This is a genomic window from Methylocystis sp. MJC1, assembly GCF_026427715.1.
Taxonomy (GTDB): Bacteria; Pseudomonadota; Alphaproteobacteria; order Rhizobiales; family Beijerinckiaceae; genus Methylocystis.
Genome location: NZ_CP107558.1, coordinates 2,132,720 through 2,243,294 on the forward strand (window position 1 = coordinate 2,132,720; position 110,575 = coordinate 2,243,294).

A 110,575-nucleotide genomic window follows, 5' to 3' on the forward strand; every position below is an offset into this window, starting at 1 on the left:
CCAGCGGCGCCGAGACTTTCGGCCTCGCGCCGGTGGAAGCGGCGCAGGCCGGCGTCCCGGTCGTCGTCAATGACATAGAGATTCTGCGCGAGGTGCTCGCGGTGGACGGCGAGCCTTGCGCGATTTTCATCAACGCGAAGGACACAAAGGCTTTCGCCGAAGCGACGCGGCGTCTTCTCGCGGACGCAGAGCTTTCCGCAAGGCTCACCGCCATCGGCCGGCGCCTGACCGAGCGTTACCCACTCCACGCCATGATCGAGGATTACGTGCGCCTCGCAGCTTCCGCATGACCTACATGACCTACCGCCGCATCCTCATCGTCGTCGCCGCGTCGCGCTTCATGCGCTGGCACGAGCGCTTGCGGGATTCCCTGGCGCAGCGCTGGCCGCAAGCGGAAATCGCCTTCCATTTCGACCCGAGGGCGGATGACCGCCCCGCCTCGCAGAAGCAGTTGCTTGCGCTCGAGCGAATGCTGCTGCGCCGGAATAAGCCGACGCTGTGCGACCATCTCCAGGCCTCGCTGCACAGCGCCTCTCTGCCGCCCGGCGCGGATGTCGCCATCGATCTCGTCGGTGACGCCTCGCCGAGCTGCGCCCAACGCGTCATTCGCCCGCTTTACGACGGACAGATAACGGATCAAGGCGCCGTCGCCGCCATACTCTCGGGCGCCCCGCCGACTCTCGCCGTCGAGGACGCCGCGACGGGCGCGATCCTGGTCGAAGGCCTTCCCTCCTTCGAGGCCGCCGACGGTCTCACAGGCGCCTTGGAAGCCGTCTACTCCCGCATCGGCGTGCTGATCGAAAAGGCGCTGGCGGCACCGAGCGGCCGCGTCGAGACATCCACAAGCCGCAGCGAGCGACGCCCGCGCGCGCCCGCGGCCTTCGCCATGCGCAACCTCGCCCATCAATGCGCGCGGTGGCTTTACCATCTTTGCTGCCATTCGCCTCATTGGCGGATCGGCTGGCGCTTTGTCGACGGCCCTGGCGTCATCGAGTCCGGCGCTCTCTCTGGGAGCAAATGGCGGGCCCTGCCGGATGAGACGAACAGCTTCATCGCAGATCCCTTCCCGATCAACTGGCGCGGACACGAGGGCGTCTTTTACGAGCATCTAGATTACCGCCGCGGCATTGGAGACGTCTTCTTCCAGCCCTTCGACGCAAACGGTCCCGCTGGCGCGCCCGTCGCCGCCTTGAGCGAATCCTGGCATCTCTCCTACCCTTTCCTGATCGAGGAGGACGGCGCGCTTTATATGGTCCCCGAGGCCTCGGCCTCGGGCGCGATCACCCTTTATCGTTGCGTCGAATTTCCAGGGAAATGGGAGCCGGTCGCAAGGCTGGTGGAAAGAGTCGAGGCCGCCGATGCGACGATCTTCCGCCACGCCGGGCGTTACTGGATGACCTCCGTCGTGCGCGACGGCTACGGCGGCTATTCAGATACGCTCGCCATCCATCACGCTCCGAGCCTTTTTGGGCCGTGGGAGGCGCATGAGCTGTCGCCAATCCTGGTGGATTCGCGCGTGGCGCGTCCCGCCGGCGCAGTCGCTTCGCATAATGGCGCGCTGTTGCGGCCCGTGCAGGACTGCTCGCGCGGTTACGGCAAGGAGATGGCGATCATGCGCATCGACGCGCTCGATCCGAAAACCTTCCGTCAAACGCTTGTCGCCCATCTCGGACCCGGCAAGCTTTGGCCGGGAAACCGCCTCCACACGCTCAACCGCTTCGGCCGTTTAGAGGTCATCGACGGCGCAATCCTTACGCCGAAATACGCGCCGTTTCGCCGCGCGCTGCATCATGCGATCGACAGCCGCGCCCTGAATGCGCGCGACGAGCGCGTCGCGATCCCGCCTGCCGGAGTGAAGCCTCAGGCCGAATAGGCGCGGCCCGCGATACGCGCCCGCAGGTAAGGCAGGACGCTCATGATGCTGGTGTCCGCCCCAATGGCGCGCTTGCAGATCACTGACAGCGCCACGAAAAGCGGGGCGTTGACGAGCGCAAATGCCCATGCCGCGCCGAGACTGCCGAAGAAGAACGAAAGGATCGCCGTCAGCGTGAACCTCAGCAGCGTCGTGGCGGTGATGATGCGCGAATAGAGCTTCTCATGTCCAGTCGTGAGCAGGATGACCGACGCCGACCCGCTCGACGACATGACGAAGCAAGCGGTCGATAAGACGACGAGCGTGGGATAAACGGCCGAAAAACGTTCGCCGAAGATCATGAGAATCTCATGCCCAAACACGTAGATCAACAGCAGCAGCGGCGCGAGCATCGCGGTGGAAACCAGCACGAGCGAGCGCAAAATGTCCTGCAGCTTCTGCGTCTGTCCGGAGAAATGCAGGCTGGCGCTTTGCGCCATCGAATAGGTGTTCAAACCCGTGAGCACCATGATGAACACATTCGCTATGCGCGCCGCGACGAAATAGTCGCCCGCCGCCTCAGGCGATGCAAGATAGCCGATGATCATCACGTCGAAATAGGCGCTGCCGGCCTCGACCACCGCCGATTGCCACATGGCGAGGCCGCGTGAGAACCATTGTTTCCGATCGGCTTGGTCGGTGCACGCCGCGGAATGGGCTTTATAGGCCGCCCGCACGTAACGCAGCGCGGTAATAAAAGACAAAATCTGCCCAATGCCCGCCGCGGTGAAAAATTCCGCCGGGGTGAGCCCCTGATGCAGCACGGACCAGATGACGACCAGAAGGAGCACGGTGCGCCAGATGAGCTCCCGCGTCACCTCCGAGATGACGAAGTTAACGATCACCCGCGTCGAATGCGACGAATAATGAAGCAGCGTCTGAGTGAGCAGGAAAAACGCGCCCGCAAGCAGCGCCGTTCGCGCAAGGCCAGGAAAGAAAAACGGCGCCAGAAACAACACGCCGCCGGCGAAAACAAGCGCCGAAGCGACGAGCATGATCCAGCCGTAGCAATAGGCGCCCCAGGCCTGCGCATAATCGCCCTTGCCGGCATATTCGCCGAAGGATCGGGCGATCAGCGTATCCTGCCCGAAGCAGGCGGCGACCGCCAGGAAGCTCAGGGCATTGAACCAGATAGCAAGGCGGCCGAACTCGTCCGACGACATAGCGCGCGCGGCCAGCGTGAAAACCGCCAGGGTCAGCAAGGCGCCAGAGGCCTTGATACCCATTGCGGCGAGGGCCCCAAACGCAGACTTGTGCGCCAACAAACGCGCCGCCAGAGACCGGAGAGAAAGTGCCATAAGCGACGCACCTCGAAGGCATAGGTTCAATAAGCGGCGCGTCCGTTTCAAAGCCTCCGCCTAGGCGTTTCAGGCGACCGTCCGAGAGACCGGTAAGCCATAGCCGTGAACAGATCGTTTGCGTTTTCAAATGGCTGGAACCGCTGTACGCCGTTTACTCGATATTAGCCCCGGTTCGGAAAATATCGGATCATGGCCTGGAATCGGGGGGATGTTCGATGCGCGCGTCCAGCCCCGCAATGAATGTCTCTCATAGGCGCCGTCACGGCCCGCCCCGCGGCTCTGGCCGGCCAGCCGCCGCGCAGGCAAGCTGGGAAGAGGTGCTTCGCGGCTTTTCGATCGCCTTTCTGCTGACAGGCGCGCCAATCGCTCTGCACCTCGCCTCCCAACCCGTCGCTCTAATTTTCTGTATCGTGGCGTCGATCCTCGCGGCGCGGGCCTTCGAGCAGGACGTTCCGATCATCGTCCTGGTCGCCAATATTTTTCAGAACGTTTTTATTTCTTTGGTTTCGGTCAACTACTCGACCTTTTCCGACATCGAGCTTCTCAAGAGCTACAACTTCGTCACGACAATCGTCTGCTATGCGGTGGTCGTTTATGGCTATCTGCGCCAGCCTGGCGCGTTCTCGCCCTTTGTCACGCGTATGATGCTGGCGTCGGCAGGCGTTCTTGCGATTGTCGGCGTCTATTTCATTCTCGGACTGGCAATCAACCCGCGCAGCGCGGTCATCTATCTGCGCAACATCAGCCTGCCGCTCTTCATGTTCCAGACCTTCCTGATCGTCGGCGTCAGGCACAGCATTCCCCTGCCGCAAACATTATTCGTACTGCTCGGGCTGATCATGGCCTGTTGCTATGTCGAACTGTTCGCGAATGACGCTTGGCTCACCTTGACCAACGGGTTTCATTATCTCGATCTTTTCACCGAGAAACGCATGCTCAATGTCGACGAGATCAGAACAGCGGCCGGACAGGGCGTGGTCATCACGAGCCCGCTGGACTATGGTCGCACGAATCTTTTCAACACTACCCTGACAGCCGACCTCGGCATTCAGGTGCAACGCTTGAACGGGCCGAATTTCAACACGATCAGCCTCGCCTATCTTCTCTCGATCCTTATCGCATTCCTCGCCGTGAATGGATTTCCGCTCTCGGCCGCGATCGCCATGCCGCTGCTGCTCGCGACAAGCGCCAAAGGGCCGCTCATTCTTGCGCTCGGATGCATTGGCTTCGTCGCCGTCGCCAAGCGCGCGCGCTCCAACGCGCCAATCCTGGGGTTGGGAGCGGGGCTCGCCGCCTATGCGCTCTTCGTGTTCCTTTCCGGGTATCGGACAGGCGACTACCATGTCATCGGCTTGCTCGGCGGCCTCAATGGCTTCTTCAAGCTGCCGATCGGCCATACCCTCGGCCAGGGGGGCAATCTTTCGATCGAAGATTTCTCCAAAATTGATTGGGGGGCTTTTCAACGTGCGGGCGCGACGGATACCGCCGTCGAAAGCGCGTTCGGCGTGCTCTTGTTCCAGATGGGCGTTTGCGTGGTCTTCGTGATCGGATTTTATCTCTGGATCGCCCGCTGCAGTTGGCGGCTCTTCCTCCTCGCGCGCTCGCCTGCGCTGGCCTTCGCGGCCGGTGGAATACTGATTTGCTTGGTCAACGGACTCTATCAGGAGGAGGCCTATTTCGTCCCGCTGTCGCTGCCCGTTGTCATGGGGCTCGTCGCACTGACGCTCGGAGCGACGGATCGCGTTTTTCCCCCAAGCAGCGCCAGGATGACGCCCTGATCGATCGCCCCTGAATCGTCGAGCAGGCCGAAGGATGTGTCATAGTCCCAATGCGCCCAGCCGAACCCTTGGGCCTCGACCGCGGCCCGTGTCGCCGCGAGCCATGCCAAGCGATCGGCACGCTTCGCCTTCCATTTGACGACGCCGAATTCATTGACGATCACGGGCGCCGAATGCTGCGCGCTCCAGCGCCCAAGCTGGGCAAATTGCGCGGATATGGCGCCGGCGTCCCAGGCGTGTACGGCCATGTTGCGCAACTCGCCAGCTAGCCCCGAATCGCCTTCCTTCTCAGCCGCGCGCGAGAGAGCCAACAGAGTCGGATCGCCCGCGGCGCTGGGAAAGGGAACGCCCCATCCGCGCCCCCATGGCGCGCTCTTGTCCCAAGTCGCGCCTTGATGCGTGAACATCATCGGATCGTAGAAGTGACAAACGTAAACGATCCGATCGTCGGCGAACGGGCGCCAACTCGCGAGCGCTTCGATCCGGTGATCAGGGGCAGGCCCCACGAGAATATAGGTTTTCGACAGGATCGCCCGCACCGCCGTCGCCAGTTGCTCGACGAATGGCCGCCATAGATCGTCGGTCGTCGCGGGCTCGTTCAGCAATTCAGCGAAAATCCGTTCCTGCGGCCATTTTCCGATACGCTTCGCCAATACCGGCCAGCCTTCCAGCAAAGCCCGATGGGTGCTCTGCGGATCGCGTTGATGCGAAGCGTTGAAATCTGATCCCGGGTGCAGATCGATGCTCACCGAATAGCCGATCCCCAGCAGACGCTCGATCGCCCGATCGAGATCGTCGAGAGCGCTCGAGATCGTAGCGGGACCCGAGAAGGGCGCCAGCACATATTCCGCGACAGCGGGGAGCCTGACATGGGTCATGCCGAGCCCGTACAATTGCCGCAGAGTCTCTTCCCTGGCGATCCGGCCGGCGCGAGCGGGCGCCTGATCCGGAAGATTGAAGCCTTTGGCCATGTTTAGCGGACGAGCGCCTGCGCGCTTGCTGGTCTCGGCCGCGGTCGCTGCGGAAAGGCCCGCCGCCAGCGGAAGAAGCAGGGCGTCGCGCCTCGACAATCGCGTTTTCACTATCGTTTCCGTAACTCATGGTTAATGAGTTGCATATTCTATTAGGCCCGGCTCTCTGGGTGAATTGGTTTTGGTGACGATCGTGCGCGCGACTAAATATGGCCAATCTCCGAGTCGCGCAGGCTCTGCCGTCGATGGCGGCGTTTTGGATCTTTGGCGCGAACCGTCGCGGCGCGCCTATGCGATCATCGACCCTGGGGCCGTCTGGCTTTTCCTGCGTCGCAACTTTCTTCGCATCCTGACGGCGGCGGCGGTGGCCGCCGCAGCGATGTTTGGCGCTTCGCTCTTTATTTTCAAGAAATATACCGCGACCGCAGTCGTCATGATCGATCCGCGCAGCGCACGCGTGACAAAATCCGGCGGCGTCATATCCAACATCGGCGGCGACGCCATCGCGATCGAGAGCCTTGTGCAGGTCGCCAAGGGCGAGGGCTTTCTCTCCGAGCTCGTCGATAGGCTGGACTTGACCAAGGACCCATATTTCGGGGGGAAAGGCGACACCCTAGACGCCAAACGTCTTTCGACCGTTGAAAAACTCGCCTCGAAGCTGACGATCGCGCGCCGCGGCACCACGTATGTCATAGACGTCACCGCGACGACGAACTCGGCTGAGGAAAGCGCCCGCCTCGCGAACGCCGCTGCAAAGCAACTCGTCGCCGACCAGAACGAATTGCGCACCGGCGCAAATTCCACGACCGCGCAGGAAATCGAAGCGCGCCTCGCCGAGCTTCGGGGACGCGTGAATCGCGCGGAAGAAGCGGCGGCGCAGCTCAAAGCGCGCCTGAAAGTCACCGATGCGGGCGAGGGAAATACGCTCCTCGAACGGCGCATCGCCGAGCTGAACCAGCAACTCGTCCTCGCCGGCGCTGGCGCGGCCGAAGCGCGCGCACGCTTCGAAATCCTGAGAAAGGCGGGCGCGAACGCCGGCGAAAGCTTGCCGCAGTCCCTCCAATCTTCCTTGCTCGCCACGCTGCGCGGCGACTATGCCCGGCTCTCCGGCCAACTGGCTGACCAAGCGACCGTGCTGGGACCGCGTCACCCGGAAGTCTTGAGACTGAACGCCCAGATCGCTGACCTGCGGCGTCAGATCACCGCCGAATTCACACGAATGGTCGCCTCGGCAAAAACGGCTTTCCTCGAAGCCCAGGAGCGGGAGGCTGATCTTTCCCGCCAGATGAAAGCCGCGCAGACGGAAAGCGGCGAGCTTGGTCCGCAAATGGTGAAGCTTGGCGAGCTGGAGCGCGAGGCCAAGGCCGAACGCGACGTCTATGAAGAGCTTCTGAACCGCCAGCGCGAGCTTTCTCAGGTCAAAGGGCTGGAACCCAGCGACATCCGCATCGTCTCGCCTGCGACCCCGCCGACGAAAACGTCCCCAAGCCGCATATTGCTCGCCATCGCCAGCGCCGTCCTTGGCCTGATCGCGGGGCTCGCTTACGCGATCGCGCGCGAATGGCGCCAGACGACGCTGCGCACGACCTCGCAGGCTGAGCGGCTCGGCGGCGCGGAAGTTCTAGGATTCTTGCCGCGCCTTGCTCCGAGCGAGACCAAGGATCGCAGCGACGACACCCTTCCCAACCTCACGCCCTGGCTCGCCGAAATTTGCGCGGATATCACGCCCGAGGCCGGCGACGGCGAGAGCGTCATCCTGTTGATTTCATCGACTCGCCGCGGCGAAGGGCGCTCCACGATCGCCGCAAACATCGCCGTCTATCTCTCCCAAGGCGGCGACCGCGTTCTTCTGATCGAAGCGGACAAGGCCGAGCATGGCGGGAATTCCGGGTTCGGCCTTCTCGACATTCTGGACTCCGGCGAGGATCTGAGAAGCGCGCTCGTCGATCAGGCGTCCGCCGGATACACTTTCCTTCCCTATGGCGGCCGCACGGTGGGGCGTCGGAGCTCCGTCGGCGGGCTCATGAGCGGCATGACGCTGCGCGCGACCCTCAACCTGGCCCGTCGTTGGTTCGATGTCATCGTCATCGACGGCCCGCCGGCGCTGGAGGCGCCGCATGCGCGCTTTCTGGCGGCGCAGGCTGACAAGACGCTCTTCATCGTCGAATGGGACAAAACGAGCGCCGAGGATGCCGACGCCGCGCTGGACCGGCTGGATTTGAACGAGGTTGCTGTCGTTTATAATAAGGCGGACGCGAAACGGCTCCGCCTGTACGATCCCGAACAGTCGCAGCAATTGGCAGGTCTGGAGATCGCGGCATAGCGCCGCTTGTTTCCTTCCCTTCCTTCGAGGCGGCGGTTGCGCCGCTTCCCGAAGACGGCAAATCCTTCTACCGAAGGAACGGGATAAAGGCTGGCGGCCCTGCCAAAAACCGACATAATTCAGGGAGAATCATGAGGACCGCGCCTCGCCGCGTCCGTCCCCTGCCCGAGGTCGAATTTGGCTGATCTTCCCTTCGCCTACCCGCTCTCCCGCCGCCGTCTGATCCGGTCTGGCGCGATTGGCGCCGCCGCCCTCTTCGCCCCCGCCGGCTTCGCCAAGGGCGTGAGACAGGCGGCAGCCGCGCCGGCTCTGGCTCCGGGAGAGACCGAGGCCCATGGTCTCTCCACTTTCGGCGATCTCGCTTTGCCTGCCGACTTCAAGCAATTTGGCTACGTAAAGGGCGATGCGCCAAAGGGTGGGCAACTCACGCTCACGACCCAGGCGTCGACCTATGACTCGCTCAACGGCTTTATTCTGCGCGGCACGCCGGCGCAGGGCGTCTCGCTCATTTTCGACAGCCTGCTGACGGCGAGCTTAGATGAGCGCGACGCCTATTACGGCCTTGTCGCGCGCGCCGTGCGCATCTCGCCGGATAAGCTCACCTATCGGTTCCTGCTGCGCAAAGAGGCTCGCTTCCACGATGGCTCGCCGCTCACGGCCGAGGACTGCGCCTTCTCGCTCAATATCCTCAAGAGCAAGGGCCATCCGATCATCGCGCAAATGCTGCGCGATCTCGTCTCCGCTGAGCCCGAGGCGGCCGACGTTCTCGTCGTCAAGCTGGCGCCGGGCCGCACGCGCGATCTGCCGCTCGTCATCGCCGGACAACCGATCTTCTCAAAGGCCTATTACGCCAATCGCGCCTTCGACGAGACCACGCTCGAGCCGCCGCTCGGCTCAGGCGCCTATAAGATCGGGGCTTTCGATCAGGGCCGCTTCAACGGCTTCGATCGCGTCGCGGATTATTGGGGCAAGGACCTACCCGTGAACGTCGGTCAGAACAATTTCGACCATATCAAGTTCGAATATTTCGGCGACAGCAATGTCGCCTTTGAAGGCTTCAAGGCCGGAACCTATACGCTGCGGGTGGAGGATACGGCGCGCATCTGGGCGACGGGCTACGACTTCCCCGCCGTGCGCGAGAAGCGGGTCCTCAAGGAGACCTTCCAGAATAATCGCATCCCCGGCATTCAGGGCTGGTGCTTCAACACCCGCCGTCCGATGTTCAAAGACGCCCGCATCCGCGAGGCGCTCGGCTACGCCTTCGATTTCCAATGGGCGAGCCACAATCTGATGTATGACGCCTATAAGCGCGTCACCTCCTATTTCGAGAACTCTGATCTGGCGGCGACCGGCGAACCCGACGCCGCGGAGCTCGCCTTGCTCGAGCCGTTCCGCGCCGAGCTCTCGCCGCAGGTTTTCGGCCCCGCGCCTATGCCGCCGGTTTCGGACGGCTCCGGCCAGGACCGCAACCTCCTGCGCAAGGCCAATGAGCTGCTGCTGGCGGCCGGCTGCGTGCGCAAGGGCGAGAAACTGTTTCTTCCCGACGGCAATCCGCTCGAATTCCAGTTCCTCGACCGCTATAATCTCTTCGAGCGCCTCACCCTGCCCTTCATCAAGAACCTGAAGCTGCTCGGCGTGACCGCCACCTTCCGGGTGATCGACAGCGCGCAATACAAGCAGCGGATGGAGACGTTCGACTTCGACGTCACGGTCGACAACATGCTGATGAGCCACTCGCCGGGTGAGGAGCTGCGCAATTATTTCGGCTCCGAGGCGGCGACCTTCCACGGCTCGCGCAATCTCGCCGGCATTTCGAGCAAGGCGATCGACGCGTTGATCGACAAGGCGCTCAAGGTGGAAACGCGCGCCGAGCTCGTCACCGTCTGCCGCGCGCTCGACCGCGTGCTGCGCGCCGGGCATTATACGCTCTTCCATTATTATACGCCGGTCGACCGCATCGCCCATTGGGATGTCTTCGGCAGACCCGACCAGCCGCCGAAATATGATGTGGGCTATACCTCCACCTGGTGGTGGGACGAAGAGAAGGCCAAGAAAATCAACTTCACAGGACGGTGACCTTCCGGGTAGCTGCTTGGCAAGCGCGACTGTCATTCCCGACGATGCGAAGCATCGATCGGGAATCCAGAGCAAAGCCGACGAACCTTGTTGCTGCCCTGGATTCCCGGTCGGGCCTTTGGCCCGCCGGGAATGACATCCGAACGGGAAACATAGACAAATGGGCGCCTATATCGCGCGACGCGTGCTGCTGATGATCCCGACCATTCTCGGAATCATGCTCATTTCCTTCGCCATCGTGCAGTTCGCGCCGGGCGGGCCGGTCGAGCGGATCATCGCGCAGCTGCAAGGCTTCGACGTCGGCGCGACCGCGCGCTTTTCGGGAGGAGGCGGCGACGTCGGCCACTCGGGTGGCGCACAGGCGACGGGCGGCGCGGCCGATACCTCGTCCAAATATCGCGGCGCGCAGGGCCTCGATCCGAAATTCATCGCAGAACTGGAAAAGCAGTTCGGCTTCGACAAGCCGGCCTGGGAGCGCTTCCTGCTGATGGTGAAAAACTACGCCATGTTCGATTTCGGCCGCAGCTATTTCCGCGACGAAAGCGTCATCAAGCTGATCGGCGAGAAGCTTCCGGTCTCCATGTCGCTCGGCCTGTGGATGACGCTTCTCTCTTATTCGATCTCCATTCCGCTCGGCATCGCCAAGGCGGTGCGCGATGGAACGCGGTTCGACACCTGGACCTCCAACGTCATCATCGTCGGCTACGCGATACCGAGCTTCCTCTTCGCCATGCTGCTGATCGTGCTGTTCGCCGGCGGCTCCTTCTGGCAGATTTTCCCGCTACGCGGCCTCACGTCGGATGATTTCGGGCAGCTCTCGCTCATCGACAAGGTAAAGGATTATCTCTGGCATATCGTGCTGCCGGTGAGCGCCATGACGCTCGGCGCATTCGCCACTCAGACCTTCCTGACCAAGAACTCCTTCCTCGACGAGATCCGCAAGCAATATGTCCAGACGGCGCGCATGAAGGGCCTGACCGAGAACCGCGTTCTCTACGGCCACGTCTTCCGCAACGCCATGCTGATCGTCATCGCGGGTTTCCCCGGCGCCTTCGTGCACGCTTTCCTGACAGGCTCCGTGCTGATCGAAACGATTTTTTCGCTCGATGGGCTCGGCTATCTCTCCTTCGAAAGCATCGTGAACCGAGATTATCCGGTGGTCTTCGCCAATCTCTATATCTTCGCCTTGCTCGGCCTGGTCGTAAATCTGATCTCCGACCTCACCTACACATGGATCGATCCGAGGATCGATTTCGAGACGCGCGAGGTTTGAGCCGATGAGCGTGATCGACTCCGATATCAAGCTTGCCCCGCCCATCGCCCGCGAAGGGTTGCTACGGCTCTCGCCGCTCGACCAGCGCCGGCTCGCCAGTTTCAAAGCCAACAAAAGGGGCTATTGGTCCTTCTGGATCTTCATGACGCTCTTCGTCATGTCGCTCCTCTCCAACATCCTCGCCAACGACCGACCGATTGTCGCCTGGTACAAGGGCGAGCTTCTATTCCCGGCTTTCGTCGCCTATCCGGAGGAGAAGTTCGGTGGCTTCCTCGCCCGCACGGATTATCGCGATCCGGTGATCGCCAATGAGATCGAGGCGCATGGCTGGATGCTCTGGCCGCCGGTCCACTACTCCTACGACACGCATAATCTCGAGCTTCCGGTGCCGGCGCCCTCGCCGCCGACCTGGATGCTGACGCCGAAGCAATGCGAAGCCGCCGCCGCCAAGGGCCTGCATCCGGGCGAAGCCAACCGGGGCTGCGCGGCGCTGGAATATAACTGGCTGGGCACGGATGATCAGGGCCGCGATGTCGTGGCGCGGCTTCTTTACGGTTTCCGTATCTCGGTGCTGTTCGGGCTCATCCTCGCGACGATCTCCTCGATCGTCGGGGTCGCCGCGGGGGCCATACAAGGTTATTTCGGCGGGCGCGTGGATCTGGTGTTCCAGCGCTTCATCGAGGTCTGGTCGTCGCTGCCGCAGCTCTATCTGCTCATCATCATCTCGTCCTTCCTGACGCCGGGCTTTTTCGTGCTGCTGGGAATCTTGCTGCTCTTTTCCTGGGTATCGCTTGTTCACGTCGTGCGCGCCGAGTTCCTTCGCGCCCGCAATTTCGAGTATGTGAACGCCGCTCGGGCGCTGGGACTGTCGAATTTTCACATCATCGTGAAGCATCTCCTGCCGAACGCCACGGTGGCGACGCTGACCTTCCTGCCCTTCATCCTCAATTCGTCGATCACGACGCTGACGGCGCTGGACTTCTTAGGCTTCGGTCTGCCGCCCGGCTCGCCCTCGCTCGGCGAATTGCTGCTGCAAGGCAAATCCAACCTCCAGGCGCCGTGGCTGGGCCTCACCGGCTTCGCCATCATCGCGCTCATGCTGTCGCTGCTCGTCTTCATCGGCGAGGCCGTGCGCGACGCCTTCGATCCGAGGAAGAATTTCCAGTGATCCGTGGTAGGATGCCTCAGGAGGCCAAGGCCATGAACAAGATCGTGCGACGGCACTTCCCGGCGGAGAAACTGCCAGAAGAGCTGAAAGCCGGCCTGGACCCGTGCTCTCAGGTTACCGTCACGCTGGAAGCCGAGGATCGCCCCGAGAAGGTCATGTCCCTGGAAGAAATGTTCGCATTGCGCCGAGACGTCTATGCGTCTCAGCGCGAGATAAATGCGGACATCGACGCCGTGCGCGACGAGTGGGGCGCGCCCTGACGTGCCCGCGCCTCTGGTCTATATGGACACGAACGCATTTATCGCCGGGTTCGAATTGCCGCAGAACGAGGCCGAGCCTGTCCAGAATCTCCTCCTCACTCTGCGGGGAAGGCCGCTCTCAGTCGTAACGAGCGAACTCACGCTTGCAGAGCTTCTGGCCCCTACATCACGCGCCGGGACTCTACCCTTGGGGGTGAAGCGTCGCCTGTATCTCGACCTACTTGTCTGGAGTCGCCTCGTGGATTTGCGGCCCATAACCCGAGAAATCCTAATCGAGACGGCAGACCTGCGTCAGGCTGTGCCTCATCGCTTGCCAGACGCTATCCATGTCGTTACGGCCATCCACACGCAATGCGACTTCTTCCTATCTGGCGACAAGCGGATCAGACCGCCGCATGGCATGACTTTCGTCGAGCCTGACAGGTCAGGAGTCGACCGCATTCTCGACGCCTGGTCCAACAACTCGTGAGCGCCGATGAACGAATTTAAAGCGACGCCCATGACCACCTCCCCCCTCCTCGACGTCCGCAATCTCTCGGTCGCGTTCCTGCAAGGCGGGCGCGAAACGATCGCCGTGGATCGCGTCTCCTTTTCGCTCGAACGCGGCAAGACGCTGGCGCTCGTCGGCGAGTCTGGCTCGGGCAAATCCATCAGCGCCCTCTCCATTGTGCGGCTCCTGCCGCCCGGCGCCATTGCGACGGGCGAGGCGCTCTTTGCTGGCCAGGACATGCTGAAAGTTAGCGACGGCGAGCTTCGCGCCGTCCGCGGGGCGCGGATCACCATGGTCTTCCAAGAGCCCATGACCTCGCTCAATCCGCTGCAAACCATCGAGCAGCAGATCGCCGAGATTCTGGAGCTGCACGGCATGCGCGGAAGCGAGGCCCTGCGCAAGCGCGTCGTCGAGCTTCTGACCGAAGTCGGCATCCCCAACCCAGAGGCGCGGCTCGGCGCCTATCCGCACCAGCTCTCCGGCGGCCAACGGCAGCGCGTCATGATCGCCATGGCGCTCGCCAATAAGCCCGACCTTCTCATCGCCGACGAGCCGACGACGGCGCTCGACGTCACCGTGCAGGCGCAGATCATCGCGCTGCTCGAACGTCTGCAGCAGACCTACGGCATGGCGATCCTGTTCATCACGCATGACCTTAACCTGGTGCGGCGCTTCGCCGACACGGTTTGCGTCATGCAGAAAGGCCGGATAGTCGAAAGCGGCGACGTGGCGAAGGTCTTCGAGGCGCCTAGCCATCCCTATACGAAAGCGCTGCTCACCGCCGAACCCAAGGGCGATCCCATCGTTGAGGACCAGAATGCGCCGGTCGTCGTCTCGGCCGACAATCTGCGCGTCTGGTTCCCGATCAAACGCGGCTTCATGCGCCGCACTGTCGATCACGTAAAGGCGGTCGACGGCGTCAGCGTCACGGTGCGCCAAGGCGGCACGGTCGGCGTCGTGGGCGAATCCGGCTCTGGCAAGACGACCCTGGCGCTCGCCATGCTACGCCTCATCCGCTCGGAGGGGCCGATCGTTTTTCTGGGCGCGCGCATCGACGGCAAGAGCGTTGCGGAAATGCGGCCGCTTCGGCGCGACATGCAGGTGGTCTTTCAGGACCCCTATGGCTCGCTTTCTCCGCGCATGTCGGTCGCCGATATCGTCGCGGAAGGGCTCACCGTGCAGCGGCCGGAGCTGACGCTCGACGAACGCCGTGAAATCGTCGCGCGCGCTTTGAAGGAGACGGGCCTCGATCCCGAGACCATGGATCGCTATCCGCACGAGTTCTCGGGCGGCCAGCGCCAGCGCATCGCCATCGCCCGCGCCATTGTGCTGGAGCCGAAATTCGTCGTGCTCGACGAGCCGACGTCGGCGCTCGACATGACCGTGCAGGCGCAAATCATTGATCTGCTGCGCGATCTTCAACGGCGGCGCGGCCTCGCCTATCTCTTCATCAGCCACGATCTGCGCGTCGTAAAGGCGCTCGCCGGCGAGCTGATCGTGATGCGGTACGGGAAGGTCGTCGATTCCGGCCCGGCCGCGAAGCTCTTCGCTGAGCCGGAAAGCGACTATACGCGCGCGCTCTTTGCGGCGGCCTTCCGCGACAAATTGGAGCTTTCCGATAAAGAACTGCCCTAAGCGCAGCTATTGCCATGCTTGATCGCGGCTGCCGGCGCTGCGACAATCCAAGGAAGAGTTCGTAACGATTCTCCCTTGGACAATAGAGGTTCATATGAGCGCCCCCGCTGAAGAAGCTGCGGCAATTATCAAGTCGCGCTGCGACATTGGCGCGGTCGACAGCGCAATTATTTTAGGGCGTTTGTTTTTCAGCTCGGCGGATATTGGCGAGCGCATCGCCGCCTTCCCCTATGCCGAGCTGCCGGGCTTTCCCGTCGCACCCGGCGTCGAGGACGGCGAGCTGATCGTGTCCATGGTCGATGGCGCCCCGGCGGTATTGCTCAAAGGGACGTCGACCTTCCACGAGACCGGCGATCCGAGCCTCATGGCCGGACCGATGGAGACCCTCGCGCTTCTGGGCGTGCGCAGCGTGCTCTGCACGGGGCTCGTTCAATCGGTGCAGGCCGACCTCGTGCCGAGCAGCATCGTGCTCGTGACCGACCATATCAATTTCACCGGCCTGAACCCGCTGATCGGCGCGCCGGCCGACGGCAAGGCCGTCATCAATATGAACGAAGCCTATGACAAGCGCCTGCTGCGCCGCGTGAAGGCCGCCGCGGGGAGCGCAGGCGTTTCCGTGCATGAAGGCGTTTTGATGTGGTTCTCCGGCCCGAGCTTCGAGACGCCGGCCGAAGCGAAGGTCGCCCGACAGCTCGGCGCCGACCTCATCGGCTGGAGCATCGCTCCGGAAGCCATCCTTGCGCGACGTAACGGGATGCTCTTCTCTGGCGTCACGGTGGTGACGGATTTCGCAGCGGGCTTCTCCAACGGCAATCCCTCGCCCGATCTTACGCGGGGCCCCGCGGTCGCCGGCGTTGTCGCCAGCAAAAGGCTGCTGCGCAATTTCTGCAAAATCCGCTGAGGCTCGCGCCGTTTACAGCGCGCCGCGATTGGGGTTGCGGAAGGCGAGCATCGTCGCCTCGATCGTCTGCACTGTTACGCCGTCCTGATTATAGGTCGAAGCCTCAAAAGTGACGTAGCCCCTGCCCGACTGCGTGCGTGACGAACGCAGCTTCGTGATCTCGCCCTCGATACGCAAACGATCGCCCGGACGCACCGGCCGCTTCCACGAAATCCGCGCATCAGTGCCGATGACGCCGCCGGCAAAATCCAGTCCGCAGAATTCGAGCAATAGACGCAAGGTGAGAGCGCCGGTCTGCCAGCCGCTGGCGATCAGGCCGCCGAAGAGACTCTCTTTGGCCGCCTCCGGATCGACGTGGAAATATTGGGGATCATTGTCTCGGGCGAAGCGGAGGATCTGCTCCTGCGTCACCTCGACGGACTCGGAGCGCAAAGGTTGGCCGACATAAAGATCGTCGAAGAAAACTGTTCTCGTCATTGCTCGCCGCTATCTCGTCAAACGCTTCACGCTCGTAATGTCGCCGGCCCCCGCCTCGAGATTTCGCGCCCGCACGAGATCGAGGGGCTCGCTGGAGACGAGCATATGCGCGCCATTGGCGTGCAGCAGCGTCGCCGCGTCACGCATGATCCCGACATGGCCCTTCCAGAAGATCAGATCGCCGCGCATGAGCGGCGCGCCGATGTCCACCGGCTCGCCAAGTTGCGCCTCCTGCATGTCGCTGTCGCGCGGCGCCGGCTTGCCGGCGGCGGCGAGCGAAATCTGCACGAGGCCGGAGCAGTCGACGCCAATCGAAGATTTGCCGCCCCAAAGATAAGGCGCGCCAATCATGGTCTCCGCGACCGCGACGAAATCGGGCGCGGTCGCGTCGAGCGGCGCGAGATGCGGGCGCCAGATGAAGCCCAGATCGCGCGTGACGAGGAAATTGTCGCGTGAATCGACAATCTCGACTTCGGCTGAGAGCGGCAACGCAAGCAGCGGCGGCTGTTTGATGCTCGCCGCCGGATAGACGAAAGTACGCGGCACGCAGATGCGATGCGTGGGGGCGCGCAAGGCGCTCCACAGCGTATTGGCGGCAATCCAGCCGACATAGCCGTCGCGTGCGAGCTGCGCCCAGGCCCAGCCCTCCTCCTCGTCATAGACGATGACGCGCTCGCCATAGAGCGCCTGCGTGTCGATCGGGCAATCGGGGCGCGGTTCGCGGCGCAGGTCGACGACGCCCTCTTTCACCTCCATCACCGCGCCTTCGACGAAGCGCTCGGCCGTGACGCGGCCCTTCAAATGAGCCGCAGCAATGTCGGGACGCGCGGGGGTCAGCCGCCGGTCGAATGTCTCGCTCACGCCGTCGCCTTCTTTTTCGCACGCGTCTCGATGAGATCGTACAGCAGTCGCGCGGCCTGAGCCTCGCCGCCCTCGGGGCGTCCGGGTTTGGTGGAGGGATTCCAGCAGTAGACGTCGAAATGCGCCCAGCGGCCCGGATCGCTGACGAAGCGCCTCAGGAACAGCGCCGCGACGATGGAGCCCGAGAAGCCGCCGCTCGTGACGCTCACGAGATCGGAGATCTTGCCGTCGAGCCCGCCGTCGTAATTTTCCCAGAGCGGCAAGCGCCAGACGGGATCATTGGCGCTGCGCCCGCAAGCGGCAATCTCATCGGCGAGGGCGTCGTCTTCCGTAAAGAATGGCGGCAGCTCCGGCCCCAGCGCAACACGCGCCGCGCCGGTCAATGTCGCGAAGTCGAACAAGAGATCGGGCTGATCCTCGGCGGCGTAAGCGAGCGCATCGGCGAGAATGAGCCGCCCTTCCGCGTCCGTATTGCCGACCTCGACCGTGAGCCCCTTGCGGCTGCGATAAATGTCGCCGGTGCGGAAGGCGTTCGAGGAAATCGAATTCTCGACGATCGGCAGCAGCACGCGCAGCCGAACTGGAACGTCGGCGTCCATCAGCATGGCGGCCAATGCGAGCGCCATTGCGGCGCCGCCCATGTCCTTCTTCATCAGCGCCATCGCGGAAGAGGGTTTGATGTCGAGCCCGCCCGTGTCGTAGCAGACGCCCTTGCCGACGAGCGTCACCTTGAAGCCGTCTTCGGGCCCATGGGTGAATTCCACGAGGCGCGGCGCCTGGGCCGCAGCGCGACCCACAGCGTGGATCAGCGGGAAATTCTCTGCGAGCAGCGCATCGCCGACGATCACGCGCGACTGTGCGCCGTATTTGGCGGCGAGCGCGAGCGCCGATTCCGCGAGAGCCTCCGGCCCCATATCGTTTGCCGGCGTGTTCACGAGGTCGCGGCCGAGAGCGACTGCGCTCGCAATGCGCTCGACGCGCGCGCGATCTATGCCCTGCGGCGCGCAGAGACACGGCTTCTCGCCTTTTGGCGCGACATAGCGTGAGAAAGAGTAGCTTGCGAGCAGAAAGGCGAGCGCGGCGGCCTGCGGGTCGGCGACGCCGTCGCCAAGCCGGTAGAGACCGGCGGGCAAGGACGCAGCGAGCTTGCCGGCAAGGAAGGGGTCGCGCTTTTTGGCGTCCGGCGCCTCTACGCCGAAGAAGACGCGCGCCGGGGCGCCGTCGAGCGCGGGCGCGATGAGCAGGCTTCCAGGCTTCGCCTCGAATCCGTTGGCCGCGGCAATCGCCGAAACCGTCGCTGGCAAGCCCTCTTTCACTTGCCGCCACCGGCCCTTATCCACGAAGTCGATCGTGATCGCCTCGGCTGACCAATCCTGAAGCTTCATCGTCATCGGCGCGTTTAGCCTCCGTTAAGCATCCATTAGGGTTAACGCTTTATTGCTCGCGTCAGAAGCTCTTTCACAAGACAACGGAACAGATTCGCCGTGCATAAGGCGCTCCAACCTACTGCGAAATCGCTCCGCTTTTGCGTCGCCGCCATTGCCGCGCTCATCGGCCTTTCAGGCTGCAACAAGACCTCCCTCGGCGACATCACCGGCTCCATCGGCCGCCCCTCGGTCACGCTGCCGACGGACGACGGAGAGCTTCGTCGATTCGCGGAGGAATGGGGGCAGCGCTACGACCGGAGCCCGAAAGACAAGGTGACGGCGATGACCTACGCCAAGGCCTTGCATGCGCTGGACCAAAATGCGCAGGCAGTCGCCGTGATGCGCGGCCTCGCCATCAGCTACCCCGACGATATGAAGGTGCTGGGCGCCTATGGCAAGGCGCTTGCCGACGCCGGCAATGTCAAGGAGGCCGCGGACGTCCTGCAGAAGGCCCATACGCCCGAGCGGCCCGACTGGTCGATTCTGTCGACGCAGGGGTCGCTCGCCGATCAGCTCGGCGACCACGAGGGCGCGCGCGGCTATTACGAAGCGGCGCTGAAGATTCGCCCCAATGAGCCGACGGTTCTTTCCAACCTTGGTCTTTCATACGCTCTGGCGAAAAACCTGCCGCGCGCCGAAGAGACGCTGCGCCTCGCCGCAAATCAGCCGGGAGCGGATATGCGGGTGCGTCAAAACCTTGCCTTGGTGCTGGCGCTGCAAGGGAAATTCTCAGAAGCCGAGGAACTGTCGCGCCGCGATCTCCCGCCGATCGACGCTGCGCAGAACGTCGCCTCCATCCGCCAGATGATCTCGCAATCGGACACCTGGCGCGACATCCAGACAGGCACCGCCGGCCGGACCGGGGGAACGAAGCGAGCTGCGGCGCGCTAAAAAACACATCCTCGAAAATCAAAAGGCCCGGCCTTTCGGCCGGGCCTTCTGTTTTAATCTACTCGGTTATACGAGATCCGCTTGATTGGTCCGGTGTCATTCCCGACGCTCGCTTGAGCGAGCGATCGGGAATCCAGAGCAGAAACAGCGCTTTTGTGGCTCTGGATTCCCGTTCGGGCTTTCAGCCCGCGGGGAATGACATTCCCCAACGCGAGCCATTCAAACGGAAATCGTATTCGATCAGTATTTTGCGACGACCGGAGCGGGAGCGCCCCAATTGAAGTGATAGTTCAGGCCCGCGCGGACGATGTTGCCGTTGAAGCGCGTCCTCGACTGGCTAACGCTCCAGAAATTCAGACCGGGGTTGGCGTTGGTCAGCGGGCTCAGAGCATAGGATACGTTGCCGAGGTCATAGTAGAGATACTCGACCTTGGCAGACCAGTTGGGCCAGAACATCCACTCGACGCCGCCGCCAGCCGTCCAGCCGACGCGCGTATCAGAGAAAGCGCCGGCGCTCGAAATGGAAGGCGCGGCGCCAGCCGGCGGGGTGAATGTCTGGAGGATGCCAGTGCTGGCGGTCACGCCGCCATAAGCAAGACCGCCCGTGCCATAGACCAACAAGGTCGGCGTGGCCAACCAGCCAAGACGGCCGCGCACGGTGCCAATATAGTCGAGCGAACGATTGACAGTCGCAATCTGAGCGGCGTTGCCCCCGATCACGGGATTGAACACCGCGCTCGCGACGGTAGCCGTATTGCGGCTTCCGGCAATGCCCTGAATGTCGGCTTCGATGCCCGCGACGAAGCTGTTGTAGAACTGCCAGTTGTAGCCAACCTGGCCGCCGCCGATAAAGCCGCTCGAATTTACCTGAGCCGGGAAGCTGCCAAGAAACGCGCTCGACGAACCATAACCGCCGGCGACTGCATCGAACATCCGTCCTGAGCCGGTATAAACTATGGTGTTATTCGCCCAGGTTCCGCCAGCGTTCAAGCCGACGTAGAAGCCCGTCCAGAGCGGGGCCGGCGGGGGCGGCGGGGGAAGGACCGGCGGGGCCTTGCGCGACGGAAGGTCGGCCGAGAGCGCGGAGCCGGCGGTCAGCGCCAGAGCGGCGACCGAAAGAGCGATTTTTTTCATTCCAGCCTCATATTTGAAAAACTAAGGTCGGAAACGCGCCAAAGGGCATGTCTCCGAGGAAGCGCCAGGCTGTGCTGGAGAAACAATTCCTCCGCGCCAGAGGCTTCGCTATTAATCAGCAGGCGCCCTGGCCCAATGTCAACAAACTGCATGCGCAGATTCGCCCCCGCTCGCCAGTTAATCTCGGACCGTTGCATGGGGACACCATGCCGCCTATTAGTGAGGCAGGAAATCGCGGGCGCCGGAAATCAAACAGCTCGACCCTTCGGATCAGGCGCGGCGACGCGGAGCCCGCGAGAATTCCACGGGCCGCCGCCGTTTCCACAAATTCGAGAAGATTGGGACGCCGATGGCCGCCACTCTGCTTGCCAAGACGGGGCGCTTTGGCATATGTCCCATTCACGCGCGACGCAGCGCAAGCGGAGACGTGGCCGAGAGGCTGAAGGCGACGGTTTGCTAAATCGTTATAGGGGAAACCCTATCGTGGGTTCGAATCCCACCGTCTCCGCCAGTTGAACCGCCGAATCGTCCTCGACGGTGCGATATTGCCGCCGATCACGCACTCTCACTATGTAGGCGCCGAGAATCGCCGATTGTACGCTGCAGCCCGAAATATCTTGACGATCAGCGTCGGCATTCCCGTCGTTGGGATTGGGCCGTAAAGTCCTAAAAGCAGTCGATCATGGCGCCAGGGCAGCGACCGGAAACCTCCAGATGTGCAGCGTTCAACCATCTAGCCAAGCGGCCAGACCAGCAAGCGTTTGCAGGCCATACTCCACCGCGCCGAAACCGACCACCACCTGACGCCGTTCGCGGCTTGGGTGAAGCTGGCGCAAGGTCAATACGGTCTTGCCGTCGGTCTGCTCATCGAAGGTAACCGTCATGTAGAAGCGCTCAGGGTCGTTGAGGTCCGGGGTACCATAGTCCACCACGATCAGTTCGTTGGGCACGATCTTCAAGAAGCGCATGAGGTTGGGAAAGCGCTGCTCTTGGCCCTCGAATACGCCCACCATGTCGAAGCGCCATTCCCCTCCCTCGCGGATATCGGCCTCGTGGTTCTCGATGCTGAGGCCATCCGGGCCATACCATTGCGCCAGCGCTTCCGGATCCATCCAAGCGGCGAAAACCTTATGTCGCGGGTGCTTCAGCACCTTGACGAGCACGATCTCACGGTCGAGCGACCAGGTCTCAAACAGTTTTTCCATCGTCGTTCTCTTCCGTCCTGTCCAAATAGGCTTCCAACCGGTCGAGCCGCGCGGTCCAGTGTCGACGTTCCGCTTCCATCCAATTGGCCGCCTCCTCGAAGCGCGCTCGTTCCAGTCGGCACCAGCGACTGCGTCCGCGCTTCTCGCTGGCGATCAATCCGCAATCTTCCAGCACCTTGAGATGCTGAGCGAAGGAGGGCAGCGCCATATCGAAGGGCTCCGCGAGGACGGTGACCGGCAACTCTCCCTCGGCCAGACGCGACACCACCGCCCGGCGCGTCGGGTCACTGAGAGCATGGAAGGCAAGGTCGAGTGGGGTCGAATGATAAGGCATGCGCCACGGTAAGGCGGATCGTTCACATGCGTCAACGACAATAAGGCATTTGCCTTTGTATTCCGTCTATAATAGCAAGGTATATACCTTACTATTGGGAGAGGCCAATGGCAGTACGTGTCGACCTAATTATCTCGCTCGACGGTTTCGCAACGACGACGGACCAGACACCCGAAAACCCGTTCGGCCCCGATTGGTCGCGCCTTGTTGCAGCATATGTGGCCACAAGGACGTTTCGAGAGCGCGTGCTCAAAGACACCAGCGGCCAAGGCGCCACCGGCCTCGACGATGAGTATGCGAAGGATTATTTCACCAACATTGGCGCCGAGATCATGGGGGCCGGCATGTTCGGCCTGCACAACTTTCCCGATGATCCGGACTGGAAGGGCTGGTGGGGCGACGAGCCGCCATTTCACTGCCCGGTCTTCGTCCTGACGCACACGCCGCGGCCTTCCATCGAGATGGCTGGAGGCACCACGTTCCACTTCCTCGCGGCCGACCCGGTTGATGCGCTGCAGCGCGCCGAGAAAGCCGCAAACGGCAAGGATGTTCGGATAGGCGGCGGACCAACCATGGTCCGCGCCTATCTCAAGGCTGGACTTGTGGACCGCATTCATGTCGCCATTGCTCCAATTCTGCTGGGGCGGGGCATACGCCTCTGGGACGAGTTGCGCGGATTGGAGGCCGGCTACACCACCAAGACCGAAACGGCCGAGAGCGGGACCGTCCACCTCACGTTCCAGCGCTAGCCATCGGCCATCGACTTACGGCGGTCATCGGCTATCCAAACTTGGCCCTTGGCTGCCTTTTTTCCGCCCTCGGACGAGGTCCAATTCTTCCTGGTTCCATAACCGTACGCAGACCGACCGTTTCCCACCAATATTCACCGGTCACCCCTGGTTCAAATTAAGAGGGCTATGGCGTAAACGTAGTTCTCCGTTTCGTCGTTCTCGGTCCGCCAGCTGAACCGCCGAATCGCCCTTCCCCGACATTCAGTGAGATAGCTACGCGGACAGCTCGCGGGCATGATCCTGCGCATAGGTCTCGAGCGAACGTGGCGGGGCGCCGGTCAGCGTCTCGACGTCGGGGGTGACGGGCGCAGCCCATCCCTCGCGTACGGGGTAGGCCCCTCGCCCCGCCTTCTCCGTCAGAGCGCCACCGCCCCGATCTGCTGCAAGACACCCAGGCGATCGACCTGAAGCCACGCACGCGTGAGCTTGCCGTCGCTTGCCTGGTAGATGGCGATCCCCTGCTGAACCGCGACCTTGCCTGTTGCCGCGACGCCGGCCAGCGGCCCGAGGTGCGCCGCTTCGAAGCGCCAGCGCAGACACACTTTATCGCCTGCCGCGAACAGGTCCTCGAGTTCGAATCGCAGATGAGGAAAGGCCGTCACCATCCGTTCGACGGTTTGCCGGAAACCCTGCGGTCCCCGCTCGCCGTTTGCGCCAGCGAAATCGTCAGACAGATAATCCGTCAGCCGATCCAGTCGACGCGGGTTGAGACAATCCTCATAGAGGCCTTTGACAAGTTCGGACGGGGTCATGATACACCTCGATTTGACAGCATGCTGTCACTTTCATTTTGACAGCATATTGTCAACCTGTGGCTGGCAATTCGGAAAATCATGATGCGTACGCCTCAAGGCGAAGAAATGAGCCGCCTCGTCTGGGAAATCTTGCAAACCGCCAGCCACCTGACAGACTCAGGCAACAGGCTAAGCGCGCCCTTCGGATTGACCGCCGCGCGTTGGCAGGTCATGGGCGCGATCTCTCACCAAGCCTTAACCATTGCGGAAGTCGCTCGTCGGCTGTCTCAGACGCGGCAGGGCGTCCAGCGTTTGGCCGACGAACTGGTCCGTGACGGGCTTGCAGCTTACAGCCCGAATCCGCGGCACGTCCGCGCCAAGCTGCTCGCCCCCACGTCCCGGGGCGCTACGTCGTACCGAGCGTTAATGGAGGAGCAAGCCACGTGGATGAATGCTCTGTCTGCCAATATGCAGCTCGAGGACATCGCCGCGGCGCGGGGGGTGCTGGCAACGCTCAATTCGGCCCTGGAGAACAGCCGATCATAGGTTGCGACAGCCCCGAAGCGTAGCCATAGTTCTCATCTGGGTCTCGCTCCCGAGACCCAAGCGCGGAGGTCTGACCATGAACGAATTCGGCAACGGCTTTCTCGTCAACGCGCTCATCGGTTTCGGACTCGCGCTGCTGATCTCTTTCGCCTTTGTCTGGTATCGCTGATCAGAACACGACCAGATAGGCGCTGAAAATCGCTACTCCCAGCACGAGCGCTGAAAGCGCCCATAAGGTCGAATGCGTCGCGCTCGGCCGGTGGGTCTCGTCATCTTCGAGCAGGCGCGCGGTTTGCAGCAGCCGGATGGTGGCGACGAGAATGATTGTCACGCCGGAGGCGATCAATGCGGCGCCGCCGTAGCGCCCGGTCTGGCTCGGCAGCCGGTGAAGGGCCAGAAGACCGGCGTTATTTCCCGCCCCCGCCGCCAAAGCGAGCAGGAAAAGATTGAAGCGCTCGATGACAAAGCCCAGGGCGATGACCGCGATCCCCGTGCGGACCCAGGCGAGAAACGTGCGCTCATTGGCGGCGATGTTGGCGTAATCCCGTATCATTGGGATGCTCTCTCCTGTCTCTGCGGCGCAGGGAATCGTCCGCGATTGCCGCCACGCCAGCAAATGCCTATAACATCCCGGGCCGACGCGAAGCCGCGCCCGAGGCCACATCCACATTTATCGCGAGACAAGATGCCCTGGAGCGATCAAGGCGGCCCGCGCAATCAGAACAATAGTCCTTGGGGACAACAGGGCGGGCCTTGGGGCCAGGGCTCGGGCGGCGGCGCGCAGCCGCCGGATCTCGAGGATCTGCTGCGCCGCAGCCAGGAAGGGCTCAAGCAGTTTATGCCAGCCGGCTTCGGCGGCGGCGGCATGTTGATCCTCGTTCTCCTGACCCTGCTCGCCTGGCTGCTGTCCGGCTTCTACACGGTGGGGCCCAATGAGATCGGCCTCAATCTCGTGTTCGGCAAATATCGCGGCAAGACGCAAGCGGGCCTCAATTACAACCTCCCTGGCCCTGTCGGCTCGGTGATCAAGCTCGCGGTGACGGACCGCAACATCACTGACGTCGGCTTCCGCGAGGAGGCGGCGCCCGAGGGGCGCCGGCGCGGCGGACAGCCAACGCGTCTCGGACCCGAGGCGCCGGAAGAAAGCCTGATGCTGACCGGCGATGAAAATATCGCCGACATCAAGTTCCGCGTCATTTGGCAGATCGACCCCTCGAAGCCCGAGGATTACGCCTTCAATCTCGCCAATCCGCACACGACGGTGAAGGCGGTCGCCGAGAGCGCCATGCGCGAGATCGTCGGCCAATCCCAGATTCAGAAAATCCTCACCGCCGACCGCAAGTTGATCGAACCCGCCTGCCAGGCGCTGATGCAGAAGCTGCTCGACGACTATCATAGCGGCGTCATGGTGCTTCAGGTGCTCCTGCTTTCGGTCGACCCGCCGCAGCAGGTCATCGCCGCCTTCCGCGACGTGACCGCCGCGCAGCAGGATTTGCAGCGGCTCGGCAATGAGGCGGAGGCCTATGCGAATCGCGTGGTGCCAGAGGCACGCGGCGCCGCCGCCCGCATCCTGCAGGAGGCCGAGGCCTATCGCGAGCAGACGGTCGCCGAGGCGCGCGGCCAGGCCGGGCGTTTCGAGAAGATTTACGAGCAATACAAGAACGCGCCGGCGCTCACCCGCCAGCGCCTTTACATCGAGACCATGGAGCGTGTGCTCGGCGGCGCCGAAAAGGTAATTCTCGACGATCCCGCCAAGGGCGGCGCCTCGGTCGCGCCCTTCATGCCCCTGCCCTCCTTCGCGCCCTTTCAAGGAGGACAAAAGTGAAAAACGGCCTCCTCTTCGCCCTCGCAATCTTGGCCCTGATCGCAGTCGCCATCGCGGGCGGCGCGCTTTTCACCGTCGAGCAAACCGAGCAGGCGCTGGTGCTGCGCTTCGGCGAGCCCGTTGCGGGGCGCGGGCTCATCACCGAGCCCGGGCTGCATTTCAAGATTCCGCTGATTGAAAATGTAGTGACCTTCGACAACCGCATCCTCGATGTCGAAAGTCCCAATCTCGAAGTGCTCGCGGCCGACAATCAGCGGCTCGAAGTCGACAGCTTCATCCGCTACCGCATCGTCGACGCGCTGAAATTCTATCAGTCGGTCAACAGCGTGCAGGGCGCCAACAACCAGCTCGGCTCGGTGCTGAACTCCGCCGTGCGCCGCGTGCTTTCGGAAGCCAATCAGCGGCAGATCGTGCGCGACGAACGCTCGGCGCTGATGGCGAAAATCAAGCAGCAAGCCGACTTGGAGGCGCGCCGGTTCGGCGTCGAGGTCGTCGACGCCCGCATTCGCCGCGTCGACCTGCCCCAGCAGATTTCAGAAAAAGTTTACGGCCGCATGCAGACCGAGCGTCAGCGCGAGGCCGCCGAATATCGCGCTCAAGGCGCCGAGCAGGCGCAGAAAATTACTGCAAAGGCGGATCGCGACGTCATCGTCCTGAAGGCCGAAGCGCAGCAGAAGGCCGATCAGACGAAAGGCGAAGGCGACGCAGAGCGCAACCGTATTTTCGCCGAAGCTTTCGGGAAAGATCCGGACTTCTTCGCCTTCTATCGCTCGATGCAGGCGTATGAAGCCGCGTTCAAGCCGGGCGAGACGCGCTTTCTCGTCAGTCCGCGTTCCGCGTTTTTCCGTTTTTTCTCCGCCCCCGAGGGAAGCGCGAGCGCCCCGTCGGAGCCGGCGCAAAAGCGATAAACCAAGGGCGCCGGCGGCGGCGCGCCAACAAGAACAATGTCCCTCGAGGAGCAAAACGCATGATCCCCGCATTTCGTCGCGCCGCTCTGGCGCTCGCGACGGCCTCTTCCCTATGGCTTGCCGGTCCGGCTCACGCCAAGGGACCTGACTCCCTCGCCGATCTCTCGGCCCAGGTTTCCGACGCGGTCGTGAACATCTCGGCGACGCAAACGCTCGAAACCAAGCAGCGCGGCAAGGGCGGCGACGCGCCTGGGCTGCCGCCGGGCATGGGGCCGGGCGCGCCTTTCGACGATCTCTTCGAGGAATTCTTCAAGCGCCGCGGCCAGGGCATGCCTGATCTGCCGCGCCAGCGCAAATCATCCTCGCTCGGCTCCGGCTTCGTCATCGACGCCGCCGGCATCGTGATCACCAATAATCACGTCATCGCCGACGCCAGCGAAGTGACCGTCATTTTCAACGACGGCCAGAAGCTCAAGGCTGAAATTCTCGGCAAGGACCAGAAGGTCGACGTGGCGGTCCTGAAGGTGAAGCCGGAGAAGCCGCTGAAGGCGGTGAAATTCGGCGACAGCGACAAGGCGCGCGTCGGCGACTGGGTGCTGGCGGTCGGCAATCCCTTCGGCCTCGGCGGCTCGGTGACGGCGGGCATCGTCTCTGCCCGCAATCGCAACATCGATAGCGGCCCCTACGACAACTACATTCAGACCGACGCCTCCATCAACAAGGGCAATTCCGGCGGCCCGCTGTTCAACATGGACGGTGAGGTGATCGGCATCAACACGGCGATTCTCTCGCCCTCCGGCGGCTCGGTCGGCATCGGTTTCGCGACCCCTGCGAACACCGTGCAGCCAGTGATCGAGCAGCTCCAGCAATATGGCGAGACGCGCCGCGGTTGGCTCGGCGTGCGCATCCAGAATGTCGACGACGCCATTGCCGAAACGCTCAACCTCGGCGCGCTGCGCGGCGCGCTGGTCGCCGGCGTGGACGACAAGGGCCCCTCGAAGCCCGCCGGAATCAAGGCCGGCGACGTGATCGTGAAATTCGACGGCAAGCCGATCAAGGAATCGCGCGACCTGCCCAAGCTCGTCGCCGCGACGCCGGTCGGTAAGGACGTGGACCTTGTGATTGTCCGCTCCGGCAAGGAGGAGACCAAGAAGGTCAAGCTCGGTCGCTTGGAGGACGGCGAGAAAGTCGCCTCGCGCGACGGCGGCGACAAGGAAAAGCCGGAGACGAATAGCCCGGCCTCCCAGAGCGCGCTGGGGCTGGAGTTTTCGCGCCTCACTGACGACTTGCGCGCGCGCTTCCAGATCAAGGAGACGGTGAAGAACGGCGTGCTGATCACTTCCGTCGACCCGACCTCGAACGCGGCGGAGAAGCGGCTGCAGCCCGGCGAAATCCTGCTCGAAGTCAATCAGGAGCCGGTTAGCGAGCCCTCGGACGCGGTGAAGAAGATCAAGGCGCTGAAGGACGCGGGCAAGAAGACGGCGCTGCTGATCGTGGCCAACGGCCAGGGCGACGCGCATTTCGTGGCGCTGCCGGTGGAGTAAGGCTCGGCAGCCCACATCCGACCCTCGCTGACTCGAGGGCCACCTTCTCCCGCAAGCGGGAGAAGGAGGGGACCCCGAGGCTTCGGGAACTTTGGAGCTCATCTCGAATGAGCCAACGCGACTCCTTCTCCCGCCTGCGGGAGAAGGTGGCCCCGCGAAGCGGGGTCGGATGAGGGCGGACACTCACTCTCTAAATTGGTTTTTCCGGTAGCCCTGCGCATAAAGCAGCGCCGTCAGATCCGCGCAGTCGATCCGAGCCGCCGCGATTTCAGCGACCTTCGGCTTGGCGTGATAAGCGACGCCGAGCCCCGCCTCCTGCAACATATCGAGATCATTGGCGCCGTCGCCGATCGCGAGCGTCGCCGCAGGGGCCAGTCCGAGCCGCTCGCGCAAGCCGACAAGCGCGGCGCGCTTGCCTTCCCTGCCCTGCACCGGCTCCATGACAACGCCTGTCAAGGCGCGCCCGACAATCTCCAGCCGGTTGGCGAAAGTCTCGTCGAAGCCGATGCGTGCGGCGACCGGCGTCGTGAATTGCGTAAAGCCGCCGGTGACGAGCGCCGTATGCGAGCCGTGCGCGCGCATGGTCTGCACGAGGGCGCGAGCGCCCGGCGTGAGCGTTATGCGGGCGACGATCGTCTCGATCTCATCGAGCGTCACGCCGGCCAGCAGCGCGACGCGCTCCTTCAACGCCGCCTGAAAATTGAGCTCGCCCGCCATGGCGCGCTCGGTGATGGCGGAGATGCGGTCACGAATGCCGATGAGCCCGGCAAGCTCGTCGATGCATTCCTGCTCGATCATGGTCGAGTCCATGTCGGCGACGAGGAGGCGCTTGCGACGGCCTTCGACCGGCTGTACGACAACGTCGATCGCCTCCCCGGCGAGCGCGGCATGCAAGCGGGCGCGCACAGCATCTTGGTCTCGCACGTCGAAGAAAACGTCGGCGGCGATGTCGGGCGCGAGCCAATCCAGCGGCGGATGGCCTAGTCCGACTTCGCGCAAGGCGCGCCAGACGGCCGCCTCGGTTAGCGCGGCCTCACTCCCGGCGATCAAGGTTGCGACAAGCTTTTCCGGGCTCGCCTCGCCTTCCCCGTGCCGGCTACGGGAGTCACTCATCTCGGAGCCGTCATGGCCGGGCTTGTCCCGGCCACCCACGCCAATGGGCGCGGCCTAGCCAAGGACAGGACCACCCTACGCCAGCGACCGATTAGGGCGACGTTCGAAGTGTACGGCCTTTTCGAGATTGGAGCCCGCCGCCCCCCATAAGCTGGTATTGCGCGGCGTGGATGGCCGGGACGAGCCCGGCCATGACGTAGGTGTGGGTCGATCGCCTTTGACATCCAGCCCATTTCCGCCGCAATAGCCGCCATGTCCCCGCGCGCCATTCTCATCGCAGGTCCCACCGCCTCGGGCAAGTCGGCGCTGGCGCTCGCCATCGCCAAGCGCGTCGGCGGCGCGGTGGTCAACGCCGACTCCATGCAGGTCTACCGTGACCTGCGAATCATCACCGCGCGGCCGACGTTAGAGGAAGAGGCACAAGCGCCGCATCTTCTCTTCGGCCATGTCGACGCGGCGGTGAATTACTCCGTCGGTCGCTATCTCACCGATTTCGCGCAGACGCTGGCCGATGTCGATGCGCGCGGCGTGACGCCGGTCGTCGCTGGCGGCACCGGCATGTATTTCAAGGCCGCGCTTTATGGCCTTTCAGATATTCCCGCCGTGCCGGAGGAGGTGCGCGCGCAGGTGCGCGCCGCGGCGGAAGGCGCAAGCCCGCAGGAGCTTCACGCCGAGCTTTTGTCGAAAGACCCGGAGACCGCCGCGCGCCTGCGCCCCACGGACCCGCAGCGCATTCTGCGCGCCCTGGAGGTTTTCGCCGCGACGGGCAAGCCGCTTGCTTCCTTCCACGGCCCGCGCTCAGCGCCGCTGCTCGATGCGGCGCAATGCCCGGCCTTCTTCCTCGCGCCCGAGCGCGAGACGCTCTACGCGCGCATCGACGCGCGCTTCGACAAAATGATGGCGACGGGCGCGCTCGACGAAGTGGCCCGCCTACGCGAGCGCAAGCTCGATCCCGCGCTCCCCGCCATGCGCGCGCATGGGGTCCCTCATCTCATCGCTTATCTCGACGGGCGCATGCCGCTCGAAGAGGCGATCATGCGCGGCAAGCTGGATACGCGCCATTACGCGAAGCGACAGTTCACTTTCGCGCGGCATCAATTGGCTCACTTCGCGTGGCTATCCACAGACGATCCATGGGCAGCGGTCGAGGCGGCCTGCATCTGGTGAAGGTAATGCTGCCCCGTGAACATCTGGAACAGCGACAGGCCGATCTCCATCGCGATCAGCACGATGATGATCCATTCGAGCCGCACCGAACGGTCGGCGTCGATGAGATCGGTGAGCGCCCGGGCAGTCTCGCCGATCACGTCGATCTTGGCGTTGAGCGTGCGTCCCCGCGCCTCCAGCTCATACTCGTCTTCAAGACGCGCATAGAGGCGTTCGAGATCGGGCCGATCCCATAGCACGTCGGGCTTGTCCTCGACGGCGACGCGCCCAGAGACGCGATGACGCACGAGCAGGGTCTGGCCGATGAGCTCCAGCATGGACTTGCGCCGCCATGGCGGGCGGCCCTTGCTCGCAAGCTCCGCCGCAAAAGGCTCGATCGTGTCGAAGACGGCGTTGACGCGGCGCTCGTCGCGCGCCAGCGCCACGCTTTTCGCCAAGGCGTCGGCGATAACGAGAAGCCGCGCCTCGGAAAGGTCCTTCACTGCAAGGCGGCCGTTCGGCAGCGGCTTGTCCTCGCCGTCATGAGTGATTTCGATGACGAGCGTCTCGTCGTCGCCCCGCGAGGCTCCTGCGACCCGCGCGCCGATCTTGGTGACGATTTCGTCCTCTTCGAGCGGCGACAGGCCGAAAAGCACGGCGACTCCGAAGCGGTAGAGCACCGCGAAGCCCGCCTGCCCGGCATGGAAGGCGAGCGGCGCAGTCGACACGAGATCCGCCCGCTCCAGCCCCACCGTGTCGATGCGTTCGCCCAGCAGCAAGGCGCGCGCCGTCATGGTTTGCGCTACGGCGTGGGTCGTTCTGAGTTCAACGTCGGTCATAATCGTCCCGCTTGAATCCTATTGTAGCCATAACGCCGCGGCGCCAAAATCACCATGGCCATGCCTTGCATGACGCCGGCAAAAACGCTAGCTAGCGCGACGATCGACGCGAGACGCACACAAATCGTCGAAAGACGCTCAAGAGACCCTTCACATGACTTATGTCGTCACGGAAAACTGCATCAAGTGCAAGTATATGGATTGCGTGGAAGTTTGCCCTGTCGACTGCTTCTACGAGGGCGAGAACATGCTCGTCATCCATCCGGACGAATGTATCGACTGCGGCGTCTGCGAGCCGGAATGCCCGGCGGAGGCGATCAAGCCCGACACTGAGGAAGGGCTCGAGAAGTGGCTGCAGCTGAACGCCGAAATGGCGCAGAACTGGCCGAACATCACCATTAAGCGCGACCCGCCGGCGGACGCCAAGGAATGGGATGGCAAGCCGGGCAAATTCGAGGCCAACTTCTCCGCTGAGCCTGGACAGGGCGACTAAGCTCCCCCGAAAGCCGTCCGTCGCGCGCCGATTCGCACCGGCCGCCAAATCCACGTCGGGCGGCGCCCAATCTTTCCACATCCTTAACTCGGCCAATTAGCAGAGCGATTTTCGTAACTTATAGACGACTTTCGCACCCTCCCGGCAAAAACCGGGCAAGGGTTGTTTTTGATTTTGGCGCCGCGGCGTGATATAGAGAATGGCAATAAACGCCGCCTGTCCGGGACGGGCCGACGACGGTTTGCCTCACAGCATAAGAAAGCGCGCGCCTTAGAGCGTCCAAATCCCCTATCTTGCCCGCGCCTCTAGCTTAAGGTGTCAGATCAAAAACTTGCCCGCCGAAGGCGTTTTGTTCTTTCGCGGCAAGAGGACAGCAGGATCATCCCGTCTCCACAGCGGGATGCAAAAGGAGTACCCCGCGTATGCCGTCCGCCAAGAGGAACGATAAAACAAAGAAAGGGGCCAGCGCTACGGCTACGTCCGCGCGTTCTCACGGATTGACATCGAAAAGCGGTAAGGCCGCACGCCCCAGCAGCGCGCCCACAAGCGCCGCCGAGAATTCCGATGGCGTAAAAACGAGCAAATCCGCGGCGAAGAGCGCCAAAACCGAGGCAAAGACGAGCGTTGAAGCGCCTGTGACGACCGCAGCGAAGGCGACGATAAAGACAAACGGAAAAAGCGGCGCGCACGTCACCGCCCGTAACGCGGCGTCCAGCGTGCGCGGGGCCGTCGCCAAGAGCCCCGATGAGCGCGCGAGCGCAGGCGCAAAGACGATCAGGACCGCGGCGAAGACCGCAGCAACCGCCGCCGTGAAGGCAGACGAAAAAATCACGCCCGCCAAGGTGGATAAGACGCCGGCTCCCGGCTCCAAAGCGCCCCTCGCCGAGAAAGCGAAGCCTGCCGCGGCGCCGGCCTCAACTTCGGCGAAATCTGCCCCGGCGAAGACTGCGCCCGCCGCCACCTTGGCCCGCAAAACGGGGTCGGCGACAACCGCGCCTGCGGCAGCGAGAATTGCTGAAACCGTTAAGCCCGCCGCGGCGCCCGCGCCTGCAACAGCGGCCTCTATTGCGCCTGCGCGCAACCACAAGCCCCCCTTCCCCGCCAAGCCGGCCGCTACTGCGGCCGCCGAAGCGGCTGGCAAGACTTCATCAACCACGACAGCCGGCGAAGACAAAAAATTGGCAAAAAGAAACGAGCCCCCCGTTGAAACGGCGACGCCCGTCGCTGCCGAGAAGACCTCACCCGATTCAAAGGCCGTGATGAAACCCGCGCCCGCGAAATCCAAGCCGGCCGCGCAAAAGCACGGTTTCAAGCTCAATGAGTTCATCGTCTATCCGGCCCATGGCGTCGGTCAGATCGTCGGCGTCGAAACCCAGGAAGTCGCGGGCTTCAGCCTCGAGCTCTTTGTCGTCAGCTTCATCAAGGACAAGATGATTCTGAAGGTTCCGACGAGCAAGATCGCCAATGTCGGCATGCGTAAGCTTGCCGAGACCGGCGTGGTCGACAAGGCGCTTACGACGCTTTCCGGGCGCGCGCGGATCAAGCGGACCATGTGGTCGCGCCGCGCCCAGGAATATGAGGCCAAGATCAACTCCGGCGACCTTGTCACGATCGCCGAGGTGGTGCGCGACCTCTACCGTTCCGACACGCAGCCGGAGCAATCCTATTCCGAGCGTCAGCTTTATGAGGCGGCGCTCGATCGCATGGCGCGGGAAGTCGCGGCCGTGCGCAAGCTGATCGACTCGGAGGCGCTTAAGCTCATCGAGTCCTTCCTGCAGAAGGGTCCGCGCCGTGGGCAGAAGGCCGACGCCGAAGCGGCCGACGACGGCGACGAGGAAGATGTCGATCGCGCCGCCTGAGGGCCTTGCGATCTCAGAACGGGTGACGCCGAGAGCGGGATTTCTCGCTCTCGGTAAAGATTAGCGCTGACTCGCCGCAGATCCCGAGCGCCTAGCTTCTCGGCAGGAAACCAAGCGCACGCAGCAGCAGGGGCATGGTCAGCCCCTGTGCGACGATGGAAAAAGCCACAACCCCGAAAGTCGCAACGACGATCGCCTCCCGCATCGGGAGGCTCTGCGGCAGGGATAATGCGAGCGCCAGACCCAGAGCGCCGCGCAAGCCGCCCCACCAAAGCACATGCTGCTCGCGCAAGCCGATGCGCCAGCGCGTCGGCCAAAAAAGCGCGGCCAGCGGATACACCGTGATGGCTCGAGCGACGAGAACGACACCGATCACGGCGCATACGAACATCGGGCCATAATCAGAGAAGGGCGTCGAAGCGAGATCGACGCCGATCATCAGGAACACGATGGAATTCGCCAAAAAAGCTGCGAACTCCCAGAATCCGTGAACGAACTCGCGGCCCTTGTCGCTCAGATAGCTGCGATTCTCCTCGCTCAGCAGGCCGAGATTGCCCATGATCAGGCCTGCCGTCACGGTCGCGAGCACGCCCGAGACATGGAAATGCTCGGCGACGAGAAAGGATCCGAAAGCGGCGATCGTGGTCAGCGCCGCTTCGATGAGGTGCTCGGCCGTTCCCATGGCGAGCAATATCGCCGCGCCGCCCGTGAGCGCGCCAACGGCGACGCCGCCGAGCACGATGTGCGCGAGGGTGAGGACTATATCGCTTGCGCCCTGCCCGGCTCCCTGCGCGCCTCCGGCGGATTGCGCCCACGCCAGCGCCATCACGAAGAGAACGGCAGCCGCGCCATCGTTCAACAGGCTCTCGCTCTCGACAAGCAGCCGCAGCCGTCCCTTGACCCCGTTATCCTTGAACATGGCGATGATGGCGACGGGATCCGTCGCCGCGATGAGCGCGCCGAAGACGAGCGCAGAAGGCGTCGGCCAATGCAGCAGCGCGGCGCAGGCGTAGGCCACCACTGCCGCCGAGACTAGCGTGCCGAGTCCCGCAAGAGTCAGGAGAGGAGCCGCATCTCGCCAAAGCTCCCGCCAGGACAGCGTCAGCGCGGCTTCGAAGAGCAGCGGCGGCAGAATGAGGTCGAAAATGAGCTCATGCGTCAAATGCAGCCCGAAACCCGGCTTGGAGAGCGCCAGCACTGCGCCGACGATGACAAGCCCGATCGTATAGGGAAGCCTCACCCGCCGAGCCGCCAGAGCGACAATCATCGCAACTGCGAGTAAGGCGACGGCTTTGGCCAGTTGCTCATCCATGTACGTTCTTTCGGAAATGGGAATTTCGGCGGCGCGCGCCCCTGAATTTACGGCCATACCAGCATTCTGACGGGATGCCGAATAGTTGCGGCAGAGAATACCTTGCGTACCGCGGTCCCATCGTCTATGCGGCATGGCTTCCCACGCTCGAGCCAATGGAAGCGTTAAAGTGGCGAAGCCGAAGACGCCTGTCGCAATCATTATGGGATCCCAGTCCGACTGGGCGACGATGCGCCACGCTGTCGAGACGCTAGAGATGCTCGGCGTCGCTTGCGACACGCGAATCGTCTCGGCCCATCGCACGCCCGAGCGGCTCGTCGCTTTTGCCAAAGGGGCGGAGACGTCGGGTTTCGAGGTGATCATCGCCGGCGCGGGGGGCGCGGCGCATCTTCCAGGCATGACGGCCTCGATGACCAACCTCCCGGTTCTCGGCGTGCCAATCGAGTCCCAGGCGCTCAAAGGCATGGACTCCCTGCTCTCCATTGTTCAAATGCCGGGGGGCGTGCCGGTCGGAACGCTCGCCATCGGCAAGGCGGGCGCAATCAATGCCGCGATCCTCGCCGCCTCGATTCTCGCGCTGAAGGATAAGGCGCTCGCTGCGCGGCTTGCCGCCTTCCGCGCAAAACAGACGGCGAGCGTCGCCGAGACGCCGAAAGAGGAGGCGTGACGATGCTGAAACCCGGCGCAACCATCGGCATTCTCGGCGGCGGCCAGCTCGCGCGCATGCTGGCGACGGCCGGCGCGCGCCTCGGTCTGAAGTCGCATATTTATTCGCCCGTCGCCGACGATCCTGCCTTCGACGTCTGCGCCGCGCGCACTTGCGCGGATTTTCTGGATGAAGCTGCGTTGGCGGCCTTCGCCGAATCTGTCGATGTCGTTACCTATGAATTTGAGAATGTTCCGGCGCGGACTGCCGAAGTGCTCGAAGCGCATCGGCCAGTGCGTCCGAACCCCAAGGTTCTCGCGCTCACGCAGGACCGGCTGATCGAAAAGCAATTCGTGCGCGGGCTCGGCGTCGCCACAGCCGACTTCGCCGAGGTTTCAAATCTAGATGCGCTGACGCGCGCCGTGGAGCAGCTTGGGCGTCCCTCGATCCTGAAGACACGCCGTTTCGGCTATGACGGCAAGGGCCAGACCCGGATTGGCGAGGGCGTCGATCTCGGCGACGCTTTCAAAGCGGTGGGTGGCGCGCCCTCAATTCTGGAAGGCTTCGTGCCCTTCGCCAAGGAGGTTTCCGTTGTCGCTGCGCGGGGCCTCGACGGCTCCTTCCGCGCCTATGACATCTGCGAAAACATCCATGAGCATCATATCCTAGCGACGACGACGGCTCCCGCCGCGATCAGCGACGCAACCGCGCGGGCGGCGGTCGACATGGCTCAGCGTATTGCGGAGGCGGCGGATTACGTCGGCGTGATCGCTGTGGAAATGTTCGTTGTTTCCGACGCGGAAGGCGAGCGGCTCCTCGTCAATGAAATCGCGCCGCGCGTGCATAATTCCGGTCATTGGACGCTCGACGGCGCCATAACCTCGCAGTTCGAGCAGCACATGCGCGCCATTGCGGGCATGCCGCTCGGCTCGACGCGCCGCCATGGGCGCCAAGTTGTCATGCGCAATCTCATTGGCGCCGACGCCGACAAATGGGCGGAAATACTGGCGCAAGACGGCGCCTGTCTGCATCTCTACGGCAAGAAGGAAAGCCGTCCTGGCCGGAAGATGGGTCATGTCACACGGGTTTTGACTTGAGACGGAAGCCAAGTCGCGTTTAAGAAAGAAAAAATTGAGGCTTTGGCAGCTTGTCTCTTCTTTGACGCACAGCAAAGGCGGACATCTAAGGCGTTAGAAACGCTATTTTTGCAAACTGGAAACACAATTTTGGAAAGAATTTGACCGTTAAGCTCGACGCAACGAGAATGCGGTATTAGTAATATAGTCGATTCGCGCGGAGGATTCGCTCTTGCAGACGCCAGATTCAGAAGACGCCAATTCAATCGAATTGGCCGCCAGCATTGTTGCGGCTTTCGTTTCTCATAACTCGCTTCCCGTCGCGGAACTTCCGGCGCTGATCGCATCTGTAGATGCGGCGCTGCGACGCCTCGCGACCGGCGCGACTGCAGCCCCCGCGGTCGAGGAGAAGCCTGAACCGGCCGTTTCAGTCCGCAAGTCGATCACGCCGGACTATCTCGTCTGCCTCGACGACGGAAAGAAGTTCAAATCGCTGCGGCGGCACTTGGCCACGCTCGGGATGACGCCGGATCAATATCGGGCGAAATGGGGCTTGGCCCCCGATTATCCGATGGTCGCCCCAAACTATGCGGCGCAGCGCTCCAATCTTGCCAAGCAGATGGGTCTCGGCCAGGCGCGCAAGAAGGCGGCCCCGGCTCGTTCGACGCGCAAAGCGAAGACGAGCGCCTAATCTCAGCTACGAGACGCACAGGCGGCGGCCATTTCGCGCCGCGCGCCTGAGCGCTTGCACAGAGTGTTATGGCATCGAACGCCAGAAGAGAAACCTGATCTTCCCATCCGGCGCCAGCCCAAGACGCCATTCAGTATTTTCATTCTCGAATTTCACGTCGTAAACGTCGCCCCCGAGAGGGCCGACGCCGCGAAAGGCGAGCGTCTGGACGGCACCCTTGGCGGCCAGCTCTTCAAACACAACAGAAAAGCCCAGTTGGAGCCGCGCCGCGAGGCTGTCGATGAACTGGGTGAAATCGATATTTCCGTGTTGCAGGCTCGCGATGACGCGGCGGAGAATCTCGTCGCTGCCAGCGTTTGGAATCTTGTTCTTGATGCGGTTGGCAAGAATCGCCGCCTCCCTCTTGGCCTCGGCGTCGTCGATACGGTGGGCGACGCTTTCGAAGCCGCCGGAATGAAACGTCAGGCTTTCAACCGTCCCCTGAGGCGAAAGCCCGAAAGTAACCTGCGATGGCCAGCGCGGAAAAAAGAACTGATGCTCGCCCTCGGGAAGCGCATAATTCGCGACAGGCCATCCCGGATTTTTGAAATAGAGTTTGTCATCCTTGAGCAAAACGTCCCAGACGACGCCCACCTCCGATTTATAATGACCGACATATTTGTCGAGAGCTGATGGATCGATCTCGATTGGCTTGCGCGGGCGGGCTTGTTCGTAGCGACGCTGCGCAATCGCGTCGAATGCGGGTTCTGTCATATGCGCCTCCTTGGCGAGCGTAACGAGTTCAGCCACGGACAGGGCTTCGCCGCCGCGAAGCCGCGCGCGGGCGGCGGCGACGAGGGAGCAGCCGCGTTCCGCGCGGCTTCTCAGCACCGAAAGCGCGGCCTCCTGCATGGCGAGGGCGCGGTCGAGATCATTGGCCCGACCTTCCAGCAAGGCGGCGATGCGCGACAGACTCAAACCGAGCTGCTTGAGGGCCAGAATTTCATGCAGGCGGGCGATCTCGGCCGCGCCATAGAGCCGCCAGCCTTTCTCTGTGCGCTTCGGCGCAATGAGCCGATGGCGCTCATAGACGCGGAGGGCGCGCACTGTCAGGCCGATGCGGGCGGCGCATTCGGCCGCGGTCAGCAATTCGTCTTTCGGCGCGGAATCGATCACTGAAAATGCCTCCTGGTCCGTCTCTAGGGTATGACCCTAGGGGCGGTTCAAGGGGAAGGTTAAGTCGATCAACGCGCCAGAAGGCGTGCGGTCCGAAGGCGCCTATGGACCGCGCGGCTTCAGCCGCGCAAAGAAAAACGCGGCCCAGGAGGGCCGCGTTTTGTAAAACCAATGGTGTGTAAGCTTACGCGAATTCCATGATCACGGCGTCGACCGCGAGGCTGTCGCCGGGCTTGGCGAGGATCTTCTTGATGGTGGCGTCGCGCTCGGCGCGCAGGACGTTTTCCATCTTCATGGCCTCGACCATGCAGAGCGCCTCGCCCGCCTTTACTTCCTGCCCTTCCTTGACGTCGATGGTCTTCACCAGACCCGGCATCGGACACAGCAGATGCTTGGAGGCGCCGGTGTCCTTCTTCTTGGGCATTAAGGCGGCGAGCTCGGCCTCGCGCTGCGTATAGACGCGCGCCTGCACGCTCACGCCCTGATGGGCCAGCTCATAACCGTTGAGGATCGGCCGCGTCTGCACATAGACCGCATGGCCGTCGACGTCGCCCTTGAAGACCGCGTCGCCCGGCCGCCACTGCGAGGACACGCGATGGGCGCGGTTGTCGGCGCCGAAGAACTGCACGACGAGCGCCTCGCCCTGCTCCTCGAGCGCGACGTCATAGCGCGTATCGCCGAGCATGCAGACGCGCTCGCGCGAAAACTCAACCGGGCGGCCGCTCATGAGCTGGCCGCTGATCATGCGTTTGCGGGCGTTGCCGATGTGGTCAATCAGCGTCGCGACGGCGGCGAGCGTCAAAGCGAGATCGCCGGTCGGCTCCGGCGCCGAAAAGCCCTCGGGGAACTCCTCGGCGATGAACCCCGTCGAAAGCGTGCCTGACCGCCAACGCTCCATCTGCATCAGCGTCGAGAGGAAGGGAATGTTGTGGCGAATTCCGTCGATGAGGAAACGATCGAGCGCATCGGCCTGAGCTTGAATGGCGGTCAAGCGGTCGGAGGCGTGCGTGACGAGCTTCGCGATCATCGGATCATAATGGATCGAAATCTCGCGGCCCTCGGTAACGCCCGTGTCGTTGCGGACGGTAATGCCGTCTTCCTTTTTCTCCTCCGGCGGGCGGTATTTCACCAGGCGGCCGATCGAGGGCAGGAAGTTGCGGGTCGGATCTTCGGCATAGATGCGGCTCTCGACCGCCCAGCCGTTGATCTTCACATTCTCCTGCGTGATCTGCAGCGGCTCGCCCGCGGCGACGCGGATCATCTGCTCGACGAGGTCGATGCCGGTGATGAGCTCGGTGACGGGATGCTCCACCTGCAGACGGGTGTTCATCTCGAGGAAGTAGAAGCTCTTGTCCTGCCCCGCGACGAATTCCACCGTGCCGGCCGAATCGTAGTTAACAGCCTTGGCGAGCGCGACGGCCTGGGCGCCCATTTCGGCGCGGGTGGCGGCGTCGAGCAGCGGCGACGGCGCCTCCTCGATCACCTTTTGGTTGCGGCGCTGGATCGAACATTCACGCTCGTTGAGATGAATGACATTGCCGTGCTTGTCGCCGAGCACCTGAATTTCGATGTGGCGCGGGTTCTGGATGAACTTCTCGACGAAGACGCGATCGTCGCCAAAGGACGACGCCGCCTCCGAACGGGCGCGGGTGAAGCCCTCGATTACCTCGGCGTCGTTGAAGGCGATGCGCATGCCCTTGCCGCCGCCGCCGGCGGAGGCCTTCAGCATCACCGGATAGCCGATGTCCTTGGCGATCTTCACCGCCTCTTCCGGCGATTCGATCACGCCGAGATAGCCCGGCACGACGCTGACCTTGGCGGCCGAGGCGAATTTCTTCGATTCGATCTTGTCGCCCATCGCCTCGATGGCGCGCTGGTTCGGACCGATGAAGACGATGCCGGCGTCCTTCAGCGCAGTGGCGAAGGCCGCGCGCTCGGAGAGGAAGCCATAGCCGGGATGTACGGCCTCGGCACCGGTCTGCTTACAGGCCGCGATGATCTTGTCGATGAGCAGATAGGACTGCGCGGCGGGCGGCGGACCGAGGTGAATCGCCTCATCCGCCATTTCCACATGCAGGGCGTCGGCGTCGGCGTCCGAATAGACGGCGACCGTGGCGATGCCCATTTTCCTCGCCGTCTTGATGATGCGGCAGGCGATTTCGCCACGGTTGGCGATCAAAATCTTGCGAAACATGCGCGCCCTTATTTCTCTCACCTCACGGTCCGCTCTTTTTCCCGAAGGAACGGCGGACGCAATGTTTTTTGTCGCCACACCGCTGTGCGGCGGTCTTCTTCTCCCTCTCCCGCACAGGCGTCTATCGAGACCCTATGCGGGAAAGAGAAGAAACTCAGCTCTTGGCTTCCGTCTCTTCGTCGGAGCGCTTCTCCTGCACGCTGTCGACAATGCCGAACGCCTTCGCCTCTTCCGCCGACATGAAGTGATCGCGGTCGAGCGTGCGCTCGATCGTTTCGTAATCTTTGCCAGAGTGGCGGACATAGATGTCGTTCAGGCGCTTCTTGACCTTGAGGATATCTTCCGCATGGCGCTGAATGTCAGACGCCTGGCCCTGGAAGCCGCCTGAGGGCTGATGGAGCATGACGCGCGCGTTGGGGAGCGCATAGCGCATGCCCGCCTCGCCGGCGCAGAGCAGCAGCGAGCCCATCGACGCCGCCTGGCCGACGCAGAGCGTCGAGACTTTCGGCTTGATGAACTGCATCGTGTCATAGATGGCGAGGCCCGCCGTCACCACGCCGCCCGGCGAGTTGATGTAGAGGGAGATTTCCTTCTTCGGATTTTCCGATTCGAGGAAAAGCAGCTGGGCGATGATGACCGAGGCCATGTGGTCCTCGACCGGCCCGGTGAGGAAGATGATCCGCTCGCGCAACAGGCGCGAATAGATGTCGAAGCCGCGCTCGCCGCGCGACGTATTTTCGATCACCTGCGGAATAAGATATTGGCTATAGACCTCGATCGGATCACGCATCGCATCGCCTTCCCTACGCGGCTCCTCGCAGGAGACCGCGCGCATTAGACCAGCCGCGAAGCATTTACCCGAACCTGCCGCACGGCCGTCTCATATGGTTTCGCCGGCGCAGGGGCCCTTCGCCGGGAATTCTTGTCCCGTCATATGCCGGAGCGCGCCGGGACGCAAACGAAGCTTCCGCTTCTCGGGTGAAGAGCGATCAGGCAAGCGCGGCGCCAAAGGGATCAACAAAAGACTTGGGGCTTGCGGACGAACGACCATCCAGCTTCGTTAGCCCATACCTCCCCTTTACGGGGAGGTCGGCGGCCGCAGGCCGCCGGGTGGGGTTACACCGCGAGAGCGGTGGGGCCTTACCCACCCGACCCCGCCTCACGGCGGGGGCGCCCTCCCCGTAAAGGGGAAAGATTCGCTCACGCCCAGGGTTTACATTACGCCTCGTCTTCTTCCTTGAAGAGCTCTTCCTTGGTCACGGTCTTGTCCGTGATCTTGATCAGCTTCGAAATATGGTCGACGACGCGCTCTTCGTAGATCGGCGCGCGCAGCTGCGCGAGCGCCTGCTCATTGTTGCGATAGAAGTCCCAGACCTGCTTTTCCTGGCCCGGGAACATGCGGACGCGCTCGACGAGGGCCTCGGTCAGATCCTTGTCCTCGACCTTCACCCCGGCGTTCTGGCCGATTTCGGCGAGAACCAGCCCGAGGCGCACGCGGCGCTCGGCGATCTTGCGGAACTCCGCGCGGGTCTCTTCCTCGGTCTTGCCTTCTTCGGCGACCGGCTGATTCGCGCGGCGGCTCTCGGCCTCGTGCTGACCCCAGATGTTGTTGAACTCCTGCTCGACCAGCGTCTCCGGCAGATCGAAGGAATAGCGGCTGTCGAGGGCGTCGAGCAGCGCGCGCTTCAGCTTGTCGCGCGAGACCTTGTGGAAGTCGGCTTCGAGATTGCTCTTCACCGCTTCCTTCATGGCGTCGAAATTCTCGAAGCCATATTTCTTGGCGAGCTCCTCGCCGATCTCGAGCGATTTCGGCGCAGCGATGGCCTTCACGGTCACGTCGAATTCGGCGTCCTTGCCGGCGAGATGCTGAGCCGAATAATCCTCCGGGAACTTGACCTTCACCTGGCGCTGTTCGCCCACTGCCGCGCCTTCGAGCTGTTCCTCGAAGCCGGGAATGAAGGTGTTGGAGCCCAGCACCAGGTCGATGTCGCCGCCCGTGCCGCCCTCGAAGGGCACGCCGTCGAGCTTGCCGGTGAAGTCGATCGTGAGCTTGTCGTCCTTCTCGGCCTTGGCGCCTTCCGCGCGCGGCTCGAACTCCTGGGCGCGGTCCGCGAGGTTTTTCAGGGCCGTGTCGATGTCCGCGTCGGCGACCTCGGCGACCGGGCGCTCGATAGAAATGTCGTCGAACGAACCGATCTCGAATTTCGGCAGCGTCTCGAAGGTCACGGTGAAGGCGAGGTCGCCCTCAGCCTCGAGCGCGCGCTCGAGCTCTTCCTGCCCGCCGGGGAAATCGAGCTTCGGCTCGACGGCGATTCGCAGCTCATGCTCCTCGACGATCTTGCGATTGGCCTCGTTGACGGCCTCCTGCAGGACGTCGCCCATGATGCCCTTGCCATAGAGCTTCTTGAGATGGGCGATCGGGGCCTTGCCGGGGCGGAATCCCTTGATCTGGGCCTTGGCCTGCATCTCGGCGAGCTGCGCGCCGAGCTTGGCGGCGAGGTCGGCCGCCGGCAGCACAACCTTGAATTCCTGCTTCAAACCCTGGGAGGAGGTTTGCGTAACTTGCATGTCGATCGCCTTCTACAACTTTAGAGCCGCCCGTGTGCGCGACGGCGGCTTGGCATAATTTCCGCGAAATTGCGGCATTTGGTGCGGGCGGAGGGAGTCGAACCCCCACGACTTTCGTCACCGGAACCTAAATCCGGCGCGTCTACCAGTTCCGCCACGCCCGCGTGAGCGGCCCCATCCGGACCCGCCGCGAAACCTGAAGCCCGCGTGCGCGGGCGCCGCTCTATAGCATGGCCGGCGCGGGATGCTTCAAAAAAATACGCATGAAAATACACATGCCGGAAGCGACGTTTTGGCCTGCGACCGCTAGAATGCATCGCCTTTCTCGATCCTCTTTTGGGAGCAAGCTCATGATCCGCGCGGCCGCCGTAACGCTGCTCTCCCTCATGTCGGCGGGATTCGCGGCTGCGACGCCCATGGAATGCGCCAAGACGTCGAGGGTCCCGGTCAAATTCATCTGCGAGGATGCGACTCTGGAAGGGCTGGACAAGGAGGAGACGCGGCTTGCCGATTTGGCCGCGAGTGGAATGGGTATGACGGCGGCGCAGAAGAAGGACCTGTCCCAGAGCCAGGCGAGCTTCCGCAAGACGCTCGCCGCCTGCAGAGACGCCAAGCCCTGCCTGCAGCGCACGCTCATCGAGCGCATTTACCGCCTGCGGCAAGCCTATGCCGATGTGCGCTCGAAGGACGCCGAGGGAACAAGCCTTGGCCCCTTCATCGCCTCCTGCCCCGGGCTGGACGGGCTCCTCGAGGTGACCTTCGTGAATGTCGCGCCCGCCCTCGCCTTCCTCTCCTGGCGCGACAGATCCGCCGTGCTGCAACAGGGCCTGGCGGCGTCGGGCGCGCGTTACACGGGCGCATTTGGAGAGGGGGAAGCGCAGTTTTGGAACAAGGGCGAGCAAGCGACGCTGGAATTGCCGGGGAGACCGCCGCTGAACTGCAAGATGCAGGAAGTCGGAGCGCCGTCGACCGCCCCTCGCTGACGCAAGAGCTACCTTCTAACTCGCAATACGCTTGCAAGGATCGCAGCCCATGCTCTCGCTCAACCGCCGCGCCTTTCTGACAAGCGTCGCCGCCAGCGTCGTCTCCCTCCCCGCGCGAGGGGCGCCGCAAGCGGGTCCGCGGGTCATCGAGGCCCGCGCCGGCAAAGCCAAGATTGGCCCGGCTGAAACGGACATCCTCGGCTTCGACGGCGTCACGCCCGGCCCCGTGCTGCGCTACAAGCAGGGCGAGGACCTCGCCGTCCGCCTCGTTAATAAGCTCGACCTCCCCGCCTCGATCCACTGGCACGGAATGCGCGGCGAGAACGCCATGGACGGCGTCGCGCCGCTGACGCAGGCCGCCGTCGCGCCAGGCGGCTCATTCGACTACCGTCGCAAGCTTACGGAGCCCGGCCTCTTCTGTTACCGCCCGAGCGTCTATGGCAAGACGCCGGAGCTGATCGGCCGCGGTCTCAAAGGCCTGCTGGTCGTGGACGAGCCGGACCCCCTGCCCGTCGATCACGATCTGCTCCTCGTCCTCGACGACTGGCGCCTCGACGCGCAGGGCAAGATCGAGGGGTCCTTCGCCGACGCCGGCGATGCGCGCGCCGTGGGGCGCCTCGGTCCGATGCTCGCCGTCAACGGCAAGGCGGCGCCCGCGACAGCCGAGTTTCAGGCAAATTCGCGTGTGCGCCTGCGGCTGGCCAATCTCGCCAACGCCAGGATCATGGTCCTGACCTTCGACGGCGTGCAGCCCTTCGTCGTCGCGATCGACAGCCAGCCATGCGAAGCCTTTGAGCCGGTGCGGCGCAGCATCCCCGTCGCGCCCGGCGCGCGATTCGAGCTCATCTTCGACATGCCGGCGACGGAAGGCGCCAAAGCGCGAGTCATCCTGCGCGGCCCCAACAATAGCGACAGCGAGATTCTCGTCGCCACGGCGAAGGGGGCGCGCGCGGAGAAGCGGGGCCTTATCTACTCCCTGCCCTCAAACCCTGCGTTGCCCGCAGAGATCAAGCTCAACAACGCCAAGAAGATCGACCTCGTGATCGAGCCCGGCCCGGAGCGCGGCCCCGGCTGGATCATCAACGGCGCCGCGACAAAGGGCTACGACGGCCCGCCGCTGTTCAGCGTGAAGCGCGGGACCCCGGTAACTCTCGGCTACGTGAATAAATCAAAGGTTCCGCTCGCCATGCATGTTCACGGCCACGCCATGCGGCTCTTGCATGATCTCGACGATGGCTGGGAGCCCTATTGGCGAAATGGCGTCATCATTCCAGCCGCCAAGACAAAGCATGTTTCCTTCATCGCCGAGGCGCCAGGCAAGTGGGCGATACACGACGACATTCTGGAACATGAGGCGGCCGGGCTGGCGACTTGGTTCGAGACTTTGTGACCGTACGTACCTGCCTGAATCTCAAGGAAAAACATCGTCCAATTGAAATAAATCAAGGCTTTTACCTTTTCTTTCAGAATTTCACCGGAGACTAGCGGCTACGATAATATGCAACTACAGGCCGCAAATCTGTAAAGACTAGCTGGTTTGCATCTCTTCCCCGCGGGCCGACAGATGCGCGCTACCCTTGGCCATCAGTCCTGCTGAGCCGAAGGCGGATAGCAACCGGGAGCAAGAAAACCAGTCGCCGCCATCTTTGGCGCAGGAGCATGTCCATGACGGAAATTATCTTCCGCGGCCCGAAGGATCCGAAAGAGTTTCCCAATTGGCGTTTCGAAACGCTGGATATCGACTACGACCGCGAAACAGCCTCGGTCTGGATGAATTATCGCGTCGACGCGCCGCAATGCTACACGCCGACCATGCTCGCAGAGCTGCTGCAGTTGCGCGATTCGCTCAGGGTCTTCGGCGCGTCTGGTCGGACCGAGGAATTTCCTTTCGGTTATCTCGTCATGACGGCAAAGCGGCCGGGCGTCTTTTCGCTGGGAGGAGACCTGGCTACATTCGCCGCGGCGATCCGGCGCCAGGATCTCGCGACCTTGGTCACCTATGCGCACGCCTGCGTCGATCTCGTCTATGGTTACTCTCAGAGCCTCGATCTGCCGATCGTCACGCTCTGCGCCGTGCAGGGACAATGCCTCGGCGGCGCGCTCGAGGCGGCGCTCGCATTCGACTTCATTATCGCCGAAGAGAATGCGACCTTCGGCCTTCCCGAAGTCGCCTTCAATACTTTCCCGGGCATGGGCGCGGTGACGATGCTCACCCGCCGTGTGGGCTCCGCCCTCACCCAACAGATCATCATGAGCGGCGAAACTTATACGGGCCGCCAGATGTTCGAGCTCGAAGTGATCGATCAGGTCACTTCGCCCGAAAACATCCGCGCGGCCGCGGTCGAATGGATGCACGATCTCGGCGGCAAAAAATGGCGACGCCGGCGGGCCATCGCCGAAGCTCGGCGCCGCAGCCACCCCGTTACCCATGACGAGCTCATCCGGATCACGGAGCTATGGGCGGAATGCTCCGCCCGTATCGAAGAACGCGACTTGCGCCATATGGAAAGACTGGTGCGCGCCCAGAACCGTTTGATCGGCGCGCGACAAAAGGCTCCTGAGGGAGAGCGAATTCTGGTATCGAGCTCTTCGTGAAGACAAGGGAACAAGGGATGAAGGCCAAAGTCTCGACCAATCCCAGATCCGCCGCGGACGCGGAAATTTACGCGGATCTCGTCGAGACTCTGTTCGACACGACGCACTCGCTCGTCACGGGCATTTTCTCGGGCGTCCTGGTTCCCGCAATCGGCTGGTTTTCAACCGGAGAAATGCCCTATCTCTGGCTGATGGCGCTGATGTCGTTGATCGGCGTCTATCGCGTTCATGTCTTGCTTTCCCATGATCGCGCGCCGATCGAGGGGCGTCGCCGGGATGCCGCGATTTGGGAGCGGCGCTACGCGGTCGGCGCGATAAGCTTTATGGTGACGCTCGGGGTCGCCACCGCAATATTGTTCAACTACCACCAAAACGAAATTGCGGCCTATTACGGCGTCATCATCATGACCGGCGTGACGGGGAATCTCGCGGCCCGCAACGCCGCGCGCCCGAATATCGTGTTCTGGCAGATGATGGGCACCTGCATGCCCCTTGCCTTCACGCTGATTTTCAATTTTTCGCCCTGGTATTGGGGCATCTCGGCGTTTCTAGGGTTCGGCGCGCTGGCGGTCTTCAAGACCACAAAATTCCTGAAGAACATCATCGTGTCGGCGCTTCGCAATGGTCGCGACGCCATGCGGCAGCGCCAGAAGTTCAGCATCGCCCTGAACTCCATGACCCATGGGCTTTGCATGGGCGACTCTTCGCTGACCATCTCGGTGATGAACCGGCGCATTGTCGAATTTTTCGGGATTGTCGCCGCCGCCACGCCGATCAGACTCGACGCGCTGGCGCACGCCATTGGCCGCACCGCCAATATGTCCCCAGCGGAGATTGACGAATTCACGGAGCTTTGGGTGCGGCACGCCGCTATGCCGCAGGCGACCGTGTTCTTGCGAAGAATCGGGGAACGCTATTTCAACTTTCACTGCGAGCGCGCCGAGGGCAACGCTTTCGTAACGGTCATTGAAGATGTGACGACCCAGCAACGGGCGCTGCGCGAAATCGAGCGCATCGCCCATTTCGACGAGCTGACCGGCCTCCCCAATCGCTATCATTTCCAGGATGCGCTCGGCGCGGACATGCTCCGCCTCGGCGTTACCGAGGAGACGGCCGTCCTGATCACCGTCGATCTCGATCGCTTCAAGGAAGTTAACGACACGCTCGGCCATATGGTCGGCGACAAGCTGCTCGCCCACGTCGGCGCGCGGCTCAGCGCTTGCGCGCCGACGCCCAATCTCGTGGCGCGGCTGGGAGGCGACGAATTCTGCGTCTTGATGCGGGCGCCGCACGAAACGTCGCAGATCGACGCAATGACCAGCCGCATCCTGAAAGAATTGAGCCGCCCCTTCCAGATCGACGGCCATCGCATCACGGTCGGCGCGACGATCGGCCTCGCGATCGCGCCGCAGGACGCCGACACCCCCATCGGCCTGCTCAAATGCGCCGATCTGGCCCTTTACGAAGCCAAATTGGAGGCTCGCGGGACTGCGGTCCGATACACCCCCAAGATGCAGGACGCCTTGCTCGAGAAGCGCGCCATCGAGGAAGAACTCCGCGAAGCGTTGGTCAAAGACGAGCTGGCGCTATTCTATCAGCCGATCGTCGATTCCCGTCGCGGCGCGATCGTCGCGATGGAGGCGCTGGTTCGCTGGCGCCATCCCCAGCGCGGCACCATCTCCCCCGGCGTCTTCATTCCGGTCGCCGAACAGACTGGCTTGATTGTCGAAATCGGCGCGTGGGTCTTGCGGCGGGCCTGCCAGGACGCGGTCGCCTGGCCGCGCCATGTCCGAGTCGCCGTCAATCTCGCGCCGAAGCAGTTCCATCAGGCGGACCTCATCGACACGATCAAGATGGCGCTCGATGAGAGCGGTCTCGACCCCGACAGGCTGGAGCTCGAAATCACCGAGTCGACACTGATCAGCAACACGGATGACATCCAGGCGAAGCTCGCCAAAATCGACGCCCTCGGCGCACGGCTGTCTCTCGACGATTTCGGCACCGGCTACAGCAGCCTGAGCTATCTGAACCGCTTCCCTGTGAAGAAGGTCAAGATCGATCAAGCCTTTTCGCGTCAGGCGATTGAGTCCCCCAAGACCCAAGCGATCATCAGCGCCATTTCGGCGCTGGCGAACGACCTCGATCTCGACCTTGTTGCGGAGGGCGTGGAAACCCAGGCTCAGCTCAGCTTCATGGCGAGCAAAAACATCTTCTTGATCCAGGGCTTCCTTTACAGCAGGCCGCGCCCGATCGAGGAGCTTGCGCCGCTCCTCGAATGCTGGAACGACGCGCCGCGGCTCGAAAGCGCCGCCTGATCATCGGCGCGCTATGTCGACGATCGGCCGCCGATCGATCGGCGGTTCGGCCATGCGCTGGGCCCGAAAAATCGCGTGGGACGCATTATAGCGCCTGTCAAATTGCGCGAGATAAGTCGAAATCCCGGTGAAGTCGGGCTGCGCGGCGACAACATCCCTTACCAGCATCAAATCATGCGCCTCGCCGGGCGAGAGGATATGCTCGCTTTCGATCAGCCGCTCTGTCTTGGAGAAGCCAATCCGGCGACCGACGGCGGCATAAAGGCCGAGAAGATCGAAGGGTTCGCCCGCAAAAGAAAATTGTGCGCCCGCCTCCGCCACGATCGCGGCGCAGTTCATGGCAAAATCAAAGTCTAGCCCACTGAGAAGCGACCGCGCCCAAGCGATCGTGATGACGGGCGTGTCGATGATCAGCTCGGCGTTGGCCGCGACCATCTCTGTGAAACCCTCAGGGGTCATCGCCGAGTCGGCGCCGCCTTCACGGAAGTCGAACACCAGAAATCTCAGCTGCGGTTGCTCGCCACAGGCGATCTCACGCAGAAGCGCAGAAATCTTGTAGACGCTGGCGCGATCGAACCCCGGCTGCGTCTTGGACAGGACGAGCGCTTCGCGCTGCCGCAGCCAATGCGTCCGAACACTGGATGAAGTATTTGAAAAAGCAGACCAATCCTTACTCGAAACAACTCTCATGACGGCCTCTACTCTAACAGTTAAGAAAAGCTTAACGCAAAGGTAGAAAAATGGCTAAGGTCAATTAACCCTCCACCGCGACTCGACGCGGATATGGTTAACGGGAGAACCGCTGTTGGATGAGGAAGGCCATGAGAACGTGCGCCAATCTCGCCGGCTCTCGTAAAGCGTCTGTCGATCTGTGGCCGAAGGTCGCAAGACAGACGCCTCGAAATTGATATATGCTAACCACGGGTTGTCGGTCGCGTTCTTCGCTCATTGGCGCAAGGTCGCGATTGTCTTATCGCCGGGACGCGCGCCCCTGGATGGCGCGCTGGTTAGACAAAGCCGCTCGGCAAAAAGAAGAAGCGGCGCAAGGTTTGTTCAAAGGGAGGAACAGAATGAAAATGCGCTTTTTCGTCGCCATGACGCTGGCGACGGTCGGTTGGGTCGCCCAGGCGCACGCGCATGGCGACGTCGGCTCCAACCAGGGCCAGTGCCTGATGAAGATCGGCCCTGACACGATGAGCTTTACGGGCTATCAGCCGCTGAAATCGCGCGAGCAATTTTGCGACGACATTCCGGACGCCGGCCCCACCATCATTACGCTCGACGCTCAGCAGGACGAGCTGCGCGACATGAACCTCGAGATGCGCGTGCTGCGCGACGTCGGCCAGAAGGACGACAACGAGAATCTCGAGGCGAACACCGAGTATTTCTCGCCGCCGAAGAAGTATAAGACCGGCACGCTGACCTTCGATCACAATTTCCAGAAGGAAGGCAAATATATCGGCATCGTGAAGGCCAAGAGCGACGACGGCACGAAGGAATATGTCGCCCGCTTCCCCTTCTCGGTCGGCCTGACCGCCACCAAGGACATCACCATCGCGGTGTTCTTCGCAGCTTTGGCCGCTGTCGGCTTTGGCCTGTGGTACAAGGCTCAGTTTGTGGACAAGAAGAAGGCGTCCTGATCGGCCGCGGGTAATTGCTGGCGTTGGCACCCCTCCTGCTTCGAGACGCCTGCTGCGCAGGCTCCTCAGCATGAGGGGCTCTTCTGCCCCGTTAAAATAATGCCACTCGGATTGAACAGCTCGCATTGGGACTTGTCATTCCCGGCGGGCTAAATGCCCGACCGGGAATCCAGAGCCACAACAGCCAGTTTTGCTCTGGATTCCCGATCGCTCTCTACGCGAGCGTCGGGAATGACACCCTGTGCCTTCGCCTTTTACGGCAGCTCCTCGATGCGACCGTCGCGTAGCGTTACGCGGCGGTCCATTTGCTCCGCCAGGTCCAGATTATGCGTCGCAATGAGCGCCGCGAGGCCCGAATGGCGGGCAAGCGTCATCAAGGTCGCGAAGACATGCTCCGCCGTCCGTGGATCGAGATTGCCAGTCGGCTCATCCGCCAGAAGCAAATGCGGCGCATTGGCGACCGCGCGCGCGATGGCGACGCGCTGCTGCTCGCCCCCCGACAACTCCGACGGTCGGTGCGACACGCGCGCCCCGAGGCGCAGATAATCCAGCAACTGCCGTGCCCGTACCTCGGCCTCCTTGCGGCCGAGGCCGTTGATCATCTGGGGCAGGACGACGTTCTCCAGCGCCGAGAACTCCGGCAGCAGATGGTGGAACTGATAAACGAAGCCGATGGTCGAGAGGCGCAGGCTGGTGCGCTCCCAATCGTTCATCTTCGACGTCGGCGCCGCATTGATCAATGTCTCCCCGCCGTCTGAGCGCTCCAGAAGCCCGGCGATGTGCAGCAGCGTCGATTTTCCCGCGCCGGAGGGCGCGACCAGCGCAACCGTCTCGCCCGGATAGATCGCCAAATCGACGTCGACGAGAATATCGAGGCGCGCGTCACCCTCGCGGTAGTGCCGCGCGATATTGCGCAATTCGAGGACGGCCTCGCTCATGGCTTCACTCTCTCGCGCTTATTCATGCCGCAGGGCTTCGATGGGATCGAGCGAGGCGGCTTTCCAGGCGGGGTAGATCGAGGCGAGAATAGCAAGAACGAGCGTCATGACGACGATCATGGTCACTTCCCGCGGATCGACGATCGCCGGCAGCCGCGACAGGAAGTAGAATTCCGCCGGGAAAAGATTGGCGTCGAAAGCCTTGTTCAGAAAGCTGCGGACGCTCTCGAGATTTTCGGCGATCAGCAATCCGAGCAAAAATCCTGCGATCGTGCCGACGACGCCGATCGAGGCGCCGATGAGAAGAAAGATCCGCAGCACCGAGCCGCGCGACGCGCCCATGGTGCGCAATATCGCTATGTCTTGCGTCTTGTCCTTCACCAGCATGGTGAGGCCGGAAATGATGTTGAAGGCCGCGACGATGACGATCAGCGTCAGGATGATGAAGAGGATGTTCTTCTCCACCTGCAGCGTATCGAAAAAGGCCTTGTTGCGCTGGCGCCAGTCGGTGACCATCATCGGCCGCCCGACCGCCTTGTCGAGCTGCGCGCGCAACTGATCCATCCGCTCGGGGTCGTCGACGAAGACCTCGACGACCGTCGCCTCCTTCTCGTGATTGAAGAAAACCTGCGCCTCGGCGAGCGGCATATAGACGAAGACATTGTCGAATTCCGACATGCCGATCGAGAAGATCGCCGCGACCGTATAGGCCTTGATGCGTGGCGCAACGCCGAAGGGCGTCTGCGCGCCCTTGGCAATCAGGAGGCTCACCTTGTCGCCGACCGTGACGCCCAGCGTCTCCGCCAGCCGCTGGCCGATGGCGACGCCCTCGCCTTTGTCGAAGCCCTCCAGCGTACCGATCTTCACATTGCCGGCGATGCCCGGAAGGCGCACGAGGTCCTTCTCGCGAATCCCGCGCACGAGGACGCCCGATTGCCCGAATTGCGTGGAAATGCCGGCTGCGCCCTCGACCATAGGAATGGCGAGCTTTACCCCCGGCACGGCCGACGCCTTGGAAGAGACCTCTTCCCAATCGGTAAATGGCGTCTCCACGGCTTGCAGAAAGGCATGGCCGTTGACGCCCATGATCTTGTCCATCAACTCGTGATGGAAGCCGTTCATCACGGAGGTGACGACGATCAGCGTCGCAACGCCGAGCATGATGCCGAGGAAAGAGAAGCCGGCGATGACAGAGACGAAGCCATCGGCGCGGCGCGCGCGCAGATAGCGCAGCGCCACCATCCATTCAAAGGACGCAAAGGCCCTTGTCCGGGAGACTGGCTGGGCGCTCTCGAAGGCTTCCGCGGTTGCTTCGCTCATGTAGCCATCCCTCAATGGCGGCGCATTGCTGGCGAGCCGGAAGGCGCGCCGCACACATCGCCTCCCGGACCGCGCGCCTTCTGGCGCGCTTCCCGGGCGCGTTAAGTTATCCCCCCGCCTGCTTGATCGCCGCGACGATGCGCGCCACGGCGTCCGCCGGCGCGAGCATTTCACGCTCGCCGGTCTTGCGGCGCTTCACTTCGACATGACCTTCGGCCAGCCCTTTCGGGCCGACGAGAATCTGCCAAGGCAGGCCGATCAGATCGAGCGTGGCGAATTTCGCGCCCGGACGTTCGTCGCGATCGTCGTGCAGCACGTCGAGCCCGGCGTTTTCGAGCTGCTGGACCAGCTCGCCGCAGACCTTGCCGGTCCCAGCGTCGCCGACCTTGAGATCGGCCACGCCGACATGGAAGGGCGCCACGGTCTCCGGCCACACGATGCCGGCCCCGTCATGGCCGGCTTCGATGATGGCGGCGACGAGACGCGACGGGCCGATGCCATAGGACCCCATTTGCACGACGACCTCCCTGCCGTCGGGGCCGTTCACCACAGCCTTCATGGGTTCCGAATATTTGGTTCCGAAGTAGAAAATATGGCCGACTTCGATTCCGCGCGCGGAAAGTTTCGCGTCCTCGGGCACCGCCGCGAAAGCCTCGGCGTCGTGCATCTCGCTGGTCGCGGCGTAGCGGCTGGTCCAGTCGTCCACGATCCCCTGCAGCGCCGCGGCGTCGTCGAAATCGACATTGGCGGACGGCGGCGCGTAGGAGAGAAAGTCCTTGTGGCAGAAAACCTCGCTCTCGCCCGTCTCAGCGAGGATGATGAATTCGTGCGAGAGATTGCCGCCGATCGGGCCGGTCTCCGCCTTCATGGGGATGGCGGTGAGCCCCATGCGCGCGAAGGTGCGGAGGTACGCCACGAACATTTTATTGTAGGAGTGGCGGGCGCCCTCGGCGGTGAGGTCGAAGGAATAGGCGTCCTTCATCAGGAATTCGCGCGAGCGCATGACGCCGAAGCGCGGGCGCACCTCGTCGCGGAACTTCCACTGGATATGATAGAGATTGAGCGGGAGATCCTTATAGGAGCGCACATAGGCGCGGAAAACCTCCGTGATCATCTCCTCATTGGTCGGGCCGAAGAGCATTTCGCGCTCGTGACGATCGTTGATGCGCAGCATCTCCTTGCCATAGGCGTCGTAGCGGCCGGATTCGCGCCAGAGGTCCGCCGACTGGATCGTCGGCATGAGCAGCTCGACGGCGCCGGCGCGATTCTGCTCCTCGCGGATGATGCGGGTGATGTTGTTCAGAACTTTGAGGCCCAGCGGCAGCCAGGCGTAGATGCCGGCGGATTCCTGCCGGATCATGCCCGCCCGCAGCATCAGCCGGTGCGAGACGATCTCGGCTTCTTTCGGAGTCTCGCGCAGGATGGGCAGGAAATAACGGGACAGGCGCATGGGGGCTTCCAATGAGACGATTCGAGGAGAGAGAGCATAGCGACGGCTCCCGGGCGGTTGAAGCGCGCGCCGGCGGAAAAGGCAAGCTTTCCGGCGCCGGTCTTTCTTTCCGGGCGCCGCGGCGCCATGTCGGGAGCATGAAGGGGAGGAAGGAATGGCTGAAAACTTTGCCGTGCGCGACAACCCGGCCGAGAGCCGCTTCGAGCTGGATCTCGACGGGTCGATGGCGTTCGCGGAATATACGCTCGACGACGGGATGATGACCTTCACCCACACGGAAACGCCCCCTGCCCTGCAGGGCCGCGGCGCGGCGTCGAAGCTGATCCACGGGGCGCTGTTGGCGGCGCGGGCGCGCGGGCTGAAGGTGCGGGCGACTTGTTCTTTTGTTGTGGCTTATTTGGAGCGGCATCGGGAGTTTGCGGATTTGCGGCCCTCATCTGACCCTCGCTGACGCGAGGGCCACCTTCTCCCGCAGGCGGGCGAAGGTTAGAATCCTTCGGAGATGATCGCGAATATTGCAACGCGACTCCTTCTCCCGCGAGCGGGAGAAGGTGGCCCCGCGAAGCGGGGTCGGATGAGGGCCCGGCCACCACATGCGCGACCACACGCCAAAAGCCCGCGTCACCCAAGCCCGCCGCCTGCGTCGCAACATGACCCTCGCCGAAGACATGCTCTGGCGTTGCTTACGTGGCCGAGGCTTCGAGGGGCTGAAATTCCGCCGGCAGGTCCCGATCGGCCCTTACATTGCAGACTTCGCCTGTCTGGAGCGCCGGTTCATCATCGAGCTTGACGGCCGGCCGCATGAGGAGCCCGAGCAGCGGGCGCATGATCACCGGCGTGACGCGTGGCTTCTCGCGAATGGATGGCGGGTGCTGCGGTTGGATAATGAGCGGGTGATCGGGGGCGCGGCGCTCAACGATATTGCTTTGTGGATGCGGCCGCCCTCATCCGACCCTCGCTGACGCGAGGGCCACCTTCTCCCGCGCGCGGGAGAAGGAGAGAACACCGAGGTTTCGGAACCACCGGAAATGATCCCAAATATAGCAACGCGACTCCTTCTCCCGCTTGCGGGAGAAGGTGGCCCCTGCGTCAGCAGGGGTCGGATGAGGGCCTCCCCTCACCCTTCCGCCTCGGCCGCCAGCTCCAGCCACTGCTCCTCGGCGACAGCCAGCGCCTTCGCCAGCTCCTCGCGCTGAGCCGCGAGCTTCGCCGCCTCCTGCGGATTGCGCGAGAACGCGTCGGGCGCGGCGAGCGTCTCGTCGACGCGCCCGAGAAGCTGGGTGAATTTCTCGACCTTCGCCTCCGCCTCCGCCAGCTTGCGGCGATAGAACCCCGCGTCGCGGCGCTTGGGAGCCGTCTCGGCCGCCTGCGCCGGAGCCGCCTCGCGTTTGGGCTCCTCCGCCTTGGTCTTCGACAACACCTGCTTGGCGTAGTCGTCCATATCGCCGTCGAAAGGCTTCACCGTCCCATCGGCGACGAGCCACAGCCGGTCGGCGCAGGCCTCCAGCAGATAGCGGTCGTGCGAGACCAGCACCACCGCCCCCTCATAGTCGTTGATCGCCTCGATCAGCGCGGCGCGACTGTCGATGTCGAGATGGTTCGTCGGCTCGTCGAGAATGAGAAGATGCGGCGCGTTGAACGCCGTGACACCCATGAGCAGGCGGGCCTTTTCGCCGCCCGAGAGATGCGCGACCTTAGTGTCGGCGCGCGCGCCCGAAAAACCCGTCTGCGCCGCCCGCGCCCGCACCCGCGCCTCGGGGGCGTCGGGCATCAGCCGCGAGAAGACGAGATAGGGCGTATCGTTCTCGTTGAGATCGTCGACCTGATGCTGGGCGAAGAAGCCCGCCTCCAGCTTCGCCGCGCGGACCATATTGCCGGCCATGGGCGATAGCCGCCCACCGAGCAGCTTGGCGAAGGTCGATTTGCCGTTGCCGTTCGCGCCCAGGAGGCCGATGCGGTCGTCGTTGGAGATGGAGAGCGTCAGGCGCGAGAGCACCACGCGCTCCTCATAACCGACAGAGACCCTCTCCAGCGCGATGATCGGCGGCGACAAAGGCTTTTCGGGCGACGGAAGATAGATCGGCAATACGCTGTCGTCGACGATCGCGGCGACCGGCTCCATCCTCTCCAGCATTTTGAGCCGCGACTGCGCCTGGCGCGCCTTGGTCGCCTTGGCGCGGAAGCGGTCGACAAATTCCTGCAGATGCTTGCGCTGCTCTTCCTGCTTCTTGGCGCCTTTTGCGGCGAGCAGCGCCGCCTCGCGCCGCTGTTTCTCGAAGGAAGAGTAATTGCCCTTGTAGAGCGTCAGCCTGCCCCGCTCGAGATGCAGAATATGCGTCGCCACATCATCGAGCAGATCGCGGTCATGGCTGATGACCAGCACGCTTGCCGGATAGCGGGCGAGGTAATCGACGAGCCAGAGCGTTCCTTCGAGATCGAGATAGTTGGTCGGCTCGTCGAGCAGCAGCAGGTCGGGCGCGGAGAAGAGCACGGCCGCAAGCGCCACGCGCATGCGCCAACCGCCGGAGAACTCCGAAAGCGGCCGCTGCTGGGCTTCGGCGTCGAAGCCGAGACCGTGAAGAATCGCCGCCGCCCGCGCCGGGGCGGAATGCGCGTCTATGTCGGCAAGGCGGGTCTGGATCTCGGCGATGTCATGCCCGTCATGGGCGGTCTCGGCGCGGGCGAGAAGCTCGGCGCGCTCGACGTCGGCCGCCAGCACGAAGTCGATGAGCCGGGTCGGCCCGCCAGGCGCCTCCTGCTCGACGCGGCCGAGCCGCGTGCGCGCCGGCAGGGCGATATTGCCCGATTCGGCGGCAATCTCCCCGGCGATGAGGCGGAACAGCGTGGTCTTACCGGCGCCGTTGCGGCCGACAAAGCCGGCGCGCGCGCGGCCGGGCAGAAAGACGCCCGCCTTGTCGAAGAGCAGCCGGTCGCCGAGGCGGTAGGTGAGATCATTGATGGTGAGCATGGCCGAGAGCCCAGTAACAGGCTCGGACGGGCGCGCCTAGAGGATTCCGAAACAGCCCTTAGGCGCAGCCGGCATGGCAATTGCTTTTTCAATTTTCGCAAGATGAAAACAAGGGGGCCCAAGGCGCGCATCAACCTGAGATGAAAGGCGTTAGGTCATGCACCCGGACATGGAAGCCTATCTTTGGATCACTGTGAAAGCCTTCGGCTTTGCGCTCCTCGGCATTTACGCCACGCGCATCGCGCTTCATGCCTATGATGTTCTGAGATGGGGCATCTGAGCCTCAGGCGCTCCTCCTTGACGCGCACTGAGGGGCGCGAGGCGTATCGGCGACGAGCCTCTCGGTTATCTACAGATCGCGCATCATCGAGGCTTGTCTTGCGCGCCGCGCCCCTCTATACAGCCCTCGCTGCGCCGCCTGAGCGGCGCAAGGCCCGCGCCCATCGTCTAGAGGCCTAGGACGTCGCCCTTTCACGGCGAAAACAGGGGTTCGAATCCCCTTGGGCGCGCCAAATCTACCCCCCTTCTCTGGATACATCTGCGAACGCCAATCCGCTGCAGCGGCCTCTTTTCGCTCGAGATAGGCATTTTCGGCCGGGCGACTGCGCCCGAGAAACACCCCAAGCAGCCATACGGTGTGCATTTGCTTCCCTTGCCGAGCGTATGCCCTAGCTCTATGCGGGGCAGGTGCTCCCATGGCGAACGGCGTCGAGTCCGAATTAAAGTTCCTGTTTTCTCCTGAGGCGCTGCCTGCTGTAAGGACGGCGCTGCGCCGGGATGCAAAAGGCTCGGTAGAGCGAAAGCGGCTCGTTTCGCATTATTTCGACACCGCCGACGATTACCTTTGGCGTCGCGCAATCACGCTGCGCATACGCAACGACGGCGACGAGAGCACTCAGACAATCAAGCGAGAGAAACCGTCCGCGCTGGAGCGGGACGAGTTCGAAACCGAAACAAAAAGCAACGCGCCCGATTTAGCCGCTATTCAGGACGCCCCTCTGTCGCGCCTTTTCAAAAAGTCGAAGGTGCGGAACGGTCTTCGTTGCAACCTCAACGTCGAGGTCGAACGAGAGACGTCGACCGTAATGCTTGACCGAAGCGAGATCGAAACAGCGCTCGATATTGGCGAGATCGAGTCGAACGGCCACGCTCTGCATTTCAGCGAATTGGAGCTCGAGCTCAAAAGAGGGTCGCGCGACGCCTTATTCGAGCTGGCGAGCGCGCTATGCGCCGGCGCCCCGATCACGCTCAGCCTGGTCAGCAAAGCCGAGCGTGGTCATCTTTTAGCTGCCGGCGCCTGGGGCCGCGCATTCAAAGGCCATCTGCCCCAACTTAAGAAACGCATGAATTGCGCCGAGGCGTTCGAACTCGTCTGCCACGCCTGCCTGCACGATTTTCTTCTCAACCTTCAAGCTTTGAGGGGCGCCGACCGAGTCGAAGCCGTCCATCAGGGGCGTGTCGCTTTGCGGCGTTTGCGAGCGGCTCTTCAGCTCTTCAAGCCGATCGTGGAAGACCCCGATTATGAACGCCTCGACGACGAGCTGAAATGGATCGCGCATGTCTTTGGTGAGGCGCGAGATCTCGATGTCTTTCAGGAGAGCGCCTTTGAACCAGCGGCGCGCGGCGGCGCCTGCCCGGGCGCCCGCCAACTCGCGGATCTAACGGAAGCCAGGAGAAATGAGGCGCATGATGCGGCCAATGCCGCCGTGGACTCCGCCCGGCTGCGGCTGATTGTGGTTGATCTCGCCGCCTGGATCGAGAACGGAAGCTGGCGGCAGCCCGAGCGCATCGATTGGCGACAGCCGATCGGACGCTTTGCAAGCGACGCGTTGAGGAAGCGACTCCGCAAATTTGTCGAATCCGCGCGCAATCTGCCTGATCTTGATCCGGCCCAACAGCATAAGGTGCGGATTAAGTCGAAGAAGCTGCGCTACATGGCGGGCTTCTTCAAGAATGCGCCGCGGCTCGTGAGTGAGCGCAAGCCGCTCCGGCGGCTTTTGCAGCGTCTGGAGCAGATGCAAAACTGCCTCGGCTTGCTGCATGACGAGCAAGCGAAGGTCGAGTTTCTGACGCAGGAAATTGGCAGGCTGCCGCCGGGCACCGATCCGATGGTTGCATATGCAGCCGGACGCATCGCGCAGCCGTCCGCCGGCGCGGACGAACGGCTGGCGCTTGCGGTCGACGCTTACCGGGACGTCGCGAGAATGAGGCCTTTCTAGAGGCGCCGGAGCGACGCTCATCCCAAGCTTGAAGTTGCAGCCAAGCTCAACGGACTCCTGCCCCCCAGCGGCCCTAGATATTGTCGCGCCAGATCCTGCTGGATCAACAGCGGGGACATGCCTTGAAAGCGCTTGGACGGAAGGGTCATTAATGGCTCCGATTCCGCGTTATCGCGCCTATGTCGGCCCCGCGGCGCTGTCCGCCGGGTTTCGTCCCTTTTTCCTTCTCGCGGCGCTTTGGGCTTTTTTCGTAGTTCCAGCGTCCGTCGTGTTCCTAACGGGCGCGGCGCCGTCGCCCTCGGCTTTTGCGCCAAATGTCTGGCATGTTCACGAGATCGCGTTCGGCTATGGCGGAGCGGTCGTCGCCGGATTCCTTTTTACCGCGATCCCCAATTGGACCGGACGGTTGCCGCTGCAGGGCCTGCCGCTGGCGGCGCTTGTGGCCATTTGGTTCTCGGGGAGGCTGGCGATTTTGTTTTCAGGCTTGATTGGCGCCGGCGTTGCGGCTGTCGTCGATCTCGCCTTCCCCGCTTTATTCACGATCATCGTCGCCCGGGAGATCGTCACCGGACGCAATTGGCGGAACCTGCCCATCGTTGGCGCGCTCACGCTGCTTCTATGCGGCAATGCGCTCACGCATTTGGAAATGCTCGGGGTCACATCCGTCGACCTGGCCGGCGGCAGGCTCGGCGTGGCGACATTGCTGATGCTGATCGGCCTTATCGGCGGGCGCATCGTTCCGAGCTTCACGCGCAACTGGCTGGTGAAGCAGGACCCGGCGGCGGCGGCGCCGGCGTCCTTCGGCCTCATCGACCGCATGGCGCTCGCAGCGATGGTTCTCGCTTTTTCCGCCTGGACGATCGCGCCGCAAGCACGGGTGACAGCTTGGCTCGCCTTGGCCGCGGGAATGGCTTTGGGAGGTCGGCTGTCCCGATGGCAGGGCGCCCAGTCCGTGAAGGAGCCGCTCTTGTGGGTTTTGCATCTTGGCTACGGCTGGCTATCGCTTGGGCTGTTGCTGCTTGGGGTAAACATTCTCGTCCCCCTCTTGCCACAGACCACCGCGCTGCACGCGCTTACGATCGGCGCCATCGGTACGATGACGCTTGCCGTGATGACGCGCGCCTCGCTCGGCCATACCGGGCGCGCGCTTACCGCCGGCCCGCGGACCACGGCGATCTACGTCATGATCACGCTTGCGACGCTGCTGCGCCTTCTGGCGCCGTTGCTTGGGGCGTTCTATGTCGCAGGATTGTCGCTTGCGGCCGTCGCCTGGTGCGGCGCCTTCGGGAGCTTCGTTCTGTTCTATTTTCGACCGCTGACCCTGCCGCGAGTCGGCGCCGAGGGGGCTCGGCGAATTTAAGCGGCGACGGCGTCCCGCCCAATTGCTGAGCGCCAAAGGTCGATTCTATGGGCTGCTCGGCCCCTCTCCGCCCGCGAGCCAGCGCTGCAAGGGAAAGATTCCGGCAGTTTAGCGCGCTTGCCGCTCGCTTGGGACTTCAGTTCAGCGTCACCCGCTTGTCCCGGCCGATAGAAGACGCCGACAGGCTTTTTTGGTCTTTTTCCGCCGCCTCGTCTGCATCGGCTATCGCCATTGCAACCGCGTCATCGTCGGGCGCGTGATTGAGATCGGGGCTGTTGGGTTCGGCGAGGTAATCGAAACGAGCGATGTAAAGAAGTTCGAGCATCATTCCCTCCATGCGGCGAGGGCCTGTTTCAAACCGAGAGATCGTGCGCTTCTAAGCTTTCAACGATATTAAGAGCCGCGCGCGGCGGGATCAATTGGGTCTAGGCAACGAGCCTATGGGCAACGCGGCGGCCTTCCCTATATAAAGCGCCGGGCCGTCGAGGCCCAATCCTTCGGCTGGCGGACCCGCGCCACAAGGCCCGCGCAATCTAATAGCTGGCCGCGCAAAAGCGGTAGCGTAGCCGTGCGCAAGGCGCCAGATTGCGCTTGTCTCGCCCTTCTGCCCAGGGCGAGAAAAAGGCCCGGCGCACCCCTCGAAATGACTGCGCCGGGCCAAAACAGCCCTCGTCGCTTTTTTTCCAAAGCTTGCGGCGCGACTCTCGCGGGCGCGAGCGCCCGCTCGCCTGGCCAGCGAGGCTCTCCCTCCTCCGCTTCAACGCGTCTGACGGAACGACGCCGAGCCTCATCAATCCGTTGCCGTTCAGGAGCCAAAGAAGTAATCGGCAATTCAAATTTGCCCCGGTCTTGAAACGACCGTACAGACAATTCAGTTTGGTCCGCTCAACTGCTGGAGCTCCATATGGCGTTTCGCTTCGCGTTCATATCCCGACTGCTGCTCGGCGGCGCGCTGCTTCTGCCTAGCCCGTCGGTCTTCGGCCAGATCAGCATCAAGCCCGAGTCGCTCACCCATTACTCCTATTGTGTCAGCAACGCGAAGGACCGCAGCAGCGTCTTCCTGCTGGACCGCGGCACGCTTTTTCGCTGCGTCGATGATACTGCAGTGTCATATTTCAATTACCTTGGCCGGCAAAAAGCACCCGAGAAACGCGTTGTCGAGGCGGAAGGCGTCTTCATCTACCGGATGATCGCCGGCGTCGGAAAATGCTGGAACAAGATCGAGGACGCCTACGGCAATCCGATGTCGGTATATGGCTGCGACATTTTCATCGAGCTCTGAGCGTAACAGGCGGCTGACTCACGCGGATCTTCGCTGGCGCAAGAAGCCTGTTGGCAAGAAGCGCGAAAAAACGGGGAATGGAGAATGCAAATGGGATTTGAACGATCGTCGAAAGCGCGGACGATGCGCCGCAATCGCTTCCTGCGCGTTCGCGGCCCTCGGGCTGGCTTCACGCTTGTCGAAATGCTCGTCGTGCTTGCCATCATCGGCTCGATCGTCGGTCTCGTCGGTCCGCGCGTGCTGAATTATCTGTCGGAATCGAAGGTGAAGACCGCGCAGATTCAGATGGAAAATCTCTCGAGCGCCCTCGATCTCTTCTACCTCGATGCGGGTCGCTACCCCTCGACAGAGGAAGGGTTGAACGCGCTGGTGCAGAGGCCTGCGAGCGTTTCCTCCTGGAGCGGCCCCTATCTGAAATCGGCGGGCGTTCCCAAAGATCCCTGGGGCCATGCTTATCTCTACCGCTCGCCTGGCCAGGGCGGGCCTTACGACGTCGGCTCGCTGGGGCCGGAAGGTCGCGAAGGAAGCGCCGGAGCGCTTTCCCGCAGCGCTCAGTCGAAATGACGCCAATTGGCAGGTCTGCTTCCGCGCGCCGCAAGAGGCGCGCGGGATTTGCCCTGCTCGCGGTCATTTGGGGCACGGGCCTGATTGCGATGATGGTCGTCGCCTTCATGACGTCCGGGCGTCTGAGGCTGCAGACCGCGCATAATATCGCCGGCGCAACCGGGGCGAATTTCATTGCCGAAAGCGCCGTCAACCTCGCCACGCTGACCCTGCTCTCGAAACGTGGCGCGGCGGTCGCCGCGCCAAATGCCGAAACCGACGTCTATGACGGCGCGCCAAGCTTTTGCGTCCTCGATGGCGCGGCGGTCGCGCTGGCGGTCGAGGAAGAAGGCGGCAAAATCGACCTCAACGCCGCGACGCCGCAATTGCTTCAATTGGCGCTGGTCGGAGTCGGGCTGGAAGAACGCGCTGCGAGAGACGTCGCGAATTCAATCGTCTTGTTCCGCACAGCCCCAGCGCCTAATCAGATCGCCCTGACGCTTGCGTCCGACAAGCCCATCGAACCCAAACAAGGTCTGTTCGAGACCGTCATGGAGCTCGATCAGGTGTCCGGCGTCGATGCTGTCTTGTTTCGCGCGTTGATCCCACTCGTGACAGTTCACACCCGAAGCCCGGGAATTGATCCGCATGTGAGCCCGCCCACGCTCTTCGCCGCGCTCAGCGGATATCCGGTCGAGCAGGTTAGATTGCTTGCGGCAACGCCCTATCCCAACCAGATCGACCGCAGAGATGCGCGCTTCCCGTCGAATTTCGTTCAGCCGGCGGACCACGGCGCCTATCTGATTCACGCCGAAGCGCTGCTCGCCTCGGGCCAGACCAGCGCCAAGGACGCGATCATCGATATGCGGCCGTCGAACGGCAAGCAGTTCGCACTCAAGGAAATGCGCCGCGGCCCTTCGAGATATGCGCAACGGCTTCGCGAGATGATCGCGACGAATGGAGCCGGCGTCCCCGACTGCTGATCAGTGCATCTCGCGGTCGGCGCGCCAGGGGCTCTTCGACCAGGGATCCAGGAATGTGCGCCGCGCCGATTGCTCGATGTTATGCGGGCGCCCGATTGCGCGCGTCGAGATGTCGAGGAGTTTGCGCTTGTATTCCTCGGTGATCTCGCGGCCTTCGCTGAGCGAGCGCACGACATGCGGCGTGATCATGATCACGAGCTCGCTCTTGAGGATCGTATTGCCCTTGTCCTTGAACAGATTGCCGACCAGCGGCACGTCGCCTGCGACCGGAATCTGGGCGCTGCCATTGCCATTCTGATCTTTCACGAGCCCGCCGAGCATTAACGACTCGCCGTCATTGACGACAACCTGCGTCTTCACGCGGCGCTGCTGAATGGTCGGCGTCGTGCTGCCAGCCGCCGTATTGGGGTCGACATTGGAGACCTCCTGTTCGAGCTCCAGCATCACGCGACCGCTCTCGCTGATATGCGGCGTGATCTTCAGAATGACGCCCGTATTGGTGTAGTTGACGGAGTTGAACGTATTGCCGATCGCCGAGACGCTGGTCAGCGTCTGGACAGGAATCTGATCGCCGACCTGCAGCATCGCCTCGCGGTTGTCGAGAACGGTCAAGGACGGCGTCGAGATGATGTTAACGTCCGTGATCGTATTGAGCGCGTTGAAGGTCACCTGCTGATTAAGAGCGCGAAACGCATATGCGAAGCCGGGGAACACGGCTCCAACCGGCACGCCGAGAAGATTTGTGCCGAGCTGACTGTTGGGAGCGGGCGCGTTTCCGGTTCCGCTGGAAAAGCCGAAAAGGTTGGAGTGCGTCTGCATGAACCAGCGAACGCCGAAACGCAGCGTGTCGTTGAGGCTGACCTCCGCGATCGTGGCTTCGAGGAAGACCTGGTTGGGCAGCACGTCGAGCGTTTCGATCACCTGCCGAATACGACGATAGTCCTCCGGGGTCGCCATGACGATCAGGGCATTTTTGGCGTCGTCGACGCCGATCTTGTAGCGATCGTTGTCGAGACTGACCGCCGGCGTCGGCCCAGGCCCCGTGCCGTTCTGCGAGCCGCCCGGAACGCTGAAGCCGCTGATGCTGCTGGGATTGCCCACGCCGCCGCCCAAACCGCCGCCGCCCCCGAGGCCGCCGCTCATCCCGCCACCGCCCAGACCTCCGCTCGACGCCACGCCGCCGCCGCCCACGCCGGACGTCGGTCCCGACGCCGAGAGCGCGCCTAGCGGGCTCGTCGCCTGACCGCCGCCGAGACCGCCACCCAAGCCATTGCCCGAGGACAGCGACGACTGACCGAAACGCGGCGAGACGCTGGAATCGCCCTGTCCCTTGGCGCCGAAGATGGAAGTGAGAACCATCATCAGCTCTTTGGCCGGACGGTTCTGCACGCGATAGGTGAAAAACTGTTTCTCCGCATGCTCGGCGCGGGCGTCCAGCTTCTCGATCCAGGCGCGGGCGCGGGCGAGATATTGCGGCTGCGATGAAATGACGAGGATAGAGGAGAGCCGCTTGTTGCCGATAAAGCGAATCATCCCGCCCATCGGCCCTTCCTTCTCGGAGCCGAAGACATTTTTGAGATCGTCGGCGAGCATATCGGCGTCGCCGCTGCGCACGGGCACCAATGCGAAGGACATGCCCTTCATCGTATCGATGTCGAACATGTTGATGGCGTCCTGCAGGGTCGCGATGTCCTGAGGCGCGCCGGAAAGCGTCAAAGTGTTGCGGGCGTCGTCGGCGCGGACAATGGCCCCGCGCGCCGCGATCGGCTCCAGCACGCGCTTCATCTCGGCGGCGGAAACGTAGCGCAGCTGCACAACCCGCGCGCCCTCGCCGAACTGGGCCGAATCGACCGGCGATGAATCGCTCGTGATCACTTCGCCCGAGATGGCGGCCTGCTCGCTCGGAACGATCTTGTAGATATTGCCGGCCTTGACCACCGAAGCGCCGGAGACGCGCAGCGCGGACTGGAACAGATCCAGCGCAGCGCCCTTGTGGACCGGATTGGCGGTATGGACCGTCACCTTGCCATCGAGCTTCGGGTCGACGACGAAATCCGCGCCCAATATGTCGCCGACGACGATCTTGGCGGCCTGCGAGATTGGAAGATTGACCAGATTGAGGGTCACCCCGTCTTCGCCAACCGGATCGGACGAGCCTGAGCGCCCCCTGCTCGAGCCGATAAATCTGCCGGTGCCCGTGGCGACGAGCGCCCGCTCACTGGCGCTTCTGGGCCGCAGCAGCCCCTCCGAACGCCCGCCGCCACCACCGCTCCGGGCCGGACGGGAGATTGGCTCGACGTTCCATTCCGCGACCGGCGGCCCGCCGCCGGCCCCAGTCGTCGACTCGCACCCAGCGGCGCTTGCGACAGCCAAAGCCAGAAGAGACGCTTTAAATTCAACGCGCAAATCTCAAACCCGTCTTTTGACCGTCGCCCCGAGCTTAGTGCGGTGACGCTTACCACGTTTGCGCAAGCGTCGCCACGCGAACGCGGCGTCATTAGAGCCCTTAAACTGAACTATTATGAAATGTTGGAACATGTTAGAGATCTTCCTGCCGGTGAAAACAGCTGAGCTTACCAAGGAGAGCCGCGAAGGCGGCAAGACCGGGGCGGCGCTCGCAATGCCTGTGGATTACCGCCCTTCCGTCTCCTTCAACAATTCTCACGGCCGGTGAGGCGCCATTGAACCGCGCATTCCTTTCCCTCGTCGCCGGCCCGCCTTCACTGACAACTTGTCGACGCCGCCGGCGGGCGCTTTTGCCGCTTGCGCGCGATATCTTTTTTTGGCGCGGCGACGGACGGGCCCTGGCCCCCGCGGCCTGGGCGGCCGCCTTCGCCCTCCTTGCGCTTCTGGGGCAATGGGCCGACGTGGGGTTCTTTCTGATCCCGAGCCTCTTGCTCCTGCCAGCCCTCGGCCTGATTGCACTTTACGACGCTCGATACTTCGTCATCCCCGACGGGCCGGTTCTGTTTCTCGGGCTCTGCGGATTCGCGACTTTCCTCATAGGCGCGCCGCAGGAGGCGGCGTCCCGGCTCGCCGCCGGCGCCGTTGGTTACGCGGCCATGCGCCTCGTCGCCCTTGCTTATGAAACCCTTCGAGGCGCCCCCGGCGTTGGCGAGGGCGACGCCAAGCTCTATGCGCTCGCCGGGATCTGGCTCGGTTTCGCGGGCCTGCCGTCTTGTCTGATTTACGCTGTGCTGTCCGCCCTGATTTCGGCGGTCGTCGCGCTTCGGCAAGGAACGCTCGAAGACGCGCGCCAGCCTATTCCCTTCGGCCCGCATCTGGCGCTTGGCCTCTGGCTGGTCTGGGTCTTCGGGCCGCTGGAAGCCGGCTAGCCAAAACCGCCTTCACTGCTGGCGCAGCGCGACCGTCGCATCGACCGCCAGGACGCGCCCCATCCGATTCGCCGCAATCTTCACGGAAACGAGGATCGGCAGTCCTGTCTGGCTGTTCCAGACCTGGCTCCAGGCGGGCGGCGGCCCCTGCTGCGGCAAACCACCCATCGGCGCCTGCTGCTGCTTGCCGAAGAAGGAAAATTGCACATCGGCGAGATTGGTCAGGATCACCGTTTTTCTCATGTCGGCGCGCGCCGGCGTGATACCGTCCTTCGGGCGATAGGGCTTCGTCCAGACAGCCAGCGCCGGCCCCTCGGGGCCGAGGTCGACGCCGATTTCCGTCACGATCAGCCCGCCCCATTGCCCGCCGCCTTCGCTCAGGGCGATGAAGCGGCAAGCGTCCGGCCCGCCGCGAAAGGAGGCGGAGGCGCCAAGCGTCGTTTGCATCGCCGGTTCGCTCGCGACCAGATAGCTTTTGCCGATCAATCCGACCGTCGCTCTGAGCGCTGATTCTACTTCATCCAGCGCCTCGCTGGCGCGGCTCACTTCCCATGTTCGCCGCCCCATATGAATGCCGCCCAGGATCGAGCCGGTAATCAGCGAGAGGATGCTGATCGCCAGCAATAGTTCGAGAAGCGTGAAGCCGTCAGGCGCGCGTCGCTTCATAGCGGATCAGAAGCCGGCCGCCATGGCGCCTGCTGTTGGGTATCGGCCGGTTTTATCTTGACCACGGAGAGCGTGTAGGTCTCCCCAAAACCGGAGGGCTTCTTGATAACGAGGCGCGCATGGAAGCTCGTGGCGACGGGCGCCCCGCCGGGCCCCGCGACGGTCCGGCCCGGCGCGACCGACAGAAACCAGTAGAGGCCATCCGGGTAACGGCCGCTCGTCTCGCCGATCGGAACCGACCCGTCCGCCCCCAGGGCGTCGAGTTGCGACGCTCCCTGGCGCGCCGCGCGCAACAGGAAATCCGCGCGCGTCTCATTGCGGACGCCGCCGCTGACGCCGTTGAGAAGCTGCGACAAAGTCATGGCGAGGATGGCGAAGGCGGCAAGCGACTCGATGAGGGAAAAACCTTGCCTGGATTTCAGCCGAGCCCGCATTTGGCCTCGCCTGTCAGCCAGTTGATCGAGATCGTCGCCCGCGCTTCGGGCGTCTGCAAAATCATATCGCCGCCCGTCGAGCCGCCGTCCGGGAAGAATGTGATGGCGCCGCTGCGCTCCGACAGGCGCTGCGTGTTCGCGACGTCGAGCCCAATCTGGGCGTCAGCGGGCAGCTTGCCGACGCCGCCGACCGGAGACGCATAAGTCTTGCTGAAGAGGTCGACGACGACGGCCGCCTCTCCATTGGTCGCGATGGCGCGCGAGCGGGTGGCGCGAAGCGTCGCGCAAAAGCCGCGCGTCGCCGCCTCGAGCCGCATGCGGGCGGAGGGCGGGCGCAGAAGTTGCGAGGACATGCCGGCGAGGAGCGCGATCAGCGCCAGCACGACGAGCGATTCCAGCATTGTAAAGCCGGCGCGCCGGCGCTGCGGAAAGCGTCGGCGCCGCATCACTTCACCGCAAGATCGTTGATGCTGAGCACCGCATCCATCACCGTCATGATCAGGCCGCCGACGACAGTGGCGATGAAGATCGTCAGTATCGGCGTCAACAGGCCCATCGCTCTTTCGATGGAGCGCTGGGTCTCGCGCTCGAACATGGCGGCGACGCGCAGCAGCATGTCACCGAGCTGCGCCGTCTCTTCGCCGATCGTGACCATCTGCAACGCGACGGGCGGCAAGTAAGGCACATTGGCGAGGGAGCCGCTGAGATGCGCGCCGCCGCGCACCGCCTCGATCACGCCGACAAGCTCATTATTGAAAAACTGGTTCGAGACCGCCGTGCGCGCGCTTTCCAGCCCCTGAAGCAGCGGAACGCCCGCCTTCAGCATCGAGCCCAGCGTGCGCGCAAAACGCGCCGTCGCAAATTGCGCGAGCAGCGACCCGATGACGGGAATGCGCAGATAGAAGCGGTGAAGGGCGATGAGCCAAGGCAGGCGCGACTGAGCCATCTTGTACATGGCCGCTATCGCGCCGCCGATGATCGCGAGAACGAGCGCAATGGTCCCGAGGTTCGCCTCGACGTTGATGATGAATTGCAGGCCCGCCGGCATGTCCTTGCCATTGTCGGCGAAAATCGGCGCGATGCTGGGGACGAGCGTGCCTAGAACGACGCCCGTCGCCACAATGGCGAGCGTGATGAGCAAAGCGGGATAAATCAGCGCGCTCTGCACCCGCGCCTTCAACTCCAGTCGGCGCTCCAACATCTCGGCGAGATCCGAGAGCGCCGGACCGACCTTGCCGACCGTCTCGCCCTCTCGCACGACATTCACATATTCCTGGCCAAAAATGTCGGGCCGCCGCGACAAGGCGTCGGAGAGCGAGGCGCCGTCGACGATTCGCGCCAGAATTTCCTGCGCGAGCTCGCGTAGCGCCGGCGTCGGGCTTTGCGCCGAGAGGATGCGCAGACTCTGATCCAGCGGCACGTCCGCCTGCTCCAGCGTCGCGAATTCGCGGGTGAAGGAGGCGATCTGCGCCGCGTTCGGGCCTCGCTTGCCGAACGAGATTTGCGTCAGCCGCGCGGCGCCTTCCGCCTTGGCGGCGCGCGTCTCGAAAGGCGTGACGCCCCGCTGGAACAGCGCGTCCTCGGCTTCCGCGACCGTGCGCGCCTCGATCTCGCCTTCGAGCAGATCGCCGGAGCCGCTATAGGCGCGATATTTGAACATCGGCATGAGCGTCAATCCATTCGCGTGACGCGCGCGACTTCCTCGATCGTCGTCTCGCCGCGCCAAGCCTTGGTCATGCCGCACTGATACATGGTGATCATGCCAGCTTCGCGCGCCGCCGCTTCGAGCTGCGCGTCGGGCGCGCTCTCACAAACGAGCCGCTGCATCCGCTCATTCATGATGAGCAGCTCCGCGATGGTGGAGCGGCCCGTGTAGCCGAGATTGCGGCAATTCGGGCAGCCCCTGGGCGATGAAAGCCTGTCGGGCCCCTTGGCGAAAGCTTCTCCGGCGAATTGCGCGCGAACCTGCGTGCGTGTCTCCAGAGGGCCCGCGCATTGGCAGAGGCGACGCACGAGACGCTGGGCCAGCACCGCCTTCACGGTCGAGGCGATGAGGTAATTCTCGACTCCCATGTCGATGAGACGCGTGATCGACGCCGCCGCGCTGTTGGTATGCAGCGTCGAAAAGACGAGATGGCCGGTCAGCGACGCCTGAATGGCGATCTTCGCGGTCTCGGCGTCGCGAATCTCGCCAATCATGATGATGTCGGGGTCCTGGCGCAGAATCGCGCGCAGCGTATTGGGAAAGTCCAGCCCGATCCCCGGCTGCACCTGCACCTGATTGACGCCGGCAAGCTGATATTCGATGGGGTCCTCGACGGTGAAGACCTTTACGTCGGGCGTCGTCAGCTCCTTGAGCGCCGTATAGAGCGTCGTCGTTTTGCCGCTGCCCGTCGGGCCGGTGACGAGCACGATGCCATTCGGATTGCGCATCACCTTGCGCAGCTGCTCGGTCGTCTGCGGCTCGAAGCCCAGCCGGTCGAAATCGAGCGCGATCTGGCTGCGGTCGAGAATGCGCAGCACGATACTTTCGCCATGCGCCGTCGGGAGGGTCGAAACGCGAAAATCGATGTCGACGCCGCGAATCGCGAGCTTGATGCGCCCGTCCTGCGGCAGGCGCCGCTCAGCGATGTCGAGACGCGCCATGATCTTGATGCGCGACGCGATGGCCGCCTTGAGGCCCGGCGGCAAGGTCTCCGCCGTCCGCAAGGCGCCGTCGATTCGGTAGCGCACCTGCACGGCTTCGAGCGACGGCTCGATGTGGATATCCGACGCGCGGGCTTCGATCGCGTCGCCGATGATCTGATTGACGCGCCGCACGACCGGCGCCTCATTGGCGATGTCGCGCAGGCGTTGAAGGTCGAATTCGCTAGCGTCATTGGCGCGCGCGTCGTTATCGACCAGCGAAACACCGTCCTGCCTAGCGCCATAGAGGGACGACCACGCCTTGTCGAATTGCGCCGGCGTCGCGAGCCTCAGCTCGATCTCATAGCCTGTGGAATAGGACAGCGCCTGAACCGGCTCGAGATCGAGCGGATCGGTCACCGCAAGCCGCAAACGCCGCCCCTCCACCGCAAGCGGCAACAGCCGGTTGGCGTGGATGAATTTTTCCGGGATCTCGGCGCGCAGCGGCGGCTCCATCGGAACCTCGCTCGGTTCGAGCTGCGGGATGCCCAGGAATTTGCCCAGATGCCCGCAAAGATCGACCTCTGAAACGAGGCCGAGCTTCGTCAGCACTTGATCGAATCGCTCGCCGCTTTGTAAGGCCGCGCGTTGCGAACGCTGCAGGGCAAGTTCGTCGATAGCCTTTTCGCTAAGGATAAAGCCGCCGAAGGCCTCGGCGAATTCGGGGCTGTTCGCGTCCGGCCATGCGTTGGGCCCGGAATGCGCGGTCTGCCCCGGAATCTCGGTCTGCGCCGCCATCGACGACCCTTCGCTGGATCAACACCGGACCCAGCAGTAACGATAGCGGGCTATCTTCGCAATAAGGACGATTTATCAGAGCTTTGACGTCGGAATGTCATATTCTGGCGTAAATTGCGCCTTTAGCCTGAGTCTAGGTCGAACGATATCACCGATGTCCAGCGCTCGAACGCCTAACGCCGCGAGTCCCCGCCAAGCATGGCGGAAGTTTGGATTCTGGGGCATCGCTCTCCTTGCGCTTTCCGCGCCGGCGGCCGAAGCGGCGACGGCGAGCAGGACCTATTTTTTCGCCACGCGTGAGGCTTGCGCCGCCTCGGGCGCCTTCACGGTCCAGGAATGCGCCAGCGCATTCGCCAATGCACGGTTGCAGCTGCGCGCCTTGGCGCCTCGTTTCGAATCGAGTTCCGCCTGTCGGATGCGTTTCCGCCTATGCTCGGTGGCCCGGATCGACCCACAGGAGGGCGAGGCGCTCGGCTATGCGCAAGACGAAGCCATCGTCTTCACCCCGATGGCGCTCGGCGTGGAGATGGTCGCCTCTGCAAAAGGCGCCGAGGCGGCCCCTACCCTTGCGATCGATACGCCTGCCCGGCTCTTCCCCTATGCCCCGGTCGCGCGCCCTTACGAGCCCCCACGCCCCGGCTTGGATCAACCCGGCGAATTCCAGGAAAAAAACGTGATGATCCTCGCCGCCGATCATTTCGAGCCTTTCTCGAAGCGCAAGCCCTTCGACGGTCCCATGACCTTCACGGCGTCGGCGCTGGGCGCGATCGTGGGCGCGACGCATGACGTCTCGCCCGCTGAGACGCGAGAGGAGCGTCGCGCGCGGTTGAAGACGGCGCCGTTTATGGAGTAGGGCTTTCGCTGCAAGCTTGGACCCGGGCGGCTATGGCCGCGCCGAGTCGTTTCGTCGGCGCGCCTCCTGCGCCGGGTTGTCGTCACTCTGCCGGGGTCTCCTGTCCTTGCCAAGCGAGTTCTGGACGCGAGATGTCATCGAAGGCTCGCTCAAGCCGGCGGCCGAGCGCTTTTTCGCTTGGTACCGACGCGAATTTTTCAGCTTCTTCCCGCCGGAGACAACCGCCTGGCTGACCGACCGTGGCGATCGTCAGCTCGTTCTCAGGGCCGGAGAGCGAAACCTCTGGCGCCTCGACGCCCGCGGCGCGCCGCTTTGGAGCCTCTCCGCCGATGAAATCGCAGCATCGTCACTGGACGAGGCGCTGGGGCGTCGGAACATAGCCCGCCAAGCGGCGCGGATCAGGCTCGAAATCGACGGGTCGGCCTTCTTTGTGCGCCGCTTCGACATCCCTGCCGTCGCCCAGGCCAATCTCCCCAGGCTGCTCGTCGCCGACATAGAACGTAAGACGCCGTTTCGGCTCGCCGACGTCGTCTACGGCCATACGACCGCCCCGCATCCGGCGTCAGCGGATAAGCTGCGCGTGAGCCTGTGGATCTTGCGCCGCGACTTCATCGACGGCGCGATTGCGGCCGCTGGCCTTGCCCCAGGCGACATCTCCTTCATCAAGCCGGTCGGACTGCGCGACGCCGTGGCCGAAGCGCCGTCGATCGTGATCGGCGGAAAGACAGAAGTCTCCCATTACTTTCGCAACATCGCGATCGGCCTGTCGGCCGCGACCGCCCTCCTCTTCGCGGCAAGCGTCGGCGCCACGCTGTGGCGGCAGTCCGCTCTCAATGAAGAGCTCGACGCAAAGATTCAGGACATGTCGTCGCGCGCGGCGAAAGTGCGGCAGGTTGTCGATCGGGCCTCAGCGGAAAGCCGTCTCCTTGCCGTGTTGCGCAAAGCGCGGCGCGACGGGCCGCTCTTTGCCGATCTCTGGGAAGAAGTGGCGCGCGTCATGCCCGATGGAGCCTACGCCACCGATTTTCGCTTAAGCGAGCCCAAGCCGAATGACAAAGCCATCGACATTGTCGGCTTTGCCGATTCGGCTGTCGGCTTGCCGGCGCTTTTCAACAAATCGCCCCTCTTCGCGGACGCCGGATTGACGGCCCCGATCACCCCCGACCCCCGTGAAAAGCGCGAAGGCTTTTCCCTTCAGGTGAAGTTCGAAAAGAAGCCCGGGGCCGCGAAATGAACTGGAAGGATTTCCTTCACAGCCCCCAAAAGGGACGCGCCCTATTCGTCGGCGTCAATCTGCTGGCTCTTGGGCTTTTCTACCTCGTCTTCATCGAGCCCGCGCGGCGCATGGTCGCCGACGGCGCCGAAGCGATCGCCGAGCGCCGCCAAACACTGGCGCGTTACGAAGCGGTCGCTCTGCACGAGGGGCAGATTCAGGATTATGCGCGCCAAGTCGCCGAGACCAATGGGCGCGGCGAACTTTTCGACGGGGATAGCGAAGGCGTCATCAACGCCAATTTGCAGGCGCGGCTCAAGTCGATCGCCGAAAGCGCGCAAGTCACCGTCCGCTCGATCCAGATGTTGCCCGAAAAACAATTCCAGGGCGTCACGCTCGTCGGCGCGCGCCTCGACGTCGCGGGCGGCTATGAGAATGTGCATGCGCTGGCGCGCGCGCTCGAAGGCGAGCCGCCCTTGATGATCATCACAGCGGCGACGCTTCGCAATCAGGCGATGATGTGGGGCGCGCCGCAGCAGGGCGAAACGGAAATCGAGGCTCAATTCGACGTGTTCGGCGGCGCGCCGCAGAAAGGCCGCCAATGAGCCCCGCCGAACTCTCCAAACTCGTCGCGGAGTTCTCGCGCCGCTCGATCGCCCTCGCCGCGCCGGCTCAGAAAGCGCAACTCTCGCCTTTGTCGGCGATCATTCTGGCGGTTCTCGCGGCGACCACTCTCCTGGCGGCGCTATTTGCCGCCATCGCTTTCCTGGCGCCGATCGACTCGGACGCAACCGTCTCCGCCCCGGCCTGGACGCCGCCAACGCTTGCTGTCGCAGACCTCGCGCCGCCCAAGCCGGCAAGCGCCGATCAGGAATCATTATCCCGGCCGATTTTCTCGAAGAACAGAAAGCCAGCTCCGAAGATTGCGAAGGCTTCCACTGCGACGGCCGCCGAAATGGCCGCGGCGCCCCCCGGCTTGGCGATCAACGCCATCGTGAAGAATAAGAAGACGACGCAGGCTTTCGTGACCTCGTCCGAGTCGCCCGACGGCCTCTGGAAGAGGGTCGGCGAAACCGTCGATTCCTGGACAATCTCCGCGATAGAGAGAGATGGCGTCGTTCTGACGAATGGAGCCCAGACGGCAAGAGTAAAGCTCTATGCCGACCCGCTCCCGCCGGCGGCCGATGGGATGCCCCCTCCCCCGACGCCCTTGCAGTAAGCTCTTACCATTTCCGTTTGAATAGCTTGCATTGGGACATGTCATTCCCGGCGGGCTGAAAGCCCGACCGGGAATCCAGAGCCACAAAGGCGCTGGTTTTGCTCTGGATTCCCGATCGCTCGCTGCGCGAGCATCGGGAATACACCGAACCAATCAAGCGAATTTCGTATCATACGCTCAAGCGGTCTTCGCTTGTTGCGCTGGTAGCGGCGCAGCCTGCGCGTCGCCCGCTCCGATGTTGCGGATCATCTCGAAAGTGTCGGCCAGCGCTTTATCGAGTAGAGCGATGTTCTCCGCTCCAACGGACCCATCGGAATTGGCCCGCCGCTCGATGTCCTCCGCCATCGCGACGACGCGGTCGACGGCGATGTTGACGCTCATGGATTTCAACGCATGCGCCGCGCGCCCAATCTTGACCTGGTCGCCGGCGTCGAGGGCCTCTCGCATCTCCGCGACGGATTTAGGCGCATGATCGAGATAAAGGCCGAATACGCGTCTCAGAAATGGCGTCGGCCCGTCGTTGGCGAGCAGCCCCAGCCCGCTCAGCTTTTTCTCGTTAAGCAAAGGCGCGTCGAAGCACCGCGTCGCCTGATTCTCGGCTCGTGACGTCGACTTCTCGCTTTTTGTCGTCGCTCCCTGGCTGCGCGGCTTGAAGGTGTCGAGGCATTCGGCGAGGGATCGGATCGTGTAGGGCTTGTACAGTACGCCGTCCATTCCTGCGGCCTTCCAGGCGTCCGCCGCTCTCCCGACGACATGCGCGGTGAGCGCGATGATTGGGACACGCTCCTTGCCGGCCGCGCCCCCGCGCTCTCGAATGCGTCGCGCAGCTTCGAAGCCGTCGACCTCCGGCATGCTCACGTCCATCAGCACGATGTCGAAGTCGCCGTTTTCGACCGCCGTAACGGCTTCCAGTCCGTTTTCCGCCGTCTCAACAATGGCGCCAAGCTGCCCGAGCGTCTCGATGGCGACCTCGCGATTGATGGCGGTGTCGTCCGCCACCAGCACTCTCAAGCCTTCGTGCCTGGGCAAAGCGACCGCGCCGGACGCTCGCCTGTCATCGGCGCCGCCCAGCATATGCCCGACCTTTATCTTACTCAGGAGACTGACGAGCTCCGAACGCCTCAGCGGACATGACACCGCGGCGTCCGCCCGCCCATCGCGAACCATGAGATGCGCCGCCGGGTCGCCGAAGGTCGCGAGGCACAGGACATAGCCATCCTCCCGACGCTCCACTGCGTCGATGCGATGCGGATCGGCGATCACAAGGTCCGCGACGAGGATTTCGCCCCGCGCCTCGGCGGCGTCATATCCGGCTTCCCGAAGATAGCGCAGAACGGTCGCCCGCGTGGCGTCGCCCTTTACGGCGACCAACGCCGTCGCGCCGGCTTTGCGCGGGCTCGGCCAATTCGCAGGTTTTTCGCACGCGCCAGCGGGAATGGAGAACGCGAAGGTGGAGCCGCGCCCATGGACGCTCTTGACCTCGAGTTCGCCCTCCATGCATTCGATCAATCGTTTGCTGATGGCGAGGCCGAGCCCCGTGCCGCCAAAACGGCGCGTCGTCGATTGATCGGCTTGCGTGAAGGCGCCGAAAATGTCGCGCAGCTTATGCGCGCGAATCCCTATCCCGGTGTCGGTGACGGCGAAGCGGATGCGCGAGAGATTTTTAGGGTCTGGACCGACTTTCAGGATCACCGAGCCGGACTCGGTGAACTTCAACGCGTTGTTGACCAGGTTGGCGATGATTTGATTTATCCGGACAGGGTCGCCTGTCATCAGGCGGGGCGTCGCCGGCGAGACATAGGAAACGAGATCGAGTCCTTTCTCGCGCGCGCGTTCCGCAAAGAGGCTCGTGACGTCTTCGGCCAACGCGGCAGGATCGAGCGCGATCTTCTCCAATTGAAGCTTGCCGGATTCGGTTTTCGAGAAGTCCAATATGTCGTTGATGATCGCCAGCAGTATCTGGCCCGATTTGGAAATGACTTCCGCATAGCGGCGTTGGCGCTCGGGCAGGTCGGAAGCGGCGAGGAGCTCGGCCATCACCATCACGCCATTCATGGGCGTGCGGATTTCGTGGCTCATCGTCGCGAGGAAGTCCGATTTTGCTGAATTGGCGCTTTCAGCGGCCTCTTTTGCAATCCGCAGATCGCGCGTTCGATCGCTCACGTCTTTTTCGAGGTCGCGCCGATGCGCCGCGAGGCTCTTGTCGCGTTCTTCGAGCTCCTCCAACATCGCGTTGAAGCCGTCGATCAGCAAGCCGACCTCATCGTCGCTCTTCGAAATCACCCGATCCGTATAATCGTGACTGCGACGAATGCGCCAGATCGCGTCGCTCAGTTCGAGAATAGGTTTCGTGAAAACCTTCTGCAGCCTGAAGGCGACGAGCAAGCCAACACCGAGCGCCATGGCGGAGCCGAGCGCCATTCCCTTGAAGGCGTCCTGCAGTTCTTCCGCGAGATCGCGCGTATCTGCGACGAGGACGAAACGACCGACATTGACGCCGCCGTTGATAATGGGAACTTCGACCTGGATGCTACGGCTCGATAAAATCGCAAGCGGCGAGATCGACAGGGCCTCTCCTTCGGTTACGCGCAAGTCGCCATCGAGTTGCGTGGCGCCGCCCATGACGGCGAGGAGCTGGCCGCGGCTTTCAACGCGCGCATAGATCAAATCGGGAATTTGCCCGATCGCCTTGATGACCTGATAGACAGCGTTCTGATCGCGCGCCGCCACTCCACGCGCCGCCGCCGCGGCGAAAACGTGCGCGGATGCGAACAGGGACTTGGACTTTGTCTCGGCGTAATGGCTTGTCTGGCGCCAGAGAAGCACCCCGCTCATCGCGATCGCCGACGTCGCCACAGCAATCGTAACGAGCATGGCCAGCTTTCGGGCGATCGACTTCTTCGGCGCCCTGTTTGCTGTCATGCGAGACGAACCAGTCTCACTCATTCCTTCGTCCCCCAGCCGACTGGGCCATGGCTTCTAGGTTCATTTGCTCAAGTAGCTGTAGCCCGGGTTCATGCCGCCGGGGACAGGGACATTGGTCTTGCCGTAGTCGGAGTTCAGAATCAGGTTGGGACCGCCGTATAGCTGCATGCGCCGGGCGACGATGATGGTGAAGGCGGACGCCTGTCCGATCGTCTTATTGGCGTTGACCTCGAGCTGCCCGCGCGAAAGGTAAATCGTGCCCAGCAGATTCGAGGCGTTGTCGCTGAGGATTTCGTGCGTGTGCAACAGCGGCTCCGCGCGGTCCTCGAAAAACAATATCCCTGCCAGCGGGCCGCTCGTCGGCGCGGTCAAGCTCACCGATGAATCCGTGGCGAATTTGAAGACTGCGTTCGCGCCGGTCAGATAAACGCCTGCGCCCAGCGACGTGAAAGTCGACCCGCCTTCGACGATGAGCGGGCCGTCCTTCATCACATATTCGCCGGCAGAAAGCGTCACCGTCGCGCCGTTGGTCACCTTGAGCCCGCCGCAATAAACGCCGGGCATCAGCGTCATCGTGCCACCCGAAATCAATTCGTTGTTGTGCGTGCAGGCGCCGACCGGCGGCGGCGCGCGCGCTGCCAGCGGATCGGGAACGACGGGACAGTCCGTCAGCGGATCCGGATTGAAATTGACCTTGGAGCCGACCTTGCCGCCGGAGCTGCAAATCATGCCGGCCGTCAGCACCGAAGCATCGGCGCCGGTCAACCCCTGGGGACTTTTGGAGTTGGATTGGACCGCGCAAAACTGCGCGGTGACCTTGGCGCTCTCCTCGAGATAAATCGCACGAGCGCCTTTGTCCTCGAGCGCAAGCGCGCAAATCGGGAAACCATTGGTGCGCGCGACGGCCTGCGCGCTCAAGGCCACAGATTGCTTGTAGACGACACGCAAGAGCTTTGGATCATAGAGGCCGCTGACATTCACCTGCACGGCGCTGTTATTGTCTATGAGCGACGCCGAAATGGCGACCGAACTCAAGGGTTGCGCCGACCGCATCAGCACGCTCTGGGCGGCCGTCTTGGCCAAAGACGAGACGTCGAACCCGCTCATTCGCGCCAGCCGCAGCTCACGCGCCGCGCGGAGCGCTCCCGCATCGGCCGCCGCCTGAAGTTGGCTCTTCAGATTGCTGATCGTCAGAAAATCAAAACCCGCGCCAGCGACAGCGATGAGCGGTAGCAGCGCGAGCGACCAGACGACCGCGACGCTTCCCCGCCGATCTGCGGAGGCGATCCTCAAGCCGCATAGCTGGCGGGAGAACAGCGCGGCCAGGCAGCGCGCCACTCTCACTGATCGGCTCGTCATGCTGCCTCTGTGCCGGCGAAGCTGGGGTTTCCAGCGCGTGCGCTCGGGCTGGGCAAGAAAATCTCGATAAGGGTTGCGCCTTCGGCGCGTTTCTCGCTCCTTAGCGCGCCGCCATGAAGCTCGATAACGCAGCGCGCGAAGGCCATCCCCATGCCTTGGCGACTTTCAAGACAAACGGCCGGCGGGGTCTGTGACGCGTCTGTCGCGACGATTGTTACGAGCGCGCCGCCGTCCGGCGTTCGCGACATGGCCAAATCCACATGCCCCGCACCGCGCATGACGTCTTCTGCGAGATGGCCAATTGCGCGCGCGAGCCGCATCAGATCGCATCGGACGTCGAACGTCTCCGTCGGCTTATGGATGTCCACCAAGACCAGGCGCAACCATTCCGGCGAAATGTCCGCGACGACGGCGTCGAGAATCTTGCTTGCCGGATATTCGTCTTCCGAGAGCCGCGACGAGCCCGCAGAAAGCTCGGCGGATTGAACGAGGTCCATGAAATCGTCTTGCAGCTGTCGCGCTGCGGCGTCGATCTGCGCCGCATATTTCAGATAGCTTTCTCCTACCGGACCGTCGATTTGCTGCCGGATACAGTCGGAAAAGCCGATGATGTCGTTTAGGGGCGTGCCCGCCTCCAGCGAGATCAACGAGAGAAGGCTGTTCGTCAATTTCAGCAATTCATCGGAACGCTTGCGCTCGCGCCGCAAAGCGGTTTCCATCTGCGCCGTGCGCAAGACATGACGAACAGAGTAACTGAGCTGACGCCAGTTGATTGGTTTCGCGGCAAAGAAATTGACGCCGAGCTGGAAGGCGCGATCAATCGACGCGATGTCGTCACGCCCGGTCAACATCATGACGGGAAGGCCGGCGAACCTCGGCTCCGCGCGCAACTTTTCCAGCAGCCCGAAGCCATCGAGAACCGGCATTTCGACATCGAGAAGCACGATATCGAAAGACTCTTTGTGCAGTCGCTCCCAGGCCTCTGCGCCGTTTGAAGCCGTCTCAATAATTGTTGCAGGCGTCGCGAGATGCACTTTAGCGAATTCGGCCAGAATTGGATCGTCGTCGACGAACAAGAGACGCGTCTCGTCGTCGAGCACGAATGTCCATTTGTTTGCCGCTTGCTCCGACACTTCTTTCTCCGGCTGGGCCGACCAGAAGTATCGCCAGGCGTTTAAAATAGCGTATATTGCTTGATCTGTGCCGGCTAAGGGACGGAAAGGGATGAGTTTAAGGGGGCTGTCGATGCAATTTTAACTTATCGTTAATCCTGTGAGTTCATTCAACGTAAATGGTAGTTCTGCTTCATTGAAGGAGAGTTATCGGCGCTTCGGTCACTTTGGGCAAGTTTTATGTGCAATTTCCTACGCTGGGCGATGCGTGACCACGGGCGGATGGCGAGGGACATGCGCCGCTCATTGAAAAATGGCGATTTCCGTCTCGTCTACCAGCCGATCATCGACGCCAGGGACGAGACGATGGTAGGAGTCGAGGCGCTGTGCCGATGGCGCCACCCTGTTCGCGGCGAGACGCCGCCCTCCGCCTTCATCGCTATCGCCGAGGAATCCGGCCTGATCGAGCAGCTCGGTCTGTTCGTGTTGCGGCAGGCATGTCTCGACGCCCGCAATTGGCCGGGCGTCATTGTCTCGGTCAACGTCTCGCCCCGCCAGTTCGAAGACGAGCGGTTTCCGGAAGCGGTACTGAAGATTCTGGCTGAAACGGGCTTGGAGCCGTCGCGGCTGGAGCTCGAACTCACCGAGAATCTGGCGGTCGTGGATCTCGATCTCGCGCGCGCCAAAATGCTGGCCCTCCAAAATCACGGCGTGCGCGTCGCGCTCGATGATTTTGGCTCCGGCCATTCGAGCCTCAATTATTTGCTGTCTCTTCCTTTCGATAAACTCAAGGTCGACAGGTTCTTCGTGTCGAAAATTGAGTCCGGCTCCGCGAGCGCCGCGATCATCCACGCCATCGTGAGCATTGGACGCGCGCTCGGCATGCATGTCACCGCGGAAGGCGTAGAAACCGCCGAACAGCAGCAGTTCCTACGCGTGGCGGGCGTCCACTCCTTCCAGGGATTTCGATTTAGCCGCCCCGTCGACGCCAGCGAGATTTCATCGAGGCTCCAGGCGCAACAGGCGCTGGCCCAGCTCCTCCCTACGCCGCCGGCGCCCTTGACGATGGCGGTCGACGCGCACGGCCTCTCGTGACCTCGCTTTTGATGGCGCCTTAGCGCGCTTTCCGCTCGCATGGTTCTATGCGAGCGGAAAGCGCGCAGTTTCAAAAAGCTGGAGCGCATTCTTATCGCAAAAGTCTGTCAACTTTTGCGGAATGCGCTCTCGAATTTACCAAGCCGCGCCGTGCTCGATTTCTTCCATGTCCGAGTCGGAAAGGCCAAAGTGATGGCCGATCTCATGGACGAGCACATGGGTGATGATGTCGCCCAGCGTATCCTCGCTCTCCGCCCAGAAATCAAGGATCGGTCGGCGATAGAGCCAGACCATGTTGGGCTCGGCCCCGGTCTCGGAGAGATGCGCGCCATCCGCCAGGCCCCGTCCGCGGAAGAGGCCGAGAAGATCGAACTCGGTCTCGCACTCCATCTCGTCGAGCGTCTCCTCGTCGGGGAAGTCTTCGACGTGGAACACAACGCCTTCACAAAGACGGGTGAATTTTTTGGGCAACGCCGCAAAGGCGGCATCTGCGAGCGCTTCGATTTCAGCAAGCGTCGGCGCGCTCAATCGCGCCCATTCAAGTGATGCATCAGCCATGATTCGAACTATGCCATTTTCTGCCGTGGCGAAACAACTCCTCAGTTTTCGCAACAATTTAATGAAGCAATTTCGAGACGATTAAGGGTTCACTCGCCAAAGTAACCGCGATCGATCCGGGAAAAATTCCCCAAGGTTTGCGGAGTTTAGCATGCTCAAAGGCGCAAGACGTCTCTTCGAGCCGCGCACCAAAAAAGAAGCGATACGTCTGGTCTGTGCTTTCACGGCAATCGCCATCACAGTTGCTATCGCCGTCGTCGTCGTCAGCAGCCTTTGGGCGGGCACGCCAATGGGCCCCTCGCTCATTCGGGCGGTCGTCATCCCGCTGATGCTCGCGCCCTGGATGGTTTGGACGATCGCGCGCTTCTCCCTGCGCCTGGAAGAAATGCGCCTCGAGCTGGAGAAGCTGGTGCGCACGGATCCGCTCAGCGGCGCGCTCAACCGGCGTGGGGTTGCTGAATTTGCCGACAAGGCTTTCGCGGAGCGACGGGAGAAAGATAAATTCTGCGCGATCGTCATCGACATCGATCGCTTCAAGACGATCAACGACAATCACGGACATGCCGCCGGCGACGCCGTCATCGCGCAGGTGGTGGAGATAGCGCGCCAGATGGCGCGCTCCGTGAATTGCGCTATCGGCCGGCTCGGCGGCGACGAGCTTGTTGTTCTGATCGTCGAGCAAACGCTCGAAGACTCATTAGTCATGGCGGAACGTCTGCGCGACGCCATCGAGCACGCGGTTTTCCTGCACGAAGAGACCCGCCTCACCGTGACGACGAGCATCGGCGTCGCCGCGTCGGACCCTGCCGACAAAAACGCCGAGGCTGTCCTCAGACGCGCGGATCATTCGCTTTACGCCGCGAAATCCGCCGGCCGCAATCGCGTGCGGGCGGCGGCTTAGCAACCATAAAAAAGGGACCGCCGCAGCGATCCCTTTTCGTCCGTCTGGCTGGGACGCCGCTTAGCGCCAGTTGCGCACGTCGACGAAGCGGCCCGCGATCGCCGCCGCCGCCGCCATGGCGGGAGAGACGAGATGGGTGCGGCCCTTGAAGCCCTGGCGGCCTTCGAAATTGCGGTTCGAGGTCGAGGCGCAGCGCTCGCCCGGCGCCAGGCGGTCCGGGTTCATGGCGAGGCACATGGAGCAACCCGGCTCGCGCCATTCGAAGCCGGCGGCGAGGAAAATCTTGTCGAGCCCCTCGGCCTCCGCCTGTTCCTTCACGAGCCCAGAGCCCGGAACGACCATGGCGTTGACGCGCTCGGCCACCTTCTTGCCCTCGACCATTTTCGCAGCGGCGCGAAGATCCTCGATGCGGCCATTGGTGCAGGAGCCGATGAAGACTCGGTCGATTTCGATGTCCGTCATCTTCTCCCCGCCCGCGAGGCCCATATAGGCGAGCGAGCGCTCGATCGCGGCGCGCTTCTGCGGGCTCTTGGCCGAATCGGGGGTCGGCACGCGACCGTCAATGCGGGCGACGTCCTCGGGGCTCGTGCCCCAGGTGACGATCGGCGGCAGACTGGCGGCGTCGAGCTTCACGATCTTGTCAAAATGCGCGCCCGCGTCGGTGTAGAGCGTCTCCCAATATTTGCGAGCCATGTCGAAGGCCTCGCCCTTGGGGCCCTTGGGGCGGTCCTTCAGATAGGCGAAGGTCTTCTCGTCCGGCGCGATGAGGCCGGCGCGGGCGCCGCCTTCGATCGTCATGTTGCAGACGGTCATGCGGCCTTCCATCGAGAGGTCGCGGATGGCTTCGCCGGCAAATTCGATGACATGGCCGGTGCCGCCGGCCGTGCCGATCTCGCCGATGATGGCCAGGATGATGTCCTTGGCCGTGGCGCCGTCGGCGAGCTTGCCGTCGACCTGCACCAGCATATTCGCGGCCTTCTTCTGGATCAGCGTCTGGGTTGCGAGCACATGCTCGACCTCGGAAGTGCCGATGCCATGCGCCAGCGCGCCAAAGGCCCCATGCGTCGAGGTGTGGCTGTCGCCGCAGACGATGGTCATGCCCGGCAGCGTGAAGCCCTGCTCCGGCCCGACGATATGGACGACGCCCTGACGATGGTCGTGCTCATTGTAATATTCGACGCCGAATTCCTTGGCGTTGACCGCGAGCTGCTCGACCTGCGCCTTGCTCTCAGGGTCTTCGATCGGGAGCGAGCGGTCGGTGGTCGGCACATTGTGATCGACCACGGCCAGCGTCTTCTGCGGCGCGCGAACCTTGCGGCCGGACATGCGCAGGCCTTCGAACGCCTGAGGGCTCGTCACCTCATGGATGAGATGGCGGTCGATATAGAGCAGGCAGGCGCCGTCATCCTGGCGGTCGACGACATGGTCGTCCCAGATCTTGTCGTAAAGCGTGCGCGGCCCGGTCGAATTGGACATGGTCTTTCCTTAACGCCGCTATTGCGGCCCCACTTGAATTGAGGGTCTTCTAACCGTAACGCAAGCGCCATGGAAGAGCGTTCGCGGCCCGACTGCCCATCGCGCATAGCGCGCCGCCCTCCCCGCGAGGGGCTGGCGTATGCACACATCGTCGCTTCCCGTCATGGCCGGGCTTGTCCCGGCCATCCACGCCGTGCAGACGCTGGCGCGTGCGGGTTCGGCGCGTTTGCTGCCGAGCGCAACAGCCTGTCGGACAGCGCGACCCGAGGTGGACCGTATCCCTTGGCGTGGATGGCCGGGACAAGCCCGGCCATGACGACTCCGAAGTGCGTGACTCCCGTAGCCCTGGAGGGGATGGATTCGCTCACGTCCCGGAGGCGGCCGTGACCTCCCCCGCCCTGCCCCCCGGGCTTGCCGCGGCGCTCGCGGCGCAATTGGAGCGACGGCCGCGTAAGGCGCTTGCCGAGAGCGCCGAACGTCTTTCCGACAGCTACCGCGCCCGTAAGCCCACGAGCGAGGCGATCCGAACCGAGACCGACGCGCTTGCCTATGCGCTCACGCGGATGCCGGCGACCTACGCCGCGGCCATTACGGTGTTGGGCCGGCTTGCCGAGGAGCAGCCGGGGTTCTCGCCGAAAAGCCTCCTCGACGTCGGCTGCGGCCTGGGCGCCGCGGCCTACGCCGCCAGCGCTGTCTGGCCGGAGCTCGGCCAGATTGAAATGGTCGACCGCAGCCGCGCCTTTCTGGCGATGGTCGAGGCGCTCGCCGCCGAGGCGGGGCTGCTGACGGGCGCCAGAATCACCGCCGCCGATATGACGCGGCTGCAAGATAGCCAGGACAAATCAGACCTCGTCGTCGTCGCCTATGTGCTGACCGAGCTGAGCGACGCCGATTTGCTCGGCGTCGCCGAGAGCCTATGGTCGCGAACCGGCGGGGCGCTCGCCATTCTCGAGCCCGGCACGCCGCGCGATCACCAAAGATTGATGGGCGTGCGCGCGCGGCTCATCGAGCGCGGCGCCACCATCCTTGCCCCTTGCGCGCATGCGCGCCCCTGCCCGCTCGCGCCGCCCGACTGGTGCCATTTCTCGGTGCGCCTGCCGCGCTCGCGGGAACATAAATTGCTGAAAGGCGCGGCGGCGCCCTTTGAAGACGAGAAGTTTTGTTATCTCGTCGCAGCGCGCCAGGGCGAAAGCGCCAAGGCGCGCATCCTCGCCCCGCCGCGCCACAGCAAGGCGGGCGTCGTAGTAAAGCTTTGCGATACAAATGGCTTGACCGAAAAATTCCTGCCAAAGCGCAATAAGGCTCGCTATGAAAGCATTCGCAGGAAAGAATGGGGCGACGCTCTCGACGTCCCGCCGGAGGAAGCCTGATGAACAGACCGAGGGTTGCGCCTTACCTCACCGCCAGCCCGGCGGCCGCGGCGATCGCCTTTTATACAGGCGCGTTCGAGGCCAAGCAGCGCGCCCTGATGCCCTCGGTCGATGGCCTGCGCATCGCCCATTGTGAATTGCTGATCAACGGCGGCTCGGTGATGCTCGCGGATTTCTTCCCTGAGCTCGGCCAAACTCGCGTCCCGATGCCCGGCGACACCGCAACCGTCTCGATCAGCCTGGAATATGACACGGGAAAGCAGGTCGACGACACCTGCTCCCGCGCCGCCAAGCTCGGCGCCAAGATTGAAACGCAGCCGACGAATTCTTTTTGGGGCACCCGTTACGCGACGCTGCGCGACCCTTTCGGACATCGCTGGATCTTGAACGGGCCGCTGGATAAATAGACTGCAGCCGCGCCACCGCCGCTATTTGTGAGAAACTACGGCGTCATTCTCATCACTGAAGCGGCCCCCACCCTTAATCCCTCCCCGCAAGAGGGAGGGAGGCGGCTCGCGCCCGAGTTTGTCATCCCTACTTGCCGGTGTGATCCCTAACGACGCCGCTCCACTCCCTCCCCCCACGAGGTGGCGGGGAGGGATTAAGGGTGGGGGGCGATGCAGCTCCGCGCGCGTCTCAGAAAAACCGACCAGCGCCAAATTCCCCGCCGCCATTTTCGGCGCGAGGCGATACAAGAAGCCGGGACGCCCCGGCCCCGTTCGGCCGGTAGCGTGAGAGAACAAGCGCATCGGGGCATGAGCGTCCCAGCTGCGGTCTTTATTCGCGCGCACCTTTCCGAGCCGAAGTAGCGCCATCCTGTGGCGGTTCCTTCGTTCGGCACAGTCGCCAGACGGCGACTGCTTCTTTCCCGAGCGACTTACGTCGCCCGAGCGCGTCGCAAGGGGTCAACATGCGCCGCCTTCGGTCCGCCGGCGCTTTCCCTTTCGGTACTCGGGCCGCGTGTCGCGGACACGAAAACTATGCCCAGCCTTTGCGTGGGATTGCTCCCATGCAGCCTCCCCACGAAGGAGAAGGCACGGCGGGCGGCGCCGGACTCCCGCACGGAACGAGGGTCGTCGCTCCGCGCTTAACCGACCCCGCCGGCGCCGCCGACCCTGACGGCGCCCCTGCAAGTTGGCGAGGCGGAAGCGAGCATAAGGGAGGTTTGGAGCGTGGGGATAAATTAGGCGGCGAAATTTTCGATGAAGAGCGCAATCACCCAACCTCTCCCCGCGCGCAGCGCGGGGAGAGGTTGGGTGAGGGGCCTGGGGGATTAGTAGAAACGAGAAACGCCACAAGGCGCATGGGTTTTCTACATGCGGCCCGGGCTCCGGCCCCGGCCCCTCACCTAACCTCTCCCCGCATAGCCCGTCTGAAGACGGGCGTCTTCGACGCCCTACGCGGGGGAAGGACCGCCCAAAACAAAACCGCCCGGGCCTCTCGGCGCCGGGCGGCGAAAAATAGTCTCCTAAGCCGTAAGGATTACTCCCTCGCGGCCTTGGGCTTGGTCTCGACGCGTTCGGCGATGCGGGCCGACTTGCCGCGACGGTCGCGCAGATAATAGAGCTTGGCGCGGCGGACCTTGCCGCGGCGGACCACCTTGATCGAATCGATCAGCGGCCCGTACATCGGGAAGACGCGCTCGACGCCCTCGCCGTAGGAAATCTTGCGGACAGTGAAGCTCTCGTTGAGGCCCCCGCCATTACGGGCGATCACAACGCCCTCATAGGCCTGCACGCGGCTGCGGTCGCCTTCCTTCACCTTCACGTTCACGACGACGGTGTCACCGGGGCGGAAGTCGGGGATCGCCTTGCCTTCGATGAGCTTGGCGGCCTGTTCGGCCTCGAGCTGCTCAATGATGTTCATAACCGTAAACTCCTGCCGTTTCGTCTGTAGCCTTTCGGCCGACGAGCGTTTCGGAACGCTGTTTTAGTTGAGGCCGCTCCCAATACATCAGAGGGCGACTTTTGTCGAGTGCGCAGACGCGAAAGAACCCTCTTGCGCCGCAAAAGAAAGTGGCGCGCCGGGGACCCTCCTTCTCGACATCCGACCTATATAGCCTTGCCGGGGCGGCTGGCCATGAAAACTCGAGAAGGGGAGCCCAGAATGACCCAGCACGAGGAGCGCCAAGGAGAACGCGGCGGCGCCGCGAGGGCGGCAGCTTCGGATCTGATGAGCGAGGGACGACAACGGTTCGAACATATGGCGGACGCCCAGGCCCAGTTCTGGGATCGGATTCAGGACTCCAACCGCAAATGGCTCGATCGGATGCAGAGCGAGGCGTCTATCGCAGCCGATTTCGCCAACAAGCTGACCTCGGCCAAATCTTTCACGGAGACTGCCAGCATTTTCCAGAACTGGACCGTCAAACATATGGAAATGGCGACCGAGGACGCCCGCCGCCTGCTCTCCGACACGCAGGACATCATTGCCGCGGGCACGCGCTTCTGGACAAATATCGGCGACGGCAAAAGCCGCGGGCATTAACGCTTATCCCCAAGAATGACGCGCGCTCGCACGATACAGAGCGTTGCCGCGCACGAAGGCCCCGAGCAAAGCGGGCCTTCGTGTGGGGAATGCGCTTGATCGGCTCCCCTGTCATACGGATTCGGATCGAATAGCTCGTTTTACCGAGTGTCATAAGAGATCCGCTTGATTGCTTCGGTGTCATTCCCGATCGCTCGCGAAGCGAGCGATCGGGAATCCAGTGCAAAACCAACGCTTTTGTGGCTCTGGATTCCCGGTCGGGCCTTCAGCCCGCCGGGAATGACAAAGACCCATGCGCGCTGTTCAAACGGAAGTGGTGTCATACTCAGGAGGCTGAAAGCCCGACCGACAATCGAGAGCCGCTCGCTTCGCGAACCTCGGGAATGACAAAAGCCCGAAACGAGACGTTCAAGCGGCTCATTCCTCCTCGCGATCATGGGTGAAGCCGACCTTTATCGTAACCTGATATTTCTCAACATTGCCCTTGCCGATACGGCCGCGGATCTGGACGACCTCGAACCATTGCAGATTGCGCAAGGTCAATCCGGCGCGCTGAATCGCCGTGGCGATCGCGCCTTCGACACTGTCTGGCGAGGTCCCAACAAGCTCGACGATCTTGTAAACCGAGCCTTCCATGACATGCTCCCCCTGCCGCTCGAACTGAACGGAATGTAGAGCGGCGCGGGTTCAGGTCATCGGTCGCGGTTGCGGCGGCGGCGCGTCAGAACTTCTTGACCTCTATCCCATGCTTCTGCAGCGCATAGCCGATCTGGCGCGGCGTGAGGCCGAGAAGACGCGCGGCCTTCGCCTTCACCCAGCCGGCGCGCTCCATGGCGTCGACGAGCTTCTCGTAATCGGTGCGCGGGTCTTTCTCGATGACCGTGCAATTCTCGGCGCCTGGGCAGGTATCTCCCGGGGCCGGCGCGCAGGCGCTGACCGCCTCGGCGGGCGGCGCTGGGGGACGCACCGGCGGCGGGGGCGGCGGGGCGACGATGGGCAGCGGCGTCACGCCCGTCGGCCATTTCGACGACGAACCGCTCCAGAGGATGGCGGAGAGGCAACCGTCCTTGCGACAGGAGAAATCCTTGTCGATGATAACGTCGCCATGGGCGAGGGTCGCCGTGCGATAGACGCAGTTCTCCAGCTCGCGAATATTGCCGGGGAAGCCGCATTCGTCGAGCACGCTCATCGCGGATTCGGAGAACTTCAGCTTACCGCCCTGCTCCGAATTGAACCGGCGCAGGAACTCATTGGCCAGCAGATCCATATCCCCCTTGCGGTCGCGCAGCGGCGGCAGGAAGATCGGCACCACGCTGATGCGATAGTAAAGATCGGCGCGGAATTCGCCGCGCTGCACCGCCTCTTCGAGATTTCGGTTGGTCGCACAGACGAGGCGAACGTCGACTTTCAACGTGCGCGACCCACCGACGCGTTCGAACTCGCCCTCTTGCAGCACGCGCAGGAGCTTGGCCTGGAAGGACGGCGTGATCTCCCCGATCTCGTCCAGGAACAAGGTGCCGCCGTCGGCGAGCTCGAAGCGGCCCTTGCGCATATTGGCCGCGCCGGTGAAGGCGCCGCGCTCATGGCCGAACAGCTCGGATTCGAGCACGCTCTCGGGCAGGGCCGCGCAATTGAGCTTGATGAACGGTTTGTTGCGCCGCGGAGACTGATCATGGATCGCGGCGGCGAACAGCTCCTTGCCCGTGCCGGACTCGCCGCGCAGCAGGACTGTCGATTTGGCCTTGGCGACGATGCGGATTTTTTCGACGACGGCGCGCACCGCCGGGCTGTCGCCGACAATGCCCTTGAGGCCTTCGGCCTTCACTTCCGGCGGAATGGCCGATTTCTCCCGCCAGGCGCTTTCGATCATCAATCTTTCGCGATCGCGCGCAATGAGCTTGTGCAGCCGCAGCGTCTGCCCCACCAGATTGGCGATCATGGTGAGAAAACGCACGTCGTGATCGAAGAGCACGGAGGACCGGGTGTTGCGCGCCCGATCGACGGTCAGCGTGCCGACGACGGCGTCGCCATCCTTGATCGGCACGCCGATCATTGAAAAGGACTGGCCGTCCTCATTGCCCCAATCCGCGAGGTCCATGCCTTCGAACAGCGGCGACGTGGCGACGTCGTCGATGACGACCGGCATTTTGGTCGCGACGATCTGGCCGACCGCGCGCTCCGGCAGGCGATCGAAAAACACTTTCGCGGCGCCTTCGCTCCAACCGGAGCCGACGACGACCTCGGGCGCGCCTTTTGCGTCGAGCAGCGCGATCAAACCATGGCGCATATCGAGGAAGCTCGATAGCAGGGTCAATACGCCCGCGAGCACATTCTCCAGTCGGTTCGGGGACGCAAGCAGTTTCGAGATTTCATAAATTCCGACCAGCGCGGTTTCGCCGTAAACCATCGCGCGCGAAGAGGTGGCGCCAATGGAGCCGCCGAGTTCAAGACCCATGGGAGCCTCATGACAGGCGTTGTTGTGCGTCGCCACATAAAAGCAACTATCGCGCCAACTCCGAAATCCTAAATAAAACTTGGAAGTTCAACCGATTGGGGATTCGGACCTACTCCTTGGAACGATTATAAAAACAAGCCGAGTGGCGCAATTTTATCCCCGGCGCCGATTCATGTGGCGCCCATTTCGAGTGCGTGGCGCGGGCCCAATTGAATGTCGCCTTGCGAACATTTGTCCGAAGGCTTTGCGACAACTAGCCGCGCCTCTCGGGGCGCCGCAAGGAAATCCTCAACAGCAACATTTCCAATTGGTTACTTCTGATTTTTGTCAATGGCACGCTTGTTGCGGTCATCCGCCCAACGCCACCGGCCGACATTGGAATTGTTCCAGACGCCCCCCTCAAGGGGGTCCACAACAAAATGCCTGAGAGGATTACGCAATGGACGACTCTCGCTCTTTCGAAACCTATGAAGCTGAGCCCACTCCTGCTCCCGAGCAGCTCGACGACATTATGCAGAAGATGGCCGAGCACAAAGGCTGCGGCACGTCGGGAGGCAGCGGCAAAGCCAGCTGCGGCACCGGCGCGGGCGAAAACGACATGCCCACGGAAATCTGGGAGAAGGTCAAGAACCATCCCTGCTACAGCGAAGAAGCCCACCATCACTATGCGCGCATGCATGTCGCCGTCGCGCCGGCCTGCAACATTCAGTGCAACTATTGTAACCGCAAATATGACTGCGCCAATGAATCGCGTCCCGGCGTCGTCTCCGAAAAGCTGAGCCCCGAGCAAGCCGCCAAGAAAGTGCTCGCGGTGGCCTCCGCCATTCCACAGATGACGGTGCTCGGCATCGCCGGACCCGGCGACCCGCTCGCCAATCCCGGCAAGACGTTCAAAACCTTCGAGCTGATCTCGGAAGCCGCTCCCGACATCAAGCTCTGCCTCTCGACCAATGGCCTCTCCCTGCCCGACCATGTCGAGACGATCAAGAAGTTCAACGTCGATCACGTCACGATCACGATCAATATGACGGACCCGGACATCGGCGCCGAAATCTACCCCTGGGTGTTCTGGAAGCATAAGCGCGTCACCGGCAAGGAAGCCGCGAAGATCCTCACCGATCGCCAGCTGCAGGGCCTCGAGATGCTGACCGCCAACGGCATCCTCTGCAAGGTCAACTCGGTGATGATCCCCGGCATCAACGACGATCATCTCGTGACGGTGAACAGAGAGGTGAAGTCGCGCGGCGCATTCCTGCACAACATCATGCCGCTCATCTCGTCGCCGGAGCACGGCACGGTCTTCGGCCTCAACGGCCAGCGCGGCCCGTCCGCGCAGGAGCTGAAGGCGCTGCAGGACAGCTGCGAAGGCGAGATGAACATGATGCGCCACTGCCGCCAGTGCCGCGCCGACGCAGTGGGCCTGCTCGGCGAAGACCGCAGCGCAGAATTCACGACCGACAAAATCATGGAGATGGAGGTCAATTACGACCTCTCCTCGCGTCAGGCCTATCAGGAGAAGGTCGAGGAAGAGCGCCAGGCGAAGGTCGCCGCACGCAACGCCGAGCTCGAAACGCTCGCCGGCGAAAATGCGGATCTCAAGATCCTTGTCGCTGTCGCGACCAAGGGCTCGGGCCGCATCAACGAGCATTTCGGCCATGCCGATGAGTTCCAGATTTACGAACTCTCCAGCAACGGCGCGAAATTCGTCGGCCATCGTCGCGTCGACCTCTACTGCCAGGGCGGCTATGGCGAGGAAGAGGCGCTCGAGACGGTCATCCGCGCGATCAACGACTGCACCGCGGTCTTTGTCGCCAAGATTGGCCACTGCCCGAAGGAAGATCTGGCGAAGGCCGGCATCGAAGCTGTGGATCAATACGCCTACGAGTTCATCGAGCAGTCGGCAATCTCCTACTTCAAGGACTACCTCGCCAAGATCAGAAGCGGCGAGATCACCCATGTCACACGCGGCGACGCCACAATCCGTCAGGGCGCCTTCGTCTCCGTGGACGCGTAGCGCGGTTCCGATCGGGCGGAACCGCCCGATCGACAAGAAAATCGCGCTTTATCGAGATGTCGGAGCAAGTTCTCAGGAGCTTGCTCCGAAGCCAAGCAAAGGAGCTCAGGTCATGACTTACAAGATTGTCGCTTCTCAATGCACGTCGTGCTCGGCTTGCGAGGCGGAATGTCCGAATGTCGCCATCTCCGAGAAGAACGGCACCTTCGTGATCAATCCGAAAAAATGCACGGAATGCATCGGCTATTTCGACATTCCGCAATGCGTCGCGGTTTGCCCGGTGGACGACACCTGCGTCATCGACAACTCCCTCCCCCGCTACCAGCCGAGCGCCTAATGAATATCGAATTCACCCCCTCCGCTGAAAAGTTCATCCGCCGTCTGGTCATGTTCGACGGCGGGCCAGGCTATGGCCTTCGTCTCCTTGTTTCTCCGGGCGGCTGCTCGGGCATGTCGGCGGAGTTCTCCGTCGAGCCCACGCCCAAAGAAGGCGAGCAGGTCTTCCAGCACGCGCAGTTCAAGCTGTTCCTGCCTGCGCAGAGTCGTCTGCTGCTCGACGGCGTGACGATCGACTTCAAGGAGACCGCCACGTCGACGGGCTTCTCCTTCATAGACCCGAAGGCAAAGGCCTGCGGTTGCTCCTCCAAGAGCGAAGCGCCTGCCTTCGAGGAAACAGCGTGAGATTGTGACATGACGCGTGACGCGGCAGTGCAAACAGGCGTGGCGGAGCAGGATTTCCTTGCTTCCATCGTCCTCGGAGAGGGCCTTCCCGAAGAGGTCGAACGTCTGCTGCACGCCGCGGCCTTATCCTACGATCAGGATGATGTGGCGCATAAATATCTGATGGAGGCGCGCGCTCTCGCGCCGACCCATCCCGCCACGCTGATCGGCCTCTACCGCTTCTACTTCTACAAGGGCCGCCTCAGGGAGTGCCTCGGCGTCGCCGAGTCCTGTCTGACACGCGCCGCGATCGATAATTCGCTGCCGCTCAACTGGCGGCACGTCACGCCGCAAGACGCCGCCTTCGGCGACTTCGACGCCATCGCCCCGCGCTTCTTCATGTTCTCGCTGAAAGGCTACGCCTATCTCAGCATGCGCCTCGGCGATTTTGAGGAAAGCGCCGCTGCGATCGACAAGCTCCTGGAGCTCGACCCCGCCGACAAGATCGGCGCGAAGGTTCTGCTCGGCGTTCTCGAACGCAGAGGGCTCGAAGATGTCGACTGACGATATCGACGAAGCGATCGACTGGCAGGGAAACGCCGTCGATTGCGCGATCTGCGACCATCAGGATCGCTTGAACGCCGAACGCTGCAAGCCGCTGCGCGCCTGCGTGCATGATCGCTATGCCCGGCGCATCGACCGCTTCTTCGACTGGAACCCCGATCTCGCGCGCAATTATCTCACGCATGGCTATTTTGAAGTGCGCGCCTGCGCGTCGAAAGCGGCGGAAATCTTTCTGCTGCCGGCGATGCTCGACGACCCGGAGGAGGCCGTTCGCTGGAGCGCCGCGCGGCGCCTCCCCAGCCGCTACATACTGCGCCTGCGCAACGACCCGCACCGGGAGGTGCGCATCCGCATCGCGCTCCGGCTTGAAGGCACCGACCTTCTGCCGATGATCAGCGACGAGGATTACGCGGTACGGCAGGCCGTCGCGAAAAAGCTGCCCCCGGACCTTCTTGTTCTGATGATCAATGACGAAGACGCAGGCGTGCGCCGCGTCATTGCAAGCCGTATCGCACAAGAAGCATTGATGCGCCTGACGAGAGATCGCGATCCGGTCGTGCGTCTCGAAGCCGCCAAGCGCCTCGACTCCGCCGATCTCGAAACGCTGATCAAAGACCCGGATTGGCGTATTCGCTACGAAGTGGCGCAAAGGGCCGCCGTCGAATTTATCGGCTCTCTTGCCGACGACGAAGATCCACTCGTGCGCGAATGTGCAAGCGATAGGCGCAAGGCCGCCGGCTTGGACGCCTCTTCGAATGTCATCATGACGCAGAAGCGGAGCGATCAATGACCAATATCAGCAGAGACAGCGATCACGTCGAAGTCGATGGCCCGCCCTACTTCGATTACGGCGACAAGGTGCGCGCAAAACGCACGATCCGCAATGACGGAACCTTCCCTGGCAAGGATATCGGCGAAGTCCTCGCGAAGAAAGGCGAGATTGGCTACATCGTGAATATCGGCACCTTTCTGCAGCAGTTCTACATCTATGGCGTAGAATTTGAATCCACCGGCAATCGCGTTGGTATGAAACGCAAAGAGCTGGAAATGGCCGAAATCGACGGAGAGAACGAGAAATGAGCGCGAGATATGACTGGGGTCAACGCGTGCGCGCAACCACGGACCTCGTCAATGACGGCTCCTACCCGGATCGCGCCCAGGATGAGCTGCTGGTCAAGAATGGCGATCTCGGCGAGATCGTGAATGTCGGAACCCATGTCGATACGGAGATAGTCATCTATCTCGTCGAATTTTCACCGCAGCTCGTCATCGGCTGCCTCGAGGAAGAAATCGAACCTGCCTGACACAGTCTGACTAATATATTTGCAACCCGCCAACGAAAGAGGCGCAACGTGAAAGTCATGATCCGCAGAGACTCAGAAGGAAGCCTCTCGGCCTATGTTCCCAAGAAGGATCTCGAGGAACCGATCGTCGAGGTCGAGAGGCCCGAACTGTGGGGCGGTTCTGTCACGCTTGCGAATGGCTGGGTGCTTCAGCTTCCGGAAATGGCGGCCGGCACATCTCTCCCGATCACCGTAGAAGCAAAGAAGATCGGAGGAGAATAACATGACTCTCGCCCCTGCGCAGGTTGCACAAATTGACGCGGCGCTCGCGAAGGCCAGCGCCGACTCGCAGACGCTCGCGTCCATTCGCCAACTTGCGCCGGGGCTGATGGTCACGCGCTGCGACGCGCTTGACATGCGCGATGAAACGCCCTTCCGCACCTACGAGAACTGTTCGCTCTATCTCGTCGACGGGCGTGATCACTGCTGGAAAATCACTTTGGATCCGGGCTGCGCGACGGGCATCGCGCTGGCCCCCAATGGAGGCGCCGCATGAAGACGACTCTTCTGCCTTTGAATGATCCGGATCTTGCGCAAACCGATCTCGAAGCAGTTCTCGGAGTTCTTCAATCCGCGCGCGTCTCGCAGGGCGACGTCGTCGACCAATTCGAGGAAGAGTTCGCCCGTTATGTCGGGCGAAAATATGCGGTCGCCGTTTCGAGCGGCACGATCGGGCTGCTGCTGATCCTGCGCGCGATCGGCGTCGGCGCCGGCGACGAAGTCATCGCCTCGTCCTATTCCTTCCGCGAGACGACGCACGCCGTTGTGCTTGCGGGCGCCCGTCCTGTCTTCGCCGACATCGACTATTGGGCGGGAACGCTGGACCCGGAAAAAGCACGCAAGGCGATTACCGAAAAGACGCGCGCAATCATCGCCGACAATACCAACGGACATCCGGCTCCCTGGGCCCCGCTGCGCGAGATCGCGACCGCGCATAATCTTGCGCTCATCGAGGATTCGACCGAGGCGATCGGCTCGGTTTACCAAGGAAAGCTTGTCGGATCTTTCGGCGATTGCTCTTTGTTCGATTTCTCGCAGCCCGGCGGACTCATCTCCGGCGAAGGCGCAATGATCGTTACCGACAATGACGACACCGTCACCATGCTGCGCCGCTTGCGCAGCCGCAAGATCGAGGAGCGCTCCTCGGTTGTTCTCGGCGCCTGGGCGCCTTTGCAGGCGGGCCTTTCGGACATTGCCGCCGCGCTCGGCCTCGCGCAGCTGCGCCGCATCGAGCTGTTGCTGGCGCGCCGCAAGCGCGTAGAGCGTTACTTCCTCGAATATGTTCGTTCCTTCGAGGGCATCAAGGACCCTTACGTGGCGCCGGAGGTCGACCAAGTTCACTGGTTCCTCTATGTCGTGCATCTGGGGACGCGCTTCTCGCGCTCCAGCCGCGACGCAATCACCGACGATTTACGTCAAGAGAATATCGAAGCGACGGCCTATTCGAGCCCGCTTCATCTGCAACGCTACTACTTCGATCTCGGCTACCGGCGCGGTGATCTGTTCGTGACCGAAAAAGTCGCGGACCGCGCCGTCGCCCTGCCCTTCCATGCCCACCTCTCCGAAGACCAGGTCGCTTTCATCGTGGGCACGATGAAGGACGCGTCGATTAATATCGGCGCCGGAACCGCCATCTACCTTTAACGGCCCAAATCGGCCCCAACACCAAGGAGCGTAACAATATGCCTACCGTGACCATTCTTCCCTCGGGCAAGACCGTTGAAGCCGCGACCGGCAGCCGTCTGCTCGACGCCATTCTCGCGGCAGGCGAACCGATCGTCAGCAAATGCGGCGGCGAGGCGAAATGCGGCGCATGCCATCTCTTCGTGCAGGAAGGCAGAAAGAGCCTGTCGAAGACCACGCGCGCGGAAAATGAAAAGCTCGACTCCATTGTTGGCGTCGGCTCGAAATCACGTCTCGCCTGTCAGGCCATGCTCGGCGCCGAAAATGTAACGGTGGAGTTGCTGGGCTTCGGCTCCGGCTTCTAGTCCGACAAAGGAGACAAAAATGACAGACACAGTTCTGATCCACGTCCGTTTCAACAATGACGGCAGCGTGCTCGAGATCCAAGATCGTCCGACGAGCCTCACGCCTGAGCAATGGTTCACGAAGCTCTCGGAGAAGGCTGCGAATAGCTTCCAGGCGCTCACGGGCGGTCGCGGCGTCTTTCGCGTGTCGTCCGACGACGTCACGGCGCTGAAGGCGGCCGTTCTGCAGTAAGGCTCAACGTCGATCGCTTGGCGAGAGGATTTGAAGATGCTCAGTGAAATCATACCGGCCTTTCGTCGAGGCGACGTGATTCCTTATCTGGGGCCGGGCGTGACCGGCCTCCCCGGGGAGGCGGCGCCACCGTCGCTTCCCGAAATTCTTGTGCAGCAACTCGTCGCTGGCGCGACAGTGCCGCATAAAATCCGCAACAATCTCACTGCGGCTTCGCAATATATCGAGAATTTCAAACATCGCAAGACGCTGACATGCCTGATGGCGAAGGCGTTCTCTGTCGAGTGTGAGCCGAGCGCATTCCACCAATGGCTCGCGACGCAGGAGCAGCTGCCGCTGATCGTGCACGCCTGGTATGACGATCTCGTCGTCAAATCCATGGCCGGTCGTAGCGATTGGGGCCTCGTGCAGGGCGTGACGCAAAGCGAACATTTCGGCGATTGGGTGAATTGGTTCCGGGCCGACCTCTCTGCCGTGCCGACGAAGGAATTCATCCGCGACGGCTCCGGCGCCAAGGCTCCTGCGGAGGCGCCGGACGAGACGCTCAAATGGCGCACGCTTGTCTATGAGCCGCTTGGAGGGGTCACTCCCGCGTCGAACTTCATCATCTCTGACTCCGACTATGTCGAAGTGCTGACAGAAATCGACATTCAAACGCCGATCCCGGACTCGGTGCAAACCATCCGCAAGGGACGCGGCTTTCTATTCCTCGGTTGCCGCTTCACTAATCAGCTCGAACGTAGCTTCGCGCGCCAGATCATGAAGCGCTCCTCGGACACGCATTGGGCGTTGATCGAGGGTGCGCTCACGCGCAATGAGGAAAAATTCCTGCGCGAGCAAAATATCCAGCGCATCGACGCGAAGCTTTCCGATTTTGTCGCCGAGCTGGCCCAATCCAACCTCGCCGCCGTCGCCGCTTGAGTGAAAGAGAGAGAATGATCGAGGATCTTCCCCAAGTCTTCAAATACCACGTTTTCACTTGCTTTCAGCAGCGCCCACCGGGACATCCGCGCGGCAGCTGCATGACCTCTGGGGGAAAGCCCTTGTGGGACCGCCTGCAGGCGAAACTCAATGTGCAGCCTAATCCGGATATTTCGGTGACGGCGACTGGTTGCCTGGGCTTCTGCCGCGCGGGTCCGCTGATGGTCGTCTATCCGGAGGGCGTCTGGTATACGCCGCGCACGGAAGCTGACATCGACGAAATCTTCCAATCGCATTTCCTTGAGGGCAAGCCGGTCGAACGGCTGATTATCGTGCCTCAACTCTGAGAGCGATGTCACTCACAAGAAAGGCCGCCGGCAAAACCGGCGGCCTTTTGCATTTGCGCCTTCGCGCCGCTGAGGAACAACTCACCACCTTCGGCGACCGTCCTTGCGCGGAGCGTAGCGACGAAGCAATCCAGCACCGTGGTCGCCGCTCTGGATTGCTTCGCTTCGCTCGCAATGACGGACAGCGCTGCAACAGACACCGCCCGGCGGTCCTCGACCTCGACCTCCCGTAAAGGAGAGCTATCGGGCTTGCGCCGCTTACATCGGAACTTTGGACGGATTCCCTTCCGCGTCCTTGAAGGGAAACAGCCCTGACTGGAAACATTGAGTCATATGCTCGGCGCGCGCGATTGCAGCCGAGGCAAGCTCCTCGGGCATCGTTTCCTTCGCGGCCTCGGTGAAAAGCGACAACCAGCGGGGAAATTGTTCGACTTCGATCGGCAGCTTCACATGAACGCCGAAGGGCGTGCCCTGATAGCGCGTCGTACCAAGCAGCGCATGCGACCAGAAATTCGAGACGATTTCCAAATGCGGCTCGAGCTCGGAGATGGTTTTGGCGAAGACCGGTCCAAGCAAGGGATCGGCGCCGCCTTTCTCATAGAAGCGCGCAACGCAGGCTCGGATTGCCGCTTCCGCCGCCGAATTGTCGTTTTTGGCCTCCTCAACCGCTGTTTCCATTCTCGCCTCCTGTCGCTCACCGCACATTGAGCACAGTCAGCGGAATTGTCACGCCTCCCGTGCCGCGGCCAAGCATCGCGTCCACCTTCTGACGAACGAATTCCACCTTGAGCGGCTTAGCAATAAAGCCATGGGCGCCGGCCGCGACGCATTCCTTGCCGTAACCATTGTTGCTCGGCTCGACGACGACCAAAATTTTAGCTTGCGGCTGCTCCTGCCGAAACTTGCCCAAAAGCTCCAATCCTTCGGCCTGCGGCAGGGTTTCGGCCAAAAGAATGAGATCCGGCGGCTGCGTCTTTCCTTTTTCAAAAGCGATCGCCGTGCTCGCCACTTCATGCGCCTCGAATTCGTCATGCAACATGAACTGAAGCGCCGCGCGAAAGATCTCATTGTCGTCGACAATGAACACCCGCTTGTTTTCCAGCGCCTTCGACATCTCCACGCCGATCTGCATTTCCCTTACCTCGTTCACGTTGCGATTGCCCGTTTTTCAAGCAAGCGACATGCCGAGGCGCTTGTCGGAAGCTAAGCTTTGGCGTGTGTCAGTTCGCTTGCGAACATCACTGTCGGCTTTGACACACGTGCTCGAGCGCCCGAGGCTCCAGACGTAAATACAGCAAATCCAATGTCTTAAGTATTTCTTACCGAGCTGGCACGCCCTTTGCGCAATACCCCACGCAAGGCTTTTGGCTGCCGGTTCAGAAAGTCAATTGGGAAACGCCGGTCGCCCGCGCCTCGTCGCAGAGTGAGTGAATTTCGGCATGCGTGTGGCGCGCGCCGATCATGATGTTAGGTCCAAACAAGGAGAATGCAATGTCGCTTCGACAGATCGCTTTCTACGGAAAGGGTGGCATCGGTAAATCGACCACCTCGCAGAACACCCTCGCGGCGCTCGCCGAGATGGGCAAGAAGATCCTCATCGTTGGCTGCGACCCCAAGGCCGACTCGACCCGCCTGATCCTTCACGCCAAGGCGCAGGACACCATCCTGTCGCTCGCCGCTGAAGCCGGTTCGGTTGAGGATCTTGAGCTCGAAGACGTGATGAAGGTCGGCTTCCAGGATATCCGTTGCGTCGAGTCGGGTGGTCCGGAGCCGGGCGTCGGCTGCGCGGGTCGCGGCGTCATCACCTCGATCAACTTCCTCGAGGAGAACGGCGCTTACGAGGGCGTCGACTATGTCTCTTACGACGTGCTCGGCGACGTGGTCTGCGGCGGTTTCGCCATGCCGATCCGTGAGAACAAGGCGCAGGAAATCTACATCGTCATGTCTGGCGAGATGATGGCCATGTATGCCGGCAACAACATCTCCAAGGGCATTCTGAAATATGCCAACTCCGGCGGCGTGCGCCTGGGCGGGCTGGTCTGCAACGAGCGCCAGACCGACAAGGAGCTCGAGCTTGCCGAGTCCCTCGCCAAGAAGCTCGGCTCCAAGCTCGTCTACTTCGTGCCGCGCGACAATATCGTTCAGCACGCCGAGCTGCGCCGCATGACGGTCATCGAGTATGCGCCCGACTCCCAGCAGGCGGCTCATTATCGCAACCTCGCGCAGCGCGTCGACGCGAATGCTGGCAATGGCACGATCCCGACGCCCATCACGATGGACGAGCTCGAAGACCTGCTCATGGAACACGGCATCATGAAAGCGGTCGACGAGTCCCAGATCGGCAAGACGGCTGCGGAGCTCTCGGTCGCCTAACTTTCGCCAACTGCCCGGCTCTCTCGAGAGCCGGGCCTACCATCCTCCAGAAAGGCCTCCGTCATGAGTGTGGCGCAAGCTGAATCCATCGAAGACATCAAGGCCCGCAACAAGGAACTCATTCAGGAAGTCCTGAAGGTTTATCCGGAAAAGACCGCCAAGCGTCGCGCCAAGCACCTCGGCACGTTCGAAGACGGTAAGCCGGATTGCGGCGTCAAATCGAACATCAAATCCATTCCCGGCGTCATGACCATTCGTGGCTGCGCTTACGCCGGTTCGAAGGGCGTGGTGTGGGGTCCTATCAAGGACATGATCCACATCTCGCACGGCCCGGTCGGCTGCGGCCAATATTCCTGGGCGTCGCGCCGCAACTATTACATCGGCACGACCGGCATCGACACTTTCGGCACGATGCAGTTCACCTCCGACTTTCAGGAGAAGGACATCGTGTTCGGCGGCGACAAGAAGCTCGCCAAGATCATGGACGAAATCCAGGACCTGTTCCCGTTGAACAAGGGCATCACCGTTCAGTCCGAGTGCCCGATCGGCCTCATCGGCGACGACATCGAAGCCGTCTCCAAGGCCAAGTCGAAGGAATATGAAGGCAAGACGATCGTCCCGGTCCGCTGCGAAGGATTCCGCGGCGTGTCGCAGTCGCTCGGCCACCACATCGCCAATGACGCGGTTCGCGATTGGGTGTTCGACAAGATGGACGGCAAGCCGGCCCGCTTCGAGTCCACGCCTTATGACGTCGCAATCATCGGCGATTACAACATCGGTGGCGACGCCTGGTCTTCGCGCATTCTGCTCGAAGAAATGGGCCTGCGCGTTGTCGCTCAATGGTCCGGCGACGGCACGATTGCGGAGCTCGAAGCGACGCCGAAGGCGAAGCTGAACGTTCTGCACTGCTACCGTTCGATGAACTACATCTCCCGCCACATGGAAGAAAAGTACGGTATTCCGTGGTGTGAGTACAACTTCTTCGGCCCCTCCAAGATCGAAGAGTCGCTGCGCAAGATTGCCTCGCACTTCGACGACAAGATCAAGGAAGGCGCCGAGCGCGTGATCGCGAAGTATCGTCCGCTGATGGACGCCGTCATCGCGAAGTATCGTCCGCGTCTCGAAGGCAAGAGGGTCATGCTGTTCGTCGGCGGCCTGCGTCCGCGCCACGTCATCGGCGCTTACGAAGACCTCGGCATGGAAGTCGTGGGCACGGGCTATGAGTTCGGCCACAACGACGACTATCAGCGCACGAGCCATTACGTGAAGGACGGCACGCTGATCTACGACGACGTCACGGGCTTCGAGTTCGAGAAGTTCGTCGAGAAGATCCAGCCCGATCTCGTCGGCTCGGGCATCAAGGAGAAGTACGTCTTCCAGAAGATGGGCGTGCCCTTCCGTCAGATGCATAGCTGGGACTACTCGGGCCCCTACCACGGCTACGACGGCTTCGCGATCTTCGCGCGCGACATGGACATGGCGATCAACTCGCCGGTCTGGAAGATGGCCAAGGCTCCCTGGGCCGCCTGATCCCCGCAATAAAAAGGTCTCGCCTCTCCCCTGGGGCGAGACCGGCTAGCGGAAACGAGAGGAACTCCTTATGCCACAGAATGCTGACAACGTTCTCGACCACTTTAATTTGTTCCGCCAGCCGGAATACAAGGAGATGTTCGAGAACAAGAAGAAGAACTTCGAAAATCCGGTTGCGGACGCGGAGCTGGAACGCGTTCGCGAATGGACCAAGACCGAAGAATATAAGGAAAAGAACTTCGCTCGCGAAGCGCTGACCGTCAACCCTGCCAAGGCCTGCCAGCCGCTTGGCGCCGTCTTCGCGGCCGTCGGCTTCGAAAGCACCCTGCCCTTCGTCCACGGCTCGCAGGGCTGCGTCGCTTACTATCGTTCTCACTTCTCGCGTCACTTCAAGGAGCCGACCTCTTGCGTCTCCTCCTCCATGACCGAAGACGCGGCGGTGTTCGGCGGCCTCAACAATATGATCGACGGCCTGGCGAACGCCTACAATATGTATAAGCCGAAGATGATCTCCGTCTCCACCACCTGCATGGCGGAAGTCATCGGCGACGACCTCAACGCCTTCATCAAGACCTCGAAGGAAAAGGGCTCGGTTCCGCAGGAGTTCGACGTTCCCTTCGCGCATACCCCGGCTTTCGTCGGCAGCCACATCACCGGCTACGACAACGTCATCAAGGGCGTGCTCGAGCACTTCTGGGACGGCAAGGCTGGCACGGCCCCGGCGCTGGAGCGTCAGCCGAACAACAGCATCAACTTCCTTGGCGGCTTCGACGGCTACACGGTCGGCAATATGCGCGAAGTGAAGCGCATCTTCGAGTCGATGGGCGTCGAATACACCCTGCTCGGCGACAACAGCGACGTGTGGGATACCCCGACCGACGGTGAATTCCGCATGTATGACGGCGGCACCAAGCTCGAGGACGTCGCCAACGCGCTGCACGCCAAGGCGACCATTTCGATGCAGGAATTTTGCACCGAAAAGACGCTGCCCTATATCAAGACCAAGGGCCAGGAAGTCGTCGCCTTAAACCATCCGGTCGGCGTTGCGGCGACCGACAAATTCCTGATGGAGATTTCGCGCATCTCCGGCAAGCCGATCTCCGCAGAGCTCACCAAGGAGCGCGGTCGTCTCGTCGACGCCATCGCCGACTCTTCCGCCCACATCCACGGCAAGAAGTTCGCGATCTACGGCGATCCGGACCTCTGCTACGGCCTTGCGGCCTTCTTGATGGAGCTTGGCGGCGAGCCGGTTCACGTCCTCGCCACCAATGGCGGTAAGGCCTGGGCGGAGAAGGTGCAGGCGCTGTTCGACTCCTCGCCCTTCGGCAAGAACTGCCACGTGTATCCCAACAAGGATCTGTGGCACATGCGTTCGCTGCTCTTCACGGAGCCGGTCGACTTCCTCATCGGCAACACCTACGGCAAGTATCTCGACCGCGATACGGGCACCCCGCTCATCCGCATCGGCTTCCCGATCTTCGATCGCCACCACAAGCACCGCTACCCGGTGTGGGGCTATCAGGGCTCGATGAACGTCCTGGTGTGGATCCTCGACGCCATCTTCGAGGACATCGACCGAAACACCAATGTCGTGGCGAAGTCGGACTACTCCTTCGACATCATTCGCTAGCAGCACTGCGTCGCCGGGCCAATTGGCCCGGCGAATGCTTCTCATACGAGCGTTTTCACTCCCGCGCTCGCGACGAGCGATCCGGCATCCAGAGCAAAGCTGGCGCAATTTTGGCTCTGGATTCCCGAACGGTCTTTCAACACCTCGGGGATGACTAGCCCACCCTGAGGCGTTTGAGCGGAAGCGGCATCAAAGGCGCGACGAACGCGCGACCCCAGTGAGCAGGAGGCATTTGAATGGCGAGTCTGTCGGAAAAGATCCAGGACGTCTTCAACGAGCCGGGCTGCGACAAAAATAAAGGCAAATCCGAGAAAGAGCGCAAAAAGGGCTGCACCAAGCAACTCGCGCCAGGCGCCGCCGCCGGCGGCTGCGCCTTCGATGGCGCCAAGATCGCCCTGCAGCCCATTACCGACGTCGCCCATCTTGTTCATGGCCCCATCGCCTGCGAAGGCAACAGCTGGGACAATCGCGGCGCCAAGACCTCCGGCTCCTCGCTCTATCGTACGGGCTTCACGACTGACATCGCCGAAAATGACGTGGTGTTCGGCGGCGAGAAGCGTCTCTATCGGTCGATCAAGGAAATCATCGACAAATACGATCCTCCGGCCGTTTTCGTCTATCAGACCTGCGTGCCGGCGATGACCGGCGACGACATTGAAGCGGTCTGCAAGGCGGCTGCGGCGAAATTCAACAAGCCGGTGATCCCAGTGATTTCGCCCGGCTTCGTCGGCCCGAAAAATTTGGGCAATAAGCTCGCGGGCGAGGCAATCCTCGACCATGTGATTGGCACGCAAGAGCCCGAATACACCACTCCTTACGACATCAACATCATCGGCGAATATAACCTCGCCGGCGAATTGTGGCAGGTGAAGCCGCTGCTCGACGAGCTCGGCATTCGCATTCTCGCCTGCATCTCGGGCGACGCGAAATATCACGAGGTCGCTTCGTCGCATCGCGCCCGCGCGTCGATGATGGTTTGCTCCAAGGCGATGATCAATGTCGCGCGCAAGATGGAGGAGCGTTACGAGATCCCCTTCTTCGAGGGCTCCTTCTACGGCATCGGCGATATGAGCGACAGCTTGCGCGAGATCGCAAGGCTGTTGATCGAGCGTGGCGCGCCCGCGGAGCTGATGGATCGCACGGAAGCGGTCATCGCCCGTGAGGAGGCGAGAGCCTGGGCGCGCATCGCGCCTTACCGTGAGCGCCTCGAGGGCAAACGCGTGCTGCTCATCACCGGCGGCGTGAAGAGCTGGTCAGTTGTCGCGGCGCTGCAGGAGGCGGGTCTCGAACTCGTCGGCACGAGCGTCAAGAAATCGACGAAGGAAGACAAGGAGCGCATCAAGGAGCTGATGGGCCAGGACGCCCATATGATCGACGACATGACCCCGCGCGAGATGTACAAAATGCTCCGCGAGGCGCGCGCCGACATCATGCTCTCCGGCGGCCGCTCACAGTTCATCGCGCTGAAGGCGAAAATGCCCTGGCTGGACATCAACCAGGAGCGCCATCACGCCTATGCCGGTTATGAAGGCATGGTCGAGCTCGTCCACGAGATCGACAAGGCGCTTTACAACCCCGTTTGGGAGCAGGTGCGCCGTCCGGCCCCTTGGGAAGAAAAGAGCTGGGAACAACGCGCCGACGAGGCCATCGCCGCAGAAGCGGCGGCGCTGGCCGCCGATCCCGTCGCGGCCGAAGCCGCCCGTCGCGACAAGCAGGTTTGCTCCTGCAATCTCATCTCGGTTGGCGCCATCGAAGACGCGATCCGCGACGGGGCAAACGACGTTGCCGCTGTCGGAAAAGCGACAGCTGCCGGCACGGGTTGCGGCGGTTGTCAGGAGCGCATCGCCGCAATGCTCGAAGCGGCGTCCAGCGCGCAGGCGATCGCCGCGCCGCAAGCAGCGTGAGGTGGAAAAAATGGCGCGCGTCACCGTCTCCAAGAAATCCTGCGCGGTCAATCCGCTGAAAATGAGCCAGCCCATCGGCGGCGCCCTCGCCTTCATGGGCGTCTCTGGCTGCATGCCCGTGCTGCACGGCTCGCAAGGCTGCACGTCCTTCGGACTCGTGCTCTTCGTCCGTCACTTCAAGGAAGCCATACCGCTGCAAACCACGGCGATGAACGAGGTCGCAACGGTTTTGGGCGGCCTCGAAAACATCGAACAAGCCATTCTCAATATCGTCAAACGCGCGAAGCCGAAGGTCATCGGCATTTGCTCGACCGGTGTGACGGAAACGAAGGGCGACGACGTCGACGGTTATCTGCAGCTGGTGCGCAAGCGGCATCCGGAGCTCGACGACATCGGCATGGTCTATGTCTCGACCCCCGATTTCAAGGATGCGTTCCAGGACGGATTTGGCAAGACCGTAACAAAGCTGATCGAAGCTTTTGTGCCCGACGAAATCCCCTCGCGGCGCGCGCCGCAGCGCGTGAATGTGCTTGCCGGATGCCATCTCACCCCTGGCGACATCGACGAGTTGCGCGATATCATCGAAGCCTTTGGATTGGAGCCGACCTTCCTGCCGGATCTCTCCGGCTCGCTCGACGGGCACATTCCAGACGATTTCACGCCGACGACGCTTGGCGGCGTCACCAAGGAAGACATCGCCGCCATGGGCAGCGCCGCCTGGACGATCGCGGTGGGCGAGCAGATGCGGGAAGGCGCCGAGGCGCTTCAATCGCGCGCCGGCGTGCCCTTCCAGCTGTTCGATCGCCTCACCGGCTTGGCGCCCAATGACGAACTCATCGGCCTTTTGTCGCGGATCAGCGGGCGTCCGGTTCCGATCAAATTCAGGCGCCAAAGGGGCCAGCTTGTCGATGCGATGCTGGACGGGCACTTCCACTTCGGCGGAAAGCGCATCGCCATCGGCGCTGAGCCCGATCTTTTGTTCGCGATCAGCCAATGGCTGACGGAAATGGGCGCGGAAGTGACGGCTGCGGTGACCACGACGCACTCGCCCGTGCTCGAAAAGATCATGACCGAAGAGGTCCTGATCGGCGACCTGGAGGATTTGGAAAACCGCCTTTCCGGCTGTGATCTCATGATCACGCATTCGCATGGGCGCCAGGCCTCCGAACGCAGCGGCGTTCCGCTCTATCGCATGGGCCTGCCGATGTTCGACCGCATCGGTGCCGCGCATGAGCTCTCTGTCGGCTACCGCGGCACGCGCGATCTCATCTTCAAGCTCGGCAATTTGTTCATTGACCAGGTTCCGGAGCCCACCCCCGAGACATGGCGCGGGGAAAGTGCGGAACACGACGGCACGACGCTTGCGTCTGAGAACGATATCGCGCCGATCAGCGCTCACTGACGACATAGGAGGCGTCATGAAAGTCGCATTCGCCACCCAAGACCTCGAAAGGGTCGACGCTCATTTCGGCTGGGCCAAGAACATCGCCATCTATGATCTCAACGGCGAAACCTACAGTTTTGTCGAGTCGGTCGCTTTTTCCGGCGACCTTCAGGAAGACGGCAACGAGGATAAGCTGCAGCCGAAGCTCGAAGCGATCAAGGATTGCGCGATCCTCTATGTGGCCGCCATCGGCGGCTCGGGCGCCGCGCGCGTCGTCGCATCGAACATTCACCCGATGAAAGTCAAGGAGCCCGAAAAGATCACCGATCTGATCGAGAAGCTCCAGGTCGTGCTGCGCGGAAACCCGCCCCCATGGCTGCGCAAGGTTTTGTCGAAGAGCGGCGACCGCAGCTTCGATTTCGAGGAGGAGACCGAAAATGTCTGAAGCCGCCGCCGTAGAGACCGCATCGAAGCCCGAAGACAGCATCTTCCTCAAGGAGCTGATCAAGGTCTGGCGCGCGCAGGACACGCATGGAACCTGGGAGAAGAAGACCGATCTCAACCTTCTCGACCCCTATATCGTCACCAAGGAGCAACGTAAGGAAATCCCGATCATCGGCGATCCGGATCCCGAGATGCTCTGGCGTCTCGAGCTGTTTTACAACGCTGTCGGCCTCGCCATCGAGCGCCGCACGGGCTGCATGGTGCAGCCGATGATGAAGATGAGCCACGAGGGCTTCGGCCGCATGATCCTGACCACCGGCCGTCTCATCGTCGTGAACAAGCAGTTGCGCGACGTGCACCGTTTCGGCTTCGAGTCGTTCGAAAAGCTTGCGTCGGAAGGCGAGAAGTTTGTCGACGCCGGCGTCGAGATGATCGAGAAATTCCCTGAAGTGGCCAAGTTCTGATCGGAGGCGCGAAGATGAGCAGCGTCGATGAATTGAAGGCCGAGATCAAAAAGCTCTCGGCCAGGGCGATGAATATGAAGATGAACCTGCACGACCTCTCGGAGGAGCTGCCGGTCAATTGGACGAACATCATGTCGATCGCGCATGAGACTCATGACGCCTATGCGGCGTTGGAGGCTGCGCGCAAGAAACTCAAGGAACTCGAGGCTGCCTGAAATGAGCGAGTTCAAGACGCGAGACGGCTCGCCTTATACGCCGCTCTATCTCACCGACATCAACGCCGAGACCTGCATCGGCTGCGGACGTTGCTTCAAGGTCTGCCCGCAAAGTGTGATGTCGCTTTACGGCGTCAATGACGAAGGCGAAATCCTCGGCATTGTCACGGAGGACGACGACGATGATTTCGACGGCGATCTCAACCGCAAGATCATGAAGGTGGAGCACGCCGGCGCCTGCATCGGCTGCAACGCCTGCTCAAGGGTCTGTCCGAAAAACTGCCAGACCCATCTGCCAGCGGATGAGATCGCGGCCTGACCGATGAATATGCTCGCGCCCCCCCATCAACAAATGGCGGGCGCGCGCCCTTTACCGACGGCCGAGCAGATTTACTGCGCCATCCGCGCGGACGCCACCAATCTCGCCGCAGCCGATCCTTTTACCGCGCATGTCATTGCTTGCGCTCTGACCATCGGGCTTTCTGACGCGCTGGAACGGGGAGATACGCTTTCCTCAGCCCTCGGGCTCGACCGCGCCGGCCTAGAAGCTCTGACCGCGCAATGGGCTCCGAACGCCCGCCAGTTTTTTGACCTCCAAGCCGAACCGCAAGAATTGTTTCTCGATGAAGAAGAGGCGCAGCTTCATGAGTTGCTCGCCCGCTTCAAATCGGACACGACGCCGCTCTGCGCCTGGATGATCTCGATCGTCGCCCGTCGCGCCATGTCGCCGCGCCATCTTTGGCAGGATCTCGGCCTGATCGAGCGCAGCGAACTCACCAAGCTGATGGCGCAATGGTTTCCGGCGCTTGCGTCGGCCAATGTCGACAATATGAAATGGAAGAAATTCTTTTACCGAAAGCTTTGTGAGCTCGAGGGCTTTTCGCTCTGCGCGGCCCCAACCTGCCGCGAATGTGGCGATTTCGACAATTGCTTCGGCGCGGAAGATGGGGCGAGCATGCTCGCACGTCTGTCACAGCGCTGACCGCCCGCCACGCAATCCCGAGAACAGCCGAAACAGCTTTGTCAGTTCTCTGACAATGTCTGCATTACAGAAAAGCAAGCTAGCGGAGACCCTCTGGATTCCCATGAGGTTCCGCGCTGGCACATCGGTTGCTTTTCCCTTGTCCAGACAATCTTAACAAGGGAGCTGTCGTGATGATCGAGCTGACGGATAGCGCGGTGACGGCGGTGCGTTCGGCCATTGCCGGCGCGGGCCAGGAAGTTGAAG

General features: G+C 62.5%; 112 protein-coding genes, 3 tRNA genes and 1 pseudogene (2 of these 116 cut by a window edge). 74 read left to right on the top strand and 42 right to left on the bottom strand.

Features of this window, described 5'->3' with window-relative positions; translation table 11 throughout:
- Positions 1-290, top strand: partial view of a glycosyltransferase family 4 protein gene (locus OGR47_RS10410; RefSeq protein WP_246729554.1) — the 3' end only. Its footprint begins 817 nt before the window's first position; only the last 290 of its 1,107 coding nucleotides appear in the window; the start codon falls outside the window, past its left edge; its stop codon occupies positions 288-290.
- Positions 287-1,873 (top strand): hypothetical protein, encoded by a 1,587-nt coding sequence (locus tag OGR47_RS10415; RefSeq protein ID WP_165048841.1) that lies wholly within the window; start codon positions 287-289, stop codon positions 1,871-1,873. The genes OGR47_RS10410 and OGR47_RS10415 overlap by 4 nt, the downstream gene beginning before the upstream one ends.
- Here OGR47_RS10415 and OGR47_RS10420 read toward each other — a convergent pair.
- Positions 1,861-3,138: a lipopolysaccharide biosynthesis protein gene (locus OGR47_RS10420; RefSeq protein WP_165048844.1), complete on the bottom strand. Its 1,278-nt coding sequence runs from the start codon at positions 3,136-3,138 to the stop codon at positions 1,861-1,863. The two genes, OGR47_RS10415 and OGR47_RS10420, sit on opposite strands and share 13 nt — an antisense overlap.
- Positions 3,139-3,428: 290 nt before the next feature.
- Between OGR47_RS10420 and OGR47_RS10425 the strand changes: the two genes are divergently transcribed.
- Positions 3,429-4,991, top strand: a complete 1,563-nt coding sequence (locus OGR47_RS10425) for a hypothetical protein (RefSeq protein WP_165048846.1) — start codon at positions 3,429-3,431, stop codon at positions 4,989-4,991.
- Here the strand turns inward: OGR47_RS10425 and OGR47_RS10430 are convergent.
- Positions 4,886-6,073 carry a glycoside hydrolase family 5 protein gene (locus OGR47_RS10430; RefSeq protein WP_165048848.1) on the bottom strand — a complete coding sequence of 396 codons (1,188 nt, stop codon included), beginning with the start codon at positions 6,071-6,073 and terminating at the stop codon, positions 4,886-4,888. The genes OGR47_RS10425 and OGR47_RS10430 overlap by 106 nt on opposite strands.
- Positions 6,074-6,218: 145 nt before the next feature.
- On the opposite strand from OGR47_RS10430, the gene OGR47_RS10435 reads away from it, so the two are divergent.
- The 8 genes from OGR47_RS10435 to OGR47_RS10470 all read left to right on the top strand — a co-directional run bounded on the left by OGR47_RS10435 (position 6,219) and on the right by OGR47_RS10470 (position 16,088).
- The gene (locus OGR47_RS10435) at positions 6,219-8,285 is read left to right on the top strand and encodes a GumC family protein (RefSeq protein ID WP_165048851.1); all 2,067 of its coding nucleotides are present in this window, start codon (positions 6,219-6,221) and stop codon (positions 8,283-8,285) included.
- A gap of 177 nt (positions 8,286-8,462) precedes the next feature.
- The gene (locus OGR47_RS10440) at positions 8,463-10,361 is read left to right on the top strand and encodes an extracellular solute-binding protein (protein ID WP_165048853.1); all 1,899 of its coding nucleotides are present in this window, start codon (positions 8,463-8,465) and stop codon (positions 10,359-10,361) included.
- Between the two features lie 160 nt (positions 10,362-10,521).
- The gene (locus OGR47_RS10445; protein ID WP_165048855.1) at positions 10,522-11,634 is read left to right on the top strand and encodes a microcin C ABC transporter permease YejB; all 1,113 of its coding nucleotides are present in this window, start codon (positions 10,522-10,524) and stop codon (positions 11,632-11,634) included.
- Between the two features lie 4 nt (positions 11,635-11,638).
- Positions 11,639-12,802 carry an ABC transporter permease gene (locus OGR47_RS10450; protein ID WP_165048857.1) on the top strand — a complete coding sequence of 388 codons (1,164 nt, stop codon included), beginning with the start codon at positions 11,639-11,641 and terminating at the stop codon, positions 12,800-12,802.
- Positions 12,803-12,834: 32 nt separating this feature from the next.
- Complete coding sequence (locus OGR47_RS10455; protein ID WP_165048860.1) at positions 12,835-13,062, top strand: hypothetical protein; 228 nt, start codon at positions 12,835-12,837, stop codon at positions 13,060-13,062.
- 1 nt (position 13,063) lies between these two features.
- Positions 13,064-13,531 (top strand): type II toxin-antitoxin system VapC family toxin, encoded by a 468-nt coding sequence (locus OGR47_RS10460; protein ID WP_165048862.1) that lies wholly within the window; start codon positions 13,064-13,066, stop codon positions 13,529-13,531.
- A 30-nt stretch (positions 13,532-13,561) separates the two neighbouring features.
- The gene (locus OGR47_RS10465) at positions 13,562-15,187 is read left to right on the top strand and encodes an ABC transporter ATP-binding protein (protein WP_165048864.1); all 1,626 of its coding nucleotides are present in this window, start codon (positions 13,562-13,564) and stop codon (positions 15,185-15,187) included.
- A gap of 94 nt (positions 15,188-15,281) precedes the next feature.
- Positions 15,282-16,088, top strand: coding sequence for a phosphorylase (locus tag OGR47_RS10470; protein ID WP_165048866.1), 807 nt, complete (start codon positions 15,282-15,284; stop codon positions 16,086-16,088).
- A gap of 12 nt (positions 16,089-16,100) precedes the next feature.
- On the opposite strand, the gene OGR47_RS10475 is transcribed toward OGR47_RS10470, so the two are convergent.
- From OGR47_RS10475 to OGR47_RS10485, 3 genes are read right to left on the bottom strand one after another with little or no spacing between them, the layout of a single operon-like run.
- Positions 16,101-16,565 (bottom strand): MaoC family dehydratase, encoded by a 465-nt coding sequence (locus OGR47_RS10475; protein WP_165048868.1) that lies wholly within the window; start codon positions 16,563-16,565, stop codon positions 16,101-16,103.
- Positions 16,566-16,574: 9 nt separating this feature from the next.
- Positions 16,575-17,426 (bottom strand): C40 family peptidase, encoded by an 852-nt coding sequence (locus tag OGR47_RS10480; RefSeq protein WP_165048869.1) that lies wholly within the window; start codon positions 17,424-17,426, stop codon positions 16,575-16,577.
- Complete coding sequence (locus OGR47_RS10485) at positions 17,423-18,811, bottom strand: leucyl aminopeptidase family protein (RefSeq protein WP_206527391.1); 1,389 nt, start codon at positions 18,809-18,811, stop codon at positions 17,423-17,425. Before OGR47_RS10485 ends, OGR47_RS10480 begins: the two co-directional genes overlap by 4 nt.
- A gap of 99 nt (positions 18,812-18,910) precedes the next feature.
- Here OGR47_RS10485 and OGR47_RS10490 point away from each other — a divergent pair, with 99 nt between their 5' ends.
- The gene (locus OGR47_RS10490; RefSeq protein WP_246729555.1) at positions 18,911-19,744 is read left to right on the top strand and encodes a tetratricopeptide repeat protein; all 834 of its coding nucleotides are present in this window, start codon (positions 18,911-18,913) and stop codon (positions 19,742-19,744) included.
- 240 nt (positions 19,745-19,984) lie between these two features.
- Here the strand turns inward: OGR47_RS10490 and OGR47_RS10495 are convergent, their stop codons facing one another.
- Positions 19,985-20,878, bottom strand: coding sequence for an outer membrane protein (locus OGR47_RS10495; RefSeq protein WP_165048873.1), 894 nt, complete (start codon positions 20,876-20,878; stop codon positions 19,985-19,987).
- 421 nt (positions 20,879-21,299) lie between these two features.
- Between OGR47_RS10495 and OGR47_RS10500 the strand changes: the two genes are divergently transcribed.
- Positions 21,300-21,389: transfer RNA gene (locus tag OGR47_RS10500), tRNA-Ser, on the top strand.
- A 214-nt stretch (positions 21,390-21,603) separates the two neighbouring features.
- Here the strand turns inward: OGR47_RS10500 and OGR47_RS10505 are convergent.
- Together OGR47_RS10505 and OGR47_RS10510 are read right to left on the bottom strand one after the other, a co-directional pair.
- A complete protein-coding gene (locus OGR47_RS10505; protein WP_165048875.1) occupies positions 21,604-22,083 on the bottom strand; it encodes an SRPBCC family protein in 480 nt (159 codons plus the stop codon).
- A complete protein-coding gene (locus OGR47_RS10510; protein WP_165048878.1) occupies positions 22,067-22,417 on the bottom strand; it encodes an ArsR/SmtB family transcription factor in 351 nt (116 codons plus the stop codon). The genes OGR47_RS10505 and OGR47_RS10510 overlap by 17 nt, the downstream gene beginning before the upstream one ends.
- 107 nt (positions 22,418-22,524) lie before the next feature.
- On the opposite strand from OGR47_RS10510, the gene OGR47_RS10515 reads away from it, so the two are divergent.
- A complete protein-coding gene (locus OGR47_RS10515) occupies positions 22,525-23,166 on the top strand; it encodes a dihydrofolate reductase family protein (RefSeq protein ID WP_165048880.1) in 642 nt (213 codons plus the stop codon).
- Positions 23,167-23,421: 255 nt separating this feature from the next.
- Here OGR47_RS10515 and OGR47_RS10520 read toward each other — a convergent pair.
- Together OGR47_RS10520 and OGR47_RS10525 are read right to left on the bottom strand one after the other, a co-directional pair.
- Positions 23,422-23,541, bottom strand: a pseudogene (locus tag OGR47_RS10520) (SDR family NAD(P)-dependent oxidoreductase); the annotation flags it as partial.
- A gap of 23 nt (positions 23,542-23,564) precedes the next feature.
- Positions 23,565-23,960: an ester cyclase gene (locus tag OGR47_RS10525; protein WP_165048882.1), complete on the bottom strand. Its 396-nt coding sequence runs from the start codon at positions 23,958-23,960 to the stop codon at positions 23,565-23,567.
- Between the two features lie 108 nt (positions 23,961-24,068).
- Here OGR47_RS10525 and OGR47_RS10530 point away from each other — a divergent pair, with 108 nt between their 5' ends.
- On the top strand, positions 24,069-24,488 hold the full coding sequence (locus OGR47_RS10530; protein WP_165048884.1) for a MarR family winged helix-turn-helix transcriptional regulator: 420 nt from the start codon (positions 24,069-24,071) through the stop codon (positions 24,486-24,488).
- 169 nt (positions 24,489-24,657) lie between these two features.
- Here OGR47_RS10530 and OGR47_RS10535 read toward each other — a convergent pair whose 3' ends face one another.
- Positions 24,658-25,041: a YidH family protein gene (locus OGR47_RS10535; RefSeq protein WP_165048886.1), complete on the bottom strand. Its 384-nt coding sequence runs from the start codon at positions 25,039-25,041 to the stop codon at positions 24,658-24,660.
- A gap of 132 nt (positions 25,042-25,173) precedes the next feature.
- Here OGR47_RS10535 and hflK point away from each other — a divergent pair, with 132 nt between their 5' ends.
- Genes hflK through OGR47_RS10550 form a run of 3 tightly spaced genes read left to right on the top strand, consistent with a single transcriptional unit; the run spans position 25,174 to position 28,765 of the window.
- The gene (hflK, locus tag OGR47_RS10540) at positions 25,174-26,313 is read left to right on the top strand and encodes an FtsH protease activity modulator HflK (RefSeq protein WP_165048888.1); all 1,140 of its coding nucleotides are present in this window, start codon (positions 25,174-25,176) and stop codon (positions 26,311-26,313) included.
- Positions 26,310-27,221: a protease modulator HflC gene (gene hflC, locus OGR47_RS10545; RefSeq protein WP_165048891.1), complete on the top strand. Its 912-nt coding sequence runs from the start codon at positions 26,310-26,312 to the stop codon at positions 27,219-27,221. Before hflK ends, hflC begins: the two co-directional genes overlap by 4 nt.
- A gap of 59 nt (positions 27,222-27,280) precedes the next feature.
- Positions 27,281-28,765, top strand: a complete 1,485-nt coding sequence (locus OGR47_RS10550) for a DegQ family serine endoprotease (RefSeq protein ID WP_165048893.1) — start codon at positions 27,281-27,283, stop codon at positions 28,763-28,765.
- Positions 28,766-28,948: 183 nt separating this feature from the next.
- Here OGR47_RS10550 and serB read toward each other — a convergent pair whose 3' ends face one another.
- The gene (gene serB, locus OGR47_RS10555; protein WP_165048895.1) at positions 28,949-29,878 is read right to left on the bottom strand and encodes a phosphoserine phosphatase SerB; all 930 of its coding nucleotides are present in this window, start codon (positions 29,876-29,878) and stop codon (positions 28,949-28,951) included.
- 252 nt (positions 29,879-30,130) lie between these two features.
- On the opposite strand from serB, the gene miaA reads away from it, so the two are divergent.
- Positions 30,131-31,045, top strand: coding sequence for a tRNA (adenosine(37)-N6)-dimethylallyltransferase MiaA (gene miaA / locus OGR47_RS10560; protein WP_165048897.1), 915 nt, complete (start codon positions 30,131-30,133; stop codon positions 31,043-31,045).
- On the opposite strand, the gene OGR47_RS10565 is transcribed toward miaA, so the two are convergent.
- A complete protein-coding gene (locus tag OGR47_RS10565) occupies positions 30,982-31,863 on the bottom strand; it encodes an RMD1 family protein (RefSeq protein WP_165048899.1) in 882 nt (293 codons plus the stop codon). The two genes, miaA and OGR47_RS10565, sit on opposite strands and share 64 nt — an antisense overlap.
- 154 nt (positions 31,864-32,017) lie before the next feature.
- Here OGR47_RS10565 and fdxA point away from each other — a divergent pair, with 154 nt between their 5' ends.
- Positions 32,018-32,356, top strand: coding sequence for a ferredoxin FdxA (gene fdxA / locus OGR47_RS10570; protein ID WP_165048902.1), 339 nt, complete (start codon positions 32,018-32,020; stop codon positions 32,354-32,356).
- A gap of 490 nt (positions 32,357-32,846) precedes the next feature.
- Here fdxA and OGR47_RS10575 read toward each other — a convergent pair whose 3' ends face one another.
- Entirely contained in the window at positions 32,847-33,443 is a 597-nt protein-coding gene (locus OGR47_RS10575) for a hypothetical protein (RefSeq protein ID WP_165048904.1), read from the bottom strand.
- Between the two features lie 172 nt (positions 33,444-33,615).
- On the opposite strand from OGR47_RS10575, the gene OGR47_RS10580 reads away from it, so the two are divergent.
- Positions 33,616-34,215, top strand: coding sequence for a CarD family transcriptional regulator (locus OGR47_RS10580; RefSeq protein WP_165048906.1), 600 nt, complete (start codon positions 33,616-33,618; stop codon positions 34,213-34,215).
- Positions 34,216-34,306: 91 nt separating this feature from the next.
- On the opposite strand, the gene OGR47_RS10585 is transcribed toward OGR47_RS10580, so the two are convergent.
- Positions 34,307-35,527 carry a cation:proton antiporter gene (locus tag OGR47_RS10585; RefSeq protein ID WP_165048908.1) on the bottom strand — a complete coding sequence of 407 codons (1,221 nt, stop codon included), beginning with the start codon at positions 35,525-35,527 and terminating at the stop codon, positions 34,307-34,309.
- Between the two features lie 202 nt (positions 35,528-35,729).
- On the opposite strand from OGR47_RS10585, the gene purE reads away from it, so the two are divergent.
- From purE to OGR47_RS10600, 3 genes are all read left to right on the top strand, one after another.
- Entirely contained in the window at positions 35,730-36,194 is a 465-nt protein-coding gene (purE, locus tag OGR47_RS10590; RefSeq protein ID WP_165049180.1) for a 5-(carboxyamino)imidazole ribonucleotide mutase, read from the top strand.
- Between the two features lie 2 nt (positions 36,195-36,196).
- Positions 36,197-37,270, top strand: a complete 1,074-nt coding sequence (locus OGR47_RS10595) for a 5-(carboxyamino)imidazole ribonucleotide synthase (protein WP_165049182.1) — start codon at positions 36,197-36,199, stop codon at positions 37,268-37,270.
- Between the two features lie 211 nt (positions 37,271-37,481).
- Positions 37,482-37,940 carry a MucR family transcriptional regulator gene (locus OGR47_RS10600; protein ID WP_165048911.1) on the top strand — a complete coding sequence of 153 codons (459 nt, stop codon included), beginning with the start codon at positions 37,482-37,484 and terminating at the stop codon, positions 37,938-37,940.
- Positions 37,941-38,006: 66 nt separating this feature from the next.
- On the opposite strand, the gene OGR47_RS10605 is transcribed toward OGR47_RS10600, so the two are convergent.
- The 5 genes from OGR47_RS10605 to OGR47_RS10625 all read right to left on the bottom strand — a co-directional run bounded on the left by OGR47_RS10605 (position 38,007) and on the right by OGR47_RS10625 (position 44,021).
- A complete protein-coding gene (locus OGR47_RS10605) occupies positions 38,007-39,095 on the bottom strand; it encodes a MerR family transcriptional regulator (RefSeq protein ID WP_165048913.1) in 1,089 nt (362 codons plus the stop codon).
- A 184-nt stretch (positions 39,096-39,279) separates the two neighbouring features.
- Positions 39,280-41,289: an acetyl-CoA carboxylase biotin carboxylase subunit gene (locus OGR47_RS10610; protein ID WP_165048915.1), complete on the bottom strand. Its 2,010-nt coding sequence runs from the start codon at positions 41,287-41,289 to the stop codon at positions 39,280-39,282.
- Positions 41,290-41,443: 154 nt separating this feature from the next.
- Positions 41,444-42,079 carry an ATP-dependent Clp endopeptidase proteolytic subunit ClpP gene (clpP, locus tag OGR47_RS10615; protein WP_165048917.1) on the bottom strand — a complete coding sequence of 212 codons (636 nt, stop codon included), beginning with the start codon at positions 42,077-42,079 and terminating at the stop codon, positions 41,444-41,446.
- A gap of 428 nt (positions 42,080-42,507) precedes the next feature.
- Positions 42,508-43,857 carry a trigger factor gene (tig, locus tag OGR47_RS10620; protein WP_165048920.1) on the bottom strand — a complete coding sequence of 450 codons (1,350 nt, stop codon included), beginning with the start codon at positions 43,855-43,857 and terminating at the stop codon, positions 42,508-42,510.
- Positions 43,858-43,936: 79 nt separating this feature from the next.
- Positions 43,937-44,021: transfer RNA gene (locus tag OGR47_RS10625), tRNA-Leu, on the bottom strand.
- 186 nt (positions 44,022-44,207) lie between these two features.
- Here OGR47_RS10625 and OGR47_RS10630 point away from each other — a divergent pair.
- The 4 genes from OGR47_RS10630 (at position 44,208) to OGR47_RS10645 (ending at position 49,750) form a co-directional block, all read left to right on the top strand.
- The gene (locus OGR47_RS10630) at positions 44,208-44,840 is read left to right on the top strand and encodes an MliC family protein (RefSeq protein ID WP_165048922.1); all 633 of its coding nucleotides are present in this window, start codon (positions 44,208-44,210) and stop codon (positions 44,838-44,840) included.
- Between the two features lie 49 nt (positions 44,841-44,889).
- Positions 44,890-46,230: a multicopper oxidase family protein gene (locus OGR47_RS10635; protein ID WP_165048924.1), complete on the top strand. Its 1,341-nt coding sequence runs from the start codon at positions 44,890-44,892 to the stop codon at positions 46,228-46,230.
- Positions 46,231-46,505: 275 nt separating this feature from the next.
- A complete protein-coding gene (locus OGR47_RS10640; protein WP_165048926.1) occupies positions 46,506-47,435 on the top strand; it encodes a crotonase/enoyl-CoA hydratase family protein in 930 nt (309 codons plus the stop codon).
- A gap of 17 nt (positions 47,436-47,452) precedes the next feature.
- Positions 47,453-49,750 carry a putative bifunctional diguanylate cyclase/phosphodiesterase gene (locus OGR47_RS10645; RefSeq protein WP_165048928.1) on the top strand — a complete coding sequence of 766 codons (2,298 nt, stop codon included), beginning with the start codon at positions 47,453-47,455 and terminating at the stop codon, positions 49,748-49,750.
- Here the strand turns inward: OGR47_RS10645 and OGR47_RS10650 are convergent, their stop codons facing one another.
- Positions 49,751-50,440, bottom strand: a complete 690-nt coding sequence (locus tag OGR47_RS10650; RefSeq protein ID WP_165048930.1) for an enoyl-CoA hydratase — start codon at positions 50,438-50,440, stop codon at positions 49,751-49,753.
- 380 nt (positions 50,441-50,820) lie between these two features.
- Here OGR47_RS10650 and OGR47_RS10655 point away from each other — a divergent pair, with 380 nt between their 5' ends.
- Positions 50,821-51,390 carry a hypothetical protein gene (locus tag OGR47_RS10655; RefSeq protein ID WP_165048932.1) on the top strand — a complete coding sequence of 190 codons (570 nt, stop codon included), beginning with the start codon at positions 50,821-50,823 and terminating at the stop codon, positions 51,388-51,390.
- 254 nt (positions 51,391-51,644) lie between these two features.
- On the opposite strand, the gene OGR47_RS10660 is transcribed toward OGR47_RS10655, so the two are convergent.
- The 3 genes from OGR47_RS10660 to proS all read right to left on the bottom strand — a co-directional run bounded on the left by OGR47_RS10660 (position 51,645) and on the right by proS (position 55,098).
- The gene (locus tag OGR47_RS10660; protein ID WP_165048934.1) at positions 51,645-52,328 is read right to left on the bottom strand and encodes an ABC transporter ATP-binding protein; all 684 of its coding nucleotides are present in this window, start codon (positions 52,326-52,328) and stop codon (positions 51,645-51,647) included.
- An 18-nt stretch (positions 52,329-52,346) separates the two neighbouring features.
- Entirely contained in the window at positions 52,347-53,648 is a 1,302-nt protein-coding gene (locus OGR47_RS10665) for a lipoprotein-releasing ABC transporter permease subunit (RefSeq protein WP_165048936.1), read from the bottom strand.
- A 106-nt stretch (positions 53,649-53,754) separates the two neighbouring features.
- Positions 53,755-55,098, bottom strand: a complete 1,344-nt coding sequence (gene proS, locus OGR47_RS10670; RefSeq protein ID WP_165048938.1) for a proline--tRNA ligase — start codon at positions 55,096-55,098, stop codon at positions 53,755-53,757.
- A gap of 154 nt (positions 55,099-55,252) precedes the next feature.
- Between proS and OGR47_RS10675 the strand changes: the two genes are divergently transcribed.
- Together OGR47_RS10675 and OGR47_RS10680 are read left to right on the top strand one after the other, a co-directional pair.
- A complete protein-coding gene (locus tag OGR47_RS10675; RefSeq protein WP_165048940.1) occupies positions 55,253-55,549 on the top strand; it encodes a GNAT family N-acetyltransferase in 297 nt (98 codons plus the stop codon).
- Between the two features lie 142 nt (positions 55,550-55,691).
- Positions 55,692-56,060: an endonuclease domain-containing protein gene (locus OGR47_RS10680; RefSeq protein ID WP_165048942.1), complete on the top strand. Its 369-nt coding sequence runs from the start codon at positions 55,692-55,694 to the stop codon at positions 56,058-56,060.
- A 155-nt stretch (positions 56,061-56,215) separates the two neighbouring features.
- Here OGR47_RS10680 and OGR47_RS10685 read toward each other — a convergent pair whose 3' ends face one another.
- Positions 56,216-58,066 carry an ABC-F family ATP-binding cassette domain-containing protein gene (locus OGR47_RS10685; RefSeq protein ID WP_165048944.1) on the bottom strand — a complete coding sequence of 617 codons (1,851 nt, stop codon included), beginning with the start codon at positions 58,064-58,066 and terminating at the stop codon, positions 56,216-56,218.
- Between the two features lie 157 nt (positions 58,067-58,223).
- Between OGR47_RS10685 and OGR47_RS10690 the strand changes: the two genes are divergently transcribed.
- The 4 genes from OGR47_RS10690 to OGR47_RS10705 all read left to right on the top strand — a co-directional run bounded on the left by OGR47_RS10690 (position 58,224) and on the right by OGR47_RS10705 (position 61,645).
- On the top strand, positions 58,224-58,346 hold the full coding sequence (locus OGR47_RS10690; RefSeq protein ID WP_256367614.1) for a hypothetical protein: 123 nt from the start codon (positions 58,224-58,226) through the stop codon (positions 58,344-58,346).
- A 156-nt stretch (positions 58,347-58,502) separates the two neighbouring features.
- Positions 58,503-58,578, top strand: a tRNA-Glu gene (locus tag OGR47_RS10695).
- Between the two features lie 183 nt (positions 58,579-58,761).
- Positions 58,762-60,285, top strand: coding sequence for a CYTH and CHAD domain-containing protein (locus OGR47_RS10700; protein ID WP_165048946.1), 1,524 nt, complete (start codon positions 58,762-58,764; stop codon positions 60,283-60,285).
- Between the two features lie 151 nt (positions 60,286-60,436).
- Positions 60,437-61,645, top strand: coding sequence for an NnrS family protein (locus tag OGR47_RS10705; RefSeq protein WP_165048949.1), 1,209 nt, complete (start codon positions 60,437-60,439; stop codon positions 61,643-61,645).
- 136 nt (positions 61,646-61,781) lie between these two features.
- Here OGR47_RS10705 and OGR47_RS10710 read toward each other — a convergent pair whose 3' ends face one another.
- A complete protein-coding gene (locus OGR47_RS10710; RefSeq protein ID WP_267270084.1) occupies positions 61,782-61,970 on the bottom strand; it encodes a hypothetical protein in 189 nt (62 codons plus the stop codon).
- Between the two features lie 579 nt (positions 61,971-62,549).
- Here OGR47_RS10710 and OGR47_RS10715 point away from each other — a divergent pair.
- The 3 genes from OGR47_RS10715 (at position 62,550) to OGR47_RS10725 (ending at position 64,453) form a co-directional block, all read left to right on the top strand.
- The gene (locus OGR47_RS10715) at positions 62,550-62,927 is read left to right on the top strand and encodes a hypothetical protein (protein ID WP_206527387.1); all 378 of its coding nucleotides are present in this window, start codon (positions 62,550-62,552) and stop codon (positions 62,925-62,927) included.
- Between the two features lie 90 nt (positions 62,928-63,017).
- Complete coding sequence (gspG, locus tag OGR47_RS10720) at positions 63,018-63,491, top strand: type II secretion system major pseudopilin GspG (protein WP_206527388.1); 474 nt, start codon at positions 63,018-63,020, stop codon at positions 63,489-63,491.
- Complete coding sequence (locus OGR47_RS10725; RefSeq protein WP_165048955.1) at positions 63,488-64,453, top strand: type II secretion system protein GspK; 966 nt, start codon at positions 63,488-63,490, stop codon at positions 64,451-64,453. Before gspG ends, OGR47_RS10725 begins: the two co-directional genes overlap by 4 nt.
- Here OGR47_RS10725 and gspD read toward each other — a convergent pair whose 3' ends face one another.
- Positions 64,454-66,580, bottom strand: a complete 2,127-nt coding sequence (gene gspD, locus OGR47_RS10730; protein ID WP_246729556.1) for a type II secretion system secretin GspD — start codon at positions 66,578-66,580, stop codon at positions 64,454-64,456.
- 409 nt (positions 66,581-66,989) lie between these two features.
- Between gspD and OGR47_RS10735 the strand changes: the two genes are divergently transcribed.
- Entirely contained in the window at positions 66,990-67,127 is a 138-nt protein-coding gene (locus OGR47_RS10735) for a hypothetical protein (protein WP_165048957.1), read from the top strand.
- Positions 67,128-67,134: 7 nt separating this feature from the next.
- The gene (locus OGR47_RS10740; protein ID WP_165048959.1) at positions 67,135-67,788 is read left to right on the top strand and encodes a prepilin peptidase; all 654 of its coding nucleotides are present in this window, start codon (positions 67,135-67,137) and stop codon (positions 67,786-67,788) included.
- Between the two features lie 12 nt (positions 67,789-67,800).
- On the opposite strand, the gene OGR47_RS10745 is transcribed toward OGR47_RS10740, so the two are convergent.
- The 5 genes from OGR47_RS10745 to OGR47_RS10765 are packed head-to-tail and all read right to left on the bottom strand — an operon-like array spanning position 67,801 to position 72,311.
- Complete coding sequence (locus OGR47_RS10745) at positions 67,801-68,454, bottom strand: prepilin-type N-terminal cleavage/methylation domain-containing protein (protein WP_165048961.1); 654 nt, start codon at positions 68,452-68,454, stop codon at positions 67,801-67,803.
- Complete coding sequence (locus OGR47_RS10750) at positions 68,451-68,888, bottom strand: type II secretion system protein (protein ID WP_165048963.1); 438 nt, start codon at positions 68,886-68,888, stop codon at positions 68,451-68,453. The genes OGR47_RS10745 and OGR47_RS10750 overlap by 4 nt, the downstream gene beginning before the upstream one ends.
- Positions 68,873-69,289 (bottom strand): GspH/FimT family pseudopilin, encoded by a 417-nt coding sequence (locus tag OGR47_RS10755; protein WP_246729557.1) that lies wholly within the window; start codon positions 69,287-69,289, stop codon positions 68,873-68,875. Before OGR47_RS10755 ends, OGR47_RS10750 begins: the two co-directional genes overlap by 16 nt.
- A 44-nt stretch (positions 69,290-69,333) precedes the next feature.
- Positions 69,334-70,554 (bottom strand): type II secretion system F family protein, encoded by a 1,221-nt coding sequence (locus OGR47_RS10760; RefSeq protein WP_165048965.1) that lies wholly within the window; start codon positions 70,552-70,554, stop codon positions 69,334-69,336.
- A 5-nt stretch (positions 70,555-70,559) separates the two neighbouring features.
- The gene (locus OGR47_RS10765; RefSeq protein WP_165048967.1) at positions 70,560-72,311 is read right to left on the bottom strand and encodes a GspE/PulE family protein; all 1,752 of its coding nucleotides are present in this window, start codon (positions 72,309-72,311) and stop codon (positions 70,560-70,562) included.
- Between the two features lie 154 nt (positions 72,312-72,465).
- Between OGR47_RS10765 and OGR47_RS10770 the strand changes: the two genes are divergently transcribed.
- The 4 genes from OGR47_RS10770 to OGR47_RS10785 all read left to right on the top strand — a co-directional run bounded on the left by OGR47_RS10770 (position 72,466) and on the right by OGR47_RS10785 (position 75,596).
- Positions 72,466-73,164, top strand: a complete 699-nt coding sequence (locus OGR47_RS10770) for a DUF1190 domain-containing protein (protein ID WP_165048969.1) — start codon at positions 72,466-72,468, stop codon at positions 73,162-73,164.
- Positions 73,165-73,270: 106 nt separating this feature from the next.
- Entirely contained in the window at positions 73,271-74,398 is a 1,128-nt protein-coding gene (locus OGR47_RS10775) for a PilN domain-containing protein (protein WP_165048971.1), read from the top strand.
- Positions 74,395-74,982 (top strand): type II secretion system protein GspM, encoded by a 588-nt coding sequence (gspM, locus tag OGR47_RS10780; protein WP_165048973.1) that lies wholly within the window; start codon positions 74,395-74,397, stop codon positions 74,980-74,982. The genes OGR47_RS10775 and gspM overlap by 4 nt, the downstream gene beginning before the upstream one ends.
- Positions 74,979-75,596 carry a hypothetical protein gene (locus OGR47_RS10785; protein WP_165048975.1) on the top strand — a complete coding sequence of 206 codons (618 nt, stop codon included), beginning with the start codon at positions 74,979-74,981 and terminating at the stop codon, positions 75,594-75,596. Before gspM ends, OGR47_RS10785 begins: the two co-directional genes overlap by 4 nt.
- 177 nt (positions 75,597-75,773) lie before the next feature.
- On the opposite strand, the gene OGR47_RS10790 is transcribed toward OGR47_RS10785, so the two are convergent.
- The 3 genes from OGR47_RS10790 to OGR47_RS10800 are packed head-to-tail and all read right to left on the bottom strand — an operon-like array spanning position 75,774 to position 81,013.
- The gene (locus OGR47_RS10790; RefSeq protein WP_267270085.1) at positions 75,774-78,542 is read right to left on the bottom strand and encodes a hybrid sensor histidine kinase/response regulator; all 2,769 of its coding nucleotides are present in this window, start codon (positions 78,540-78,542) and stop codon (positions 75,774-75,776) included.
- A gap of 39 nt (positions 78,543-78,581) precedes the next feature.
- Positions 78,582-79,880 carry a pilus assembly protein TadG-related protein gene (locus OGR47_RS10795; protein ID WP_165048980.1) on the bottom strand — a complete coding sequence of 433 codons (1,299 nt, stop codon included), beginning with the start codon at positions 79,878-79,880 and terminating at the stop codon, positions 78,582-78,584.
- Positions 79,877-81,013: a response regulator gene (locus tag OGR47_RS10800; protein WP_165048982.1), complete on the bottom strand. Its 1,137-nt coding sequence runs from the start codon at positions 81,011-81,013 to the stop codon at positions 79,877-79,879. The genes OGR47_RS10795 and OGR47_RS10800 overlap by 4 nt, the downstream gene beginning before the upstream one ends.
- Positions 81,014-81,286: 273 nt before the next feature.
- On the opposite strand from OGR47_RS10800, the gene OGR47_RS10805 reads away from it, so the two are divergent.
- On the top strand, positions 81,287-82,087 hold the full coding sequence (locus OGR47_RS10805) for a putative bifunctional diguanylate cyclase/phosphodiesterase (RefSeq protein ID WP_165048984.1): 801 nt from the start codon (positions 81,287-81,289) through the stop codon (positions 82,085-82,087).
- A 135-nt stretch (positions 82,088-82,222) separates the two neighbouring features.
- Here the strand turns inward: OGR47_RS10805 and OGR47_RS10810 are convergent, their stop codons facing one another.
- On the bottom strand, positions 82,223-82,645 hold the full coding sequence (locus OGR47_RS10810; protein WP_206527389.1) for a metallopeptidase family protein: 423 nt from the start codon (positions 82,643-82,645) through the stop codon (positions 82,223-82,225).
- Between the two features lie 151 nt (positions 82,646-82,796).
- Here OGR47_RS10810 and OGR47_RS10815 point away from each other — a divergent pair, with 151 nt between their 5' ends.
- Positions 82,797-83,546 carry a GGDEF domain-containing protein gene (locus OGR47_RS10815; RefSeq protein ID WP_165048986.1) on the top strand — a complete coding sequence of 250 codons (750 nt, stop codon included), beginning with the start codon at positions 82,797-82,799 and terminating at the stop codon, positions 83,544-83,546.
- Positions 83,547-83,606: 60 nt separating this feature from the next.
- On the opposite strand, the gene leuC is transcribed toward OGR47_RS10815, so the two are convergent.
- Positions 83,607-85,022 (bottom strand): 3-isopropylmalate dehydratase large subunit, encoded by a 1,416-nt coding sequence (gene leuC, locus OGR47_RS10820; RefSeq protein WP_165048988.1) that lies wholly within the window; start codon positions 85,020-85,022, stop codon positions 83,607-83,609.
- A 383-nt stretch (positions 85,023-85,405) separates the two neighbouring features.
- Here leuC and OGR47_RS10825 point away from each other — a divergent pair, with 383 nt between their 5' ends.
- Both OGR47_RS10825 and OGR47_RS10830 read left to right on the top strand, forming a co-directional pair.
- Complete coding sequence (locus OGR47_RS10825; RefSeq protein ID WP_165048991.1) at positions 85,406-86,392, top strand: small ribosomal subunit Rsm22 family protein; 987 nt, start codon at positions 85,406-85,408, stop codon at positions 86,390-86,392.
- A complete protein-coding gene (locus OGR47_RS10830) occupies positions 86,392-86,799 on the top strand; it encodes a VOC family protein (protein WP_165048993.1) in 408 nt (135 codons plus the stop codon). Before OGR47_RS10825 ends, OGR47_RS10830 begins: the two co-directional genes overlap by 1 nt.
- Positions 86,800-87,874: 1,075 nt before the next feature.
- Here the strand turns inward: OGR47_RS10830 and rplS are convergent.
- On the bottom strand, positions 87,875-88,258 hold the full coding sequence (gene rplS / locus OGR47_RS10835; RefSeq protein WP_165048995.1) for a 50S ribosomal protein L19: 384 nt from the start codon (positions 88,256-88,258) through the stop codon (positions 87,875-87,877).
- A gap of 240 nt (positions 88,259-88,498) precedes the next feature.
- Here rplS and OGR47_RS10840 point away from each other — a divergent pair, with 240 nt between their 5' ends.
- The gene (locus OGR47_RS10840) at positions 88,499-88,879 is read left to right on the top strand and encodes a hypothetical protein (protein WP_246729558.1); all 381 of its coding nucleotides are present in this window, start codon (positions 88,499-88,501) and stop codon (positions 88,877-88,879) included.
- Between the two features lie 417 nt (positions 88,880-89,296).
- Here OGR47_RS10840 and OGR47_RS10845 read toward each other — a convergent pair whose 3' ends face one another.
- Positions 89,297-89,515: a dodecin gene (locus OGR47_RS10845; protein WP_165048997.1), complete on the bottom strand. Its 219-nt coding sequence runs from the start codon at positions 89,513-89,515 to the stop codon at positions 89,297-89,299.
- A gap of 85 nt (positions 89,516-89,600) precedes the next feature.
- On the bottom strand, positions 89,601-91,334 hold the full coding sequence (gene nifA / locus OGR47_RS10850; RefSeq protein ID WP_165048999.1) for a nif-specific transcriptional activator NifA: 1,734 nt from the start codon (positions 91,332-91,334) through the stop codon (positions 89,601-89,603).
- Positions 91,335-91,845: 511 nt separating this feature from the next.
- Between nifA and nifB the strand changes: the two genes are divergently transcribed.
- The 14 genes from nifB to OGR47_RS10920 all read left to right on the top strand — a co-directional run bounded on the left by nifB (position 91,846) and on the right by OGR47_RS10920 (position 99,403).
- Positions 91,846-93,348 carry a nitrogenase cofactor biosynthesis protein NifB gene (gene nifB / locus OGR47_RS10855; protein WP_371824439.1) on the top strand — a complete coding sequence of 501 codons (1,503 nt, stop codon included), beginning with the start codon at positions 91,846-91,848 and terminating at the stop codon, positions 93,346-93,348.
- Between the two features lie 112 nt (positions 93,349-93,460).
- Positions 93,461-93,685: a 4Fe-4S dicluster domain-containing protein gene (locus tag OGR47_RS10860; protein ID WP_165049002.1), complete on the top strand. Its 225-nt coding sequence runs from the start codon at positions 93,461-93,463 to the stop codon at positions 93,683-93,685.
- Complete coding sequence (locus tag OGR47_RS10865; RefSeq protein ID WP_165049004.1) at positions 93,685-94,029, top strand: HesB/IscA family protein; 345 nt, start codon at positions 93,685-93,687, stop codon at positions 94,027-94,029. The genes OGR47_RS10860 and OGR47_RS10865 overlap by 1 nt, the downstream gene beginning before the upstream one ends.
- A 9-nt stretch (positions 94,030-94,038) precedes the next feature.
- Entirely contained in the window at positions 94,039-94,572 is a 534-nt protein-coding gene (locus tag OGR47_RS10870) for a hypothetical protein (protein ID WP_165049006.1), read from the top strand.
- Positions 94,562-95,362, top strand: a complete 801-nt coding sequence (locus OGR47_RS10875) for a 4Fe4S-binding leucine-rich repeat protein (RefSeq protein ID WP_165049009.1) — start codon at positions 94,562-94,564, stop codon at positions 95,360-95,362. Before OGR47_RS10870 ends, OGR47_RS10875 begins: the two co-directional genes overlap by 11 nt.
- Positions 95,359-95,652 carry a nitrogen fixation protein NifZ gene (locus OGR47_RS10880; RefSeq protein ID WP_165049011.1) on the top strand — a complete coding sequence of 98 codons (294 nt, stop codon included), beginning with the start codon at positions 95,359-95,361 and terminating at the stop codon, positions 95,650-95,652. Before OGR47_RS10875 ends, OGR47_RS10880 begins: the two co-directional genes overlap by 4 nt.
- Entirely contained in the window at positions 95,649-95,876 is a 228-nt protein-coding gene (locus OGR47_RS10885) for a nitrogen fixation protein NifZ (RefSeq protein WP_165049013.1), read from the top strand. Before OGR47_RS10880 ends, OGR47_RS10885 begins: the two co-directional genes overlap by 4 nt.
- Before the next feature lie 48 nt (positions 95,877-95,924).
- Positions 95,925-96,137 carry a putative nitrogen fixation protein NifT gene (gene nifT, locus OGR47_RS10890; RefSeq protein ID WP_165049015.1) on the top strand — a complete coding sequence of 71 codons (213 nt, stop codon included), beginning with the start codon at positions 95,925-95,927 and terminating at the stop codon, positions 96,135-96,137.
- A 1-nt stretch (position 96,138) separates the two neighbouring features.
- Entirely contained in the window at positions 96,139-96,411 is a 273-nt protein-coding gene (locus OGR47_RS10895; RefSeq protein WP_165049017.1) for a hypothetical protein, read from the top strand.
- Positions 96,408-97,559 carry a DegT/DnrJ/EryC1/StrS family aminotransferase gene (locus OGR47_RS10900; protein ID WP_165049019.1) on the top strand — a complete coding sequence of 384 codons (1,152 nt, stop codon included), beginning with the start codon at positions 96,408-96,410 and terminating at the stop codon, positions 97,557-97,559. Before OGR47_RS10895 ends, OGR47_RS10900 begins: the two co-directional genes overlap by 4 nt.
- A 38-nt stretch (positions 97,560-97,597) precedes the next feature.
- Complete coding sequence (locus OGR47_RS10905; protein ID WP_165049021.1) at positions 97,598-97,903, top strand: 2Fe-2S iron-sulfur cluster-binding protein; 306 nt, start codon at positions 97,598-97,600, stop codon at positions 97,901-97,903.
- 19 nt (positions 97,904-97,922) lie between these two features.
- A complete protein-coding gene (locus OGR47_RS10910) occupies positions 97,923-98,135 on the top strand; it encodes a hypothetical protein (RefSeq protein WP_165049023.1) in 213 nt (70 codons plus the stop codon).
- Between the two features lie 36 nt (positions 98,136-98,171).
- Positions 98,172-99,056: an SIR2 family NAD-dependent protein deacylase gene (locus OGR47_RS10915; protein ID WP_165049025.1), complete on the top strand. Its 885-nt coding sequence runs from the start codon at positions 98,172-98,174 to the stop codon at positions 99,054-99,056.
- Between the two features lie 14 nt (positions 99,057-99,070).
- Positions 99,071-99,403 carry a (2Fe-2S) ferredoxin domain-containing protein gene (locus tag OGR47_RS10920; RefSeq protein WP_165049027.1) on the top strand — a complete coding sequence of 111 codons (333 nt, stop codon included), beginning with the start codon at positions 99,071-99,073 and terminating at the stop codon, positions 99,401-99,403.
- A gap of 258 nt (positions 99,404-99,661) precedes the next feature.
- Here the strand turns inward: OGR47_RS10920 and OGR47_RS10925 are convergent, their stop codons facing one another.
- Both OGR47_RS10925 and OGR47_RS10930 read right to left on the bottom strand, forming a co-directional pair.
- Entirely contained in the window at positions 99,662-100,081 is a 420-nt protein-coding gene (locus OGR47_RS10925; protein ID WP_165049029.1) for a group III truncated hemoglobin, read from the bottom strand.
- A gap of 16 nt (positions 100,082-100,097) precedes the next feature.
- Positions 100,098-100,553: a response regulator gene (locus OGR47_RS10930; RefSeq protein ID WP_306792323.1), complete on the bottom strand. Its 456-nt coding sequence runs from the start codon at positions 100,551-100,553 to the stop codon at positions 100,098-100,100.
- A gap of 341 nt (positions 100,554-100,894) precedes the next feature.
- On the opposite strand from OGR47_RS10930, the gene nifH reads away from it, so the two are divergent.
- From nifH to OGR47_RS10985, 11 genes are all read left to right on the top strand, one after another.
- Positions 100,895-101,776 (top strand): nitrogenase iron protein, encoded by an 882-nt coding sequence (gene nifH / locus OGR47_RS10935; protein WP_165049031.1) that lies wholly within the window; start codon positions 100,895-100,897, stop codon positions 101,774-101,776.
- A gap of 63 nt (positions 101,777-101,839) precedes the next feature.
- Complete coding sequence (gene nifD, locus OGR47_RS10940) at positions 101,840-103,306, top strand: nitrogenase molybdenum-iron protein alpha chain (protein WP_165049034.1); 1,467 nt, start codon at positions 101,840-101,842, stop codon at positions 103,304-103,306.
- Between the two features lie 70 nt (positions 103,307-103,376).
- Positions 103,377-104,936 (top strand): nitrogenase molybdenum-iron protein subunit beta, encoded by a 1,560-nt coding sequence (gene nifK / locus OGR47_RS10945; RefSeq protein WP_165049036.1) that lies wholly within the window; start codon positions 103,377-103,379, stop codon positions 104,934-104,936.
- Positions 104,937-105,172: 236 nt separating this feature from the next.
- Positions 105,173-106,840 (top strand): nitrogenase iron-molybdenum cofactor biosynthesis protein NifE, encoded by a 1,668-nt coding sequence (gene nifE / locus OGR47_RS10950; protein WP_165049038.1) that lies wholly within the window; start codon positions 105,173-105,175, stop codon positions 106,838-106,840.
- A 10-nt stretch (positions 106,841-106,850) separates the two neighbouring features.
- Positions 106,851-108,242, top strand: coding sequence for a nitrogenase iron-molybdenum cofactor biosynthesis protein NifN (nifN, locus tag OGR47_RS10955; protein WP_165049040.1), 1,392 nt, complete (start codon positions 106,851-106,853; stop codon positions 108,240-108,242).
- A gap of 16 nt (positions 108,243-108,258) precedes the next feature.
- Entirely contained in the window at positions 108,259-108,669 is a 411-nt protein-coding gene (nifX, locus tag OGR47_RS10960) for a nitrogen fixation protein NifX (protein ID WP_165049042.1), read from the top strand.
- Positions 108,662-109,132 carry a NifX-associated nitrogen fixation protein gene (locus OGR47_RS10965; RefSeq protein WP_165049044.1) on the top strand — a complete coding sequence of 157 codons (471 nt, stop codon included), beginning with the start codon at positions 108,662-108,664 and terminating at the stop codon, positions 109,130-109,132. Before nifX ends, OGR47_RS10965 begins: the two co-directional genes overlap by 8 nt.
- Before the next feature lie 14 nt (positions 109,133-109,146).
- Complete coding sequence (locus OGR47_RS10970) at positions 109,147-109,347, top strand: CCE_0567 family metalloprotein (protein WP_165049046.1); 201 nt, start codon at positions 109,147-109,149, stop codon at positions 109,345-109,347.
- Position 109,348: 1 nt separating this feature from the next.
- The gene (gene fdxB / locus OGR47_RS10975) at positions 109,349-109,666 is read left to right on the top strand and encodes a ferredoxin III, nif-specific (RefSeq protein ID WP_165049048.1); all 318 of its coding nucleotides are present in this window, start codon (positions 109,349-109,351) and stop codon (positions 109,664-109,666) included.
- A gap of 3 nt (positions 109,667-109,669) precedes the next feature.
- Positions 109,670-110,329 carry a nitrogen fixation protein NifQ gene (locus tag OGR47_RS10980; RefSeq protein WP_165049050.1) on the top strand — a complete coding sequence of 220 codons (660 nt, stop codon included), beginning with the start codon at positions 109,670-109,672 and terminating at the stop codon, positions 110,327-110,329.
- A gap of 173 nt (positions 110,330-110,502) precedes the next feature.
- A protein-coding gene (locus tag OGR47_RS10985; protein ID WP_165049052.1) for a HesB/IscA family protein crosses the window boundary here: on the top strand, positions 110,503-110,575 show its 5' end (the start). Its footprint extends 248 nt past the window's final position; only the first 73 of its 321 coding nucleotides appear in the window; its start codon is at positions 110,503-110,505; its stop codon lies off the right edge, out of view.

Excerpts from the sequence above, each read along its gene's own strand:
- nifA (WP_165048999.1), bottom strand. The coding sequence starts at position 91,334 with ATGGGTCTTGAACTCGGCGGCTCCATTGGCGCCACCTCTTCGCGCGCG.
- OGR47_RS10420 (WP_165048844.1), bottom strand. The coding sequence starts at position 3,138 with ATGGGTATCAAGGCCTCTGGCGCCTTGCTGACCCTGGCGGTTTTCACG.
- OGR47_RS10920 (WP_165049027.1), top strand. The coding sequence starts at position 99,071 with ATGATCGAGGATCTTCCCCAAGTCTTCAAATACCACGTTTTCACTTGC.
- hflK (WP_165048888.1), top strand. The coding sequence starts at position 25,174 with ATGCCCTGGAGCGATCAAGGCGGCCCGCGCAATCAGAACAATAGTCCT.
- OGR47_RS10860 (WP_165049002.1), top strand. The coding sequence starts at position 93,461 with ATGACTTACAAGATTGTCGCTTCTCAATGCACGTCGTGCTCGGCTTGC.
- OGR47_RS10550 (WP_165048893.1), top strand. The coding sequence starts at position 27,281 with ATGATCCCCGCATTTCGTCGCGCCGCTCTGGCGCTCGCGACGGCCTCT.
- OGR47_RS10690 (WP_256367614.1), top strand. The coding sequence starts at position 58,224 with ATGCACCCGGACATGGAAGCCTATCTTTGGATCACTGTGAAAGCCTTC.
- gspG (WP_206527388.1), top strand. The coding sequence starts at position 63,018 with ATGGGATTTGAACGATCGTCGAAAGCGCGGACGATGCGCCGCAATCGC.
- OGR47_RS10510 (WP_165048878.1), bottom strand. The coding sequence starts at position 22,417 with ATGCCTTATCATTCGACCCCACTCGACCTTGCCTTCCATGCTCTCAGT.
- rplS (WP_165048995.1), bottom strand. The coding sequence starts at position 88,258 with ATGAACATCATTGAGCAGCTCGAGGCCGAACAGGCCGCCAAGCTCATC.
- nifX (WP_165049042.1), top strand. The coding sequence starts at position 108,259 with ATGAAAGTCGCATTCGCCACCCAAGACCTCGAAAGGGTCGACGCTCAT.
- OGR47_RS10535 (WP_165048886.1), bottom strand. The coding sequence starts at position 25,041 with ATGATACGGGATTACGCCAACATCGCCGCCAATGAGCGCACGTTTCTC.
- nifH (WP_165049031.1), top strand. The coding sequence starts at position 100,895 with ATGTCGCTTCGACAGATCGCTTTCTACGGAAAGGGTGGCATCGGTAAA.
- OGR47_RS10900 (WP_165049019.1), top strand. The coding sequence starts at position 96,408 with ATGAAGACGACTCTTCTGCCTTTGAATGATCCGGATCTTGCGCAAACC.
- OGR47_RS10425 (WP_165048846.1), top strand. The coding sequence starts at position 3,429 with ATGCGCGCGTCCAGCCCCGCAATGAATGTCTCTCATAGGCGCCGTCAC.
- OGR47_RS10905 (WP_165049021.1), top strand. The coding sequence starts at position 97,598 with ATGCCTACCGTGACCATTCTTCCCTCGGGCAAGACCGTTGAAGCCGCG.
- OGR47_RS10970 (WP_165049046.1), top strand. The coding sequence starts at position 109,147 with ATGAGCAGCGTCGATGAATTGAAGGCCGAGATCAAAAAGCTCTCGGCC.
- purE (WP_165049180.1), top strand. The coding sequence starts at position 35,730 with ATGGGATCCCAGTCCGACTGGGCGACGATGCGCCACGCTGTCGAGACG.
- OGR47_RS10515 (WP_165048880.1), top strand. The coding sequence starts at position 22,525 with ATGGCAGTACGTGTCGACCTAATTATCTCGCTCGACGGTTTCGCAACG.
- OGR47_RS10585 (WP_165048908.1), bottom strand. The coding sequence starts at position 35,527 with ATGGATGAGCAACTGGCCAAAGCCGTCGCCTTACTCGCAGTTGCGATG.
- OGR47_RS10770 (WP_165048969.1), top strand. The coding sequence starts at position 72,466 with ATGTCCAGCGCTCGAACGCCTAACGCCGCGAGTCCCCGCCAAGCATGG.
- serB (WP_165048895.1), bottom strand. The coding sequence starts at position 29,878 with ATGAGTGACTCCCGTAGCCGGCACGGGGAAGGCGAGGCGAGCCCGGAA.
- tig (WP_165048920.1), bottom strand. The coding sequence starts at position 43,857 with ATGCAAGTTACGCAAACCTCCTCCCAGGGTTTGAAGCAGGAATTCAAG.
- OGR47_RS10910 (WP_165049023.1), top strand. The coding sequence starts at position 97,923 with ATGACAGACACAGTTCTGATCCACGTCCGTTTCAACAATGACGGCAGC.
- OGR47_RS10805 (WP_165048984.1), top strand. The coding sequence starts at position 81,287 with ATGCGCCGCTCATTGAAAAATGGCGATTTCCGTCTCGTCTACCAGCCG.
- OGR47_RS10745 (WP_165048961.1), bottom strand. The coding sequence starts at position 68,454 with ATGAAGCGACGCGCGCCTGACGGCTTCACGCTTCTCGAACTATTGCTG.
- OGR47_RS10505 (WP_165048875.1), bottom strand. The coding sequence starts at position 22,083 with ATGGAAAAACTGTTTGAGACCTGGTCGCTCGACCGTGAGATCGTGCTC.
- OGR47_RS10715 (WP_206527387.1), top strand. The coding sequence starts at position 62,550 with ATGGCGTTTCGCTTCGCGTTCATATCCCGACTGCTGCTCGGCGGCGCG.
- OGR47_RS10895 (WP_165049017.1), top strand. The coding sequence starts at position 96,139 with ATGACTCTCGCCCCTGCGCAGGTTGCACAAATTGACGCGGCGCTCGCG.
- OGR47_RS10870 (WP_165049006.1), top strand. The coding sequence starts at position 94,039 with ATGACGCGTGACGCGGCAGTGCAAACAGGCGTGGCGGAGCAGGATTTC.
- OGR47_RS10565 (WP_165048899.1), bottom strand. The coding sequence starts at position 31,863 with ATGACCGACGTTGAACTCAGAACGACCCACGCCGTAGCGCAAACCATG.
- OGR47_RS10875 (WP_165049009.1), top strand. The coding sequence starts at position 94,562 with ATGTCGACTGACGATATCGACGAAGCGATCGACTGGCAGGGAAACGCC.
- OGR47_RS10760 (WP_165048965.1), bottom strand. The coding sequence starts at position 70,554 with ATGCCGATGTTCAAATATCGCGCCTATAGCGGCTCCGGCGATCTGCTC.
- proS (WP_165048938.1), bottom strand. The coding sequence starts at position 55,098 with ATGCGCCTGTCCCGTTATTTCCTGCCCATCCTGCGCGAGACTCCGAAA.
- OGR47_RS10755 (WP_246729557.1), bottom strand. The coding sequence starts at position 69,289 with ATGCTGGAATCGCTCGTCGTGCTGGCGCTGATCGCGCTCCTCGCCGGC.
- nifD (WP_165049034.1), top strand. The coding sequence starts at position 101,840 with ATGAGTGTGGCGCAAGCTGAATCCATCGAAGACATCAAGGCCCGCAAC.
- OGR47_RS10815 (WP_165048986.1), top strand. The coding sequence starts at position 82,797 with ATGCTCAAAGGCGCAAGACGTCTCTTCGAGCCGCGCACCAAAAAAGAA.
- OGR47_RS10965 (WP_165049044.1), top strand. The coding sequence starts at position 108,662 with ATGTCTGAAGCCGCCGCCGTAGAGACCGCATCGAAGCCCGAAGACAGC.
- OGR47_RS10640 (WP_165048926.1), top strand. The coding sequence starts at position 46,506 with ATGACGGAAATTATCTTCCGCGGCCCGAAGGATCCGAAAGAGTTTCCC.
- OGR47_RS10465 (WP_165048864.1), top strand. The coding sequence starts at position 13,562 with ATGACCACCTCCCCCCTCCTCGACGTCCGCAATCTCTCGGTCGCGTTC.
- OGR47_RS10455 (WP_165048860.1), top strand. The coding sequence starts at position 12,835 with ATGAACAAGATCGTGCGACGGCACTTCCCGGCGGAGAAACTGCCAGAA.
- OGR47_RS10925 (WP_165049029.1), bottom strand. The coding sequence starts at position 100,081 with ATGGAAACAGCGGTTGAGGAGGCCAAAAACGACAATTCGGCGGCGGAA.
- OGR47_RS10675 (WP_165048940.1), top strand. The coding sequence starts at position 55,253 with ATGGCTGAAAACTTTGCCGTGCGCGACAACCCGGCCGAGAGCCGCTTC.
- OGR47_RS10660 (WP_165048934.1), bottom strand. The coding sequence starts at position 52,328 with ATGAGCGAGGCCGTCCTCGAATTGCGCAATATCGCGCGGCACTACCGC.
- OGR47_RS10725 (WP_165048955.1), top strand. The coding sequence starts at position 63,488 with ATGACGCCAATTGGCAGGTCTGCTTCCGCGCGCCGCAAGAGGCGCGCG.
- miaA (WP_165048897.1), top strand. The coding sequence starts at position 30,131 with ATGTCCCCGCGCGCCATTCTCATCGCAGGTCCCACCGCCTCGGGCAAG.
- OGR47_RS10415 (WP_165048841.1), top strand. The coding sequence starts at position 287 with ATGACCTACATGACCTACCGCCGCATCCTCATCGTCGTCGCCGCGTCG.
- OGR47_RS10885 (WP_165049013.1), top strand. The coding sequence starts at position 95,649 with ATGAGCGCGAGATATGACTGGGGTCAACGCGTGCGCGCAACCACGGAC.
- fdxB (WP_165049048.1), top strand. The coding sequence starts at position 109,349 with ATGAGCGAGTTCAAGACGCGAGACGGCTCGCCTTATACGCCGCTCTAT.
- OGR47_RS10665 (WP_165048936.1), bottom strand. The coding sequence starts at position 53,648 with ATGAGCGAAGCAACCGCGGAAGCCTTCGAGAGCGCCCAGCCAGTCTCC.
- OGR47_RS10650 (WP_165048930.1), bottom strand. The coding sequence starts at position 50,440 with ATGAGAGTTGTTTCGAGTAAGGATTGGTCTGCTTTTTCAAATACTTCA.
- gspM (WP_165048973.1), top strand. The coding sequence starts at position 74,395 with ATGAACTGGAAGGATTTCCTTCACAGCCCCCAAAAGGGACGCGCCCTA.
- OGR47_RS10635 (WP_165048924.1), top strand. The coding sequence starts at position 44,890 with ATGCTCTCGCTCAACCGCCGCGCCTTTCTGACAAGCGTCGCCGCCAGC.
- OGR47_RS10645 (WP_165048928.1), top strand. The coding sequence starts at position 47,453 with ATGAAGGCCAAAGTCTCGACCAATCCCAGATCCGCCGCGGACGCGGAA.
- OGR47_RS10865 (WP_165049004.1), top strand. The coding sequence starts at position 93,685 with ATGAATATCGAATTCACCCCCTCCGCTGAAAAGTTCATCCGCCGTCTG.
- OGR47_RS10680 (WP_165048942.1), top strand. The coding sequence starts at position 55,692 with ATGCGCGACCACACGCCAAAAGCCCGCGTCACCCAAGCCCGCCGCCTG.
- OGR47_RS10610 (WP_165048915.1), bottom strand. The coding sequence starts at position 41,289 with ATGTTTCGCAAGATTTTGATCGCCAACCGTGGCGAAATCGCCTGCCGC.
- OGR47_RS10495 (WP_165048873.1), bottom strand. The coding sequence starts at position 20,878 with ATGAAAAAAATCGCTCTTTCGGTCGCCGCTCTGGCGCTGACCGCCGGC.
- OGR47_RS10735 (WP_165048957.1), top strand. The coding sequence starts at position 66,990 with ATGTTAGAGATCTTCCTGCCGGTGAAAACAGCTGAGCTTACCAAGGAG.
- nifB (WP_371824439.1), top strand. The coding sequence starts at position 91,846 with ATGCAGAAGATGGCCGAGCACAAAGGCTGCGGCACGTCGGGAGGCAGC.
- leuC (WP_165048988.1), bottom strand. The coding sequence starts at position 85,022 with ATGTCCAATTCGACCGGGCCGCGCACGCTTTACGACAAGATCTGGGAC.
- nifE (WP_165049038.1), top strand. The coding sequence starts at position 105,173 with ATGGCGAGTCTGTCGGAAAAGATCCAGGACGTCTTCAACGAGCCGGGC.
- OGR47_RS10655 (WP_165048932.1), top strand. The coding sequence starts at position 50,821 with ATGAAAATGCGCTTTTTCGTCGCCATGACGCTGGCGACGGTCGGTTGG.
- OGR47_RS10580 (WP_165048906.1), top strand. The coding sequence starts at position 33,616 with ATGAAACCCGCGCCCGCGAAATCCAAGCCGGCCGCGCAAAAGCACGGT.
- OGR47_RS10980 (WP_165049050.1), top strand. The coding sequence starts at position 109,670 with ATGAATATGCTCGCGCCCCCCCATCAACAAATGGCGGGCGCGCGCCCT.
- OGR47_RS10880 (WP_165049011.1), top strand. The coding sequence starts at position 95,359 with ATGACCAATATCAGCAGAGACAGCGATCACGTCGAAGTCGATGGCCCG.
- OGR47_RS10475 (WP_165048868.1), bottom strand. The coding sequence starts at position 16,565 with ATGACGAGAACAGTTTTCTTCGACGATCTTTATGTCGGCCAACCTTTG.
- OGR47_RS10445 (WP_165048855.1), top strand. The coding sequence starts at position 10,522 with ATGGGCGCCTATATCGCGCGACGCGTGCTGCTGATGATCCCGACCATT.
- OGR47_RS10530 (WP_165048884.1), top strand. The coding sequence starts at position 24,069 with ATGAGCCGCCTCGTCTGGGAAATCTTGCAAACCGCCAGCCACCTGACA.
- OGR47_RS10525 (WP_165048882.1), bottom strand. The coding sequence starts at position 23,960 with ATGACCCCGTCCGAACTTGTCAAAGGCCTCTATGAGGATTGTCTCAAC.
- OGR47_RS10830 (WP_165048993.1), top strand. The coding sequence starts at position 86,392 with ATGAACAGACCGAGGGTTGCGCCTTACCTCACCGCCAGCCCGGCGGCC.
- OGR47_RS10710 (WP_267270084.1), bottom strand. The coding sequence starts at position 61,970 with ATGCTCGAACTTCTTTACATCGCTCGTTTCGATTACCTCGCCGAACCC.
- OGR47_RS10630 (WP_165048922.1), top strand. The coding sequence starts at position 44,208 with ATGATCCGCGCGGCCGCCGTAACGCTGCTCTCCCTCATGTCGGCGGGA.
- OGR47_RS10450 (WP_165048857.1), top strand. The coding sequence starts at position 11,639 with ATGAGCGTGATCGACTCCGATATCAAGCTTGCCCCGCCCATCGCCCGC.
- OGR47_RS10790 (WP_267270085.1), bottom strand. The coding sequence starts at position 78,542 with ATGAGTGAGACTGGTTCGTCTCGCATGACAGCAAACAGGGCGCCGAAG.
- OGR47_RS10685 (WP_165048944.1), bottom strand. The coding sequence starts at position 58,066 with ATGCTCACCATCAATGATCTCACCTACCGCCTCGGCGACCGGCTGCTC.
- OGR47_RS10470 (WP_165048866.1), top strand. The coding sequence starts at position 15,282 with ATGAGCGCCCCCGCTGAAGAAGCTGCGGCAATTATCAAGTCGCGCTGC.
- OGR47_RS10795 (WP_165048980.1), bottom strand. The coding sequence starts at position 79,880 with ATGACGAGCCGATCAGTGAGAGTGGCGCGCTGCCTGGCCGCGCTGTTC.
- OGR47_RS10810 (WP_206527389.1), bottom strand. The coding sequence starts at position 82,645 with ATGGCTGATGCATCACTTGAATGGGCGCGATTGAGCGCGCCGACGCTT.
- OGR47_RS10915 (WP_165049025.1), top strand. The coding sequence starts at position 98,172 with ATGCTCAGTGAAATCATACCGGCCTTTCGTCGAGGCGACGTGATTCCT.
- fdxA (WP_165048902.1), top strand. The coding sequence starts at position 32,018 with ATGACTTATGTCGTCACGGAAAACTGCATCAAGTGCAAGTATATGGAT.
- OGR47_RS10750 (WP_165048963.1), bottom strand. The coding sequence starts at position 68,888 with ATGCGGGCTCGGCTGAAATCCAGGCAAGGTTTTTCCCTCATCGAGTCG.
- OGR47_RS10845 (WP_165048997.1), bottom strand. The coding sequence starts at position 89,515 with ATGGAAGGCTCGGTTTACAAGATCGTCGAGCTTGTTGGGACCTCGCCA.
- clpP (WP_165048917.1), bottom strand. The coding sequence starts at position 42,079 with ATGCGTGATCCGATCGAGGTCTATAGCCAATATCTTATTCCGCAGGTG.
- OGR47_RS10705 (WP_165048949.1), top strand. The coding sequence starts at position 60,437 with ATGGCTCCGATTCCGCGTTATCGCGCCTATGTCGGCCCCGCGGCGCTG.
- nifK (WP_165049036.1), top strand. The coding sequence starts at position 103,377 with ATGCCACAGAATGCTGACAACGTTCTCGACCACTTTAATTTGTTCCGC.
- nifN (WP_165049040.1), top strand. The coding sequence starts at position 106,851 with ATGGCGCGCGTCACCGTCTCCAAGAAATCCTGCGCGGTCAATCCGCTG.
- OGR47_RS10700 (WP_165048946.1), top strand. The coding sequence starts at position 58,762 with ATGGCGAACGGCGTCGAGTCCGAATTAAAGTTCCTGTTTTCTCCTGAG.
- OGR47_RS10785 (WP_165048975.1), top strand. The coding sequence starts at position 74,979 with ATGAGCCCCGCCGAACTCTCCAAACTCGTCGCGGAGTTCTCGCGCCGC.
- OGR47_RS10595 (WP_165049182.1), top strand. The coding sequence starts at position 36,197 with ATGCTGAAACCCGGCGCAACCATCGGCATTCTCGGCGGCGGCCAGCTC.
- OGR47_RS10485 (WP_206527391.1), bottom strand. The coding sequence starts at position 18,811 with ATGAAGCTTCAGGATTGGTCAGCCGAGGCGATCACGATCGACTTCGTG.
- OGR47_RS10840 (WP_246729558.1), top strand. The coding sequence starts at position 88,499 with ATGACCCAGCACGAGGAGCGCCAAGGAGAACGCGGCGGCGCCGCGAGG.
- OGR47_RS10765 (WP_165048967.1), bottom strand. The coding sequence starts at position 72,311 with ATGGCGGCGCAGACCGAGATTCCGGGGCAGACCGCGCATTCCGGGCCC.